The following is a 115343-nucleotide window of genomic DNA, read 5'->3' as shown; positions in this document are numbered from 1 at the left end:
CAGAAGCGATCCTGATCCGGGATGGAGATAGAACGCTTGTCGGCCGGTACTGGGCTGTCATCAAACGCGACACCGCCACGGAACGTCCAATTATCGTCATGATAGTAAGTGGTGCCGAGTGCGATACGGTAGGCATCACGGAAACTTTCGTCTTTATGGAACAATGTGTTACCACCGTTTCCTGTCGCTTTCAACTCCTGGAAGTGGCTCCAACTGGTGTAGGTCAGGCTGTAGTGTACCGCCCATTTCGGTGCGACACGGTGGTAAGCCGAGGCTTCCCACATTTCTGGCAGGTTGAGTGTTAGCTTGCCAGGAATTTTTGCTCCGCCAGTGCCGCCAGCAGCGGTTGGGAGATTGTTGCTGTAATCGCCATCGAAATCGATATCGACTTTGGAACGATAAGTCAGGCCGAAGCGATTGTTTTCATCTACTTCATACAAAATACCGGCGTTCCAGCCGTAGCCCCACTCTTTACCTTCCAGACGAGCCAGTTCTGAAGACGGGCCAGAGACAACACCTTGCACTCCACCGGCAGCGACAGGAATATTAGCCAGTTCGCCAGCCCGGCGCACAATCTTGGCATCGGCATAAACTGCGTTAACACCCAGACCAAAGCTGAAATGCTGGTTCAGGCGGTAGGCCGCGCTGAGGTTCAGATTCGACGTCACCAAATCGGTTTGTCCGCCGATAGAGCCTGCGGCGTAGTTATCATTGAACTCCGTCGCCAGACCGTAGTTGGTGGTCGAAGATGCGCCAATTGCCCACTGCTCATTGAGCGGCATAATAAAGTGCAGATTGGGCACCCAGGCGTGCGGCGCGATATTTTTGGCGCTGGTATCTTGTCCCGTCAGGGAGTTTTTGCCCTGAACATCGATATCCGGGTTGATATAAGTGACGCCACCGGAGAACGACGGGCGATCAAACATAGTCATGGTCGCCGGGTTGCGGCTGCCGGAGGCTGCATTGTCGGCTACAGCACCTTCACCAGAAAACGCGCGTCCCAGACCGGATGAGGAATATTCATTTAGCTGGAAACCAGCCGCGGACACGTTTGCTGAAAACAGGGCCACCGCAACAGCAATTGTGGATTGTTTGAACAGGTTTTTCTGGCTCATGACCAAAACCTCTTTATATGCTTGTTATTTAACGTTGTTACACGGGGTAACAAGGGACGCGCATTGTAGGGGGCGCACCCAGCCTGACAAATCAGACCAGTTGCCAAAGTATAAGTTGGGAACACAATAATGTTGCATTAATGTATTGGTAATATTTCCAAAATGATGCGGAATTTAGATCTGCTTAACGTTTTGGTTAATTTGTGTGAAGGGATATTACTCGATTTTTACTGCCGGATAACACCTTAATGTGATTGATATCACTAAAATTACTGGCTGGCATGAAGTGCTGGCACTGCTTTGGGATGAGGGAGTAAAATATAAGGAAGATAAAAATATTTGAACTTGATCATATCTCCCGCGTTTTAAGAGGAAAAAAACATGACGAACGTAATCAACAAATGCAGTGCTGAAGAAACCGCAGCCTGCTGCTGTGTCGATGTCGGCACCATTATGGATAACACCGATTGCACGGCGTCTTACAGCAAAGTTTTCGGCGATCGTTCTGATGCGGAAGCGGCGCTGGCTGCCCTGACGGAAAAAGCGCGGTCGGTAGAGTCTGAACCTTGCGACATCGTTAGCACGCTGGAAGATGTGGATGGCGGCATTAAGCTGGACATCGATTTTACGTTCAGCTGCCAGGCTGAAACGTTGATTTTCCAGCTCGGTCTGCGTTAATTTTTGTCCTGGCAGGAGCCCTCTTGTGGCTTCTGCCTGTCATGGCTTCCCCCTCACGTATAACCCCACCTCTATTCTTTCTGTTTTTACTCTTTCTCGATCTTTGTTGGCTGCTACTCGCATGCTCTTCACACTTTTGTGTTGCGTACCTTTGCGTAATGTAACCATATGGTTAACAATGAAATCAGGTCTGACCTGTTGTACGCGTACTTTATTTTTGGTTAACGGGAGTATTTTCGGTTAACAGGAGCGTTTATGAGTGAGGTATTACCTCTGATAACCCGCCGTGGCGATCGCATTGCGTTCGTGAGCGGACTACGCACCCCCTTTGCCCGGCAGGCAACGGCCTATCACGGCGTACCCGCCCTCGAATTAGGGAAGCTCGTCACCAGTGAATTACTGGTTCGCACCGGTATCGATCCTGAGTTGATCGAGTTATTGGTGTTCGGGCAGGTGGTCCAAATGCCCGAAGCGCCGAATATCGCCAGAGAGATCGTGCTCGGTACGGGAATGAGCGTACATACCGATGCCTACAGTGTGTCGCGCGCCTGCGCCACCAGTTTTCAAGCGGTTGCCAACGTGGCAGAAAGTATTATGGCGGGTACAGTGGAAGTCGGTATTGCCGGTGGCGCGGATTCCTCTTCCGTGCTGCCCATTGGTGTCAGCAAAGCGCTGGCCAGAAGGCTGGTGGATATGAACAAAGCCAGGACGCTGGGGCAGAAGTTGAAACAGTTAAGCGGTCTGCGCCCGAAAGACCTGCTGCCAGTTGCGCCCGCCGTGGCGGAGTATTCCACCGGGTTACGCATGGGCGATACTGCGGAACAGATGGCAAAAACCTACGGCATCACGCGTGAAGATCAGGATGAACTGGCGCACCGTTCGCACAAATTGGCGGCTCAGGCCTGGGAATCTGGCGTGCTGCGCGATGAAGTGATGACGGCTTACGTCCCTCCTTATGAGAAGGCGCTAAGTGAAGATAACAATGTGCGCCATGATTCCGCACTGGATCAGTATTCCCGTTTACGCCCGACGTTCGATCGTCGGCATGGTTCGGTTACGGCGGCTAACAGTACTCCGCTGACGGATGGCGCGGCGGTCGTTTTAATGATGAGTGAGTCCAAAGCTAAAAGTCTGGGGCTCACGCCGTTAGGCTACCTGCGCAGCTATGCATTCAGCGCCATCGGCGTGCAGCGTGACATGTTGCTGGGGCCGGCTTATGCCTCTCCGCTTGCGTTGGCAAGGGCTGGCGTGGCGCTGGCCGATTTGACGCTCATTGATATGCATGAGGCTTTTGCCGCCCAGACGCTGGCCAACCTCAAACTCTTTGCCAGCGATGAGTTCGCCTGGAATCAACTGGGTAGAAGTGCCGCGCTGGGTGAAGTAGACCGCGCCAAATTCAACGTGCTAGGGGGCTCTATTGCCTATGGTCATCCCTTTGCCGCTACCGGAGCGAGGATGATTACCCAAACACTGAATGAATTGCGCCGTCGCGGCGGCGGGCTGGGATTAACCACGGCCTGCGCGGCGGGTGGGCTGGGCGCGGCAATGGTACTGGAGGTGACGCCATGAACGATCAACAGCCTTTCCCTACCGTAACGGAAAGCCCCTCTGCCTTTTCCCTCACTATTCGGCCAGACAACATTGGCGTGATCGGCATTGATGTGCCCGGTGAGAAGGTGAACACGCTAAAAAGCGAATTTGCGCAGCAGATTCTCTCTGTCTTCGAGCAGGCGCGACAGCATGCGACGCTCAGGGGGCTGATTCTGATTTCCACCAAACCTGACTCGTTTATCGCTGGTGCGGATATCACCATGTTGAATCAATGCAGCAGTGCTGAACAGGCAGAAAATTTGGCGAAGCAAGGGCAGGAAACGTTCGATCAGATTGCTGCGCTGCCGTTCCCCGTGGTGGCTGCGATTCACGGTGCCTGTCTGGGCGGTGGGCTGGAGCTGGCATTAGCCTGCGACTATCGCGTTTGCTCGCTGGATGAAAAGACGGTGCTGGGGCTACCAGAAGTGCAGCTTGGGCTCCTTCCTGGTTCGGGCGGAACGCAGCGCTTGCCACGGCTGATTGGCCTGGATAGCGCGCTGGATCTCATTCTGACCGGTCGCCATCTCCGCGCGAGTCAGGCGTTACGGCAGGGGGTAGTTGATGAAGTCGTCCCGCACGATATCCTGCTGGAGACTGCGGTAGAGATGCTTAAAAAAGGAAAACGCAAAGCCAAGCCGCTGGGCTGGCGTTCGCGCCTGCTGAGCAGCCCAGGAATTCGCCATGTGCTTTTCAAGATGGTGAAGCGCAAAACCCGTGCGAAAACACACGGCAACTATCCGGCTACCGAAAAGATTATTCAGGTGGTGCGCCGGGGTATCGAAAAAGGCCGTGAAGAAGGATACCGTCAGGAAGCGAAAGCATTTGGCAAGCTGGTGATGACGCCGGAATCTGCCGCGCTGCGCCACCTGTTCTTTGCTTCCAACGCCTTAAAGAAAACCGCTGGTGCGGCTTCTGATGCCAAGCCGATTCACCACGTCGGCATTCTTGGCGGCGGGTTGATGGGAGGAGGGATCGCCAGCGTGACGGCGACGCGTGGCCAGTTGCCAGTGCGCATTAAAGATATTAATGAGCAGGGCATCAACCATGCGCTGAAGTACAACTGGCAACTGCTGACCAAGCGCGTCCAGCGTAAACGGATGAAGCCGACGGAGCGTCAGCGGTTGATGACGTTGATTTCCGGCAGTACGGACTATCGCGGGTTTGAACATGCGGATATCGTCATTGAGGCTGTCTTTGAAGATCTGGCGCTGAAGCGGCAAATGGTGGCGGAGATTGAAGATCATACCGCGCCGCATACGATATTCGCGTCAAACACCTCATCGCTGCCAATCCACCAGATTGCGGAGGGCGCGCGTCGTCCGCAGCAGGTTATTGGCCTGCACTATTTTAGTCCGGTGGACAAAATGCCGCTGGTTGAGGTGATTCCTCACGCTCACACTAACGCAGAGACGGTTGCAACGACGGTTGCTTTGGCGAGAAAGCAGGGGAAAACCGCGATCGTCGTGGGCGATAGCGCCGGTTTTTATGTGAATCGTATATTGGCACCTTATATCAACGAAGCGGCTTACTGCCTGCTGGAAGGGGAGCCGATTGAAGCGATTGACTATGCGTTGGTGCGTTTTGGTTTCCCCGTAGGCCCGCTTGCGCTGCTTGATGAAGTGGGCATCGATGTTGCGACCAAGATTGTGCCCGTGTTAAGCGAAGAACTGGGTAAACGTTTCATCTCCCCACCCGCGTTTGATGCGATTCTGAAAGACGGACGTAAAGGGCGAAAGAATGGGAAAGGATTCTATCGATACAATAAAACGCGTCGTTTCTGGCACGCGGGGAGAGAAGTGGATAGCTCGATTTACCCGCTGCTGGATGTGACGCCGAAAGCTCATATCGACCCCGCGCTCATCAGCCAGCGTGGCGTAATGATGATGCTGAACGAAGCGGCGCGTTGTCTGGATGAAGGTGTGATCCAATGTGCGCGCGATGGGGATATCGGTGCGGTATTTGGTATTGGTTTCCCCCCTTTCCTCGGCGGGCCGTTCCACTATATGGATCGTCTGGGCGTAGAAACGGTCGTGAAAACGCTGCTCGTGCTGCAACAACAGTATGGCGATCGGTTTGCGCCCTGTGAGCGTTTGCTTGCGATGCGGGAAGGTCGGCGGACGTTTTATCCGCCAACCAGTGTGGATGATAGCGCTAGTTAATCGTGACGTTGATCGTGACGGTATCTTTATACGCCCCCTCCGGCTTGCTGGTCTGACTGGCATTAATTCGGGCGGTGTACGGGATACTTTGCGTAATTCCCGTCCCCGTTCCGCTGTAGTCATTGGTTTCGGTCCAGGCGATATTCCCAGTGCGATAGAGCTGATATTGCAAGTAGTAGGGTGTACCGCCGACGGTTGCCGTCATTCTGCGCCAGTTGGCATCGTCGGGATGGGTACTGATCAACTTGACGGTGTACGCCCCCTGCAACGTACAGCGAACGCCGAGGCTATTGTTGACCGGCGCGAAATCAGCGGGAAACGCCGCCGTGCCAAAGCTGACATTCGGTGCGCTGGTGATCTGGCAATCATTAGTGATGTTCATGGTAATATTGAGGGTTGAGGTCGTTGATCCCTCCTCGTAAATGCAGAGGCCTAATACGCCCAGCGAACAAAGTCGATAATCCCACTTGATAGTCACCGTATCGGTATAGGTGCCAGCGGCAACATTGTTGCCTGTCGTGGTGCGGATATAGATCGGCATTGTGCCGTCAGTGGAATTGAACAAACCTAATATGTCCAGGAAGGTCGTTCGGCTCCAGGTATAGGTCGAGTTGATGTTATAGAGCGTACCGCAGCCAGAATCCATACACAGGCTGTAGGGAACGTAGTCTGAACTTGTTCCTCTACGCATCCGCATGGTGGTACCGCTGGGGTTGCTGTCACTCTGTATCGTCGCGATGATGGTATTGGTACTGGCTAAACTCAATATACTTCCCGTACAGCGAAACCCGCTCCCCGATGCCACGATCTGTGGCGTACCGTTAACGCCGACAACGGAAGAACCATAAGGCCCCAGCGTGGTGTTGCTGGGTGGCGTGGTACAGGCGGCGTAGCTTAAGGGGGCGTAATACAGCGCCATCAGCAAGAAAACCAGACGCAGCCAGCGGTCAGATCGCCGATTGGCGGGGAAGACGTGCTGGATTTTAGGTATTGGAGTCAGCATCATTTTATCCTTTTGGGTCAGTCGTCTGGCAGATGAGCGGGCCGATGGTTGCCATCATGGTCTGTGATTCCGGCAGTGAGAATTCCACTTGGCAAAGCTGTCCGTCTTCTTGTTTAAAACGTAAGCGATTAGCGGTTCCCAGATTGGCGAAGTAGGCCAGACCATCGTAGCCACTGATGGTGGTGTCGCCGCTGATTTCTTCGGTTATCCAGGTGCCGACGGTGAGCGGGTTGCCATCGGTATTGCGCAGCATGATATTGGCGGATCGTACGGCATGAACGGGGAACTTCACGATGGTACCGCTGCCTTCTTTTACCGACACGCGTGATTCCACCTGTGGGGTGGTGACGTTGGCTGGCAGTTGTAACGTGTCGATTTCCACTTTCGCGGGGTAGTTGGATACGGCCCATGGTACGAGTAAATGGCCGCGCTTGTTGGTTTTCCCGACCAGTTGGTTTTCATATTTTACCGGAACATCGGGGTATCCTTCGGTATCGACCACAATAAAGGCATCGTTGATGCGGTTACTGGGGAAAAGCCCGCCGTTCATGTAGATCAGTGAACCGCTCAGTTCCCCCCACTGCGTGGTATTTCCTTCATTGCCGTACGTACCGCCGGCTATCGTGGCGTAAGGGCCGCGCCAGTCCAGCGCCCCCTGGTGATAGGGGGTTCTTCCTGTGCCATATGCGGCGTTCCAGCCTAACCCGCCTTCTGTCGGCGCGGTGCGGTTCACCCCAACTCGCGGTGAATAATCGCCATTGCTGTCGCGCTGAACCCCGGCATTAATACTGCCGTTTCTACCAAAAGGCATCACGAACTGGAGCTGGGCACTGTAGCCGTTTTCTCCTAGCGACTTGTTAAAGGCGAGGTAAATGGAGCTGTCTTGCCAGACCTGGCGGCTGAAAGAGAGATTCAGCAGACGGGTACGGGTTGAATCGTATGCGCGGATATCGAAATAACCCACGCCGAATGATCCATTGCCTTCACCAAACAACTGACTGCTGATCGTTGCCTGATAGCTTTCCCGACTGAGGCGACCTTCCGTGAGCACGGCGGTTAAATCACGATACGCTTCGCTGCGTTTAGCGTGTTGAACACTCAGGCCAAATGCGGAACTGTAGTAAGAATAGCCCGTGGTGTATTGGTGACCCGTGGCTTCCTTTTCACTCTGGCTGTAGGAGGAACTCAGCGTGCCCCAGCGGCCGACGGTGAAATCCATCCCTGCGCCGAGCAGATACAGCTCCTGTACCGCTTCGCCGTGTGCCGACACTGTCAGTTTATTGGTCAACCCGTAGCGATAGATACCGCTGACGGCCGGATCGTCAGTGTAGGAATTATTCTGTATGCCATAGTCCTGACGCAGAACGCCAACGGACAGATCGAAATCACTCAACCCCGCTCTCAGCAAGGTGTTGGAGACGTAAAAGGGGATCGTGGTGGAAATCTGTCGCCCCTGAGCATCCGTGGTGATGACGGTCGCTTCCCCTGCGCCGTTGAGATAAGGCGTATTGGTGAGGGTGAACGGGCCTGCGTTCAGGTTGGTGCTGTTGGCTTTATAACCGTTAATAAACAGGTCGAGCGTGCTGGGTACAGCGGCGGTACCAGTGTATTGCAGCATCGGGTAGGTCACGATATCCGGGCGAAGGCCGAAGTTGCGGGCGACACGCAGGCCACCCATACGCACCGAGTTGCTCCACGTCAGGGAGTTGCTAATCAAGTCGCCAACCTGATAGGTGATCAGGCGTTCGTTATCGTTATAGCGCCAATAGGTATCAAAGCGCTGATAGCCATCTTGCTGCGAGGTATTGTTGCCCGATGTGAAATAGTAGATCCCCGTGTTGGATAAGATTCCGTAGGGGCTGAAAAGGCGCTGTTCCATCCAACTACTGAGCGAATCCGAATTGCTACGGGGTGATGTGTAATAAAGGTTATAGTTAAATAGCAGGCCGGGGCTACTGCGGGCGGGGAAACTTGCCATATCCAGCCCTCCGCCGTCAACAGATTGTTCGGGTAGCCAGTGCATGGGCACGGTGAGCTTTAGCTGTTGTATGGCCTGATCGTAATCGACGGTGACGTCTGACAGGGTACTGATATTGACCTGTCCCACGCTTTGCTCCGACAGGCGAACGTGATTCTGACGCAGCGTTGCCGCATCCACATAATAGCTCCCGTCACGATACGTGACAGGGATAACCGTGTTATTACTCTGTCCGTTAACGGAAAGCGTTAAATAATAAACGGATTCGCTGAGCGAGGGCATGGCGCTAGGGGGCGCAGGGAGATCGGTATACTCTTCTGCGAGAACCGCCGCAGAATAAAACAGCGCAAACGGGGTATATATGAGCAGGGGAAAGGCACCTGTCTTGCACTTTATGCCAGACTTCACCATTGCCTCGCGGCCTCTAGACTCGTCTTTGTCATCAACCGAGCCCATCATTCGCGTTTAATCAGTATGGGATCGGTGATATCGATCAGGTGGGTGAAGAGTTGCATCGCTGCGCTCGGTGTGGACACGCCCGCAGGCAACGGCCAGCGCATTTCTTGCCCCGGTAGCACATAACCTAAAAAGCCGTCGGTTACCTTCATCCGGCTTCCTTTTCCGCTTTGGTCGGCTGACCAATACACATTACTCAGGCGGGCGTGTACCACGCCACGGTTGCGGACATACAGATAGTTTTTTCCTCCAACCGCGCTGACTCGCCAACTGAGCACGGGCAGCGTCGGTTCGGCGTTAGCGCGCCTTTTATCCGGGCGACTATGGGTCCAGACCCCTTCACCATCAAGAAACAGAGGTAGCAGATAGCGCATCTGGAATTGTAGCCCCATCTGCGGTGCATCTTGTTGGTAGGGCGCGGAAATCTCATCAATGATGATCCGGTAAGCCTGTTCGGTATTAGCGGGGGGAGGGGTGACGCGAATCAGGCGTATCATATTGCGCTTACCCGGTTCCAGCGTCATGAACGGCGGTGTAGCAATCACGTTATTTTGTTCGGCATAACGATCCTGAAAGTCTATTTGCTTCCAGGACATAATGCGGATTTGCAAACCGACGGGGGCATTGCCTTTGTTTTCCAACCATAGCGCCGAGCTGTTTTCATCGGCTTCAATGACCTGATAAATCGGCCAGACGAGGATAGAACTGGCGGCAAAGCACGATGAGCCTAGGCCGCTTAATAAAAAGACTATTGCCCGAATAAAAAACGTCATTTTCCTCTTCATTCTGTGTTCACCCTGTTGTGTTTTTAATAAGTCAGGCTGACGGTCACGTTATCGGTATAAACCCCTGCGGGAGGAAGAGGTGTACCGCCAAAATAGCGGGCATAAACGGTATAGGTCTGGGTTGTGGCAGGAAAGGAGACAATACTGAGCGCCAGACTTCCCGTTCCCCACACCTGCGTGCGCGCTGCATCACGGTATAGCTGATAGGCCAATAGCCGCGTACCTGCCGTATTCTTCAGATAACGCTGTGCGCTGCTGCCGCCATTAGCGCCGTAGCCCAGCTCAATGATGGCACTCGTGCCAGGTGTACAGGTGGCAACAATCGAGCCGCCGCCGCTGGTGCTGGCGATATCCACGTTGGTTGCTGTAGCGCTGTGCGTTCCGAAGTCAAGCGTACCCATATTGGGCTGGCTATTTGCCATGCTGGTGCCAAAAACACAGCCTCTTTGTATCGTTGCAGTGACATCGAATGTGCTGCTCACGGTGAGCGCCATTACTACAGTGGGGCTGATGGCGCTGGACAGCAGAAGTGACAAAGCCCATGCCGATGGAAAGCGCATCACAATACCAACGCTTACCGGACCTGAATGGCGATGCGGGATACATCCGACGTCAGGGGGAACGGCAAAGTACAGGCAGTAAACGCGATATCGCATATAAGACGTGGTGACATAACCGCTCCTTTTCTTACGGATCAATGATCCTAAAAAGGCCGACATGTGAGCATGCCGGCCTGTAAAAGATTACCATTCAATAGTTGCAGTGACGGTGTCGGTATAAGACCCGGCGGTGGGCGCCAGAACCGTTTGGTCTGACGGCTGAATACGCGCATAAATCGGAACCATCTGTGGGTTGCCCGTTGCCACAATGGCAATACCGGTTGTGCTACTCAGCGGGATTTCAGTGGTGCGGGTTGAATCACTGTATAAACGGTAGGGGACGTTATAGGTTCCCGTGCCCGGAGCCAGTCTACGTAGCGAGGCGCTGGCGTTTGCACCTGCCCCTATCGTTAATGATGCGGGGGTGCCAACAGAGCAACTAACCGTAATTCCACTGCCCCCGGTGCTGGTTACCTGACTATCAATCGCGGTTGTCAGATCGGAGTGGGAGCCGAAGTCTATTGTTCCCCATGTGGTTCCTGCCCCTCCACCGTTGTTGACCGTGCAGGCGGCGGTAATGGTGAGTGATACGGGAATCTGACCATTAATCGTCACGCTGCTGGCGGTGGGAGCGAGGCCGAATGTGGTAAATAGTGTAGCCAGAATAGGTAATGTTATACGTTTAGAATTCATAACGATTTCTTTATATGCCTCTCACTTATTTTCATCGAAAGTGTCTTCACAAAAACACAGTGGTTTCCGTGAAAACTGCTTGTCATGAGTGACTATTACGAAAAAAATCATAACGAGTCGTTTAAATCAGTGCGGGTATTTATATGGCATGGTTTCGGTATATTCGGGAAAATGCAAAGGAGGCATTCTCTTTCCTAATTCCCTAAACTACAGACACAAAATGTTGCACTGCTGAAATACATATTGCTACTATTTTCAGTGCTTTCCGTATGGTGAAGATAAATATATAAAGAAACGTATTACTATTTTTCTCTTCCATGGTACGAATAATGGCGGGCATATAAAATAACAGAGAAGTTCTTCGGGATTTATCCTGAATTGCACATTCGTCCATAAATAGAAGAGCAATCTATTTTTATCATATGGCGTTATATTCTGTGTCATTACCTTATTTATATAAACGAATACTAAAGAACGCTATTTAAGATAAAGATAGAAGTAGAGTGGTTATTTAACAATATCGTAAAATTGATATGCGTTAAAAAAGTGCAAATAGTCTATTTTTTTTATTTTATCAGTTTTTTATGCTGATTTTTTATTCGCAATTGAATTATAAATCCTATTTTTTGATTTTATTGTAATTGGTTATAACAACCACTCAAAATACGTGGTTATCTGTTATTGATATGATCGGTTTTGCCAAGTGCCCTTAAACATTCTATTTATCATGGGACTACTTCGGTTAAGCCAGCGTGATATGCACCTTCCAGCATTGCCGATTCATGACAATGTTTGACTCTTTGGTGATGGATCGGCTAAAAACGCATCATTGAGCGTGATTGATTTTACAACCGCATTCGGTCGCCTTTTCGACTGACTCTGGTCGGTTGCCTGTAGGTGGGAAGCGGGGAGGATGAATTTTTCTCCAAAACCTGATCTCAGGCGAGTTTACATAGCAAGAAACTCAGGTAACCTACAGCAAACCTTATATGGCTTATGTTGCAGGCATGCCAGAATTGCCGAAAAGCCAATCTCCGTAGCGTCTGGATTATGGAGATATGTCATATATTTCATTTACATAGCGGTGTAATATGCAAGTGTTGATAATGCGTCATGGTGATGCGGTACTTGATGCAGCGAGTGATGCCGTTCGGCCCTTGAGCGACGGTGGTTGTGATGAATCTCGTCAGATGGCGTGTTGGCTGAACGAGCAAAATATCGATATTGAGCGCGTTTTGGTGAGCCCTTATTTACGTGCCCAGCAAACGCTCGACGTGGTGAAGAAAGTGCTGCCGCTGCCGGAAGAAGCGGATTGCTTGAATGAACTGGCACCCGGCGGTGATGCCCAGCTTGTCGGTTATTATCTGCAAACGCTGGCGCGAGAAGGCGTAGGGGCGGTTCTGGTTGTTTCGCATCTGCCGCTGGTGGGCTATCTGGTCGCCGAATTATGCCGGAATGAAACGGCACCGATGTTTGCTACGTCTGCGATTGCCTGCGTGGCGGTGGAGGCGGAATTCGGCAATGGCGTCCTACATTGGCAAGTCAGCCCTGCACAGTTGAACGCGAAACCCTGAAATCATTGCAGTATCAGGCGTGTAATCGGCTTACACGCCTTTTAGCCTTTCCGTATAACGTCATTTACTCAAGCGAAGGCGCCTCCAGCGCCATCAATACCAGCAGCGCGGCATTCCCGCCAAATTCTTTCGGTGCCTGATGAAAAGCCAGCACATCAGGGTGCTGCGCCAGCCAGAGCGGCGTTTGTTGCTTCAGTATATGTTTGCCGTGCCCGTGCATCACGCAGGCGCAGTAAACATGCTCCCGACGGCAGGCCGCCAGCAGTGCACCTAACTCTTGTTTCGCCTGAAGCTGCGTCAGACCGTGCAGATCCAGAAACAGCTCCGGTGAATAGTCTCCCCGGCGGAGTTTCTTCAATTCATAGTGGCTGGCACCGGGGCGGACATAGCGCGTCGGGCCTTCTGCATCCAGTTGGGGCTGAAATTCATCCGAAAAATAGAAACTGGCATCAACTTGTTCCTGCAATACCCGTTTGGCAGGCAGTTCGCCTGATTTTCTGCGCAGCGGTTTGTGGGTATAGGTATCCTGACGCAATTTTTTTGTGCCAGTGATTGACGTACGAAAAAGCTGCAATTCGTCGTCATTCAGGGAATATTTATTACTCATATTTTATTCATCTTGCGTCAACATTCGATCAGTTTACCTCGTCTCTCTGCTGTCGCTAAATAAAAGTCTGTATCGGGGCGCGCTCAGTCGGTTATATCTGCTGATTTGTCGCGGGCTTCATGGCAAACTAAGCGCCAATTTCCTATTCAGAACTGTCTGCGGAGGACTCCCTTGGACAAAATTTTCGTCGATGAGGCCGTCAGTGAACTTCATACCATTCAGGATATGTTGCGCTGGGCTGTCAGCCGGTTTAACGCAGCCAACGTCTATTACGGTCATGGGACGGATAATCCCTGGGATGAAGCCATACAACTGGTATTACCTAGCCTGTATCTACCGCTCGATATTCCTGAAGATATGTATACCTCTCGTTTGATCACCAGCGAGCGGCAGCGCATAGTTGAACGCGTGATCCGTCGCGTTAATGAGCGCATCCCTGTCGCTTATCTGACCAACAAGGCTTGGTTCTGCGGCCTGGAATTCTACGTTGATGAACGTGTGCTGGTACCGCGTTCTCCCATTGGTGAACTGATCAATAACTATTTTGATGAGCAGTTGCCGGCAGCGCCACATCATATTCTTGATCTGTGCACGGGCAGCGGCTGTATTGCTATTGCCTGCGCACAGGCATTCCCTGAAGCGGAAGTTGACGCGGTGGATATCTCCAACGATGCATTGGCGGTAACTGAGCAGAATATTCAGCAGCATGGTCTGGAATACCGTGTGACGCCAATCCGGTCTGACCTGTTCCGCGATTTACCGGCGATTCGCTATGATTTGATCGTGACTAATCCACCGTATGTGGATGAAGAAGATATGTCCGATCTGCCGCAGGAATTCCGTTTCGAGCCTGAACTGGGGCTGGCTGCGGGCAACGACGGTCTGGATCTGGTGCGGCGTATTCTGGCCTGTGCGCCAGACTATCTTAGCGACAACGGCGTGCTGATTTGTGAAGTGGGCAACAGTATGGTGCACCTGATCGATCAATACCCGGAAATCCCGTTCACCTGGCTGGAGTTTGATAACGGCGGTGACGGCGTGTTTATGCTAACGCGAACACAGCTGGTTGATTGCAAAGATCATTTTAGCGCTTACCGTGATTAACAGGCATAACGACATTCATTACCCTTACCGCTTTATCAGGCGCTAAGACAGTAACAGAACACATGCGAAGGAGTTGTGATGGCAGGCAACAGTATTGGGCAATTTTTCCGCGTCACTACATTTGGTGAATCCCACGGTATTGCGCTGGGGTGTATTGTTGATGGGGTACCGCCGGGGATCCCGCTGACTGAGGCGGATCTGCAACACGATCTGGATCGCCGCCGTCCGGGGACATCCCGCTATACGACGCAGCGCCGCGAGCCCGATCAGGTCAAGATCCTGTCCGGCGTTTTTGACGGTGTGACAACAGGGACCAGCATTGGTCTGCTGATTGAAAACACCGATCAGCGTTCTCAGGACTACAGCGCGATTAAAGATGTTTTTCGCCCCGGTCACGCCGACTACACCTATGAGCAAAAATATGGCCTCCGCGACTACCGTGGCGGCGGTCGTTCTTCCGCGCGCGAAACCGCGATGCGCGTTGCCGCAGGGGCGATTGCGAAGAAATACCTGCAACAGAAACATGGTGTGAAAGTTCGTGGCTATCTGTCGCAGATTGGCGATGTCACCTGCGAGCTGAAAGACTGGGAACAGGTTGAGCAAAACCCGTTCTTTTGCCCAGATATCGACAAGCTGGACGCCCTGGATGAACTGATGCGTGCGCTGAAAAAAGAGGGCGATTCCATTGGCGCGAAGGTGAGTGTCGTGGCGGAATCTGTACCTGCCGGATTAGGTGAGCCGGTCTTTGATCGTCTTGATGCCGATCTGGCTCATGCGTTGATGAGCATCAATGCGGTGAAAGGCGTCGAAATCGGCGATGGCTTTGCGGTTGTCACCAAACGCGGCAGCGAAAACCGTGATGAAATCACGCCAGACGGTTTCCAAAGCAACCACGCTGGCGGTATTTTGGGCGGGATCAGCAGCGGTCAACATATCGTTGCACATCTGGCGTTGAAGCCGACTTCCAGCATTATGGTACCAGGGAAAACGATCAATCGTCAGGGCGAAGCGACGGAGATGGTCACGCGCGGCCGTCACGATCCCTGTGTTGGTATTCGAGCGGTGCCGATTGCCGAAGCCATGATGGCGATTGTGTTAATGGATCACCTGCTGCGCCTACGCGCACAGTGTGGGGATGTGAACAGTCAGGTTCCTTGCTGGTAAAACATAATGAAACAAGGGTTAATTGGGGTTCTCGCGCTGGCGCTGAGTGCGTCGCTGTGGTCGAACGCTGCGTGGGCGAAAACGCCCTGGCAGGAGATAACGCATCCGGTTGCGGGCACGCCGCAGTCAATTGGGAGCTTTTCCAATGGCTGTATCATTGGTGCCCAGCCGCTGCCGTTGCAATCGTTGGATTATCAGGTGATGCGTGTCGATCAGCGCCGCTATTTCGGGCACCCCGAACTGCTCGCCTTTATTCAACGCCTGAGTAACGAAGTGAAGCGTACGACCTCTGGTCATGTGTTGGTGGGGGATATGGGCATGCCTGTCGGTGGACGTTTCAGTAGCGGTCACGCCAGTCACCAGTCCGGGCTGGATGTGGACATCTGGCTGCAATTGCCCAGACAGCGCTGGAGCGAGCAGCAACTGTTGAAGCCGCAGCCTATCGATTTGGTTAACGCCAGCGGGCTTAATGTTAATCCGCGCGTCTGGCGACCAGAAATCACTACCTTGATCAAAACCGCCGCGCTGGATAGCGATGTGACGCGCATCTTCGTCAATCCGGCGATTAAAAAACAGCTGTGTGCTGAAGCGGGCCACGATCGTGACTGGTTGCGTAAAGTTCGCCCTTGGTTTGCACACCGTGCGCATATGCACGTGCGTTTACGCTGCCCGGCAGACAGTCTGGAGTGTCAGGATCAGAGCGATCCGCCACTGGGTGACGGATGCGGTGCCGAATTAACCAGCTGGTTCCAACCGAAAAAACCGAGTAGCGAAGCGCCAGAGAAGACTACACCGCCGCCTTTGCCTCCTTCTTGTCAGGCATTGCTCGACAGACATTTTGCCGCGAGATAACAAATAACGATGGATTGGTTAGTGCTTGGGCCAGAAACGCTGGCCGTGCTGTTTTTTGTCGGAGCGTTGGCAGGGTTTATTGATTCGATTGCCGGCGGGGGCGGTTTATTGACGATTCCGGCTCTGTTGGCGGCGGGGTTATCCCCGGCGCAGGCGCTGGCAACGAATAAACTTCAGGCCGTCGGCGGATCCTTTTCCGCCAGCCTGTATTTCATTCGTCGTCGTGCGGTGAATCTGGGCGAGCAGAAACTGGCGATTGCGCTGACGTTTGCGGGGTCGACCTTTGGGGCCTGGCTGATCCAGCAAATCCACGCCGATTTTCTGCGTCAACTTCTGCCGGTGCTGATCATTGGCATCGGCCTCTACTTTTTATTAACGCCAAAAATCGGTGATGAAGATCGGCAGCGTCGTCTGTCGTCACTTCCGTTTGCGATTCTGGCAGGCGGCTGCGTCGGCTTTTATGACGGTTTCTTTGGCCCCGGCGCGGGGTCATTTTACGCGCTGGCGTTTGTCACCTTGTATGGCTTCAATCTGGCTAAAGCGACAGCGAATGCCAAGATCCTGAACTTTACCTCTAATTTTGGCGGGCTACTGTTTTTCATGCTGGGCGGTCAGGTTGTCTGGGTTGTCGGCGGTGTGATGCTGGCAGGACAGATTATTGGGGCGCGACTCGGTGCCAGAATGGTGATGACGAAAGGGCAAAAGCTGATTCGTCCTATGCTGGTGCTGGTTTCCGCCACCATGAGCGGTAAGCTGATTTATGACAGCCATGGTCACGCGATTGCTGTCTGGCTGGGACAGTTTTTATGATGACAGGTTTATGATAGCAACAGATAACATGACAACGACGCACCATTATCAACAACTGATTGATATATTTAATAATTGCTTTGGAGATGAATACAATACTCGTCTGGTAAAAGGCGACGATGAGCCGATTTATCTGCCCGCAGATGATGAGATTCCGTATCACCGGATTGTCTTTGCGCATGGTTTTTATGCCAGTGCGCTGCACGAGATTTCTCATTGGTGCATTGCCGGTGCCCAGCGTCGCTTACAGGTGGATTTCGGCTATTGGTATTGCCCTGATGGCCGCGATGTGGCGACGCAAAGCCAGTTTGAGGGGGTTGAAATCAAACCTCAGGCCTTTGATTGGCTGTTCTGCGTAGCCGCAGGCTTTCCGTTTAACGTCAGCTGCGACAATCTGAACGGCGACTGCGAGCCGGACCGCATTGATTTTCAGCGACGTGTACATGCGCAGGTGATGCAGTATCTGGAAGAAGGCATCCCCGCTCGTCCGGCACGCTTTATTCACGCGCTACAATCGTTTTACAATACGCCCCCGCTGACGGCGGAGAGCTTCCCGTATCCAGCCGATCTGTGATGCGCGGGAAACGCAAAAACTTGAGGATAAGACATGATCGCAGAATTTGAAACGCGCATTCTGGCGCTGATTGATGACATGGTAGAGCATGCCAGCGACGACGAACTGTTTGCCGGCGGCTATCTGCGTGGTCATCTGACGGTGTCGGTGGCAGAGGCGGAAGAGCGCGGGGAACAGACGCTGGAAGCCCTGCACGCGCGCGTGAGCGACAGCATTAAGAACGCCATTAAAAACGGTGAACTGTCACCGCCGGATCAGGTACTGGTTAACGGAATGTGGGAACGCTTGTTCCAGCAGGCGCAAACTAGCACGCACTGATTTTCATGTGGGCTAATCGTTAATCTGTTAATCTGTCAGTGCTGGCGTTACGTGCTCATGTAGTCGAGCCAGCACATTTTCTTCCCCGTTAATCCTGATTTACGGGTTTACCTTTCAGCAGTTTTCTTATCCAGAAACGATTCGGGTTTAGCGAAGCGAGCGTATCACGATCCAGCGGCTGAGGTTCGCCATAGATCTGCGAAGCCAAAATTTCTGCGGCGAGTGGGGCGGAGCAGAGCCCGCGTGAACCTAACGCGCCGATAATAAACAGATCCTGCCAGCAAGGGGCGTTTGGTACTACATCGGCACGATGCTGGGGATGCAGTCGATCTCCATATTCTGTCAGCGTTTGTTCGTAGTCTGGCACGGCCCCTAAGAGCGGTAGATGGTCGCGCAGCGCGCAGCGAACGCCTTGACGTGCCTGCGCATCGCTGACGTCGATCGTCTTGACCCACTCTGCGTTGGGCAAGCAATTCAGCAGCCGTTGGCGGTTCTCTTGCTGCTCGGCTTCCCGATAATCACAGCACGTTTCTCCCCGCACATAGCTTGCTCCGATGCAGTGCGTCTGATGACGTGGGCTGACTGGCGTCAGGTAGCCGTCGTAGCACAGCACCTGTTTTAACTGCCCTAACACAGGATTGGTGGGAATATGGCTGACCTGCCCGCGCACGGCGTAGGCAGGCAAGCGGTGGGTTTGCGACCAGTCGGTAATGCGATAACCGTTCGCCAGCACCACGACCACATGATGTACCCGCTGGCCGCTGCTCAGGGTAAGCGCCCAGCCGTTATCGGTTTTCTCCAGTGCAGAAACGGCGGAGTTCATGTGTATCAATAGGCCGTTTTGCTCTGCCAGCTTTAGTGCTGATGCTGTCAGCTCCGCCGGGCACAGCCAGCCGCCGTCGGGATAGGTGATGCCGTCTATGCCGGGATTCAGGCCGCTCTGTTTTTCCAGTTGCTGCGCATCTACGCTCACGACCAACTCTTCCGGCCATTCTCCTTGCAGAATTTGCTCGATCTTACGTGCACTTTTTTCATCCCAGGCAAGCTGGGTGACGCCACACCACTGGTGCCCAAATGTCAGCCCTTGTTGCGCCAGCGACGTGTAGTGGCGGCGGGCAAAATCAAACGCGAGGGAGAAAAAGCGGGATACCGCATCGTGTCGGTTATTCAACAGCGGATACAGTGCGCCCTGACGATTGCCGGATGCGCCAGTGGCAGGCTGCGCTTCCTCGCAGTAGAGCGTGACGTTCGCGCCGCGACGTTGCAAAGCCAGTGCGGTGAGTACGCTGGCAATACCGCCTCCGATAATCGCAATATCGTCAGTCGCACTGGCAGCAGGGCGCGCAAACCACGGCGTTGATGAGGACGTGGGAAGGGCGTCGGGTAAAATGCCGCTCAGCATTTCCCGCTTCTGCCCGAATCCTTTGATTTTGCTGACCTGAAACCCGGCCTGTTGCAGACCGCGGCGCACAAAGCCCGCGGCGGTAAAGGTGGAAAACGTGCCTTCTTTACGGCACAGACGTGCCATTGCCTGAAACAGATGCTCTGTCCACATATCCGGGTTCTTGGACGGCGCGAAGCCGTCCAAGAACCAGGCATCGACTTGATGATTCTGGGTGTCATCCAGCTCAGGAAGTAAAGCGTTGACGTCACCGAACCACAAATCGAGCGTGATACTGCCCTGCGCCAGAATCAGGCGATGGCACCCCGGCAGCGGTAGAGGCCATTGCTCTCGCAGTTCATCTGCGAATGCGGCTAACTCCGGCCACTGCGCGTGTGCGGCAGCCAAATCATGCCGACGCAAGGGGAATTTCTCGAAGCTAATGAAATGCAGGTGACGTAATGTCGCTTGTGGCTGCTGTTGGCGAAACGCGGCAAAGGCTTGCCACAGCGTGAGAAAATTCAGGCCAGTGCCAAAGCCGGTTTCTGCTACTACGCAGGCAGTACGCGGATGTGTGACAAAACGCTCGGGAAACTGATTGCCCTTTAAAAATACATAACGGGTCTCAGCCAACCCATCCTGATTCGAAAAATAGACGTCATCAAACTGTTGCGATACAGGTGTACCCTGAGCGTTCCAACTTAACGACGCGTGCTGGATGGGAAGGTTCGTCACGGCAAAAGCTCATTATTCAAGTGATAGCGAGATTTTAACGGGCGGAATATCGTGGTGCAAATTTAGCGATAATTCCCGATAGTTCGGCTGATCGGACTTGTTCAGCTTACAACTGTACGCTAAAGTGCGAAGCGAAATCCCAAACTCTATAAGTGGAAGAAGAGGTATTAAATGAAACGTGCAGTGATTACTGGCCTGGGGATCGTATCAAGCATCGGTAATAACCAGCAGGAAGTTCTGGCATCATTGCGGGAAGGCCGCTCGGGTATTACTTTCTCTCAAGAGCTGAAAGATTCCGGTATGCGTAGTCACGTCTGGGGAAATGTCAAACTGGACACCACGGGCCTCATCGATCGCAAAGTTGTGCGTTTTATGAGTGATGCATCGATTTATGCCTACTTATCCATGGAGCAGGCGATTCAGGATTCAGGACTGTCAGATGAGGTATATCAGAATAACCCACGCGTTGGACTGATTGCTGGTTCTGGCGGTTCTGCGCGCTATCAGGTGTTTGGTGCCGACGCCATGCGTAGCCCGCGTGGTCTGAAAGCTGTTGGTCCTTATGTGGTAACCAAATCAATGGGTTCAGCGGTCTCCGCGTGTCTGGCAACCCCATTCAAAATTCACGGCGTGAACTACTCTATCAGCTCTGCCTGTGCGACCTCCGCACACTGTATCGGTAATGCCGTTGAGCAAATCCAGATGGGCAAACAGGATATCGTGTTCGCTGGCGGTGCTGAAGAGCTGTGCTGGGAACTGGCCTGTGAGTTTGACGCGATGGGCGCGCTGTCAACCAAATACAATGAAACGCCGGAAAAAGCTTCCCGTACCTATGATGCTGGCCGTGATGGCTTTGTGATTGCAGGCGGTGGCGGTATGGTCGTTGTCGAAGAATTGGAACACGCGCTGGCGCGTGGGGCACATATCTACGCAGAAATCGTCGGCTACGGCGCGACATCTGACGGTGCAGACATGGTTGCTCCATCGGGAGAAGGTGCCGTTCGCTGTATGAAGATGGCGATGAACGGTGTGGATACCCCGATTGATTACCTGAACTCTCATGGCACTTCTACGCCAGTGGGCGATGTGAAGGAGTTGGGGGCGATCCGTGAAGTGTTTGGCGATCATTCGCCAGCGATTTCTGCAACCAAAGCCATGACGGGCCACTCTCTGGGCGCCGCAGGCGTTCAGGAAGCCATTTATTCGCTGCTGATGTTGGAACATGGATTTATTGCACCGAGCATCAACGTAGAAACGCTGGATGAGCAAGCGGCGGGCCTGAACATTGTCACTGAGCCGACGGAACGCAAACTGACTACGGTGATGTCTAACAGCTTCGGTTTTGGTGGTACGAATGCGACGCTGGTCATGAGAAAACTCGATAACTAATCACGTTATCTCATTGATAGATATAAACCCCGTTGGCGTAAGCCACGGGGTTTTTTGTTGGCGCAAGTGGTGACCCAATGTTTGTTTTAATGGGAGAGATTTTTAGATCAACACCCAAAGCAGAAATGCCGCCACGCACGTGCTGACAATCACCAGAAACATGGGTTTATGGAATAGGGATTGCCAACTGAGCGGCAATGAGGCAATCAGAGGATTAAACAGCGGGTGCAGCAGTGACGACGTCGTTGCCCAATCCGTTTCCTGTGCACGCTGAATGCGTTGCGTAAACAGGAATGTCAGCAAATCGCTGACCTGCATCGGCGTCAGCGGGGTTTGTAATCCGATATTGAAGCGATTTTGCGTGTAATCCATCAATAAGTGCTGTTCCTGCACGGTCAGCGGCTGTGGTAACAGCGCCTGCAACGGGGCGAGGTTCGGAGAAAGTAGCGTATTCTGTGACGACAATGGCTGTGGCAATGGATTCGTTGATGACGGACTCGCATTGGTCGCGTTAATCATGCTGGTCTCTGGCGAGGTGGCACGAAGCCGCATCTGCGTCTGTTGCAGCTCAACCTGCGCGTGCAAAAACTGTGTGAGCAGCGGCAGATGTTTTAACGGAATAGCATCGCCCGCGTTAAGATTCTGCATCATCATCAGGTTGGTTAGCACCCTCGCAGGTTGTTCCCCCGTCATGGTCGCTAACCGGGTGATTAACTGATTCAAGCCTCGTTGCTCTGCTGGGGAAAGCGGGCGTTCGGGCGAGTTGGCTGCCTGAGCCGCTTGTGGTGTGGTCGTTGACGCGGTTGATTGCGGAATTTGCCCGCTTTGCAGCAGGGTAACCACCTGCTGTAGCTGTGCTTTATTCAGTGCGCTGAGTGTGGTGCTACCGAAACGCTGCTGGATGAAATCGCTGACTGCCTGACGATTATTCCCCTGAGACAGCATATCTGTCAGGCGTTGAAGCAACTGCTGACGCCCACCGCTATCTTGTGCCTGCGTTAAACGCGTCTGGAGTATTTGTTCGGCAGGTCGGTAATGGTGGGACAACAGCTCATTATTTTCTGCCAGACCTAATCCTTGCTTTACCGTCGTCCAGACTTCCGATGCCTTTGACGTTGTCAGTGCGGCAACTTTAAGCACCAGATTTTCCAGCGTTGTCCGTTGTGCCAATGTCAGGGGCCGATCGCTATTGGCCGAACCTGCGGCGTTAGGCGTTGATGATGCAGAGGTTGACGACGTCGGTGCTTGAGTAACCGAACGTTCGCCGGGCAGCGGGGCTCCTGGGCCGCTTACAGGTTGCATCTCGGTTATCCTCACTGCCGTCATGATTGAGATGAATCATAGCAATCTCCAGTGGCGGCCGATAGTCTGCATCGCTTAAAACAGCACGAATATCGTGGGTGGGCAGGGCACTTAGGTGGGACGTCCTGGCGGAATGCGCAAACGTTGGGCGAGGATAACACCGAGTAGCGTGATGCCACCGCCAACCAGATGATAGTGATGTAATGGTTCGTTCAGCAAACCAATCGCAATCATTGCCGTAAAGATCGGCGTCAGATTCATAAAGATGGCGGCCTTATTGGCTCCCAGACGCATAACCCCCTGAATCCACAAAAAAGGCGCGATGATTGAAGCCATGATGCCAGCGAAAATCACCAGCGGCAGATTTTGACCGTTGAGTTGCACATTGTCCGTCAGCAGGAAATTGGGCACCAGCAACACCACACCAAAGGCAATTTGCACATAGAGCGAAACCCAATTGGGCAGTGGGATGTTCCAGCGTTTGGTTAATACGCCATAAAGCGCATAGGACAATGAGGCGCAAAACATCATGAATTCACCGGGGCCGATGCCCTGCGCCAGAATCTGCTCAGGATGCCCCGCACCGATCAGCCAGACAATTCCCGCCATCGATAGCAGGCTACCGAGCAGGACACCCAGCGTCGGGGCCAGACGTAGCAGAGGGATGCTGAGCACAACAGTAAGGAGCGGCACTAATGATCCCATGATTCCCATCATCACTGCGCTGATAGTGTGTGCCGCATAGTAGGCCAGGCTCTGATACAACACCATGCCGAGAAACCCCAACACCAGCAGTTTCCAAGCATGTTGACGAATGGCCGTCACATGGTGACGCAGGGTTGGCAGCATGAATGGCGTCATGACGAGGAATGCCAGTAGCCAGCGATAAAACGAGATAGCGGTTGGATCGATGACGTTCGCAGAGAGTTTGTTAACGATGACGTTAATTGACCAGATCAGGACGGCAATAGTAGGAAATAGGGCGTTCAACGTTGGATTTCTCATAACAGACCAGACGGAAAACGTATCCATTGCCAGTCTGGTAGATAAAAATGGGGCAAGTGCGACATTGGCAAACAACATAACAGAGCCATGTGGCGGCTATCAACCTTGTATGGCGATTGGCTGTCTATGATTCCCCTCTTGTAAGGCCTTCATTAGATGTGAACTGATAGCGGAAAGACGTCGTGTCGTAATTGCCTTGGGTTTCTGCATCATTCGGTGGCAAAATATCTCCCCGCTTTTTTAGGCTGGCTACCGATGTCGGAGAAGACAATGAAGATTCTGGTTGATGAGAACATGCCGTATGCCCGCGAGCTTTTTAGCCGTCTGGGTGAGGTGCAGGCCGTGCCGGGACGCCCTTTACCGCGCGATCTGTTGGCAGATGCGGATGCGCTGATGGTGCGCTCGGTCACGAAGGTGAACGCAGATCTGCTGTCGGGTTCGGCGATAAAATTTGTCGGTAGTGCGACGGCAGGTACCGATCATGTTGATGATACCTGGCTTACTGCTAACGGTATCGCGTTTTCCGCTGCACCTGGCTGCAATGCCATTGCGGTGGTGGAATACGTATTTTCTTCTTTGCTGATGCTGGCCGAGCGTGATGGTTTCCAACTGCGTGATAAAACTGTAGGGATTGTTGGCGTGGGGAACGTTGGCAGACGTCTGGATGCGCGCTTGAAAGCCTGGGGGGTTAAAACACTGCTGTGCGATCCGCCGCGTGCCGATCGCGGTGATGCGGGGGATTTCCTGCCGCTAGAGACGCTGGTGCGCGATGCTGACATCCTGACGCTGCATACGCCGCTGTATCTCGACGGGCCATACCGAACCCATCATTTGGTTGATGCCAATGTGTTGGACGCCTTTGCGGACGGACGTATTCTGATTAACGCCTGTCGCGGCGCGGTGCTGGACAATGCGGCACTGCTTGAGGCGTTGCAACGGGGTAAAAAACTCAGCGTCATTCTTGATGTCTGGGAGCCTGAGCCAGAATTATCGACCGATCTACTGGCGCGAGTCGATATTGGCACGGCGCATATCGCCGGTTATACGCTGGAAGGGAAGGCGCGTGGCACTACGCAGGTTTTTGAAGCCTGGAGCGAGTTTATCGGGACCCCGCAGCAGGTGGCGCTTTCATCGCTTTTGCCTGAGCCAGAGTTTGCCGAAGTGACACTGACCGTACCGCTGGATGAGGTGCTGCTAAAACGTCTGGTGCATCTGGTGTATGATGTGCGCCGGGACGATGCACTGCTGCGCCACGTTGCGTATCAGGACGGTGAGTTCGATCGCCTGCGCAAACATTATCAGGAACGACGCGAATGGTCGTCACTTCATGTTATCTGCGCCGATGCTGACAGCGCAGATTGCCTGAACGCGCTGGGGTTCACGGCGTCAGTGCGGAATGCACGTTAACGGAAGCCGCTTAGGTCCTCCGTTGGCGGATGCGTCGAACAAGCATCACTCTTTATTCATGAACCGACAGGCTGCGTCTCTATCGTCTGTCGGTTTCATTCATGTTTTGTGTTTCATTCAAAATTTGGGAGAGAACCAAATGTCTGACGGCTGGAATATTGCTCTGCTGGGCGCAACGGGCGCAGTAGGCACGGCGTTACTGGAATTATTGCAGGAACGTGAATTCCCGGTGGGTGAACTGTATCCGCTGGCCAGCGAACGTAGCGCGGGTGAAACCATACGTTTTAACGGCAAATCCTGTCTGGTCACCGATGTGGCGGATTTTGACTGGTCACAGACGCAATTGGCGTTTTTTGTCGCGGGCCAGGATGTTAGCGCCCGCTATGCGGAAGAAGCGGGGGACGCGGGCTGTCTGGTTATCGACAGCAGTGGTCTGTTTGCGCTGGAGCCGGATGTCCCGCTGGTGGTGCCCGGCGTGAATGCACATACGCTGGCAGATTATCGTAACCGTAATATTGTGGCAGTGGCGGACAGCCTGACCAGCCAACTGCTGACGGCGATTAAACCGATGACCGATGCCGCAGGGCTTTCACGCCTGCATGTCGTCAGTATGCTGTCGGTTTCTGCCCTCGGTAAAGCGGCGGTGGACGATCTGGCCGGGCAAAGTGCCCGTTTGCTGAACGGTATTCCCCCCGAAGAAGGCATTTTCCCGAAACAACTGGCGTTCAATCTGTTGCCTCTACTGCCGGATGACGCTGGCAGCGTACGTGAGGAACGGCGTCTGGTGGAGCAGGTGCGTAAGGTCTTGCAGGACGAAGGGTTGCCGATTTCAGTGACCTGTATTCAGTCTCCTGTGTTCTATGGCCACGCGCAGATTGTTCATCTTGAATCACTGCGCCCGCTGTCTGCGGAAGAAGCGCGTGACGAATTACTCAACGCCGGAAATATTCAGGTCAGCGACGAGCAGGATTACCCAACGCAGGTTGGCGATGCGTCAGGCAATGGACAACTGAGTGTAGGCTGTCTGCGTAACGATTACGGTATTCCTGAACTGCTGCAATTCTGGTCAGTTGCCGATAACGCTCGCTTTGGTGGTGCGCTGATGGCGGTGGAAACCGCAGAACGTCTGGTGCAGGAGTATCTTGGGTAATGTCGGAAACCACTCAGGCGGAAGTTATTCAGGTTGACGCCGTTGCGGAAAACGAGCGTGCCCCGCTGAAAATCGCGTTAGGCATTGAGTATGACGGTAGCCGTTATTATGGCTGGCAGCGTCAGGCTGAAGTGGCCAGCGTGCAGGCCTGCCTTGAAAAAGCGCTGAGCAAAGTGGCGGATGAACCGATAGAGGTGTTTTGCGCCGGCCGAACCGATGCTGGCGTTCACGGCACCGGGCAGGTTGTGCATTTTACTACGCACGCCATCAGGAAAGACGCGGCCTGGACGATGGGCGTGAATGCGAATTTACCGCCGGATATCGCCGTGCGTTGGGTGAAAACGGTGGATGAGGATTTTCATGCGCGTTTCAGCGCCACGGCACGTCGTTATCGTTATGTCATCTATAATCACCGCTACCGCCCTGCGGTGCTCGCCCACGGTGTGACGCATTTTTATCACCCACTGGACGTGACGCGTATGGAACGGGCTGGACAGTGCCTGTTGGGTGAAAATGATTTCACCTCTTTTCGGGCTGTGCAGTGCCAGTCGCGCACGCCGTGGCGCAATGTAAATCATTTAAAGGTTACACGTCACGGTGACTATATCGTGGTAGATATTAAGGCCAATGCGTTCGTTCATCATATGGTGCGTAATATCGTTGGTAGCCTGATGGAGGTCGGTTGTGGCAATCGCCCGGAGTCGTGGATTGCAGAACTGCTGGCGGCCAAAGATCGTACGCTGGCGGCCGCGACGGCCAGAGCCGAAGGGTTGTATTTAGTGGCGGTGGATTACCCAGCGCGTTTTGCCTTGCCACAGCCCACGATGGGCCCGCTCTTTTTGGCTGACTAGTGCTTATTGGTGTGATTTACGCGTTTTTGTCGTATCGCACGCGGTCAGATGGCCGTAGGTCAACAGGCCGCGCGCGGTGCGTATTAAGAGCAATGCTGTTTGGCGTGCTATACGCAAGGCAACGCGGGAATTCCGGCTGCCTTGCGTATATCGACCGCGTGCGATCGATATAACACTTTGGGGAGAAGATGTTGTGATGGAATTCATACAGTTTATTATTGATTTTATTCTGCACATTGACGTTCATCTGGCGGAACTGGTGGCGCAATATGGTGTTTGGGTTTATGCCATTTTGTTCCTGATTCTGTTCTGTGAGACCGGGCTGGTGGTGACGCCGTTTCTGCCGGGAGATTCGTTACTGTTTGTCGCAGGGGCGCTGGCGGCGTTGCCGTCGAACGATCTGAATGTGCACACGATGGTGTTCCTGATGATCGTTGCCGCGATTACAGGTGATGCAGTGAACTACACGATTGGGCGACTGTTCGGTGAAAAGCTGTTTAGCAACCCGAACTCGAAGATTTTCCGTCGCAGCTATCTGGATAAAACGCATGCGTTTTACGCGCGTCACGGCGGAAAAACGATAATTCTGGCGCGCTTTGTCCCGATTGTGAGAACATTTGCGCCGTTTGTCGCCGGGATGGGGCACATGAGCTATCGGCATTTTGCTGCCTATAATGTCATAGGGGCGCTGCTGTGGGTGCTGTCATTCACCTATGCGGGCTACCTGTTTGGCGATTTACCGGTAGTGCAGGAAAATCTGAAATTACTGATTGTCGCGATTATTTTCCTTTCTATCCTGCCGGGCGTTATTGAGATTGTTCGTCATCGTAGAGCGACCGCGCGCGGCAATGTGAAATAAGTGAAGTATTTTAACATCCGGTTTGACCAGTTTTTTATCCACAGTACCGGAGCGTTATGGTTTAATGGGCAGCATTTATGGTCTGTTCTTGGGAACACTCTGGGTGCCGATGCCTTTGTACCGCGATTGTCGTGCGTCTCAGGCATTTTTTCATTGGCAATGTTGTCAGGGAATAACATGAACAGCGGACTGGCATTTGCCAGGTTCAAGCAGAAAGGTTATCAATGAGCTGGATTGAACGAATTCTTAACAAAAGCAACATCACACCGACCCGCAAAGCAAACATCCCTGAAGGGGTCTGGACAAAATGTGATAGCTGCGGTCAGGTTCTTTATCGTGCCGAGCTAGAGCGTAATCTGGAGGTCTGCCCGAAGTGCGATCACCACATGCGTCTTTCCGCACGTAACCGCCTACAGGCGTTTCTGGATAAAGAAAGCACTGTTGAGCTGGGAAGCGAACTGGAACCGAAGGATGTCCTGAAATTCCGGGATTCCAAAAAATATAAAGATCGTCTGGTTTCTGCGCAGAAACAGTCCGATGAGAAAGATGCGCTGATCGTCATGAAAGGCACGCTGTACGGTATGCCAGTTGTGGCTGCGTCGTTTGAGTTCTCTTTCATGGGGGGCTCAATGGCGTCTGTTGTGGGGGCGCGTTTTGTGCGTGCCGTTGAGCAGGCATTGGAAGACGGCTGCCCGCTGGTGTGCTTCTCCGCCAGTGGCGGTGCGCGTATGCAGGAAGCGCTGATGTCGCTGATGCAAATGGCGAAAACCAGTGCGGCATTGGCAAAAATGCGTGAGCGCGGCTTGCCGTATATCTCCGTGCTGACTGACCCGACGATGGGCGGTGTTTCCGCGAGTCTGGCGATGTTGGGCGATCTGAACATTGCCGAGCCGAAAGCACTGATCGGTTTTGCCGGTCCACGCGTTATCGAACAAACCGTGCGTGAAAAACTGCCGCCGGGCTTCCAGCGCAGTGAATTCCTGATTGAAAAAGGGGCGATCGATATGATCGTTCGTCGTCCGGAAATGCGCTACAAGCTGGCCACCATTCTTGCCAAACTGACGAATCATCCAGAACCGGGCAACGATGACGTGGAAATCCGCAGCGATGCGCCGTCTGAATCATCACAGGATGACGCATAATTGACATGATGGGCTGGGCGTGTGGTACTCGACCACGTCGTTCTCGACCGAGTAGTCATACGCACGCCCAGCCCGCAATGAACCGTAAGCCAGTGAACGGGACTCATGGATACTCTTCAAATACCTCAAGCCACGTCACCCTTGGTTACGTGGCTTCATTATCTTGAGCACCTGCACGCGCAGGCCATTGATTTAGGTCTGGAGCGCGTTAAGCAGGTTGCTGAACATCTCCAACTGCTACAGCCTGCCGCAACGGTTTTCACCGTTGCGGGGACGAACGGCAAAGGAACCACCTGCTGTACGCTGGAATCGATTCTGCTGGCCGCTGGGTTGCGGGTTGGTGTGTACAGTTCTCCCCATCTTGTTCGCTATACTGAGCGGGTGCGTATTCAGGGCAAAGAATTGCCTGAAGCGCAGCACACTCAGGCGTTTGCGGATATCGAAGCAGGAAGAGGGGCGATATCGCTCACCTATTTTGAATTCGGCACGCTGTCGGCACTGCAACTCTTTAAGCAGGCGAATCTGGATGTCGTCATTCTGGAAGTAGGGTTGGGCGGGCGTCTGGATGCCACCAATATTGTGGATGCGAATGTCTCCGTCGTCACCAGCATTGCGATCGACCATACCGACTGGTTAGGCCGCGATCGCGAAAGTATCGGCCGTGAGAAAGCCGGGATATTTCGACAAGGCAGACCTGCCGTTGTCGGTGAGTCGGATATGCCGGGAACGATTGCTGATGTTGCCGCGGAGAAAGGAGCACTGTTGCGCCGTCGGGGTCGCGACTGGGAATATTCCGTTCAGCGTGAGACGTGGAGCTGGCAGGATAAGCAGCGTGAATTATCTCGTCTGCCATTACCCAATGTTCCATTAGCCAATGCCGCCACAGCGCTGGCTGCACTGCACTATTCTTCGCTCAATGTGGGCGAAGACGCGATTCGACAGGGGTTACAGCACGCGGCGTTACCGGGACGTTTTCAGACGGTGCAGGCATCACCGCGATTGATTCTTGATGTTGCACACAATCCCCATGCGGCAGCGTATCTGGCAAACCATTTATCCGCGTTGCCAACAAAAGGGAAAGTGCGTGCTGTCATCGGCATGCTGTCGGATAAAGATATTGCCGGTACGCTAGCTCACTTAACGCCGTTGGTGGATGAGTGGTATTGCGCGCCGCTGGAAGGGCCGCGCGGCGCCACCGCGCAGCAGATTGCTGAGCACTTGACGCGCAGCCAATCTTTCCCTGATGTCGTGACTGCCTGGCAGCAGGCGATGTCCGAGGCCTCGGAGCAGGATACCGTCATTGTGTGTGGATCTTTTCATACGGTAGCGTATGTGATGGAAGCGCTGGATGAGGAGAAGGCGAATGGCGAGTAAATTTCAGAATCGCCTGGTGGGTACGGTTATTCTGGTCGCGCTGGGCGTGATCGTCTTACCCGGCCTGCTGGACGGCAAGAAGAAGCATTACGAGGACGAGTTTGCGTCGATTCCGCTGATTCCTAAACCGGGTGATAGCAATGAGATGGAGCCACTGCCTGCGCTGAACCCGTCGTTGCCCAATCAGCCGCCTGAAGGTGCGGAGGCGTTGATGCAGAATAGTGCGGAAGCAGAAGCACCTGAAAACAACGCGCCTGCCACGACGACGAAGACGCCTTCACCTTCTCATTCGGGGACGAATGTGCCGGCCATGACAGCACCGCCAGTGGTGGTTGAGCGTCCGCCGGTTCAGCCCCCTGCGCCGGTGGTGCCGAAGCATCAACCAAAACCTGAGGTGAAGCCAGAAGTGAAACCGAAGCCTGAGCCTAAACCGGAAGTGAAGCCTGAAACCCAACCGGCCCAGCAAGCGCCAGTCGGACAGGCCTATATTGTGCAGCTTGGTGCATTGAAAAACGCGGATAAGGTGAATGAAATTGTCGCCAAATTGCGTCTTTCTGGTTATCGCGCGTATACCGTTCCGTCAACGCCGGTTTCAGGACAAATCACCCGTATTTACGTGGGGCCAGATGCCTCGAGGCAGAAGCTGGAGTCCTCGCTGGGTGAGTTGAAACAGCTCAGTGGGTTAAGTGGGCAGGTGCGTGCGCATTCCGTTCGTTAACGGTCGTTGAACGTGAGAATAACGAGGTGGATTAGTCTGTCGTCTGCCACGTAAATAGACAGAAACAGGCCGCGGGGATGGGGTTCACATGCGTGATGCTTCGCCCCGAACCTGTTTTAAGACGGTTGTTGTTGATTTTGTTATGCCGACAATTAATAGAATCAGGCATGATGGGTTGTCGATTTTTTCGCCTGATTATCTATTGATGAAATCGGCGGAAATACGCTACGCAAACGTTTTCTTTTTCTGTTAGAATGCGCCGCGAACAGGATGACGTAGCGGCTTATCGGTAGCATCGTTCATTATTAGGATAGTTCATGGTTTGGGTTGATTACGTCATTATCGGCATCATCGGATTTTCGGCTCTGGTTAGCCTGATCCGGGGGTTTGTACGTGAAGCGCTGTCGTTAGTAACCTGGGGATGTGCTTTTTTTGTCGCCAGCCACTACTACGCTTACCTCGCGGTCTACTTCACCCGTTTTGATGATGAGTTGGTGCGTAACGGTATTGCGATTGCCATTCTGTTTGTTGCAACGTTGATTGTGGGGGCTATCGTCAACTATGCGATTAGTTCGCTGGTTGAACGTACCGGATTATCCGGCACCGATCGCGTTCTGGGCATCTGTTTTGGTGCGCTGCGCGGGGTGCTGATCGTTTCCGCACTGCTATTCTTTCTGGATACTTTCACCGGTTTTTCACAAAGTGATGACTGGAAGCAGTCCCAGTTAATCCCGCAGTTCAGTTATATTATCAGGTGGTTTTTTGACTACCTGCAAAGCACGTCAAGTTTCTTGCCGCAGCATTTACCGCTGCGGTAGCGCTGATGAGGAAAAGACACCATGTGCGGTATTGTCGGTATCGCCGGTTTTACACCGGTCAACCAGTCGATTTATGACGCGTTAACGGTGTTGCAACACCGTGGGCAGGATGCAGCGGGTATTGTAACCATCGATGCCTTTAATTGTTTTCGCCTGCGTAAGGCCAATGGCCTGGTGAAAGATGTGTTTGAAGCGCGGCACATGCAACGCTTACAGGGCAACATGGGGCTTGGCCACGTGCGCTATCCAACTGCGGGCAGTTCCAGCGCCTCGGAAGCTCAGCCTTTCTATGTCAACTCTCCGTTCGGTATCACGTTGGCTCACAACGGTAACCTGACTAACGCCCACGAACTGCGTAAGAAGCTGTTCGAGCAGGAGCGCCGCCATGTTAACACCACGTCTGATTCTGAAATTCTGCTGAATATCTTTGCCAGAGAACTGGACCGTTTCCAACATTACCCGCTGGAAGCCGATAATATTTTTGCTGCCGTTGCCGCGACACATCAGCAAATTCGCGGTGCCTATGCCTGTGTTGGCATGATTATCGGTCACGGTATGGTGGCCTTTCGCGATCCTAACGGGATTCGTCCGCTGGTGATTGGTAAGCGCGATCTGGAAGATGGGCGTAGCGAATACATGGTGGCGTCAGAAAGCGTCGCGCTGGATACACTGGGCTTTGAATTTTTACGCGATGTGGCGCCGGGAGAAGCGATCTACATTACGGAAAAAGGACAGCTGTTTACCCGCCAGTGTGCGGAAAATCCAAAGAGTAATCCATGCCTGTTCGAATACGTCTACTTCGCTCGCCCAGACTCTTTCATTGATAAAATCTCGGTCTACAGTGCACGTGTTCGCATGGGGCAGAAACTTGGTGAAAAGATTGCGCGCCAATGGGAAGATCTCGATATTGATGTTGTGATCCCTATTCCTGAGACATCGTGTGATATCGCGCTGGAAATCGCGCGCATTATCAACAAGCCGTACCGTCAGGGATTTGTGAAAAACCGCTACGTTGGCCGTACCTTTATCATGCCTGGGCAGCAGGCGCGTAAGAAATCGGTACGCCGTAAACTGAACGCCAACCGTGCTGAATTCCGTGACAAAAACGTGCTGCTGGTGGATGACTCCATCGTGCGCGGTACCACGTCGGAGCAGATTGTGGAAATGGCGCGTGAAGCGGGAGCAAAACGCGTTTATCTGGCCTCTGCGGCGCCGGAAATTCGCTTCCCTAACGTATATGGCATTGATATGCCGAGCGCTAATGAACTGATTGCTCACGGTCGTGAAGTGGATGAAATCTGTAAGATTATTGGCGCTGATGCACTTATTTTCCAGGATCTCGACGATCTCATCGAGGCGGCACGTGAAGATAACCCGGATATTGCTCAGTTTGAATGCTCGGTGTTTAACGGGATTTACGTGACGAAGGATGTCGATCAAGGCTATCTGGATTATCTGGAAGTCTTGCGCAATGACGACGCCAAAGCGTTGCGCAGCCAGAATGAAGTTGAAGATCTGGAATTGCATAACGAAGGTTAATGACTAGGCGCACGTAAAGGCTTTATTGAAGGGGGAGGGCACGAAAGTGTCTTCCCCCTTGTCGTATATCGAAAACGATTTGTATTGAGAAAACAGCGTTTCGGCGCTTCTCCTTGCTTATCGCTAATCAATGCGGCAAAGTTTGCGCAGATGATTTTTCCGTGTTTTTACTTACGCGGTCAGCAAGAGGCAGTACGAATGAAGCGACTCATTGTAGGGATTTCCGGTGCCAGCGGCGTTATTTACGGCGTCCGACTGCTACAGGTTTTACAGACGCTGGAAGGTATCGAAACACATCTGATCATGAGTCAGGCCGCCCGGCAGACGCTGGCGTTAGAAACGGATTGTAGTTTGCGTGATGTACAAGCGCTGGCCGATGTGGTGCATGACACGCGTGATATCGCTGCCAGCGTCTCTTCGGGGTCGTTTAAAACGGCAGGGATGGTGATATTACCCTGCTCGATAAAAACCCTGTCCGGCATTGTGCATAGCTACAGTGATAACCTATTGACCCGTGCGGCCGATGTGGTGCTGAAGGAACGTCGCCCTTTGGTACTGGGAGTACGCGAAACGCCGTTGCATTTAGGGCATTTACGGCTAATGACCACCGCCGTTGAGCTGGGAGCGATCATCATGCCGCCCGTGCCTGCATTCTACCATCGCCCAGAAAGTGTGCAGGATATTGTCGATCAAACGGTGAATCGTATTCTAGACCAGTTTGATATCGAGTTGCCGAAAGATCTCTTTATCCGTTGGCAAGGTGCGTCGTAGCAGGATAGATGCTAACACGCGCCTTTTTCTTCTCTCTGGGCAGTAAAGCATTACTGCACTTTTTTTGTGCTTTTCTATCACTATGCACTAATTTTGTGCATAAAGGCACTTAAATGGTGCGCTTGAGTTTTTGTATTCATGGCAATGTTATCTATTCTTATTATTGCGCGCCAAAAAATATTAATTAAAATACTTAATAATCAATTGGTTATTTATTTTTTCGTAGGTATTGCCCATGTGTTTTTTACAACGCCCCTGCGTACATTGTGGCATGAAAACTGCTATGAAAAGGGTAATAGTCGGCATTAGAAAACAAATAGTATTCATCTCGTTCATTTTTAAAGCAATAAATCGTTCCGACATTGACAACACATCAATCACTCATGATAAAGGTAGCAATATGAAGAAACTGATCAAAGTTTTGCCGTTGGCACTCATTCTGGCTGCGGGCAGCGCGATGGCGGAGATTCCTAAGAACATTAAAATCGGCACCGATCCTACCTATGCTCCCTTTGAATCCAAAAACGCCAGCGGCGAACTGGTTGGGTTTGATATCGATCTGGCGAAAGAGCTGTGCAAACGCATTCAGGCTAACTGTACGTTTGTGGAAAGTGACTTTGATGCGTTAATTCCTTCTCTTAAAGCTAAAAAAATAGATGCCATCATCTCTTCTCTGTCTATCACCGAAAAACGCCAGCAGGAAATTGCCTTCACCGAGAAGCTGTATGCGGCTAATGCGCGTTTGATCGCGAAGAAGGGCGCGAGCATTGAACCAACGCTGGCGTCTCTGGGCGGCAAGCGTGTCGGTGTGTTGCAGGCATCGACGCAGGAGGCATTTGCGAACGCGAATTGGCAGCCAAAAGGCGTTGAGGTTGTGGCTTATCAAAATCAGGATCTGATTTATGCAGACCTGACCGCAGGCCGTATCGATGCTGCCTTTCAGGATGAAGTGGCGGGAAGCGAAGGCTTCCTGAAGCTTGATATGGGCAAAGACTACGCGTTTGCTGGTCCGGCGGTAAAAGATGACAAATTCTTCGGTGTGGGGACGGGGATGGGCCTGCGTAAAGCGGATACCGAGCTGAAAGCTGCGCTGGATAAAGCCTTTGACGAAATGCGTAAAGACGGTACCTACGATACCTTCGCGAAAAAATACTTCGATTTTGACGTCTACGGCGGCTAATGCTGCCACAACGATGCATATCGTTATCACGATACATATATCTTTAATCACCGTAGATATTGTGTAGCGGAATCGTAGGGTAATACGGCACGGGACCGTTCCTTCTGTGTCGTATTCCTGACCGATGACGTACCGTGCCATTAACCGCTATTTCAACGGATATCATTGATGCTCTATGGCTATTCCCAGCTAATTCTGGATGGTGCCATCATGACACTGGAGCTGGCAGCGAGTTCGCTACTGTTGGCGCTAGCTATCGGCCTGATTGGCGCATCGGCGAAGCTGTCTTCCAACCGCCTGCTGGCAGGGTGTTTTTCCTGCTATACCACGTTGATCCGTGGCATTCCCGACCTGGTGCTGATGTTGCTGATTTTCTATGGCCTGCAAATCGTCTTAAATGGCGTGACGGAGTCGATGGGGATGGCACAGGTTGACATCGATCCTTTGAGCGCCGGAATTATTACATTGGGCTTTATTTACGGCGCGTATTTCACGGAAACCTTTCGTGGTGCCTATCTTGCCGTGCCGCGCGGACAAATCGAAGCGGCTGTTGCGTTCGGTTTTTCTCCCATAAAGGTGTTCCGTCGTATTTTGTTTCCTTCCATGATGCGTTTCGCGCTGCCGGGCATTGGTAACAACTGGCAGGTGATCCTGAAAGCAACGGCGTTGGTATCACTGCTTGGCCTGAATGATGTGATTAAGGCGACGCAGTTGGCTGGCAAGGGCGCACATGAGCCGTTTTATTTTGCGCTGGTTGCCGGGGCGATGTACCTGATTTTTACCACCGTTTCTAACGGCGTGTTGTGGTGGCTGGAAAGACACTATTCGCAGGGAGTCAAGAAAGTAAACTATGAGTGAGATCCTGCAACAATATTGGCAGCCGCTACTGTGGAGCGATGGTTACCGTCTGACCGGGCTGGCGATGACGCTCTGGCTGCTCATTTCTTCGGTGGTCATCGGCGGATTGATGGCGCTGCCGTTGGCGATTGCCCGCGTGTCGCCGCGACGCCGGTTCAGCTTTCCGGTGTGGCTATTTACTTACTTATTCCGCGGCACGCCGCTCTATGTGCAGCTTCTGGTGTTCTATTCTGGCGTGTATAGCCTGGAAATTGTGCGCGGCACTGATCTGCTGAATGCCTTTTTTCGTAGCGGGCTGAACTGTGCCATTTTGGCGCTGGCGCTCAATACCTGTGCGTATACGACCGAGATTTTCGCAGGCGCTATCCGCGCGGTGCCGCATGGGGAAATTGAAGCGGCCAGAGCATACGGCTTCTCTCGCTTTAAGCAGTATCGCTGTATTATTTTGCCGGGGGCGCTACGTATTGCGCTGCCTGCCTACAGCAACGAAGTGATTCTGATGCTGCATTCGACGGCGCTGGCCTTTACCGTGACCGTACCGGATATTCTGAAGATTGCCCGTGATATCAACGCTACAACCTACCAGCCGTTTTATGCGTTTGGTATCGCTGCCGTCATCTATCTGGCGATCTCATTTGTGTTAATCGGGCTGTTCAGAAGGGCGGAACGGCGCTGGTTACGTCATCTTTATACCCGTTCATCCCATTAAACGCAGGAAAAAGAGCATGTCGAATAACAAACTGATGGTGACGGAGCTGCGTAAACGCTATGGCCAGCATGAGGTGCTGAAAGGGATCTCATTACAGGCGAAAGCGGGTGACGTTATTTCAATTATTGGTTCGTCCGGTTCGGGAAAAAGCACCTTACTGCGCTGCATTAATTTTCTGGAAAAACCCTGCGAAGGGGCGATTTACGTCAGCGATCAGGAAATTCGCATGGTGCGAGATACTGACGGACAGCTGAAAGTGTTTGATAAAAAACAGCTTCAGATGTTGCGGACGCGTCTGACGATGGTGTTTCAGCACTTCAATCTGTGGAGCTTCATGACGGTGTTGGAGAACGTGATGGAGGCGCCGATTCAGGTATTAGGGCTTAGCAAAGCGGAAGCGCGCGAGCGGGCGGTGTTCTACCTGAACAAAGTTGGCATTACGGATTCTGCCCAACAGAAATACCCGTCGGATCTCTCTGGTGGCCAACAGCAGCGCGTTTCCATTGCACGGGCGTTGGCGATGGAGCCGGAAGTGTTGTTATTTGATGAGCCTACGTCGGCGCTCGATCCCGAACTGGTTAGCGAGGTGTTGCGGATCATGCAACAGCTTGCGGAGGAAGGGAAAACGATGGTGGTGGTGACGCATGAAATGGAATTTGCTCGGCATGTGTCTAGCCACGTTATCTTTTTGCATCAGGGCGTAATCGAAGAAGAAGGCCCTCCGGACCAGCTTTTCGGTCGCCCGAAAAGCGCGCGTTTGCAGCAGTTTTTGTCCGGTGCCTTGAAGTAGGTTTTGGGGCTGATGGTAATCAGCCTCTAACGGTTAACAGGTACTCATGCTCTAGCATTTTCACCACTCTATGTCGGATAGTGTAAAAATTTCGTGCTTGTTAACCACCGTATTTCTCTGTCATTTCATCACACGCCCGACAAGGAGCGCTCAGTTGCCGCTGCTCCTTGACCACTGGCTTTTGGGCGAGAATTGTGCCGCTGCGCGGTGCCTTCGGCGTTCCTGACCGCTATTCGGGCCGCCAGTGACGCGTTCCCTACGCGGCACTGCCTTTCGCCGCATCCATGCGGCTCCCCCGCCGGTCATGCCCACCTCAGCACAATTTTTACGCCAGAAGTGCAGAATGTTTGGGCATTTTATCAAATTTCAGCTTGGTTTTTTGACCACGTCTTGCAGGGCTTCTTCCAACTCAAAGAAGCGGAAACCAAAGCCTGCGGCCTCTAGTCGCTGTGGGATGGCGCGCTGTCCGCCCAACACCAGCGTCGAGGCTTCTCCCATCAGCAGCTTGATCGCAAAAGCGGGCGCTCGTAGAAAACCGGGACGATCCAGGACATGTGCCAGTGTGGCGGAAAATTTTTCGTTATGAACCGGATAGGGTGCAACCATATTGAAAGGGCCGCTCAATATCGGCTGATCCAACAGATAGATAATGCCGTTAACCATGTCATCAATATGAATCCACGGCATATATTGCTTGCCTGAACCCATCGGCCCGCCAAGCCCAAGACGGAAAATCGGCAGCATTTTTGCCAGCGCCCCCCCCTGTGCAGCAAGAACAATACCAGTGCGCAGCAGGCAGACGCGGGTTTTATCGCTTTCGGCGGACTGTGCCAGCGCTTCCCAGCGGGCGCACAGATGATGTGTGAACCCATCGACCGGGGATTCATCCTCTGTGACCAGCGCTTCCCCCTGATCGCCATAATATCCGACAGCAGAGCCTGAGATAAAAACGGCCGGCGGTTCACTGCTGGCTTTGATTAACGTGGTGAGCTGCTCGGTGATGTTCCAGCGACTTTTTGCCAAGCGCTGTTTTTGTTGTGGCGTCCAGCGTTTATCGGCGATAGGTTCGCCCGCCAGATTGATGACGCCATCAACGCCGTTCAGTGAGGTGATATTACTCAGCGTTGACCAATATTCTACCTGATTGCCAAGAACACCTCGAGCGCGCTCAGGATCGCGTGTCAATACCGTAATGTGATGGGAAAGCCGCTGTAATCGTTGAATAAGATGGCGGCCAATAAGGCCGGTTCCGCCAGTTATGAGTAGTTGCATCGCGCGCTCCCATATCTTTATGCTTTGTGATAACGCAGGGTCATAGAAACCGAATCGGCGTATCGCAGGGCAAACGGTTTATCGACTTCTACCTCAGCATAGGTTATCCAGTCATGATCGCTGGCGATGTTAAGCACATCCTGCGTTAATTTTTCCAGCAACGCGAAGCGGTTACCTTCGACGTGGCGAATAATGCTTTTGGTGATGGTGCGGTAGTTCAGCGCATCGGCGATATTTTCGCTGTTGCGCGCCTGCTCTGCTGGGTAGTGAATCACAACGTTGATGATCACATCCTGCTTATTCGTGATTTCCTCATCGTTGATACCGATGAAGGTGCGTAGCCGCAGATTTTTTATACGAATAATGGCGTCAGAATAGTGATGTGGCATTGTTCGGCCCTCGGTTGCTTCTGTTACTGCGGCTAAACCGCCGCGTCAGGGGTATGGTTAACAACAATATGTTGATTACCATAGCAGAAGATACTCAAAGGCCGAATGAGATGATGCCAGAATTTTATTGTTCGGCGAGCTGATAGGCCCGCTGTGTTGCCGGGCGCTCGCTAATGCGTGTATACCACGCTTTTACCGCCGGATAATCATCAAGGTCGACGCGCTGGCGAGCATAAGAGACCACCCACGGATACGTCGCGATATCGGCGATGCTGTAATGCTCTCCAGCTAACCACGGGCTGTCTTGCAGGTGTTTATCCAGCACACGATACAGGCGCTGTGTCTCCTGCTGATAGCGTTCAATGGCGTAAGGCACCGGCTGAGGCGCATAGTGGTTAAAATGGTGATTCTGCCCCAGCATAGGCCCGAAACCAGCGACCTGCCAGAATAGCCACTGTAGTGTGGCCGTGCGCTCACGTAGTGACGAACTCAACAGCACACCGTGCTTTTCCGCCAGATAAAGCAAGATAGCGCCAGATTCAAACAGGCTGATAGGCGTATCGCCTTCCGTCGGCTCCGTATCGACAATCGCGGGAATTTTGTTATTAGGCGAGATCGCCAAAAACTCCGGCCTGAACTGTTCGCCTTTGCTGATATTTACGCGGTGGAGTTGGTAGGGGAGGTTCGCTTCCTCCAGAAATAGTGTGATCTTGTGTCCGTTGGGGGTTGGTGCGTAATACAGGTCAATCATGAATCACGTCTCCGTTTTAATTCAGAAAAATATCATGGACTGTATGGCAGTTTATCGCTTCAAAGCGCGATGCGCTGTCAGAATAGCGTATTGAGGGACGGGTTCTTACCCTACCACTTCTGCGGGTGAAAAATAAGCGACGACGTACGTCGTTGTGCGATCTTTACCGGAAGCACCTGGTCAACTTTGGTAGACTATTTCCGATAAAGGATGGGGGGGTATGAATATAAACACAACTGAGATAAAGCGGGGAGATAACGATGAAGTTGATGTTTGCGTCCGATATACATGGTTCTCTCAGCGCGACGGCGCACGTGCTGGAGATCTTTGAGCAGAGTCATGCCGACTGGCTTATTTTATTGGGCGATTCTCTCAATCATGGTCCGCGCAACCCGCTGCCGGAGAACTATCAACCCGCAGAAGTGGCAACTCAGTTGAACGCCTATGCGTCACGTATCATCGCCGTGCGCGGGAATTGCGACAGCGAGGTTGATCAGATGCTGTTGACCTTTCCGATAACGGCACCGTGGCAACATGTGCTACTGCCTCAAAACCGCCTTTTCCTGACGCACGGTCATCTTTATCATCCAGATAACCTGCCGCCGTTACGCACGGGGGATGTACTGGTATATGGTCATACTCATATTCCGGTTGCTGAGCGACGTGGTGAATATTATTTTTTCAACCCCGGCTCAGTGAGTTTGCCGAAAGGGGGATTCTCTGCGAGCTATGGCTTGCTTGAACAAGACACGCTGCGGGTTCTGCCGTTACACGGCGGCGAGCCTATTGCACAGGTCTCAATTAGACACTAATTTAGCATATACCCTGTTTTTGCCCTTGAATAACGGCAAGGTAGCAGGGAAGATTCTCAGCAAAGATCGATCATTTAAAACAGACGCGCGTAGCAACGTGCCGATACTAAAGGGTTTCAGAGGATGGCGGAACAAAGTCAGGCAGCAGGCACAGAGTGGGTTGATATCGTCAATGAAAACAACGAGGTAATTGCTCAGTCAAGTCGTCAGCAGATGCGTGCGCAGAGTCTTCGTCATCGCGCTACTTACATTGTTGTGCATGATGGTATGGGCAAAATTCTGGTACAGCGTCGGACCAAGATTAAAGACTTCTATCCGGGCTGGCTGGACGCGACCGCAGGTGGCGTGGTGCAAAGCGGTGAGCAAATGCTGGAATCCGCACGCCGTGAAGCGGAAGAAGAACTTGGTATTGCTGGCGTGCCGTTTGCTGAGCATGGGCTGTTTTATTACGAAGGCGAGAATTGCCGGGTGTGGGGCGCGTTGTTTAGCTGCGTTACTCACGGGCCATTCGCGTTACAGGAAGAAGAAGTGGATGAAGTCAGCTGGCTGACGCCACAGGAGATTACCGCGCGCTGCGATGAATTTACGCCGGACTCGCTGAAAGCCCTGTCGCTGTGGCTAACGCGCTATAGCGATCGGGAATATGGCAAGCCGATTTCACGCAAGCTGAATGAGGTGGTAGAAGCCGCAGAGAAATCCGTCGTTAATCATGACAATGTTGATGATGAGAACGACAGCAACGTTGCTTCATCGGAAACGGATTCGCAGAAATAATCTGACATTGGCCAGCATTCCTGTCTCGCTGCCGCTTTTCCCGCTGCAGCGTTTTTCTTGCTCTTCTTACAAATAAAAATGCCAGCCCGAAGGCTGGCATCAATATCAACGCTCTCAAAAGATTAGAGCTGTGTAGCCTGAATGGCGGTCAGAGCAACGGTGTAAACAATGTCGTCTACCAGTGCGCCACGAGACAGGTCGTTAACCGGTTTGCGCATACCTTGCAGCATTGGCCCGATGGAGATCAGGTCGGCAGAACGCTGTACCGCTTTGTACGTGGTGTTACCGGTGTTCAGGTCAGGGAAGATGAACACGGTGGCTTTACCCGCAACTGGCGAGTTCGGCGCTTTAGACTGTGCAACGTCTGCCATGATGGCGGCGTCGTACTGTAGTGGGCCATCGATGACCAGATCAGGACGTTTTTCCTGCGCCAGACGGGTTGCTTCACGCACTTTCTCAACATCGCTACCCGCGCCGGAGTTACCAGTGGAGTAAGAGATCATCGCAACGCGTGGGTCGATGCCGAATGCCGTGGCGGAATCAGCAGACTGGATAGCGATTTCAGCCAACTGCTCTGCGGTCGGATCTGGGTTGATGGCGCAATCTCCGTAAACCAGAACCTGTTCAGGCAGCAGCATGAAGAACACAGAAGACACCAGCGAGCTACCCGGCGCAGTTTTGATCAACTGCAACGGTGGACGGATGGTGTTAGCGGTGGTGTGAACGGCACCAGAAACCAGACCATCAACTTCACCCTGTTCCAGCATCAGCGTACCCAGAACCACGTTGTCTTCGAGCTGTTCGCGCGCAACCACTTCGGTCATACCCTTGCTCTTACGCAGTTCAACCAGACGTGCTACATAGCGTTCGCGTACGACAATCGGATCGACGATTTCGATGCCTTTGCCCAGTTCTACGCCCTGAGCTGCCGCAACACGTTGAATCTCCCCTGGGTTACCGATCAGCACACAGTGTGCAATACCGCGCTCAGCACAGATGGCGGCGGCTTTAACGGTACGTGGCTCATCACCTTCCGGCAGAACGATGCGTTTGCCTGCTTTGCGCGCCAGCTCGGTAAGTTGATAGCGGAACGCTGGCGGAGACAGACGACGTGAACGCTCGGACTCGGCACTCAGGGAATCGATCCACTGGGTGTCGATGTGGCGTGCAACGTATTCCTGTACTTTCTCAACGCGTTGACGGTCATCAGCCGGAACTTCAAGGTTGAAGCTTTGCAGGCTGAGTGAGGTCTGCCAGGTGTTGGTGTTGACCATAAATACAGGCAGGCCAGTCTGGAAGGCGCGCTCGCACAGCTTGGCAATGCTCGGATCCATTTCATAGCCACCGGTCAGCAGCAGAGCACCGATCTCCACACCATTCATGGCAGCCAGACAGGCGGCAACCAGAACATCAGGACGATCGGCGGAGGTTACCAGCAGTGAACCCGGACGGAAGTGTTCCAGCATATGAGGAATGCTGCGTGCGCAGAAGGTCACAGACTTAACACGACGCGTCTGAATATCACCTTCATTGATGATACGGGCATTCAGGTGTTTCGCCATATCAATGGCGCGCGTGGCAATCAGGTCAAAGCTCCATGGAATGCAGCCCAGCACCGGCAGCGGGCTGTTAGCGAACAGTTGCTTCGGATCGATGTTGGCAACGCTGGCTTTCGTGGAATCATCAAAGATTTCAGACAGGTCAGGGCGAGTACGACCTTGCTCATCTACCGGCGCATTCAGTTTGTTGATGATCACGCCAATGATGTTTTTGTTTTTGCTGCCGCCGAAGCTGGAACGCGCGAGTTCGATACGGTCTTTCAGCTGTGCCGGAGAATCGTTACCCAGCGCCAGTACGAAGACGATTTCTGCGTTCAGCGTTTTGGCGATTTCATAGTTCAATGCGTTAGCAAACTGGTGCTTACGGGTAGGAACCAGACCTTCAACCAGAACGACTTCGGCGTCTTTGGTATTTTCGTGATAGCGCGCGATGATTTCTTCCATCAGCACGTCTTGCTGGTTGGAGCTCAGCAGCGCTTCAACGCGGCTCATCGCCAGCGGCTCGGCGGCGTTGATAGCGGAATTCGCACGAATAATGGTGGTCGTCTGATCAGGCGTATTGTCGCCACTGCGCGGCTGGGCGATAGGTTTGAACACGCTCAGGCGAACGCCTTTCTGTTCCATGGAACGGATGACACCCAGACTGACGCTTGTCAGACCAACGCTGGTGCCAGTTGGGATCAACATGATTATACGGGACACGGCTGAACCTCTTTACGGTTGCTCGTTAGTCAAAAACAACACCGTCAGCCTTGGCTGACGGTGTTCGAGGGGCTTGTTTTACGCGGTCAGACGGTAAGCGTCTTCAGCGATGACCAATTCTTCATTGGTCGGGATAACCAGCGCCGGACGGGTGCCATCTTTAGCGATGTTGCCACCTTTACCGAAGCGTGCAGTCAGATTGCGTTCGTGATCGACGTCAAAGCCCAGCAGACCCAGTTTTTTCAGCGACAGTTCACGAACCATTGCGGCGTTTTCACCGATACCACCGGTGAAGATAACGGCATCCAGACGGCCTTCCATCAGTGCTGCATAGGAACCGATGTACTTAGCCAGGCGGTGGCAGTATACGTCCATCGCTCGTTTGGCGTCTGCTTTCGTCTCGTAGTTATCCTCAACGTAACGGCAGTCACTGGTCACTTCAGTCAGACCTTGCAGGCCGGATTCTTTGGTCAGCAATTTGTTGATGCTGGCTACGTCCATGCCCAGTGCGTCGTGCAGGTGGAAAATTACAGCCGGGTCGATATCGCCGCAGCGCGTACCCATAACCAGACCTTCCAACGGCGTCAGACCCATAGAGGTATCAACGCATTCTCCGTTGCGGATTGCCGTAACGGAACCACCGTTGCCCAGATGGCAGGTGATGACGTTCAGCTCTTCTACTGGTTTGTTCAGCACTTTAGCGGCTTCGCGAGAAACGAAGTAGTGGCTGGTGCCGTGGAAGCCGTAGCGACGGATGTGGTTTTCTTTATACAGTTTATACGGCAGAGCATAAAGGTAAGACTCTTCCGGCATGGTCTGGTGGAACGCGGTGTCAAACACAGCAACGTTTTTAGCAGCAAGGTGAGGGAAGGATTTCAGTGCTTCTTCGATACCGATCAAGTGCGCCGGGTTGTGCAGAGGTGCAAAAGGTACAGCATCTTTGATACCCTGAAGAACATCATCAGTGATGATCGCGGATTGGGTGAACTTCTCTCCACCGTGAACGATACGATGACCGATAGCAACCAGTTGAGCCGACAGCTCTGGTTTCTGAGACAGAATGGTGTTGACGATGAAGTTCAGTGCTTCGCTGTGAGCGGCACCGGCACCCAGTTCGGCGTCTTGTTTACCGCCGTCCATTTTCCATTTGATGCGGGCTTCAGGCAGGTTGAAACACTCGGCTAAACCAGACAGGTACTCTTCTCCGTTAATCGCATCGATGATGGCGAATTTCAGGGACGAACTACCGCAGTTAAGAACCAGTACTAACTTACTCGACATGGAAGTACCTACTTGTTATACATGGTTAAAAAATGTCATATAGGGCATAGCGTATCATATGCCGCTGCTGGCATTTATGATTAACATCATGCCTTGGTGCGATACACCAGACACGATGATGAAATAGGGTCGATACTATGACATATGTTATGTCGGATCATCGTTACAACGATTGTTTGTTAAAACAACACGTTTGTTACAACAATGCATCCATACAACAACGTGACATCGACCTGATGTAAACCGCAGCTTTTAAAGCGATGGATAGCCGCGTTATGGCCGTTGGCTGCGCTTATGTCGCGAAGGGAATTATACTCCTTGCGTGTAGTCATACTACTTTAGGTATACAGCGGCCAAAAGGCCGGTCTAGGATACCGATAGCGTAAGTTAAACACAAAATATATTTTAACCTTGTCAACTAGAGTTGTTGATTTGTGCAAAAGTTTTATTTTTTATCTGTAAAGTTGAGGTGTGGCTATGGCGACGAAACCAGACAGTAGAATCAGTTGGCTACAGCTACTCCAACGTGGGCAGCATTACATGAAAACGTGGCCGGCAGAAAAACAGCTGGCACCCGTCTTTCCTGAAAACCGCGTGGCGCGAGCGACGCGATTCGGCATCCGCATTATGCCGCCGTTGGCGGTGTTTACCTTAACGTGGCAAATTGCGCTCGGTGGCCAGCTCGGCCCCGCCATTGCGACCGCGCTGTTTGCCTGTAGCCTGCCGTTGCAGGGACTCTGGTGGCTGGGCCGCCGTTCCGTGACGCCTTTACCGCCGACGCTAGCGCAGTGGTTCCATGAGATTCGTCATAAGCTGCTGGAGTCAGGTCAGGCGTTAGCCCCATTGGAAGAGGCGCCGACTTACCAAACGTTGGCGGATGTGCTGAAACGAGCATTCAACCAGCTTGATAAAACCTTCCTTGATGATTTGTGATCGGCGTCAGGCTGTGTGAAGGTTGATGGCTATTTTGTTCTTTCCCCTGTTTCAAATCAAAGAAGCGGTGGCTACCGCTACCGTGACACGATTCAGTATGCGATTCTGCGGTTAATACCTATTTAGCGACATGGCTTACACCAAAGAGGGTTCAGGAGAGCAACATGGAAATGACGAATGCCCAGAGATTGATCCTTTCAAATCAATATAAAATGATGACGATGCTCGATCCCGAGAACGCGGAGCGCTATCGTCGGTTACAAACGATCATTGAACGTGGTTACGGTTTGCAGATGCGCGAACTGGATCGTGAGTTTGGTGAACTGACCGAAGAAGTATGCCGCACCATTATTAACATTATGGAAATGCACCATGCTTTGCAGGTGTCGTGGACCAATCTGAAAGATAAGCAGGATTTGGATGAGCGACGTCTGACCTTCCTGGGCTTTGATGCCGCAACGGAAGCGCGCTACCTCGGTTTTGTACGCTTTATGGTACATGTCGAGGGGCGCTACCCCCACTTTGATGCGGGCACGCATGGGTTTAATGCTCAGACGAAGATGTGGGAAAAATACAACAGAATGCTGGCTGTCTGGCAATCTTGCCCGCGCCAGTATCACTTGAGTGCGGTGGAGATCGCTCAGATCATCAACGCCTGATTAATGAAAAAGGGGGCTTTCTGTGGAGTGTAAAGGTTTTCTGTTCGACCTCGATGGTACACTGGTCGATTCACTGCCAGCGGTAGAACGTGCGTGGATTAACTGGGCAAAAGATCACGGTATTGAACCACAGGAAGTGCTGGATTTTATTCATGGCAAGCAGGCCATTACGTCTCTACGCCACTTTCTTCAAGGGCAGAGTGAAGAAACGATTCAACAGGAATTCGATGCGTTGGAGAAAACCGAAGCGTCTGATACACAAGGTATTGTTGCCATGCCAGGGGCGAAGGCGCTGTTGGAACGTTTGGATGCACTGGATATTCCCTGGGCGATAGTGACATCCGGTACGGTGCCGATTGCCAGCGCACGTCATCACCGTGGAGAACTGCCTGCGCCTCGAGCCTTTATTACGGCGGAGCAGGTTGCCAAAGGTAAGCCTCATCCCGATGCCTATTTACTTGGCGCACAACAGTTAGGACTGAAGCCGGAAGAGTGTGTCGTCGTTGAAGATGCGCCTGCAGGCGTTCTGTCGGGTCTGGCCGCGGGCTGCAACGTTATTGCGGTGAAGGCACCAGCGGATACCCCGAAACTGGATCAGGTCGATCTGATTCTGGATTCGCTGGAGCAGATAGAAATAGAAAAATTACCGAATGGCGCTAAGGTACTACTGCGCCAGTAGGTCGTCTGTAACATAATGACAAAACTGTGACTAAATATGATCAAACCTCGCGTTCGCGGGGTTTTTTTATGGCAGACTGTATCTGTCATACTCCAAGCTGCATGCGCGTTGGCTCCTTTTTAGGGCATGCGGAACCTACACCTCTCAACATGCATTTTTCCGTCAGGGGACCGTTTTGAATAGCGAACTTCTCTGGGTTTTATCCCTGTTGCTGATCGCCATTGTGTTGTTTACCACCAATAAATTACGCATGGACGTCGTAGCGCTGTTGGTCATCATCGCGTTTGTACTGAGCGGTACGCTGACACTATCTGAAGCGCTGGTAGGGTTCAGCGATCCGAATGTGATATTGATTGCTGCCCTGTTTGTGATTGGTGAAGGGTTGGTTCGTACCGGTATCGCTTATCAGGTCGGTGATTGGCTGGTTCGCGTTGCGGGCAGCGGTGAGATGAAGATGCTGATCTTACTGATGGTCACCGTTGCGCTGCTGGGGGCCTTTATGAGTTCCACTGGCGTTGTCGCGATTTTTATTCCCGTGGTGCTGAGTGTTTCCGCGCGGATGAAGATTTCTCCTGGAAGATTGATGATGCCGTTGAGTTTCGCCGGGCTAATTAGCGGCATGATGACGCTAGTGGCGACACCGCCGAATATGGTGGTGAGCAGCGAGTTGATGCGCGAAGGGGTAGCAGGTTTTGGGTTCTTCAGCGTGACGCCGATAGGGATAGTGGTATTGCTGCTGGGCGTGGCGTATATGATGGTGGCGCGTTACTGGCTTGGCGGCGCGGAGACAGAGACAGCAAAAGAGATGTGGAAGAGAAGAACGTTCCGCGATCTGATTCGTGATTATCGGCTGACGGGCAGGGCGCGCCGGCTGGCGATTCGTCCAGGATCGCCTTTTATTGGCCACCGTCTGGATGATTTATGCCTGCGTCAGCGCTTTGGGGCGAACGTGGTGGGGATTGAACGCTGGCGTAAGTTTCGCCGCGTGATGATCAGCGTAGCGGGCAATACCGAACTTCGTCTGAATGATGTTTTGTTGATCGACATGTCGGCATCGGAAGTGGATTTACGTGAATTTTGTACCGGGCAGCGGCTTGAGCCAATGGTGCTGCGCGGTGAATATTTTTCTGAGCAGGCTCGTGATGTGGGGATGGCGGAAGTCTCGTTGATTCCTGACTCCGAACTATTGGGAAAAACACTGTACGATGTTGGGTTCCGAAGCCGCTATGGCCTGAGTGTCGTGGGGATCCGTCGGGCAGGTGAGGCGATGGAAGGTATCCTCGCCGATGAGCCGCTCCAACTCGGTGATATTCTGCTGGTGATGGGCGACTGGCGTATGATCCGGCAGTTGCACACGCAGAAAAACGACTTCCTTTTGCTTAATCTTCCTGCCGAAGTTGATGATGTCGCACCCGCAGTGAGTCAGGCTCCACATGCACTGTTTTGTCTGGCGTTAATGGTAGCGATGATGCTGACGGATGAAATTCCGAATGCGATTGCCGCGTTGATAGCCTGCTTGCTGATGGGGAAATTCCGCTGTATTGATATGGAAAGCGCCTACCGGGCGATTCACTGGCCAAGCATTATTCTTATTGTCGGGATGATGCCGTTTGCGCTGGCATTGCAGCAAACCGGCGGTGTGACGCTGATCGTTAAAGGACTGATGGATATTGCCGGGGACGCCGGCCCACATGTGATGTTGGTGTGTTTGTTTGTGCTGTGTGCTGTGATTGGCCTGTTCATTTCCAACACGGCGACGGCGGTGTTGATGGCGCCGATTGCGATCGCCGCAGCGAAGCAGATGGGCGTGTCGCCGTATCCCTTTGCGATGATTATCGCGATTGCGGCATCCGCCGCGTTTATGACGCCGGTTTCGTCACCCGTGAATACGCTGGTATTGGGCCCAGGCGGTTATAAATTCGGGGACTTTGTGCGCGTTGGTGTCCCCTTTACCGTTCTGGTAATGCTGGTCAGCGTGGTGATAGTGCCGTGGCTGTACCCGTTCTGACGATGTTTGCCCATTAGAACGGATGCGCGTTATAACGGAGAATCCTGACTGATTTCGTCGAGCGACAAGCTAAAGCTGGGAACGAAGACTGTCATGAAATAGCCCATTTCCGGGCTGTGGCGCTGTTGCAGGGTTTTTTCCAGTCGTGCTTTGGCAAGCATAAATTCTGCGTTGCCTGCCGATAATTCTTCCAGGCACTTCAGGTAGGCGCAGAGCGCGTCTGCCTGTTTAACGATGGCACGTTCTTCTTCGCTGGTGTAGTTGTCATCCAGCAGCATCCGATAATCCTGCTGTAGCTCCTCCGGTAACATCTCAACCAGTTTCTGCTGTGCAATCTTCTCTATTTTCTTGTACTCGTGCGCGATCTGCGCGTTGTAGTACTTGATGGGCGTCGGCATGTCGCCGGTCAGCACCTCGCTGGCATCATGATACATCGCCAGAAGTGCGATGCGTTCTGCGTTCAGGTTACCCTCGAATTTGCGGTTTTTGATGACTGCCAGCGCATGCGCGACAAAGGCGACTTGAAGGCTGTGCTCGGAGACGTTTTCCGTGCGCACATTGCGCATGAGCGGCCAACGGCTGATGAGCTTTAGGCGGGATAAGTGGGCGAAAAAGTGGCTCTGATTCATGGCGATCTCTCAGACAACAGCACGGTGAAATAGCGACAGTGTGGGTGTCTATTGTGAGCACTTGCCGGGTATTATGCAAACGAAGGTCAGGTCTTCGCCGGGCTATGATTGCCCGGCGAAGACAGGTGCGAAGGCTGGACTGGGTTATTGGTGATAGTGCCCGAGGAAACGCCCTAATTTGTGAATTGCCATGTCCAGTTCATCGATACGCGGTAGCGTGACGATGCGGACATGGTCTGGATAAGGCCAGTTAAATGCGGTTCCCTGAACCAGCAACACTTTTTCCTGCAACAGGAGATCCAGCACCAGTTTTTGGTCGTCGTGGATATTAAAGCGCTTGGCATCAATGCGTGGGAACATATACAGCGCGCCGCGTGGTTTTACGCACGATACGCCGGGGATCTGGTTGATCAGTTCCCAGGAGCGGTTGCGCTGCTCGTACAGACGTCCTCCGGGCTGAATAAATTCGCTGATGCTCTGATAGCCGCCCAGAGCCGTCTGAATTGCATGCTGCATGGGCACGTTAGCGCACAAACGCATGGAAGCCAGCATTTCCAGCCCTTCAATATACCCTTTGGCGTGTTTTTTCGGACCGTTCAGTACCATCCAGCCTTGACGGAAACCCGCGACACGATAAGTCTTGGAAAGGCCGTTGAACGTGACCGTCAGAAGGTCAGGGGCGAGTGCGGCAATAGAGTGATGCTGCGCATCGTCATACAGAATTTTGTCGTAAATTTCGTCGGCGAAAATGATCAGGTTATGCTCGCGCGCAATCGCCACGATATCTAACAGCAAGGCTTTGCTGTAGACCGCACCCGTTGGGTTGTTCGGGTTGATTATCACAATACCGCGAGTATTGGGTGTGATCTTTTTGCGTATATCATCCAGATCGGGGAACCAATCGGAAGACTCATCGCAGAGGTAGTGAACGGCATTGCCGTTAGACAAGGAAACTGCTGCGGTCCAGAGGGGATAGTCCGGCGCAGGAACCAGCATTTCATCGCCTGGGTTAAGCAGTGCCTGCATGGATTGTACGATGAGTTCGGACACACCGTTGCCAATATAGACATCTTCAACCGTAATATCGCGCATATCACGCGCCTGATAGTGCTGAACGATGGCTTTACGGGCGGAATAGAGGCCTTTGGAATCACTGTAGCCCTGTGCCGTGGGCAGGTTACGGATGACATCGACCAGAATTTCGTCCGGTGCCTCGAAGCCGAAAGGGGCAGGGTTGCCAATATTCAGCTTAAGGACTTTATTACCTTCTTCTTCAAGCCGCTTAGCTTCCTTTAAAACTGGGCCACGGATGTCATAACATACGTTCTCCAGTTTCTTGGATTTTTCAATCGGAGACATAAATAGTACGAACCTTCTGCAGAGTGAGCATATTCCCATACGGAATAGCATAACCTGCTTAATGTACTCCTCCTGTAGTACCTTTTGAAGAATGATTATCGCTTTTGCTGCAAATGATTGCGCATCTGCACTATATGGTTGTGTACTCGTTGGATGGTGCGATATGGTAGGGATGCGGACGGCTATTCAGGCTGCATTTTTTTAGCGCCAGAATAGGGTGACAGGGAAGGTTCGTTTATTTAAGTGTGAAGCGTATTTATTTCGCAGAATGAAATAAAGAGAAGGTGTCGTTGTTATTGAATGAAGGATTAAGACTGGTGAGTCATTTAATTAGTGATGTCTTACCAATGGAAAGGCGATAGGGGTAACGAAATATAAGTATTTTTTTGCCCTTATCGTGCGTCTGCGATAGTGTCTTTAAATGTATCGATCATTACCTGTACATGTAATAAAACACCAGGAATATTTTGTTAAAATTAAAATAGATAAGTGAAAAATCGTATGACCAGTGCAAATCGACCAGTACTTAATCTCGATCTTGATTTACTGAGGACGTTTGTTGCCGTTGCAGATTTAAATACATTTGCAGCGGCGGCGACTGCAGTCAATCGGACTCAATCGGCTGTCAGCCAGCAGATGCAGCGGTTGGAGCAACTCATCGGAAAGGAGCTTTTTGCCCGGCACGGGCGTAATAAATTGCTGACCGAACACGGCATTCAGTTTCTGGGCTATGCCAGAAAAATATTACAATTCAATGATGAAGCCTGTATTTCATTAATGTACAGCGATATTCAGGGGACGCTGACCATCGGGGCGTCTGACGATACCGCAGATACCATCCTTCCATATATTTTACATCGAGTGACATCGGTATTTCCTAAGCTCTCCGTTAATGTCAGCGTAAAGCGTAGCGCTGAAATGATGGAAATGCTGAATCAGGGGAAAATAGATCTGATTATTACTACAATGAATGGAGTGGTGTTTCCCCATGTGTTATTACGCAGCTCTCCGACACTATGGTACTGCGCGGCGGATTATCAATTTCGATCGCAGGAACCTGTACCCTTGGTTGTTTTGGATGAACCCAGTCCTTTCCGTGCCTTGGCTACGCAGCAACTGACGGCCGCAGGGATTCCCTGGAGAATCGCCTACGTGGCTTCAACGCTATCTGCTGTGCGAGCGGCGGTGAAGGCTGGCATGGGTATCACCGTGCGCTCGGTGGAAATGATGAGCTCGGAACTGCGGGTGTTGGGCGAAGAGGAAGGGTTACCGAGATTGCCTGAAACACGTTATTTCCTCTGCCAGAATCCTAACCAGGAGAATGAACTGGCGACGGCAATTTTCAATGTGATTGAATCAGGGAAGCCCTCCCACATTACGCCTGTCAGCATGCTAGTGAATAGCACGGATGAAAAGTTGTCTTCCGATCCGTCGATGAAGGACGCGATCTAATCGTAATGGTGTGTTAACTATCATTCGGGGAGGGTAGGGATACACCCCGAATGATGATGATTTATGACTAAGGTGTTAAACCTGCATCGGCAGCGTCTTATTGACCTGATTTCTTCAGCCCGCCCCCACTTTGCGTTTTCCATTCCACATCAATAGGCTAGGCGCGGCGAGATTAACCATTAATCTTTTTTATAAAACACCAGTTCTATTTTATTAAAATCATGTTATGGAAAATGGTATTTCACCTGTCTAGTACCATCTTGATTTTTTTACTAACTAAATTGGTAAAAATGTGTGCTGGATCAAAAAATACCCCTAATAACCATATGGGGGGAACAGGCATTCTCTGTGAAAATGGTATAGTGACACAGCAAACTTGCTTCCTGAGTTGCTGCGCGTTGGTTAACCGAAAAAAGGACTGACTCGATTTAGCTGCGGGTGAGAACACAAAATGTTAACAAAACAGCGTGCATGTAAAGTAATGTACTGTTATTTTTAGTAAGGTTGAAAAAAAGGTTACAAATTTAGGGGCTCAACCATACCAAGCAAGGCTTACCTGATACGTTTCCGTGCTTTATATGGTTATTAATCCTTCCTTTTAATCGATGTGGCGCATTAACTGCCAATAAATAGAGCAGAGATGTTACCCGCCACTTTTGATGAGTAAGCAAAGAGAATGTCAACAACTACTGAAATCCTCGCCCATCATTGGGCATTTGGGCTATTCCTTATCATCGCCGTAGGCCTTTGTGTCTTCATGCTGACTGGCGGGTTCTTGCTGGGGGGGAGAGCCAGAGCCAGGGCCAAAAACGTACCTTATGAATCCGGCATCGATTCAGTGGGTTCAGCGCGGTTACGTCTGTCTGCTAAATTTTATCTTGTCGCTATGTTCTTCGTGATCTTCGACGTTGAAGCCCTCTATCTCTACGCTTGGGCGGTGTCTATCAAAGAAAGCGGCTGGATTGGCTTCATTGAAGCAACCATTTTCATTTTGGTGCTGTTGGCTGGTTTGATTTATCTGGTACGCGTTGGGGCACTTGACTGGACCCCGGTACGTTCCAAGAGACAAGTCGTTAAATCAGACATCATCAACACTACCAACACTCATCCGCAGTAACAGCGAGGCATTTTAAGATGGACTATACGCTCACCCGCATAGAGCCGGACGGTGAGAATAACCGTTATCCCCTGCAACGTCAGGAGATCGTTTCCGACCCTCTGGAGCAACATGTTCACCGTAGTGTCTACATGGGCAAACTGGAACATGCATTACACGATACGGTAAATTGGGGACGTCAAAACTCCCTGTGGCCGTACAACTTCGGCCTTTCCTGTTGCTATGTAGAAATGGTGACGTCATTTACTGCCGTTCATGACGTGGCGCGTTTTGGTGCTGAGGTTTTGCGTGCGTCACCACGTCAGGCTGACTTTATGGTCGTTGCGGGAACCTGTTTTACCAAAATGGCCCCCGTCATTCAGCGTCTTTACGAGCAAATGCTGGAGCCTAAATGGGTTATCTCCATGGGCGCATGTGCTAACTCCGGCGGCATGTACGATATCTATTCCGTCGTTCAGGGTGTAGATAAATTCCTGCCTGTTGATGTGTATATTCCAGGTTGCCCTCCGCGTCCTGAAGCCTACATGCAAGCGCTGTTGCTACTGAAAGAATCCATCGGTAAAGAACGCCGCCCTCTGTCATGGGTGGTCGGTGAACAGGGCGTTTACCGTGCCAATATGCAATCTGAGCGTGAGCGCAAACGCGGCGAGCGAATCGCTGTGACTAACCTGCGTTCGCCTGATGAGATTTGACCTGTAGATGATAAACCCGGTGACCGTGTAATACCCCGATAATAGTGTGCGGTCATTATCAGATACAGAAATAGCACATTTAATGTGGTGACATATTTATGACAGATTTAACGACACACGATCTCGTTCAGCCAGGCTGGCAAACCCGCGATCACCTCGACGATCCGGTCATTGGCGAGCTGTGTAACCGTTTTGGACCAGATGCATTTACTGTACAAGCAACCCGCACAGGTATTCCCGTTGTGTGGGTCAAACGTGAGCAATTACTGGATGTTGTCGCATTCCTGAAAAAACAGCCGAAGCCTTATGTCATGCTGTTTGACCTGCACGGTATGGATGAGCGTTTGCGTACTCACCGTGAAGGTTTACCTGCTGCCGATTACTCCGTCTTTTATCACATCATTTCCATCGAGCGTAATCGCGACATCATGCTGAAAGTCGCGCTGGCCGAGAGCGATCTGCACGTACCGACCGTAACCAAACTGTTCCCAAATGCCAACTGGTATGAGCGTGAAACATGGGAAATGTTTGGTATTACGTTCAGTGGTCATCCGCACCTGACGCGCATCATGATGCCGCAAACGTGGGAAGGTCACCCGCTGCGTAAAGATTATCCGGCGCGTGCGACCGAATTCGATCCTTTCGTGCTGACCAAGCAGAAAGAAGATCTGGAAATGGAATCGCTGACGTTCAAACCGGAAGAGTGGGGCATGAAGCGCGGCACTGAAAATGAGGATTTCATGTTCCTCAACCTCGGTCCAAACCACCCATCTTCACACGGTGCTTTCCGTATTATCCTACAGTTGGATGGCGAAGAAATCGTCGACTGCGTGCCTGACGTGGGCTACCACCATCGCGGCGCGGAGAAAATGGGCGAACGCCAGTCCTGGCACAGCTACATCCCTTATACCGACCGTATTGAATACCTTGGCGGCTGCGTTAACGAAATGCCGTACGTACTTGCCGTCGAAAAACTGGCGGGTATTGAGGTGCCGGATCGCGTTAAAACGATTCGTGTGATGCTGTCTGAGCTGTTCCGCATTAATAGCCACTTGCTGTATATCAGTACCTATATTCAGGACGTCGGTGCGATGACACCGGTGTTCTTTGCATTTACTGACCGCCAGAAAATTTACGATTTGGTTGAAGCGATTACCGGCTTCCGTATGCACCCGGCTTGGTTCCGTATCGGCGGTGTGGCGCACGATCTGCCACGCGGTTGGGAGCGTCTGCTGCGTGAATTCCTCGACTGGATGCCAAGTCGTCTGGATACCTACGTTAAGGCTGCATTGCAGAACACCATTCTGAAAGGTCGTACCCAGGGCGTCGCTGCCTACAATGCGAAAGAAGCGTTGGATTGGGGCGTAACCGGTGCGGGTCTGCGTGCAACAGGTATCGGTTTTGACGTGCGCAAATGGCGTCCGTATTCCGGTTATGAAAATTTCGACTTTGAAGTGCCTGTTGGCGACGGCATCAGCGATTGCTATAGCCGCGTGATGCTGAAAGTTGAAGAGCTGCGTCAGAGCCTGCGTATTCTGGATCAGTGCCTCAAGAACATGCCGGAAGGGCCGTTCAAGGCGGATCACCCGCTGACGACGCCACCGCCAAAAGAGCGCACATTGCAGCATATCGATACGCTGATTAACCACTTCCTTCAGGTGTCCTGGGGACCGGTTATGCCTGCCAATGAATCATTCCAGATGGTTGAGGCCACGAAGGGTATCAACAGCTATTACCTCACCAGTGACGGCGGCACGATGAGCTACCGTACCCGTATTCGCACGCCGAGCTATGCGCATCTGCAACAGATTCCTTCTGTCATTCGCGGATGTCTGGTATCCGATCTGATCGTTTACCTCGGCAGCATTGATTTCGTTATGTCAGATGTGGACCGCTAATTATGCCTGATCACAACATGCCTGATAACAATATTTCTGATAACAATATTTTTGTGCTGAGCAACGCCGAGCGTGACGCCATTGAGCACGAAAAACATCACTATGAAGATGCGCGTGCTGCGTCAATTGAAGCACTGAAAATCGTGCAGAAAGAGCGCGGCTGGGTGCCGGATGGCGCGATCAACGCGATTGCCGATGTGTTGGGAATCCCTGCCAGCGACGTGGAAGGCGTAGCGACGTTCTATAGCCAGATTTACCGTCAGCCAGTTGGGCGCCACATCATTCGCTATTGCGACAGCGTTGTGTGCCATATCAATGGCTATCAGGGCGTTCAGGCTGCGCTGGAGCGTAAGCTCAGCATCAAACCGGGGCAGACGACGTTCGATGGACGTTTCACGCTGTTGCCGACCTGCTGTCTGGGGAACTGTGACAAGGGGCCGTCAATGATGATTGATGACGATACCCACAGCCATGTGACGCCGGAAGGAATTGAATCGTTATTGGAGCAGTATCAATGAGTAAAAACATTGTTCTGACTGCTGAGCAGCATCCTCTGACCTGGCGTTTACGCGCAGACAAACAGCCAGTATGGCTGGATGAATATCGCAGCAAAAATGGCTATGTCGCCGCGCAAAAAGCGTTAACCGGTATGGCGCAGGATGACGTGGTCTCACTGGTTAAAGACGCTGGCCTGAAAGGGCGTGGCGGCGCGGGCTTTTCGACAGGCTTGAAGTGGAGTCTGATGCCGAAAGACGAAAGCATGAACATCCGCTACCTGCTGTGCAATGCGGATGAGATGGAGCCGGGTACGTACAAAGACCGTCTGCTGATGGAGCAAGAGCCCCACCTGCTGGTTGAAGGTATGTTGATTAGCGCCTTTGCGCTGAAAGCCTACCGTGGCTACATCTTCCTGCGCGGCGAATACATCGAAGCGGCTGTCAACCTGCGTCGTGCCATCGAAGAAGCGAAAGCTGCGGGTCTGCTGGGCAAAAATATTCTGGGCAGCGGGTTTGATTTCGAGCTGTTCGTGCATACGGGCGCCGGACGTTATATCTGCGGTGAAGAAACCGCACTGATTAACTCGCTGGAAGGCCGTCGTGCCAACCCTCGCTCGAAACCGCCGTTCCCGGCGTCTGCGGGGGTGTGGGGTAAGCCGACCTGCGTCAACAACGTGGAAACGCTGTGTAACGTACCGGCGATTATCGAACACGGTGCGGCGTGGTATCAGGGGCTGTCTGCGGGTAAAAGTAAAGATGCAGGCACGAAACTGATGGGCTTCTCCGGTCGCGTCAACAATCCTGGCCTGTGGGAACTGCCATTCGGCACCACGGCGCGTGAGATTCTGGAAGACTACGCGGGCGGTATGCGCGATGGTCTGAAGCTGAAAGCCTGGCAGCCGGGTGGCGCAGGGACGGATTTCCTGACGGAAAGCCATCTCGATCTGCCAATGGATTTTGAGCACATTGCGAAAGCAGGTAGCCGTATGGGTACGGCGCTGGCGATGGCCGTCGATCACGAGATCAATATGGTTTCGCTGACGCGCAATCTGGAAGAGTTCTTCGCCCGTGAATCCTGCGGCTGGTGTACGCCGTGCCGTGATGGTCTGCCGTGGAGCGTGAAGATTCTGCGTGCGCTGGAGAAGGGCGAAGGCCAACCCGGCGATATCGAAACGCTGGAGCAGCTTTGCCGCTTCCTCGGACCGGGGAACACCTTCTGTGCGCATGCGCCGGGTGCGGTTGAACCGCTGCAAAGTGCCATCAAGTATTTCCGGGAAGAATTCGAAGCGGGTATCTCTAAACAGTATTTAGGCAATGTCAAAGCGATTGGCGGTATTCAGCCTAACCTGTTGAAAGAGCGCTGGTAAGCTATCGTTCAATACGTGCGAGATGCAGTGAATGTATCCGCAGGGTGGCGCAAATAAGCCACCCTCTATAAACCCAATAGATTTCAGGCGCAGGTAGCCAACGCATTTGCGGTTTGAAAGATGAGGGTATACAGAATTTTTGATTAGCGCTCGTGGCAACACGAGCCATTATGGAAGCATGCTGACTATGGCTACTATTCATGTAGACGGCAAAGAGTATGAAGTAAACGGAGCAGACAACCTTCTGGAAGCTTGCCTGACTCTGGGACTTGATATTCCTTACTTTTGCTGGCACCCCGCGCTCGGGAGCGTCGGATCCTGCCGCCTCTGCGCGGTAAAGCAGTATCAAAACGCGGAGGACACCCGTGGTCGTCTGGTGATGTCTTGTATGACACCTGCGGCACCGGGTACGTTCATCGCCATTGAAGATGAAGAAGCGAAACTATTCCGTAAGACGATAGTTGAGTTTCTGATGACCAACCACCCGCACGATTGCCCGGTGTGTGAGGAAGGCGGTAACTGTCATTTGCAGGATATGACAGTCATGACGGGGCAGAGCTTCCGTCGCTATCGCTTTACCAAGCGTACCCACCGCAATCAGGATCTCGGCCCATTCATTTCTCACGAAATGAACCGCTGTATCGCGTGCTATCGCTGCGTGCGTTACTACAAAGACTATGCGGATGGCAAAGATCTCGGCGTTTACGGCGCGCACGACAACGTCTATTTCGGTCGCCCGGAAGATGGCACGCTGGAAAGCGAATTCTCCGGTAACCTGGTTGAAGTGTGTCCTACTGGTGTATTTACCGATAAAACGCATTCCGAACGCTATAATCGTAAATGGGACATGCAGTTTGCACCGAGCATCTGCCAACAGTGCAGCATCGGCTGTAATACCAGTCCCGGTGAGCGTTATGGCGAACTGCGCCGTATCGAAAACCGCTTTAACGGTAGCGTAAACCACTATTTCCTGTGTGACCGCGGCCGCTTTGGCTACGGTTACGTCAATCAGAAAGACCGTCCGAATCAGCCGCAGCAGCGTCGTGGCGATGACTGGATCGCCCTGAATGCCGAACAGGCACTGCAAGGCGCGGCGGACGTGCTGCGTCAGGCGAAGAAAACCATCGGTATCGGTTCGCCGCGTGCCAGCATTGAAAGCAACTTTGCCTTGCGTGAGCTGGTCGGTGCAGAAAACTTCTACACCGGTATTGCGCAGGAAGAACAAAATCGTCTGCAATTGATTCTGAAAGTGCTGCGCGAAAGCGGGGTGAGAACGCCGGCGCTGCGTGAAATCGAAGGCTACGATGCCGTTCTGATTCTGGGTGAAGACCTGACGCAGACAGGGGCGCGTATCGCACTGGCTGTTCGTCAGGCCGTTAAAGGTAAAGCCCGTGAAATGGCGGCAGCACAGAAAGTGGCTGACTGGCAGATCGCGGCGATCATGAACATTGGCCAACACGCCAAACATCCATTGTTTGTCACCAACGTAGACAGCACCCGTCTCGACGATATTGCGGCATGGAACTACCGTGCGCCAGTTGCCGATCAGGCGCGTCTTGGTTTTGCCGTTGCACACGGTCTGGATAGCAGCGCACCGGCTGTTACCGATCTTGCCGCAGGCCTTGACCAGAAAGTCGATATCATCGTACAGGCGCTGGCTGGTGCGAAAAAACCACTCATCATTTCGGGTACTAACGCCGGTAGTGAGGAAGTGATCTCCGCGGCGGCAAACGTTGCCAAAGCGCTGAAAAATCGCGGTTCTGACGTTGGTATCACCTTTGTTGCTCCTGCTGCCAACAGCATCGGGTTGTCAATCATGGGCGGCGGTTCGCTGGATGATGCGCTGGCGCAATTGGAAAGCGGCGAAGCCGACAGCGTGGTGGTACTGGAGAACGATCTCTACCGTCATGCACCGATCGCTCGGGTTGATGCGGCGCTGGAAAAAGCTAAGAACCTGATTGTGGTCGATCATCAGCGTACTCGCATCATGGACAAGGCCAGCATCATTCTGTCCGCAGCCAGTTTTGCTGAAAGCGACGGTACGCTGGTGAATCAGGAAGGCCGTGCTCAGCGTTTCTTCCAAGTCTATGACCCAACGTACTACAACGACAAGGTTATAATGCTGGAAAGCTGGCGCTGGCTGCACTCGTTGTATATCACTTATAACAGCCGCCAGGTTGACTGGACGCAGTTGGATAACGTGATTGACGCGTGTGCTGCTGCACTGCCGCAGCTTGCCGCGATCAAAGACGCCGCGCCGGACGCCTCGTTCCGTATCCGTGGTCAGAAACTGTCGCGTTCACCGATTCGCTCCAGTGGTCGTACTGCGATGCGCGCTAACCTCAGCGTGCATGAGCCGCGTCAGCCTGTCGATAAAGACACCATGTTTGCCTTCTCAATGGAAGGGAACAACAGTCCGACAGCCAATCGTCAGCAGATTCCGTTTGCCTGGGCGCCAGGCTGGAACTCACCGCAAGCCTGGAACAAATTCCAGGATGAAGTGGGTGGACATCTGCGTCATGGCGATCCGGGCGTTCGTCTGATCGAAGCCGGTGAAGGTTCACTGGCGTATTTCGACAACATTCCTGCGGCTTTCGTCCCACAGGCTGGCCAATGGCGAGTTGCGCCGTACTATCACTTGTTTGGCAGTGATGAAATGTCACAGCGTTCCGACGTGATTCAACAGCGTATGCCAGATCCTTACGTGATGGTGAACCCGGCTGATGCTGCGACGCTGGGTGTGAACGCGGGGGCGTTGCTGGAGTTGACCTGTGCAGGACAAACGCTACGTCTGCCACTGCGCTTAAGTGCGGAATTGAGTCAGGGACAGGTTGGTTTACCGCTGGGCTTGCCGGGTATTGCGCCGGTACTGGCGGGTGCAACCGTTGAAAATCTGCGGGAGGCCGCACAATGAGTTGGTTAACACCGGAATTAACCGAGATTCTGATTTCCATCGGAAAAGCGATCGTGATTCTGCTGGTTGTGGTGACCTGTGGCGCATTCATGAGTATGGGTGAACGCCGACTGCTCGCGCTCTTCCAGGGACGTTATGGGCCGAACCGGGTAGGTTGGGGCGGGTCATTACAGCTTGTCGCGGATATGATCAAAATGTTCTTCAAAGAAGACTGGGTGCCGAATTTTACCGATAAGGTGATCTTCACGCTGGCGCCGATGATCGCGTTTACGTCAATGTTGATTGCTTTTGCGATTGTGCCGATCACGCCAACCTGGGGTGTTGCTGATCTGAATATCGGGATCCTGTTCTTCCTGATGATGGCGGGGCTGGCCGTTTACGCGGTGCTGTTTGCTGGCTGGGCGAGTAACAACAAATACTCACTGCTGGGTGCGGTACGTGCTTCCGCTCAGACCGTGAGCTATGAAGTGTTCATCGGCCTGTCGCTGATGGGGGTTGTCGCGCAGGCGGGCTCCTTCAACATGCGCGACATTGTCGATTCTCAGGAACACCTGTGGAACGTTATCCCGCAGTTCTTCGGCTTTATTACGTTTGCCATCGCAGGCGTGGCGGTGTGTCACCGTCACCCGTTTGACCAGCCTGAAGCTGAGCAGGAAATTGCCGATGGTTACCACATTGAATATTCCGGTATGAAATTCGGTCTGTTCTTTGTCGGGGAATATATCGGGATCGTTACGGTTTCTGCGCTGATGGTGACGCTGTTCTTCGGCGGCTGGCATGGTCCAATCCTGCCTCCGTTTGTCTGGTTTGCGCTGAAAACAGGCTTTTTCATGATGATGTTCATCCTGATTCGTGCTTCGTTACCCCGTCCGCGTTATGACCAGGTGATGGCTTTCGGTTGGAAAGTCTGTCTGCCGATAACGCTTTTGAATCTGCTGGCAACAGCGGCCGTCATTTTGTACAACGCTTAAGAAGGGGTGAATAAACCATGACATTGAAAGAGTTAGTGGTTGGTTTCGGCACCCAGATACGCAGTATCTGTATGGTGGGTTCGAATGCTTTCAAGAAGCGCGAAACCAGAATGTATCCCGAAGAGCCTGTGAATCCACCGCCGCGCTACCGTGGTCGTATCGTGCTGACGCGCGATCCCGATGGTGAAGAGCGTTGCGTTGCCTGCAACCTGTGTGCGGTGGCCTGTCCGGTCGGCTGTATCTCATTGCAGAAAGCGGAAACCAAAGATGGTCGCTGGTATCCCGAGTTCTTCCGCGTCAACTTCTCACGCTGCATTTTCTGTGGCTTCTGCGAAGAAGCATGCCCGACCACGGCTATCCAACTGACACCGGATTTCGAGATGGGCGATTACAAACGTCAGGATCTGGTGTACGAGAAAGAAGATCTGCTGATATCGGGGCCGGGTAAATATCCGGAATACAATTTCTACCGGATGGCTGGTATGGCAATTGATGGGAAAGATAAAGGCGAAGCGGAAAACGAAGCCAAACCCATTGATGTCAAAGGCCTGTTGCCCTAAGGAGCTAGCATGGAATTCGCTTTTTATACCACAGGCTTGATTGCGATACTGGCGACATTGCGCGTCATTACGCATACCAATCCTGTGCATGCATTGTTGTATATGGTCACCTCGCTTATGGCGATTGCGGGCGTCTTTTTCTCGCTGGGGGCTAATTTTGCCGGCGCGCTGAGCATCATTGTGTATGCGGGGGCCATCATGGTGCTGTTTGTGTTCGTTGTCATGATGCTCAACCTCGGCAACTCCGTGGAAGAACAAGAGCGGAATTGGCTGAAACCTAGCGCTTGGGTAGGACCAGGTATTCTTTCTCTGGTACTGCTGGTAATTGTCGTCAATGCGATCCTCAGCCTGAAAGAGCAGGGGATCACTGGCACGCCTGTCGAGGCGAAAGCCGTGGGCATCAGCCTATTCGGGCCTTATGTTCTGGCCGTTGAATTAGCGTCAATGCTGCTGCTGGCGGGATTGGTGGTCGCTTTCCACATTGGTCGTGAAGATAAACGTGGTGACGTTGTCAGTAAAGAAGGCGCGAACCAGGATGTTGAGAAGACAATAACGGGGGAACGCGCATGATTCCGTTACAACATGGATTGATTTTAGCCGCTGTCTTGTTTGTTCTGGGGCTGACTGGTCTATTGATTCGTCGTAACCTGCTGTTTATGTTGATCAGTCTCGAAATTATGATCAACGCTGCCGCGCTGGCGTTTGTTGTCGCGGGCAGTTACTGGCAGCAGCCGGATGGCCAGGTGATGTACATTCTGGCGATTACGCTGGCAGCAGCTGAGGCCAGTATTGGTCTGGCGCTGTTGTTGCAGATGTATCGTCGTCGTCAGACCCTGAATATTGATACAGTCAGTGAGATGCGCGGATGAACTTACTCTATTTAACAATACTCTTCCCGTTGCTCGGCTTTCTGTTGCTGGCATTTTCCCGCGGTCGCTGGTCGGAAAATACGTCCGCGACGGTCGGTGTTGGCTCGATTGGTCTGGCAGCGTTGGTTACCGCTTGGGTTGTGGTCGATTTCATGGGCCAACAGCACGGCGGCGTCACCTTCTTTAATCAGCACCTGTGGACATGGATGGCCGTTGGCAACTTCGACATCAGCGTAACGCTAACGCTCGATGGCCTTTCGGTGACGATGCTGTCAGTAGTGACAGGTGTCGGCTTCTTTATTCACCTGTTTGCCTCCTGGTATATGCGTGGGGAAGAGGGATATTCCCGCTTCTTCGCCTACACCAACCTGTTTATCGCGAGTATGGTCGTTCTGGTACTGGCCGATAACCTGTTGCTGATGTATCTCGGTTGGGAAGGGGTAGGGCTATGTAGTTACCTGCTGATCGGTTTCTACTACACCAATCCGAAGAACGGTGCGGCAGCGATGAAAGCCTTCATCGTTACGCGTGTGGGTGACGTCTTCCTCGCCTTTGCATTGTTCATCCTTTATAAAGAACTGGGCACGCTTAACTTCCGCGAGCTGATGGTATTAGCACCGCAGAAACTGGCTGAAGGCTCACCGGAAATTACGTGGGCGACGCTGATGTTGCTGGGTGGTGCGGTCGGTAAATCTGCACAGTTGCCGCTGCAAACCTGGCTGGCGGATGCGATGGCCGGCCCAACGCCAGTCTCTGCACTGATCCATGCCGCGACGATGGTTACTGCGGGTGTTTACCTGATTGCACGTACCAATGGTCTGTTCCTGATGGCCCCAGATGTTCTGCATCTGGTCGGTATTGTGGGAGCGGTAACGCTGGTGCTGGCAGGCTTTGCCGCGCTGGTGCAAACCGACATCAAGCGCGTACTGGCCTATTCCACCATGAGCCAGATTGGTTACATGTTCCTGGCGCTGGGTGTTCAGGCATGGGATGCCGCAATTTTCCATCTGATGACGCATGCGTTCTTTAAAGCGCTGCTATTCCTCTCTTCTGGTTCGGTCATTCTGGCCTGCCACCACGAGCAGAACATTTTCAAAATGGGCGGTCTGCGTAAAACGATTCCGCTGGTTTATATCTGCTTCCTGGTCGGGGGCGCGGCGCTGGCTGCACTGCCACTGGTTACCGCGGGCTTCTTCAGTAAAGACGAGATTCTGGCTGGCGCATGGGCCAATGGTCACATCAATCTGATGGTGGCTGGATTGGCTGGTGCCTTCATGACCTCACTGTATACGTTCCGTATGATTTTCATTGTGTTCCACGGTGAAGAGAAAACCAAAGCGCATGCAGGAAAAGGCATTTCTCACCATTTACCGCTGGTTGTGCTGATGGTTCTGTCCACCTTTATTGGTGCGATGATTGTTCCGCCGTTGCATGGTGTGCTGCCCGCAACGACAGAGCTTGAACACGGTCAGTTGATGACGCTGGAAATTACCTCTGGCGTCGTGGCGATTGCCGGTATTCTGCTTGCTGCTGTGCTGTGGCTGGGCAAACGTCAGGCGGTGAGCAGCATCGCGAAGAGTGCACCGGGTCGTTTCTTCTCGACCTGGTGGTTCCACGCGTGGGGCTTTGACTGGTTGTACGACCATGTCTTTGTTAAACCGTATCTGGCTATCGCGAAGCTGTTGCAGCGTGATCCGTTAAATGGGCTGATGACCATCCCGGCTACGATTACCCGCTGGGGTAACCGAGGGCTGGCGCTCAGTGCGAATGGTCAATTGCGCTGGTACGTTGCCTCTATGGGCTTCGGTGCTGTACTGGTACTGGCTTTGTTGCTGCTGGTGTAAGGCCGTATCCGGTAACGTATGAAGGGCAGGGCATTCCACAGACAGGAATGCCCGCCACGGCAAGTTTTCAGATTTCTTTAATTTAGGGACACAAAACGCCATGCTACTACCTTGGCTAATTCTTCTCCCCTTTATCGGCGGTCTGCTGTGCTGGCAGTTAGAGCGTTTTGGTACGAAAGTGCCGCGCTGGATAGCGTTGATTGCAATGGGGCTGACACTCGCACTGTCTCTGCAACTGTGGTTGCAAGGCGGTTACTCACTGACGTCGCCGACAGGCGTACCACAATGGCAATCCGAGTTTTATGTGCCGTGGATCCCACGCTTCGGCATCGGCGTCCATCTTGCGCTGGACGGCCTGTCGCTGCTGATGGTGGTGCTGACGGGGTTGCTGGGCGTGCTGGCAATCCTTTGTTCCTGGAATGAAATTCAGCGTTATCAGGGCTTCTTCCACCTGAACCTGCTGTGGATTCTGGGCGGTGTTATTGGCGTGTTCCTGGCCATCGACATGTTCCTGTTTTTCTTCTTCTGGGAAATGATGCTGGTACCGATGTACTTCCTGATTGCACTGTGGGGGCATAAAGGCTCTGACGGTAAAACCAGAATTACGGCGGCGACCAAGTTCTTCATTTATACCCAGGCAAGCGGCCTGATCATGTTGATTGCGATTCTGGCGCTGGTCTTTGTGCATCACAATGCTACCGGTGTCTGGACGTTCAACTATGACGACCTGCTGAAAACGCCGATGTCGTATGGTGTTGAATATCTGCTGATGCTGGGCTTCTTCATCGCGTTTGCGGTAAAAATGCCTGTTGTACCGTTGCACGGTTGGCTGCCGGATGCACACAGTCAGGCCCCAACTGCGGGTTCTGTTGACCTGGCGGGGATCCTGTTGAAAACGGCGGCCTACGGTCTGCTGCGTTTCAGCTTGCCGCTGTTCCCGAACGCCTCACATGCGTTTGCACCGATTGCCATGTGGCTGGGTGTGATTGGTATCTTCTACGGTGCCTGGCTGGCGTTCAAACAGACGGATATCAAACGCCTGATTGCTTACACCTCTGTGTCCCACATGGGCTTCGTGATGATTGCCATCTATTCTGGTAATCAACTGGCTTATCAGGGCGCGGTGATTCAGATGATTGCGCACGGCTTGTCTGCTGCGGGTCTATTTATTCTGTGTGGTCAACTGTATGAACGTCTGCATACCCGTGACATGCGTGAAATGGGCGGCCTGTGGTCGCGTCTGAAGTTCCTGCCTGCGCTGTCTCTGTTCTTTGCGGTCGCGACATTGGGGATGCCGGGTACAGGTAACTTTGTTGGCGAATTCATGATTCTGTTCGGCAGCTATCAGGTTGTGCCGGTGATCACGGTGATCTCAACCTTCGGTCTGGTGTTTGCGTCCGTCTACTCACTGATTATGATGCAGCGTGCTTACTACGGTGCGCCTAAATCTGATGAGCTATTGAAGAGTATGTCGATTCGCGAATTGTCTATCGTGATGCTGTTGGTGGTATTACTGGTGTTGTTAGGGGTATACCCGCAACCGATTCTGGATACCTCCAGTGCCGCGATGTCAAATATCCAGCAGTGGTTTATGTCGTCTGCTCCAGATTCAATTATTTCAACAACAAGGCCGTAATTCGCCATGACAATAACTCTTCAACAACTAATTGCGCTATCGCCGCTGTTGATCGTCGGATTGACGGTAGTGGTTGTGATGCTGTGCATTGCGTGGCGACGCAACCATTTTGTCAACGCAACCATGACGGTTATCGGCCTGAATATTGCGTTGCTGTCACTGTACTTTGTCGGCCAGGTTGGTCCAACGGACGTGACGCCGCTGCTGCGTGTTGATGGCTTCTCGATGTTCTATTCCGGGCTGGTTCTGCTTGCCAGTCTGGCAACCAGTACGTTTGCCTATCCGTGGCTGCAAGGCTACCCAGACAACCGCGATGAGTTCTACCTGCTGGTTCTGATTGCTGCGCTGGGTGGAATCCTGCTGTCGAGTGCCAACCATCTGGCGTCGTTGTTCATCGGGATTGAACTGCTTTCCCTTCCGCTGTTTGGTCTGGTGGGGTATGCCTTCCGTCAGAAACGCTCGCTGGAAGCCAGTATTAAATACATGCTGCTGTCGGCGGCAGCGTCCTCCTTCCTGCTGTTTGGCATGGCGCTGATTTATGCTGAATCAGGCGATATGAGCTTTGCCAGCCTCGGTAAGAGCCTGAGCGATCACCAAATCCATGAGCCGTTGCTGCTGGCAGGTCTGGGGATGATGATTGTCGGTCTGGGCTTCAAGCTGTCTCTGGTTCCGTTCCAACTGTGGACGCCTGATGTCTATCAGGGGGCGCCTGCGCCTGTGTCTACGTTTCTGGCGACGGCCGGTAAAATTGCCGTTTTCGGTGCAGTCATGCGTTTGTTCCTGTATGCGCCGATGGCTGAGAGCGAGTCCGTCAGAATCGTGCTGGGTGTCATCGCATTCGCATCGATCTTGTTCGGTAACGTGATGGCGGTATCGCAAACCAACATCAAACGTCTGCTCGGTTACTCTTCCATCGCGCATCTGGGTTACTTGCTGGTTGCTCTGATTGCGGTGCAGAGCCATCAACTGGCGCTGGAAACCGTCGGCGTTTATCTGGTGGGTTACCTGTTCAGCAGCCTGGGGGCGTTCGGCGTGGTTAGTCTGATGTCCAGCCCGTACCGTGGTCCGGATGCCGATTCACTGTTTTCTTACCGTGGTCTGTTCTGGCATAAACCGATTCTGTCTGCGGTAATGACGGTGATGATGCTGTCACTGGCGGGTATCCCGATGACGCTGGGCTTCTTCGGTAAATTCTACGTGCTGGCTGTCGGTGTTAATGCTGAACTGTGGTGGTTGACTGGTGCGGTGGTACTGGGTAGTGCTATTGGTCTGTATTACTACCTGCGTGTGATGGTCAGCTTGTACCTGACTGCGCCTCAGCAATTACAGCGTGATACGCCAAACAACTGGGCTTTAACCGCGGGTGGTGTGGTCGTACTGATCTCCTCCATCGCAGTGCTGTTCTTTGGTTTGTACCCACAGCCGCTTATCTCTTTGGTGCAATTGGCGCAGCCAATGCTGTAACCACCGCCGAGAGTCGGGTTGAGTCATGAAACGCCGTTGATGAGAATCAACGGCGTTTTTTTATCAGCAAAATAACTCTTTTTCTGGGCAGTGGGATAGCAAGTAACGTACGTTTTAGGAATGATCTGGTCTGCTGAAGCCGTAGAAGTCAGGAAAAATTGTCTATAGTTAAGAAGGCAATGATTAACTCATGGTTTTTCATAATCAATGACTTTTCATAACAGAAGGAAGCACTTTATGGCGACAACCAAAAAACAGCCTGAAGAAATTCGTGTCGATGATGATTTAAAACTTCTGTCTGAAACGCTGGATGAAGTACTGCGCTACACAGGGGATCAGGCCGATCAGGCCTATCTTGATTTGAAAAAAGGAGCAGAGAAAGCGCTGCTGGAAGTTAAAGCCCGTATTGGTGTTACAGATAGCTACTATGCGCGTGCAAAACAGGTAGCCGATAAAGCCGATCTTTATGTGCATGACAAACCCTGGCATGGTATCGGTATCGGTGCCACCGTCGGTCTGGTGTTGGGATTACTGCTGGCTAAGCGCTAATTTCTGCCAATCATGTAGCGGGATGCCCCGCTACATCCTCCTCTATCCTCTATTCTTGGATCTTATCTTCTTTCTCCGGCATGCCTTGTACCCAATATATGGCTTCAAACGGACGTAGCGCCAGTATTTCGGGTTGAGGCTGTGCATCAGAGTAATTGCTGAATAGCAGTCGCCAGCGGCGATCGTGGAGGTCAATAGGAGGCTGCCAGCGCAGAGACTGTTTACTGAGGTTTGCCAGAACCAGAAGCCGTTGTCCCTTCCAGATACGCTGATAACACCAGATGCTGGGATGATCTGGCATTAAATCCTGATAGTCTCCGTGTGTCAGCAGCGGCAGCGCTTTGCGCATAGCGATAAGCTGTTGGTAGGTGTAGAAGACGGATGATTTATCCGCCAGTGCCTGTCGCGCGTTGATCTGGGCAAAGTTTTGGCACGGTGCGATCCACGGCGTAGCGGTCGTGAATCCAGCATGGTGACTGGCATCCCATTGCATCGGTGTACGGCCGTTATCGCGTGATTTGCTGGCGAGGATCGCTAAGATTTGTGCATCTGGCTGACCCCGATCGCGCTGTTCAGCAAATTGATTCAGGCTTTCAATATCCCGGTATTGTTCAATCTGCGTATAGCCGGGATTGGTCATACCCAGTTCTTCGCCCTGATAGATATAGGGCGTGCCCTGCATGCCGTGAAGCACCATCGCCAGCATCTTGGCGGATTGCACGCGGAATTCGCCGTCATCCCCGAAACGCGACACGATGCGTGGCTGATCGTGATTACACCAGAACAGCGCATTCCAGGCATGGTTGTGCATCCCCTGCTGCCAGTGATTAAAAATCTGCTTGAGCTGGATAAAATCAGGTTCCGCCAGTGTCCATTTTTCCCCATTCGGATAATCGACTTTCAGGTGATGGAAATTGAACGTCATGGAGAGTTCACTACCGTCCAGTGCGGCGTAGCAGCGACAGTGCTCCAGCGAGGTCGAGGACATCTCACCGACCGTCATCAAGTCGCGCGGCTGAAAAACATCCCGACTAAATTCCTGCAAGTAATCATGAATCAGGGGGCCATCGGTATAGAAACGGCGTCCATCGCCCTGAGCGTCTGACGGGAAATCCTGCTGTTTGGAAACCAGATTGATGACATCCAGTCGCAGTCCATCCACGCCTTTATCCGCCCAAAACTCACAGACCTGTTTTAACTCATCCCGCACGCGCGGGTGTTCCCAGTTCAGATCGGCCTGTTCAGTGGCGAAAAGATGCAGATAGTATTGTTTGCTTTCTTCGTGCCACTGCCATGCCGGGCCGCCAAATTTTGAACGCCAGTTATTAGGTAGCGCCCCGTCATGACCTTCACGCCAGATATAAAAATGACGATACGGGCTGCGGCGATCCTGTGCGTTCTGGAACCAGTGGTGTTGCGTAGAAGTGTGGTTGAATACCATGTCCATGACGACACGAATGCGGCGTCGATGCGCTTCTACGATCAACGTTTCCATATCGGCCATCGTGCCGTAGGTTGGGTCGATGGCGCAGTAGTCGGCGACGTCATAGCCGTTATCAACCTGAGGCGAAAGATAAACCGGCGTCAGCCAGATCGCATCAACGCCCAACTGTTGCAGGTAATCGAGTCGGGTGGTGATGCCTGCGATGTCGCCAATGCCATTTCCGGTACTGTCCTGAAAGCTCTTCGGGTAGATTTGATAAATTACGCCGTTTTGCCACCAGGGAAGTGAGGTAGTCATGAACAATCCTCCTAATCTATGTGTGGTCCCTATGCGGGATCCAGCGTGCCATTGCGGCTCTTGCGTTTATAGACCAGCGACGTCAATACTATCGGAATGACGGTGGCAACCAGCATGGCGAGCGCGAAAATCCCCCAAAATTGTGGCTTGATGGAGAGAATGCCCGGCAATCCACCGACACCGATGCCATTTGCTGTCACACCGTACAGGCCGCAAATGAGCGCGGCGGCGGCGGAACCAATCATGGCGCACAGCATCGGAAAGCGGTATTTCAGGTTGATACCGTACATGGCCGGCTCGGTCACGCCCAGAAAGGCGGAAATGGCGGCGGGAACAGAAATTTCACGCTCGTTGGCTTTCCGGCTGACGAGAATCACCCCAACGACTGCTGCCGCCTGGGCAATGTTTGACAGCGCGATGAGTGGCCAGACCGGCGTGCCTCCTATACTCTGAATCATCTGCATATCAATCGCTAACGTTGTTTGGTGCACGCCGGTGATGACCAGCGGCGCATACAGGAACCCAAACAGCGCGGCACCAATGGGGGCAAAGCTGCCCGTCATTACGGCTTTAACGGCCCAGGCGACGCCATCGCCAATCATACGACCAAACGGACCAATCAAGGTATGTGCCAGGAAAACAGCCAGAATGAGTGACGTTACAGGCACGACCACCAGATAGAGGTAATCCGGCACGATTTTTTTCAGCCGTGTCTCAATCAGGGCCAGCGCCATCCCGGCTAAGACGGAAGGGATAACCTGTGCCTGATAGCCAATCTTCTCAATCGTGAACCAGACAAAATTCCAGACCTCGGGCGTTTGCTGTCCGATGAGATAAGCGTTCATTAACTGCGGCGATACCAGCGTGATACCGAGTACGATGCCGAGTATCGGCGTGCCGCCCATTTTGCGTACGGTTGACCAGCAGACCGCGACGGGGAGATAGAAGAAGATGGCTTCGCCCAGCAGCCAGAGGAAATCGTAGACGGTTTGCCAGGTCGGGTAGAGTTGTACCAGCGTTTGCCCGTCGCGCATCGGGATATCGCCGATAACGTTACGTGCGCCGAGGATCAAGCCTCCGCTGATAAGTGCGGGAAGCAGTGGAAAAAAGATCTCGGCAAAATGTGAAATGCTGCGCTCGAACCAGCTCATATTTTGACGAGCGGCGACTTTAGCCTCTTCCTTATTGATTTCGCCTTTTCCCGTCGTGGCGAGCAGTGCGTTGTAATACTCATCCACATCGGTGCCGATCACGACCTGAAATTGTCCGGCATTCGTGAAGCACCCTTTGACAATCCGCAACTCTTCAATGTTTTTGGGATGGGCTTTGGATGCATCGTGCAAAACGAAGCGGAGGCGAGTGATGCAATGCGTGACAGCCGCGATATTCTCACGTCCGCCGACCAGTTCGATCAGACGATCAATATCCTGTTGTTTTACTTTACTCATAGTCAGTCCTTTTATCTTTTAGCGCAGACGTCGGGGACGCGAAGCAAGTACAGAAAAGCATAGTCTGTTAATGATGGTTTTGCTGTGAAAGGAAAACGCATTGAGCTATTTTTAAAAGAGAATGTTCAGGCATTCGCTGTGCTGCACAAATCTATGACGTGCAGGTAGACAAAAGAGAAAGGGGGATGAATGAAACCTGTAGAAGCGGCAGAAAAACAAAAGCCGCCTATGAGAAGGCGGCTTCAGAGATTGTTTATATCACAATCAGAACGGGCTGATTATTGACCCAATACGTTCACAGTAACTGACATAAACATCTCCCATTCTTTTAAAGAATTTGCTGATTTTACGCATCGTTTTCATTAGCAGTCTCCTCTAATGGGTTAGTTAAGTGTGATATTCATCACGTTTTTGATGGTAGCGAAGATGAAATTGGATTTCAACATTTTTGTGATGTTAGTCACAAAAATATAACGAGGTGGCAAATGAAATACGTCGTGAAGAGAAAAAATCTGATGCGTAGCGGGAAAGGCAGCGCATCAGGTGATGGAGGGTATGTGGGGTAATATCAGGCAGGATAGCGATAAATATTGTGATCGAACCACGTCTCGCCAATCTGCTCAGCATCTTTCTCCGTATGGTGAAAGCGAAAACCAAGTCGTTGAGCGACAGCGTTGCTACGCGTGTTGGCGGTTGACGCTCTGATGACACTGCGTTCAACGAGGCTCGCATCGGTATAAGCCGTTATCAGCGTGCTGACAGCCTGAGAAACGATGCCTTTGCCTTCAAAGGCTTCGGCGATCCAATAACCGATGACGCCTTCTTTATCCTGAATCGTGTTGAAGGAGACAATGCCCGCCAGAGCGTCGTCCCAGCGTATAACGTACACGGCGGCTGTTTTGTCGAAGAATGCCTTTCTGTTGGCGCGAATGGTTTCACGCGTGTCATCGACGGTTTTGACGGAATCTGGCCACGGTAACGTCCGCCGCAAGCGTACTTTTTCCTGCTGAATCAGGGAAAAGAGCGCGTCGGCGTCGTTCTCTTCTTGTATCGTCAGACGCAAGTGGGGCAGAGGTTTTAATTCGTATAGCGCATCTACAGATAACGTTTCCATAAACTCTCTCCCTGTTAACGCTGCAATGTGCCGTCAACGATCGTGACGCTGTGCCCGCCGATCCACGGTTCATCGTTCAGATAAGTGACGGTAACACGGCCATCGCGTTGCAGCATTGTGCCTTGTCGCGCAAGGTAGCTGAGTGGCGCAGTGACAGTATTTGTAGAGTGCTGTTGGCGAAGTAATGCCGCCAGACAGGCGTTGGCGCTGCCCGTCACGGGATCTTCTTTGAGATAGCCACGTTCAATATAAAACGCGCGAACTTCGTAATCGGCCGGTGTCCCGTTATCGTGCGGGCCATAGATGGCGATGCCGTTGGTCTGACTGAGGTTTTGCACGGCGGAGAGCGCTTCTGCATCCGGTATAGTGTTCAGGCAGGTGTCAGCACTGTCTACCCGAATCACAAGCCAGCGAATGCCCATGTGTACCGCGGCTGGCGGGTAGCGTTTATCGATACAGGCCGAACCAACGCCAGTAATGCCCAGCGTTTTTTCCAGCAGCGGCGTGTGTTCGTCGCTGAACGGAACGATGGTAGCTTGCGGCGCGTGAAAAGCCAGACTTCCATCATCATTGATATTGATCGGTACTAAGCCAACACCACATTGTTGCACTAGCTGACCCGGCGATTTAGGACGCAATCCTTCTTCCAGCAAAGCATGTGCGGTGCCTAGCGTAGGGTGTCCGGCAAAGGGCATTTCTGATTCTGGCGTAAAAATACGTACGTTGTAATCCGCCAGAGGATCGGTGGCAGACAGGACAAACGTGGTTTCCGACAGGTTTGTCCAACGCGCGATATCCTGCATTTGCGCGTCGGTCAGCCCATTTGCCTCCATAATGACAGCAAGTGGATTGCCCTTAAAAGGCTGCTGGGTGAAAACGTCGACCTGCTTGAAACGACGTACTATAGGCATCGCATTTCTCTCCTGTATGCGCTATCGCTTAAATATTACTCAAAACTAACCGCGACCCTATCGCGCGCTTGTGGCATAATGCGCGCCAAATCACATTCCGACTCGAGTATAAGTGCTGTGTTAAGTACCAACAATATCACCATGCAGTTCGGCAGCAAGCCGTTGTTTGAAAACATTTCCGTTAAATTTGGCGGCGGTAACCGTTACGGTTTGATTGGCGCGAATGGCTGCGGTAAATCCACATTCATGAAGATTCTCGGCGGCGATCTGGTGCCGAGCGGCGGTAACGTCTTCCTCGATCCTAATGAACGTTTGGGTAAACTGCGTCAGGATCAGTTTGCTTTTGAAAAATACAGCGTGCTGGATACCGTTATCATGGGCCACGGTGAGCTGTGGGCGGTAAAAGAAGAGCGCGACCGTATCTATTCATTGGCTGAAATGAGCGAAGCCGACGGCTATAAAGTTGCCGATCTGGAAGTGCAATACGGTGAGATGGATGGCTACAGCGCAGAATCACGTGCCGGTGAATTGTTACTGGGCGTGGGGATTCCCGTTGAGCAGCACTATGGCTTGATGAGTGAAATTGCTCCTGGTTGGAAACTGCGTGTCCTGTTGGCGCAGGCGCTGTTTGCCGATCCCGATATCCTGCTGCTCGACGAACCGACCAACAACCTGGATATTGATACGATCCGCTGGCTGGAACAGGTGCTGAACGAGCGTAATAGCACCATGGTCATTATTTCGCATGACCGTCACTTCCTGAATATGGTCTGTACGCACATGGCGGATCTGGACTACGGCGAACTGCGTATTTATCCCGGTAACTACGATGAATACATGACGGCCGCGACGCAGGCTCGTGAGCGTCTACTGGCCGATAATGCCAAGAAGAAGGCGCAAATTTCCGAACTGCAATCGTTCGTTAGCCGCTTTAGCGCCAACGCTTCTAAATCCAAACAGGCGACATCACGCGCGCGCCAGATTGATAAAATCCAGTTGGATGAAGTAAAAGCGTCCAGCCGTCAAAACCCGTTTATCCGTTTCGATCAGGATAAAAAACTGTTCCGTAATGCGCTGGAAGTGGAAGCGTTGAGCAAAGGTTTTGACAATGGTCCGCTTTTCAACAAGCTGAACCTGATGGTCGAAGTCGGTGAGAAAGTTGCTATTTTGGGTACCAACGGTATCGGTAAAACGACGCTGTTAAAAACGCTGGTCGGCGATCTTCAGCCAGACAGCGGTACGGTAAAGTGGTCTGAAAACGCAAAAATTGGCTACTATGCGCAGGATCATGAGTACGAATTCGACGAGACGCTGACCGTTTTTGACTGGATGAGCCAGTGGAAACAGGAAAAAGATGACGAGCAAGCCGTACGCAGCGTACTGGGTCGTTTGCTGTTCAGCCAGGATGACATCAAGAAGAAAGTGAAGGTGTTATCCGGTGGTGAAAAAGGCCGCATGCTGTTCGGTAAACTGATGATGCAGCGACCTAACATTCTGGTCATGGATGAACCGACCAACCACTTGGATATGGAATCTATCGAATCGCTGAATATGGCGCTGGATATGTATGAAGGGACGCTGCTGTTCGTTTCTCATGATCGTGAGTTTGTTAGCTCGCTGGCGACCCGTGTTCTGGAAATTACGCCGAATAAAGTGATCGATTTCACCGGTAACTATGAAGATTACCTGCGCAGCCAGGGTATTCAATAATTCCTATACCGATCTTCAGGCCTAAATCATGGCCTGAAGATCGGCTATTTTCCTTTCTTTCGTTCTCTCTATGCTCTGTTTATTTCTTTTCGCCTATGCCATTTGACGTAAACATTCACCGATCCTGCCTGTATTTGTTACCCAAATTAACGAACTTTAATAAACGCTGCTTTTTTTTCTTACTTGTTAAAAAAACAAAGCGGGATGTACCGTAACCCTCTGAAATAAAATAGCGATATGGTTTTTCGGCATGATTTTCAGTTTGCACAAAAGAAAACAGTTTGTTAATCCCTGTCGTTATTTTGCTGTATTCAAATTCAGCCCATTCATTTACGTTTTCTCCTCGTTGCCAAATAAAAATAATTATCATTTAATTTATTTTATTGACTATTTGGGGGCCGTTAATGAACATCGATTTGACGCCGTATTATGCCGAGCCCGGTGAGCAGCCTTTTAGCGCCCGACGTATGGCAATGCCTTGGCGCAACCATGTGCCGCTTTCACCAGAACGGATTCCGGCCGATTGGCAGGCGCTGATGCAGCAAATTGTGCCTGCGCGTAAGCGACTGCTCTATCTGCACATTCCTTTCTGTGCGACGCACTGTACGTTCTGCGGTTTTTACCAGAACAAACTGCGTGATGACAGTACGGCGACTTACACCCGTTATCTGTTGCAGGAATTGGCGATGGAGGCGGACAGCTCGCTGCATCAGTCTGCGCCCATTCATGCGGTATATTTTGGTGGCGGCACGCCAACGGCACTGGCGGCCGATGAACTGTCACAGATCATTCGTGCGATCCGCACCTCTCTGCCGCTGGCACCGGACTGTGAAATCACGGTAGAAGGGCGGGCGATGGATTTTGACGATGAGCGGATCGATGCCTGTCTGGAGGCGGGAGCGAACCGCTTCTCCATCGGGATTCAGACGTTTGATACCCGCATTCGTCAACGTATGGCGCGTACCTCAGATAAACAGCAGTCAATTCGCTTCCTTGAACGCCTGTGTGAGCGAGACAGGGCCGCTGTTGTGTGCGATCTCATGTTCGGCCTGCCGGAACAAACGCCGGAAATCTGGCGCGAAGATCTGGCTATCGTCAGTGATTTACCATTAGATGGCGTCGATCTGTATGCACTGAACCTGTTACCGACCACGCCGCTGGCGAAAGCTGCGGAAAACCAGCGTGTCGTGTTGCCCGATGTGGTTGCCCGCCGTGATTTTTATCGGACTGGCGCGGCATTTCTGGCTGACGCCGGCTGGCATCAGCTTAGCAACAGCCACTGGGCGGGCACCACGCGCGAACGCAATCTGTACAATCTGCTGATTAAACAAGGCGCGGACTGTCTGGCGATGGGGAGTGGCGCGGGCGGCAATATCAACGGGCAAGCCTACATGATGGAACGCAGCCTGGAGCGCTATTACCAGCAGATCGACCAGGGGCAAAAACCGATCATGATGATGACGCCAGCCAGTCCGACCGGGCCGTGGCAGCATCAGCTTCAGGCAGGTATTGAAGTGGGCCGTATCAAGCTGCCTCAACTGACTCGTCATGCCCGTGAACTTCAGCCACTGCTTAGCCAGTGGCATCAGGCCGGATTGACCTGTGACGATTCCACCTGCCTGCGCCTGACCAACGATGGCCGCTTCTGGGCGAACAACCTGATGCAGGCATTACAACAAATTATCCCTCAGCTTGATGCCGAAGAGCATGTGCACTAATCGGAGACGCAACCATGACGTTGAATGAATTACTGGCAACCAACCCTGATGGCACACTGGAAGAGATCGCTGGAAAGTACAATACCTCGCTGTTTGCCGTGGTTGAGGCTTTGCCTGCGGCACAGCGTACCCTGGCGACGGGCGATCGCTTCGATCAGGTGTGGGACACGATTGCGACCTGGGGGGAAGTGACACTCATCAGCCACACGACGGATGCGATTCTGGAATTTAAGAGCGAGCTGCCAACCGGTACGCACCGCCACGGTTACTTTAACCTGCGCGGCAAAAATGGCCTGAGCGGGCATATCCGTGCAACGAGCTGTCAGCACATTGCGTTTATTGAGCGTAAGTTCATGGGGATGGACACGGCGTCCGTGGTGTTCTTTAATGCCAACGGTGCGGCGATGTTTAAAATCTTCCTTGGACGAGACAGCCACCGCCAACTGCTGAGCGCTCAGGTTGAGGCGTTCCGTGCGCTGGCGAGTGAATTACAACCGGAGCGGGTATGACGTGGTTACTTTTCGGCGCGGGCAATGGGGTCGGCGCCTGCTTATTACAGCGAGCTATTGAGTGCGAGCAGGCAGTCGTACTCGTCTTGCGTCATCCTGAACAGGCCAAACACTGGCGTGAGCAGGGAATGACAGTGGTGGAAGGCGATGCCTGCGATCCGGAAACGGTATCGGAAGCCTGTCGTGTGGCGGGCCCTGCTGCCATTGTGGTATCGACGATGGGCGGAGGCACGGTAAATTATCAGGGGCACCGAACGGTGATCGATGGCGCAGAGCAGGCCGGCATCAAGCGTATGCTGCTGGTGACGTCACTGGGTTGCGGCGACAGCTGGCCGCTGTTGTCGTCACGTGCCAGAGCCGCGTTTGGCTTTGCAGTACGTGAGAAGTCGCTGGCGGAAAGTTGGTTGCAGAGCAGCTCGTTGGATCACTGTATTGTGCGTCCCGGCGGCCTGTTGGACGTGGTCGCAACGCACAATGCGCAACTGACGCAAGGCGCTGCGACGTTGGGACTGGTATCACGCTGGGATGTAGCGCTGGCGGTTGATCAACTGCTGCAACAACCGGTGTTTGGCAATCAGATCTATAATCTGATCGATCCCGATCTCACCCTGCCAGCCATTCCGTAATTGCCGTCTTGTCATCAAGGTTGCCGGGATAATCTTTCCCGGCAACAAGCAAACTGTTATTGTCAATCTGTCAAAAACTGTATCTGTTATCTCTTATGTGGCTATGTTCTAATCGACGACAGCAGTGTTGTATTCCTTAAGCATGATGGTGACGACGATGGACGAAGTAAAACGCCTTTTGACCGAAGAGATCGAACGGATTAATCGGGAAGAAAAACGCGACAATAAAATACGTTTCAGCCGCAAATTCATGCAGTCACATCCCTATCTGTTTGCCGCGATGCTGGTGAGCTATGTGCCGGTCGCGATTATCCTCTTTTATGCCCCTTATTTCGGTCTGCCTTACCTGATCGGCTTTACCGTATTCCTGCTGGTGATGACGCTGGCGCTCTCGATGGATATTAACCCGACCTATCGTTTTGAAGACATCGACACGCTGGATTTACGTGTGTGCTACAACGGCGAGTGGTTTACCATCCGTCATGTCTCGCAGGACACGCTGGATAAGCTGCTACGCAATGAGCAGGTACCGTCCGCGGTGAAAGCAGGGATAGAAAAAATTCGGCGTGCGAAAGGCGACGTAGATTTCTATGACGTTTTCTCACTGGCCTATCGCCAACAGCCTTCCATTTAGCTGATTTTCTGCCCTCAAACCGCCCCATTTCGCGATGATCAAATAATGCGCATGGTTTTTCCTATGCGCAGATTTTCATGGTGGCTGGTTTTCATGTAGGCATAGTGCTACGTTCGTTATAAGCAGCGAGCGCCGCATTCTTGTGGTTTTTCAGGTTGATGGTTTTTCAAATACGGGCAGAGCAGGACGATGAACGAAAAGGTATTGCTGGTGATTCAGTTGGGCCAACCGCCGGAAGGCATTGCGTCTCAGGTTGGGCAACAAGGGAAGTGGTTTGCCGATGCGGTGCAGGGTAACACGCAGCCGGTGCAGGTGGTGCGTCCCGATCGTGGCGAGTCGCTCCCACCGTTTGATACGCTGGCGGCGGTGATTATTTCCGGCTCGTGGTCGATGGTCACGGATCGGCTGGACTGGAGCGAATACACCGCGGGTTGGTTGCGCGAGGCGTACTACGCGGAGGTTCCGCTGCTGGGCGTGTGCTATGGGCATCAATTGTTGGCCGATGCGCTGGGCGGCAAAGTAGGGGATAACCCGAACGGCAAGGAAGTCGGTGTTCAGGTTGTGACAACGAATGAAGCCGCAGCACAAGACCCATTACTGCGTGATTATCCGCCGCAGTTTGGCGCTTATCTGACTCACCAGCAGTCCGTGCTGGAACCGCCCGAAGGTGCACAGGTGCTGGCGGGCTCAGAGATGGATGGCTGCCAGATTATCCGCTATAGCGATAACGTCTTGACCGTGCAATTCCACCCAGAATTCAGCGCGGACATCATGCTGACGTGCCTGCGGCATAATGAGGCGGCGCTGCGACAGGGCGGCTGGGATGTCGATCGGATGATGGACATCCCGCAGGAGCCTGTCTGGGCGCGCAAGATTCTGCTGGATTTTGTACAACGCTACGCGGCGAACTAGCCCTCGAACAACGCGTTATGCGCGATAAAACGTCCTTCTCTATCGTTACTTATTGGTGACGATAGAGCCAAGAATAATGACCGCTTCACCCAGCGAAATCGTAGCGCTATGGCAAAGTTTGAACAGCTCGCTCACCAGATCCGTGAGCAGCTTCAGGAAGGGATTTGGCAGCCGGGCGACAAACTGCCCTCGCTGCGGGAGAAATCACTGCATTCGGGTATGAGCCTGATGACCGTGCTGCACGCGTATCAGTTGCTGGAAAGTCAGGGATTGATTGTGTCGCGTCCACAGTCGGGGTATTACGCGGCACCACAGCTGTCAGCACTACCCGCAGATAGCCTGCATTCGCCCGTGGGGCAGGAGCGCGTGCAGCTTACCGAGGATGTGGACGTCAACGCGTTTATTTTTGACGTGCTTCAAGCCAGCAAAGATCCGGCGGTGATGCCGTTCGGATCGGCGTTTCCCGATCCGCAGCTCTTTCCACAGCGCCAGTTAACGCGCTCGCTGGCCTCGGTAGCGCGTCATATGCAGCCACACAGCGCGCTGGATAATTTGCCGCCGGGTAATGAGAGCCTGAGGAAGAACATCGCCCAGCGCTATGCGTCACAGGGGATCGCCGTTTCGCCTGATGAAATTGTGATCACAGCGGGCGCGATGGAATCCCTTAATCTCAGTCTTCAGGTGCTGACGGAACCGGGCGATTACGTGGTGATCGAATCTCCCGCGTTTTATGGCGCGCTACAGGCGATTGAACGTCTTAAACTCAAGGCCATTGCCATTGCGACCGATCCGCAACAGGGTATCGACCTTGATGCATTACAGCAGGCGCTGAATGACTACCCGATCAAAGCCTGCTGGCTGATGACCAATTTTCATAACCCGCTCGGTTGCACGTTGTCCTGGGAGAAGAAACAGCGGCTGGTGGCGATGCTGGAAAAACATGGCGTCGGGCTGGTAGAAGATGATGTCTACAGCGAGCTTTACACGGGGCTGCAACGCCCGCTGCCCGCGAAGGCATTGGATAAAAAAGGGACAATTCTGCACTGTTCTTCGTTTTCTAAAAATCTGGTGGCAGGGTTCCGCATCGGCTGGGTGGCGGCAGGGCGTTATGCGGGAAATATTCAGCGTTTACAGCTGATGAGTACATTATCAACCAGCGCCCCTATGCAACTGGCGATTGCGGATTATCTGGCAACCAGCAGCTATGATAGCCATCTGCGCCGCTTACGGCGGGCGCTGGAGCAGCGCAAACATGCTGCATTACAGTCACTACGCCGACACTTTCCGGGCGACGTCCGCATTAATCATTCGCAAGGCGGTTATTTTCTTTGGCTGGAACTGCCTGAAGGCGTCAGCAGCACGGAGCTATACCGCCGAGCGTTGATGCGGGGCATCAGCATTGCGCCGGGGAAAATGTTCACGGCCAGCGACAAATACGATTGCTACTTCCGTTTCAACGCCTCTTATGGCTGGGACGAGCGCTGCGAACACAGCGTGATCGTATTGGCATCGCTGATTCGGGCGCTGATAGGTGAGTGTTTGGCGCGCTCATCCCTTTAGAGGTGTGGAGATGTGTGCCATTTTTCTGCTACTGTTTCCGCCATGGTGGAAGGTGACGGCATTGATGGCGAAAAACAGCCATAACCTTGCCGGAAATCAGGAAGTCGTCAGGCACGATACGTATAATCCCGGTTAAAGGTGAGCGATACCCGAATGCTGATCATTTAAGCTCGTTTTTAGGGGAAACACAGGGGGAGGTTCCCGCAGGGAGGCCTCACCCCTGTGGTCGCCCCGAGTATCTCGATCTTTAAGCGATTGGCATTAGCGATTATACCCAGACCGCGCTGGCGGCCTTCCTGCACCCCGACATCTATCGGATAGACAACGTAAACAACAGGAAAAACCACCCTGATGAGTATTCGTATTGTTCCTCAGGAACAGCTAGAACAGAATGAAAAATCAACGTCGGAAGGGCATATTCCTCCTCTGCTTTTTGCCAATCTAAAAAGCCTGTACAGTAGCCGCGCGGAGCGTCTGCGTCAGCTCGCTGAAGATCACCCGCTGGGGGATTACCTTACCTTCGCCGCGGGCGTGGTGGAAGCACAGCAGAAGGTGCTGCATGATCATCCGTTGCAGCTTGATTTGAGTGACGTGCTGCAACAATCCGGCGAACGTCCGCCGCTCGATATCGCGGTATTTCCGCGTGATGCACATTGGCACACGCTGCTGCGTGCGCTGATTGAAGAATTGAAACCGGATACCAGCGGACAGGTATTATCCACGCTGGAGAATCTGGAAAAAACCTCACAGCAGGAGCTGGAAGAGCAGGCTACCGCGCTGCTGCAACACGAATTTCGTGCTGAAAACAATGATAAAGCCCCATTCATCTGGGCGGCGTTGTCGCTTTTCTGGGCTCAGATGGCAAGCCTTCTGCCCGGCAAAGCGCATGCGGTACCCGGCGAACACCGCCAGTTCTGCCCCGTGTGCGGCAGTATTCCGGTATCGGGCGTGGTGCAGTTAGGCACGTCCAGCGGACTGCGTTATCTGCACTGTAATCTGTGCGAGAGCGAATGGCACATGGTGCGGGTGAAATGCAGCAACTGTGAAGCGTCGAGCGAACTCAACTACTGGTCGCTGGATAGCGAAAATTCCGCAATCAAAGCGGAAAGCTGCGGCCACTGCGGCACGTATCTGAAGCTGCTATATCAGGAAAAAGATCACCGTGTGGAAGCCGTTGCCGACGATCTGGCTTCGCTGGTGCTGGATGTGAAAATGGAGGAAGAAGGCTTTTCTCGCAGTAGCATCAATCCCTTCCTGTTCCCGGAAAGTTCGATCGAATAGCCAGCCTAAGCGGTGAAGTGCGTTTGGGCTTCACCGCCTTTCTTCAAAAAAAAAGATTATATAAAGCCAGGGCTTACCACACGCCGCTGAAATGCAGCAGCAAGAGCAGTGCGGTGAGCACAAGGGACGACGATGTGAGTATGATCAGCTCGTGGCTGGCGCGTGACAGTACCGACTGGCAACGGGCGTTAAGACGATAGCGTAGAATCGCCAGTATCGACATCAGGGCAGCAACGCACAAGAGCAGGATGGCGCAGGCAAACACCACACGGCTGCTGTCCACTATGCTCAGACGAAAACACAGCAGGCTGTTGACCAGCATCACAAACAGTGTGCGTGACCAGGCCATGCCGGTTCGCTGTGGTTGTAACCCTGGATCGCGCGTCGTTTCCATGTGTTACCCGAACAGAATCATAGCGGCAAGCGCGATGGCAATAAGGGTGATAAACAGCGTCACGATCAGCAACATCGGCGTATACGGCATATCGTTTTCCTGCCGCATTGCTTTCTCATTGCTGACCCAACGACGATAGGCCAGAGCGCCGAGCAGCGCGGCGCAGACGACCAGCAACAGAGCCAGCCCTTGACGCACCAGCGGATCGATATGAACGGTAAATTGATCGATACCGACCGCACCCGCGAGAAACGCCAGCGCGGTGCGAATCCATGCAAGAAAGGTGCGTTCATTCGCTAATGAAAAACGGTAGTCCGGGGTTTTCCCCTGACGCCACCACGGGGCTTTGTCCTGTCTGGGGGTTGTCATATCGTCGTCTGATGTCAGGTTAAAGAAAGTACCCGATTGGGGCGCTGCGTCTGCATTCTCGCGCCCGAGGCGGATATCGTCTGCCCGATTGTATCAGCGATAGCGGTATCCAGGCTGAATATTAAACAGAGATCGGCATGTGTTGCTGCTTTTTTCCTGTTGATGCGTGAGGTAACTGGCGTGCTAATTGCATCTTTCTGAATGTGCTTTTTTCAGGAGAGACATTGATGGTGGCGGAGCCTTCAACGACAATTCGATTTTTACTTGCCTCGCGCCAGTGTGAGTTGAACAGCCTGCGCTACCTGCTGCAAAGTGGTGAACTGGTGGGAAAAATCAGCCAGCTCGTGCATCTATTGCAGCGCGAACGAGGAACGGCCAACCTGTTTCTTTGTTCTGATGGCCGATTTTTCGCAGACGAACTGGTGCTACGTGAGAAAGATGTGCAGACGGCGCAGACGCACTTGATGACGCATCTGGCTGGATTGGAAAAAATGACGGCGGAATTGCCGCAGGCAAGCCGCTTATTCAGCCGTGTCGCTAGCGTAGTCTATGCGCTGAGCCTGCTTCCCGCACTGCGCCAGCAGATCCGCCAGCGTCTGCTGCCTCAGCCACAGGCCATGACATTTTTCAACGACATTGTCCGCAACCTGCTGGCGCTGGTTTTTGAAGTGTCGGATACGGCAGCTGATCCGGGAATTTCCCGCGCGTTGATTGCCATGTTCAGCTTTATGCAGGGGAAAGAGTTGGCAGGACAGGAGCGTGCGGTTGGTGCGGCGGCTTATGGTGCGGGCAGCGTTGATGAAGAAACCCGACAAAAGTTGCTGGATTTGATTGAACGACAGGAGCGCTGTTTTGATACCTTCCTGAATTTTAGCGATGAAGAAAACCAGCAGCGCTGGAATGCTATTGCGATAGACAGCGAATTTGAGCGCCTGCGCCGCATTGTGTGCACCCGCAGCCCAATAGAAAAGCTATCAGAAGCCGACAGCCTACACTGGTTTTCGATTGCCACGCGGCGCATCGATGAAATGAAACAGATGGAAGATGAGCTGGAGCTGACGCTGATGCAGCGCTGCCGTACCCGTATTGCGGCTGCGGAGAAGGCATGCAGCGATCAGCGAGCGGATCTCGAAGAACTGATGGCGCAGCAGGAGAAGGGCGATCCTGGCTATTCGATATTTATCGCTGGTCACGATGTGGAAGGGCAGAGTGCGCCTTCCGGCTGGCTGCACAGTGATGGCGTCAGCCCACAACTGGGACGTTCGCTGCTGTCGCTGGTGCAACAACAGTCGCGGCGCTTACAGGCGCAAGATCATGAATTAGCCGCGCTGCGAGCTACCTTAAATGAAAGAAAACAGATCGACCGTGCGAAGGGCTTGCTGATGCAGCACCGCGGATTAAGTGAAGAAGAGGCCTACAAAACCCTGCGCCGCATGGCGATGAGCCAGAATAAAAAGCTGATCGACATCGCCACCGCGATGCTCGCGGTAGCCGATGTATTCGGGGATACCCTTTAAGAGGTATATGCACATGAACTGTGCGTGTTCTGCCAGTTGGCGGTGCAAGGAGTGCCCTCGTGGGAGGTAAAATAACGGAGTACCAGAAGTATGAGGTGGTTTCGTGCGTAGCTGGTTCTCTCTGTCGTTGTGTTGTGATGAGCGTAAATAACGCTGAAGAAAAAACAGGCTTAGGATGAGCGGCAGGGAAGCCGCGAAAGCCGTTGCCGCGTCGGGAACGCGTCAACGGCGGTCCGTTAAGAGGCTGTTTTTTCTGAAGGTATCGCGTAGCGACGTTATTTCTCGCGAAAAAGCCACGTGTCACGGGGCGGCGGCGACTGAGCGCCCCGTGTCGGGCGCGTGCTACGACGTAGCATAGAAATGGCAATATTCTCGCGCACGAAATAATCACCATAAATTACATGTGGTTACCGAAATTTTAGTTCACCTTTCGATTAAACCATTCCCCTCGGCAATATGTAAAACTGTGATAACTGGCACAACCCTTGCTTTAACTTATGAGCAATAACCAAACATTCATAATGCGTTTCGTGCCAACGGCGGTGCGGAAGGTGTTAATCGGACAACGGCGTCCATAAGCGTGCAAATTCTGCATGGGCTTGTGGACGCCGTTTTTGTTTTTACCGCCTGAAAAGGTGTTTTGCGCAAGGGTGCCGTTGATGAGTGATTCCAAAACCAAAAGCATGACCGTCTCTCGCCGCCAGTTTCTGTTGGGGAGTGCTGCACTGGGAGGCAGTCTGATGCTGCCAGGGTTGATGAATAGCGCGTGGGCCGCGGGTTCCGACGCGCCGGAGAAAAAGGAAATCCGGGTCGGTTTTATCCCGTTGACGGACTGCGCCTCGGTCGTAATGGCGGCAGTCAAAGGTTTCGATAAGAAATACGGCATCACGATTTTTCCCAGCAAGGAAGCCAGTTGGGCGGCGGTACGCGACAAACTGGTGTCGGGCGAGCTGGACGCGGCACATATTCTGTATGGTCAGCTGTACGGCCTGCAAATGGGGCTGTCCGGTGCGCAGAGCAACATGGCGGCATTGATGACGCTCAACCAGAACGGACAAGGGATCACGCTGGCAAACCAACTGCGTGAAGCCAACGTCACGGATCTCGCTGCGTTGCAAAAATATATTGCCGCCAGCCCAGCGGGCACGCACACCTTCGCGCAAACCTTCCCGACCGGTACGCACGCCATGTGGCTCTACTACTGGCTGGCCTCCGCCGGAATTCACCCGTTGAATGACGTGCGCACCGTGGTGGTGCCGCCACCGCAAATGGTGATGAACATGAAAATTGGCAACATGGTCGGCTACTGCGTTGGCGAGCCGTGGAACCAGCGTGCCATCAGCGAAAAAATCGGCTTTACTGCCGCCACCTCGCAGGATATTTGGCCGGATCATCCAGAAAAAGTACTGGGTACTCGTGCCGATTGGGCGAATGCCAACCCGAACAGCGCCCGTGCGCTGACTGCCGCAATTCTCGATGCGTCGCGCTGGATTGACGCCTCGGACGATAACCGCCGCGAAACAGCAGGCGTCGTTGCCGGACGTGCGTACATCAATGCCAAAGAAGACACCATCGTCGGACGCATGCTGGGGCAGTACGAAAACGGACTGGGGAAAAGCTGGAAAGACGAGCACGCAATGCGTTTCTACCACGGCGGTTCCGTGAACTACCCGTACCTGTCCGACGGCATGTGGTTCCTCACCCAGCACAAACGCTGGGGCTTACTCACCGAAGCGCCGGATTATCTGGCCGTCGCGAAGCAGGTTAACCGCATTGATATCTACAAGCAGGCGGCCGAGGCTGTGGGGAGTGTGCCGTTGCCTGGTAGCGACATGCGCAGCAGCGTGCTTATCGATGGACGCCGCTGGGATGGTAGCGATCCAGCGGGGTATGCCAACAGTTTTAGCGTGAAGAAATAAGTGAGGTTGATGATGAAAAACCAGGCCCGAATCATCCCGATTGCTGCGGATAACGCCCCGGAAACGGTACACAGCGCTGAAATTATGCCGCTGCCAACCAAACCGGCGACACCTGAAAAAGCACCGGCAACATCGGCTTTCGCCTACCGACCGCTGTTGCGTAAGCTGTTTCAGTCGCTTTTCCCTGCGGTATTGGGGCTGGGTTTGCTGATTACCGTTTGGCAGATTGCTGCGCTCAACAGCGAGAACTTTCCGACGCCGTGGACGACCTGGCTTGCGGCGCTCAGCCTCTTCGCCGATCCGTTTTATATCGCCGGGCCAAACGATCAGGGCATTGGCTGGAACGTTCTGGCCTCGCTGCAACGTGTCGGTATCGGTTTTGGACTGGCGGCGCTGGTCGGCATTCCCACGGGTTTCCTGATCGGTCGTTTTACCTTTCTGGCCAACATGCTTAACCCGATCATTTCGCTGCTGCGTCCGGTCAGTCCGCTGGCGTGGTTGCCTATCGGGCTGCTGCTGTTCCAGCGCGCGGAACCGGCATCGAGCTGGACCATTTTCATCTGTTCCATCTGGCCGATGATCCTCAACACCGCCGAAGGCGTGCGACGCATCCCACAGGATTACCTGAACGTGGCGCGGGTCCTGAAGCTCTCCGAATTCACCATCATGCGCAAAATCCTGCTGCCTGCGGTGCTGCCTAACGTGTTGACCGGCGCGCGCCTGTCGATTGGCGTCGCCTGGCTGGTGATTGTGGCCGCGGAGATGTTGACGGGCGGCGTCGGTATCGGCTTCTGGATTTGGAATGAGTGGAACAACCTGAATGTAGAAAACATCATCATCGCCATCGTAGTGATTGGCGTTATCGGTCTGCTGCTTGAGCAGGGACTGGTGTGGATTGCTAACCGTTTCAGCTATGACAACCGCTAAGGAGCCGACGATGCGTACAACACCGATTATTCAAGTGCAACAGGTGAGCCAGCGTTTCAATACCGCCAGCGGTGAGTTTCTGGCACTGGATCAGGTGAGTTTTGATATTCACACCGGTGAGACGATCAGCCTGATCGGCCACTCTGGCTGCGGTAAATCTACGTTATTGAATCTGATTGCTGGCCTGACGCTGCCGAGCAGCGGCGGCTTGTTGTGCGACAACCGTGAAATCGACGGCCCAGGGCCAGAGCGTGGCGTGGTATTTCAGAACCACTCGCTGCTACCGTGGTTGACCACCTACGAAAACGTCGCGTTGGCGGTACGCCAGGTATTTCGCGGGCAGATGAACAAGCACGAGATGCATGAATGGATTACCCACAATCTGGAACTGGTGCACATGGGGCATGCGCTGAATAAGCGGCCGAATGAAATCTCCGGCGGAATGAAACAGCGTGTGGGGATTGCCCGTGCGCTGGCCATGAAGCCGAAAGTGCTGCTGATGGATGAACCGTTCGGCGCGCTGGATGCGCTCACCCGCGCACATCTTCAGGATGCGGTGATGGAGATTCAGCAGCGGTTGCAAACCACGATTGTGCTGATTACGCACGATGTCGACGAAGCGGTGCTGTTATCGGATCGCGTGCTGATGATGACCAACGGCCCGGCGGCGACGATTGGTGAAATCATGGCGGTCGAGTTGGAACGCCCGCGTTCGCGCGTCTCGCTGGCTGACGATCCACGCTATCACCACTACCGCCAACAGGTGCTGCATTTCTTATATGAAAAACAGTCGAAAGCAGCCTGACCGCGAGATCGGAACGATGATGAAACCGCATCTGATTGTGATTGGTAATGGGATGGCGAGTGCGCGATTTGTCGATACGTTGCGGCAACTGGCTGCGATACGCTACCGCATCACTGTGATTGGTGATGAACCGCGCACCAGCTACAACCGCATTCTGCTGTCGCCGGTATTGGGCGGTGAAAAGGCGTTCGTGGATACCCTGCTGATGCCTGCGGCTATCGACGATGATGCGGCGCTGCCAGTGAATTATCTGCTGGGTGAGCGGGTAACCCATATCGATCGCCAGCAGCGTGAGGTGACAACGACCCACCGGCAACTGCATTACGATCATCTTGTACTGGCGACTGGCTCCACACCGTTTATGCCACCGATGCCCGGTATCGATCTGGCGGGCGTGTGCGGCTTCCGCACGCTGGATGACGTTGAGCTGATGTTGATGACGATTCGCCAGTCCGTTCCTGCGGTGGTGATTGGCGGAGGTTTGCTCGGCATTGAAGCGGCGGCTGCGCTGAGACTGCGCGGTGCCGACGTCACCTTATTGCACCGCACCCCGATTCTGATGGAGCGTCAGTTGGATGCGACGGCAAGCGATCTGTTGTGCGTCAGCCTGCGTGAGCGTGGTATTGCCTGCGAGACGGATGTGCAGGTTGCGGCGCTGCACGGTGATGAACATGGCGTAACGGCTGTCGCTCTGGCGGATGGCCGCACGATCCCAGCCGGGCTGGTGGTGGTGACGGCGGGCGTGATTCCCGCCAGCCAACTGGCACGCGAGTGTGGCTTGCCTTGTAACCGCGGCATTCTGGTGGACGGACAGCTGCAAACTGCCGACCCGTGCATCAGCGCGATTGGCGAATGCTGTGAACTCAATGGTGAAACTTTCGGGCTGGTTGCCCCATGTTTCGCCCATGCCACGCTGGCGGCACAGCGCCTGGCCGGACACGCGCCGAAAGATTATCAGCGTGAGCAAGCGGCGACGCGGCTGAAAGTCACGGGAATTGGCGTGGTCAGCGGCGGCGATATTAACGTGGCACCGGATGATGAGGTGTACACCCTGTTTGATCCGCAGACGCAGCACTACCGTCGTCTGCTCGTTCGCGACGGGCGGCTGAGCGGCGTCCTGCTGTATGGCGACACTGACGACAGCCAGCGTCTGCTGGCCGCGATGGATAGCATCACTGAAGGCGAGAGGCTTCTGCCTGCCTCGCTGCTTTTCGGTCTTTCTTCCTCCGATTCTGACCCACAGCCTGAAGCTGTAAGGATTCCTGTCATGAGCAAACCGATTTTGGTGGTCGTCGGCCACGGTATGGTCGGCCACTATTTTCTTGAACAACTGGTCGAGCGCGACCTGCATCGGCACTACCATATCGTCGTCTTTGGCGAAGAACGTCATGAAGCCTATGACCGCGTTCATCTCTCCGAGTATTTTTCCGGCCGCAGCGCCGCCTCTTTATCGCTGGTAAAAGACGGCTTTTTTGCCGAGAGCGGTATTGAGCTACGCAGCGCCAGCGAGATCGTGGCTATCGATCGGGAACGTCAATGCGTGTGCGATGCACAGGGCAGAGAAACCGCCTACGACAAACTGGTGCTGGCGACGGGGTCTTATGCCTTTGTTCCGCCGATTCCCGGCAACACGCGCCCCGGCTGTCTGGTCTATCGTACATTGGACGATCTGGATGCGATTGCGGCACAGGCGAAAAAGGCTAAGTCCGGTGTGGTGATTGGGGGGGGATTACTGGGGCTGGAAGCGGCAAACGCCCTGCGTCAACTGGGGCTGGATACGCATGTAGTGGAGTTTGCACCGCGCCTGATGGCGGTACAACTGGATGATGGTGGTGCCGCCATGCTGCGGCGCAAGATTGAAGCACTGGGCGTACAGATTCATGTCAGCAAAGAAACACGGGAAATTACTGACGGCGAGCAGGCGTTGCATCGCCTCTGTTTTGCTGACGGCAGCGTATTGGAAACTGATTTGGTGCTGTTTTCCGCCGGGATTCGTCCGCGTGACAAACTGGCGGATAGCTGTGATTTAGAGAAAGGGCCACGCGGCGGCATTGTGATTGACGATCAATGCCAGACGTCGGATGACGCGATTTTCGCCATTGGCGAGTGCGCACTGTGGAAAGGGCAGATTTTTGGACTGGTGGCGCCGGGCTACCAGATGGCACGCAGCGTGGCTGACACGCTGGCACAGCGCGATACGCCATTTACCGGCGCAGACATGAGCACCAAGCTGAAGCTGCTGGGCGTTGACGTCGCCTCGATTGGCGATGCGCACGGGCGCACAGCGGGCAGCCAAAGCTACCAGTGGACGGACGGCCCAAACGAGATCTACAAGAAAATTGTCGTCTCTGCTGACGGCAAGCGTTTACTGGGGGCGGTATTGATTGGCGACAGCAGCGATTACAGCACGCTGCTGCAAATGATGCTTAACGATATGCCGTTGCCTAAACAGCCAGAAAGCCTGATTTTGCCTGCACGCTCTGGCGATGCGCCAAAAGGGCTGGGTGTCGCGGCGTTACCCGCCAGCGCACAGATTTGTTCCTGTCACAACGTCAGCAAGGGCGATATTTCGGCGGCCGTGGCGGGCGGCTGCGGCGAACTGGGCGCGCTGAAAACCTGCACTAAAGCGGGAACGGGCTGTGGCGGCTGTGTACCGTTGCTTAAGCAGGTGATGGAGTATGAACTGGCGCAGTTGGGCGTCGAAGTGAAAAAGGATATTTGTGAGCACTTCGCCTATTCGCGTCAGGAGTTGTACCACCTGATTCGCGTGCATGAGATTCGCTCGTTCGACAGCCTCCTTGCGCGTTACGGCCACGGTTTAGGCTGTGAAGTGTGTAAGCCGTTGGTGGGGTCAATACTGGCATCCTGCTGGAATGACTATCTACTGCAACCGCAACATCTGCCGTTGCAGGATACCAACGATCGTTTCTTCGCCAACATCCAAAAAGACGGCACCTATTCCGTGGTGCCGCGCGTGCCGGCGGGCGAGATCACGCCGGAAGGACTGATCGCCATCGGGCAGGTCGCGCAGCGCTATAACCTGTACACCAAGATCACCGGCGGTCAGCGGGTGGACTTATTCGGTGCGCGGTTGGAACAGCTACCAGCGATCTGGCGTGAGCTGATCGATGCCGGATTTGAAACCGGCCATGCCTACGGCAAATCGCTGCGTACCGTGAAATCCTGCGTGGGATCGACCTGGTGCCGCTACGGCGTGCAGGATTCCACCGGGCTGGCGATTCAACTGGAGCACCGTTACAAGGGGCTGCGTTCACCGCATAAGATAAAAATGGCGGTGTCTGGTTGTACCCGCGAATGTGCAGAAGCACAGAGCAAAGATATCGGCGTGATTGCCACCGATAAAGGCTGGAATCTCTACGTGTGTGGCAATGGCGGCATGAAACCGCGCCATGCGGATCTCTTCGCCAGCGATCTGGATACGGAAACCCTGCTGCGCACTATCGATCGGGTCTTGATGTTCTATATCCGCACCGGCGATCGCCTCCAGCGTACCAGTACCTGGATGGATAATCTTGAAGGCGGTATCGACTATCTGCGCGAGGTGATTCTGGAAGACAGTCTGCATATCGGCGAAGAGTTAGATAAAGAGATGCAACGCGTAGTGGAGGCCTACCAGTGTGAATGGCAAACCACGCTGGAAAGCCCGGAACGTCTGGCGCTATTCCGTGGCTTCCTGAACAGCGATAGCCCGGATGAAGCGGTGGTGATGGTGCCGGAACGTGGACAGATTCGTCCGGCGCAGGATCATGAGAAAGCGGCATCGCCAGAACCGGTTGCTCTGAAACCCGCCGCGCATGAGGCGGAGTGGGTACAGGTGGCGATGCTGGGCGATATCCCACGTCATGCCGGTATGGCGGCGCGCCTCGGACAGCAGCAAATCGCGCTGTTCCATCTGCCGGGGAGCGAGCAGCAGGTGTACGCGCTGGAAAACCATGAACCGGGCAGCGGAGCGAATGTGTTGTCCCGTGGGCTGATCGGCGATGTGGCGGGTGAACCGGTGGTGATTTCTCCGTTGTACAAGAAGCGCTTCAAGCTGCGGGATGGTGTGAGCCCGGATGACAGTGCACTATACGTGCGTGCCTGGCCGGTTCGTGTGGAAGACGACGAGATTTGGGTATGCCGTCAACCGCTGGCCGTACCTGAAAGCGTCGGTCTGGCAGACGCTGCGATGGCGAAAGCATCATGACCGCGCGCGTCTGTCGGACAACCTGCCCGTATTGTGGCGTCGGCTGTGGCGTGCTGGCAGAACGCGACGAGCAAGGCGCGATAACGATCAGCGGCGATCCGATGCACCCGGCGAATTTGGGGCGTCTGTGCGTCAAAGGTTCCGCGCTGGGGGAAACGCTGGACTTGAAAGGTCGTCTGCTGTGGCCGCTGGTGGAAGGGCGGCGCGTTAGCTGGGAACAAGCGCTTGATACGGTAGCCGAACGGTTGCTGGCGACTATGCAACAACACGGCCCGCAGTCGGTGGCGTTTTATGGTTCAGGTCAGTTGCTGACGGAGGATTACTACGTTGCCAACAAGCTGATGAAGGGCTTTATTGGCGTCGCCAATATGGATACCAATTCGCGCCTGTGCATGGCGTCGGCGGTGATTGGCTATAAGCGTGGGCTGGGAGCGGACGCCGTTCCCTGTAGTTATGAAGACATCGAACTAGCGGATGTGGTGGTGCTTGTCGGTTCTAATACTGCCTGGGCACATCCGGTGGTGTATCAGCGGCTGGCACAGGCGAAACAGCAGCGGCCGCAGATGCAGGTGGTGGTGATTGATCCCCGACGTACCGCCACCTGCGATATCGCCGATCTGCATTTACCGCTGCAACCTGGCAGCGATGCAGGGCTGTTTAACGGCCTGCTGCATTGGATTGCACAGGATTCGCGTATCGATATCGATGAATTGGCGGAGCGTTTTTCCGGTGTGGAAGCGGCATTACAGTCAGCACATTCATGGTCGGTGGGACAGGTAGCAGATTTCTGTCAGTTGGATGAAGCCGATATCGCACGTTTTTATCATCTGTTTAACACGAGCGAAAAGGTGGTCACGCTCTATTCACAGGGCATTAATCAGTCATCCTCGGGCAGCGATAAATGTAATGCGATTATCAATGTCCATCTGCTGAGCGGCAAAATCGGTGTATCGGGTTCAGGCCCGTTTTCGATAACCGGACAGCCAAATGCGATGGGCGGGCGGGAAGTCGGTGGGCTAGCCAATCAGCTTGCCAGCCACATGGGTTTCACGCCACAGGATATTGAGCGCGTGGGGCGCTTTTGGCAAAGCGATAACGTCGCGACACAGCCCGGTCTGAATGCGGTGGACCTGTTTCGCGCCGTTGAACGTGGCGAGGTTAAAGCCGTGTGGGTGATGGGCACCAATCCGGTGGTGTCGATGCCAGATGCTGACCGGGTGAAGCAGGCACTGGAGCGCTGCCCGCTGGTGATCGTCTCCGAGATAATGCGTTATACCGACACTGCGAAAACCGCCGATATCTTATTACCCGCACTGGGGTGGGGAGAAAAAGACGGTACGGTGACCAATTCCGAACGCCGGTTGTCTCGTCAGCGTGCCTTTCTGTCTGCGCCGGGGGAGGCCAAAGCCGACTGGTGGATCCTGAGCCAGGTGGCGCAGCGTATGGGGTTTGCCGCAGCATTTTCCTATCAGCATCCGGCAGATATCTTTCGTGAACATGCGGCGCTATCTGGATTTGAGAATAACGGCAGTCGGGCGTTTGATATCAGCGGGCTGGCGACGCTCAGTAATCAGCAGTGGCAGCAGTTGGAACCGATACAGTGGCCGGTGAATGCGGCATTTCCACGCGGACGTGCCCGGCTGGGTGACGATGGCAGATTCTGGCATACCGATGGCAAAGCACATCTGGTGGCGGTCACCCCGTCGCAGCCCCAAAGCCTGTGGAGTGAGGCATACCCGCTGGTGCTGAACACCGGGCGTATTCGCGATCAGTGGCACACCATGACGCGTACCGGTAAAGCCGCCCGGCTGATGCGTCATATCAGTGAACCTTACTGCGAACTGCACCCGCAGGATGCACAAACGCATGATATTCAGGCGGGCGATCTGGTACGCCTGTCGTCGGCGCACGGCTGGATGCTGGCGCGGGCACGGATTGACGCCGGACAGGCGCGTGGCAGCGTATTTGTGCCGATGCACTGGAACCAGCAGTTCAGCGCACAGGCGCGGGTTGACAGTCTAGTCGCGCCGATTACCGATCCCCATTCCGGCCAGCCGGAAAGCAAGCACAGCCGGGTACGTATCCAACCCTGGCATACCGCCTGGCAGGCCACGCTATTTTTTGCCGATGAATCGGTTTTAGCGCCATTAACATTACCGACAGAGCATGACGTTCTGCCGCCGCCTGCCACCTATTGGTGCAAGATTCCTCATGAGGGCGTAACGCAGTACCTGTTAGCCGACCGCGTGCTGGTAGATGACTGGCAGGCATGGCTGACTGAACAGTATGGTCTGGAGAACATGCAGTGTCAGATTGCACAAGGCAAGGGAATATTTCACCTGATTGGCTGGCGTGATGGCCGCGTAGTGCTGGCCTGCTATGTCAATGTAAAGGCGCTGCGCATTGACAGCGATGCGGTGTGTCAGGCGTTTATCCATCCACCGCAGCTACCGCACGAGCGCCATGCGCTGTTGGCGGGTCAGGCTCCGCAGGGACAGACGAAGCAAGGCGCGACGATTTGCAGTTGCTATAGCGTCGGTGAAGACATCATTGTTGGCGCGATTCGTAAGGGGTGCCACAGCGTGGCGGCGTTAGGCGGCGCGCTGAAATGCGGCACCAACTGCGGTTCCTGTATCCCCGAACTGAAGGCGTTATTGAGTCAGCACGTACCAATAACGATCAATGAATTGAAGAAAGCAGGTTGAGCGCTACGGCGTAATGAGGTGTGACATGATGACAACACAATCAATATTGGCACAAGGTCAGCGGCGTCAGCCCGTGCTCGGCGGTGAAATCTGGCTGGTGGGCGCAGGGCCGGGGGATGTGGAACTGCTGACGCTGAAGGCGTTGCGGGCAATCCAGCAGGCGGATGTGGTGGTCTATGATCGGCTGGTGTCGGCGGAGATTATGGATCTGGTGTCGGAACAGGTGCTGTGCATCGACGTCGGAAAAACGCGCGGCTGTCACCGTCTGTCACAGGAAAAAATCAATCAGTTGTTGGTCGAGCTGGCGCAGGCCGGGCAGCGGGTGATCCGTCTGAAAGGCGGCGATCCGTTTATTTTTGGTCGCGGCGGTGAAGAGATGGACTATGCCCAGCAGGCCGGGGTCGTCTGCCACGTGGTACCGGGTATTACTGCCGCGACAGGCTGTGCGGCGGCTGTGGGGTTACCGCTGACCCACCGCGCCTGTGCGCAGTCGGTGCGCTTCGTGACCGGCCATTCGCGCGATGGTGAACCGCAGCTAGACTGGCCGACGCTGGCGGACAGCCAGCAAACGCTGGTGTTTTATATGGGGCTGAGTCACAGCAGTCGATTATGCCAGCGCCTGATCGAACATGGGCTGTCAGCCCAGACGCCCGTCGCGATTATCGAACGCGGCACCCAACCAGATCAGCGGTTATTGACGGCAACGCTGGCGACGTTACCGGCATTACTGGCACGTTATCAGCCGCAGTCGCCTAGCCTATTGGTGGTCGGTGACGTCGTCCGCTTCTGCCGTCATCCGGCGTTGCATGTCGATGCGGCGCCTGCGCGGTTGACAATGGAAAAACATCAAGCCGCCTGACAGCAACATCTGGATCAGGGACATGATCGTTTACCGTTAGGTACCGCTGCTGTTTTATTATGGCAGAGCGCGTCTTTATCCCTACAGTCTTCGCTGGCTGGACAGCTTCGCCGCTCCCGTGCTGGCACAAGCGCTGTATGAACAGCCTTTCCCATTAGTGGATTTAACCGTCATGCCGGACGATGAGATTCGCACGCACCGACGCATGGCGTTACTGGAACTGGAATAGTGTGCAGCAGGTCACTCAGATTGAGAGTGAAGAACTGGAGTAGTTGGTCACGGCTATCCTGCACGAAACACAGCATGGATAGCGTACGAAAAGAGGCTGTACGAAAAATCGAGCGTTGCTGATGCCTGTTACAGAAAAAGGTTAGTCAGGCAACGCTCACGTCCTTTCGCTAACGCGTTGCTTTTAGCCTTTGCGTACTCGCGCCGTTAGTCCTTTCAGAAAGTAGCGGATGACCTGATCGCCGCAGGTGCGATAGTTTTTGTGGTCAGGGGCGCGCATCATTGCGGTAACTTCCGGCACTGAAATGCGGAAATTTTGTTCCAACAGGATCGCCTGAATATCATCCGTTTTTAGCGAAAATGCGACACGTAGCTTTTTCAGAATAATATTGTTGGTCATCTTGCGCTCAAACTGCGGCGCAGGCTGGTTTTCATCTTTGCCGCGTTTTTGCAGGATCAGTCCATTCAGGAAATAACTCATCACGATGTCCGGGCAAGGTTGATAGCCTTCCTCACCCTCTTTTTTGACGTAGCTCGCCAACTGCTGTGGAGGGACGGTCATCTCCACCAGCGCCAGAATCTTCCGCAGGTGGTCATTGTTCAAATTCAGCATATAGCGCACGCTGCGCAGGACATCGTTATTCATCATTACGGAAGGGGTCTCGCCGTTCGTTTTGGTACAAAGCGCACAGTATAAAGGGAACGGCGGAGAAATGCAGAAACGATCGTGGAATTAGTGAAACGTCTCCCGTCCGGTAAAGTGCCCGACCCAGCCTTCTGGATTGGTAAAAATACGGATCGCGACAAAATCAGGACATTCACCGCAATCAAACCAGTGTGGCGTGTTGGCGGGAACGCGTAAGAGGTCGCCGGCCTCGCAGGTAAGCTGGAAAACCTGTTCGCCCATCGGTACAAAGAAGATGCCGCTTCCGTGCACAAAAAAGCGCACTTCATCTTCACTATGGGTATGTTCCTGAAGAAATTTTTCCCGAAGTGCCTGTCGCTCCGCGTGATCTGGCGTCAGGCTAATTACATCGGCAGAGGTATAGCCCTCCTGCTGTTTGAGCCGCTCAATATCGGCATGATACTGCATCAAAATGGTTTCGCTGCTGGCATCGGGCGGCGGCGCGTCGGTCTGCCAGTGTTCTAACTGGATTCCGGCGCTGGCGAGCAGGGCCACGATGTCAGTAAACGCGGTGAGCTGCTGGACGGGCTGTGTGATGTGCGGGCGGTGATAAATCGAGAGCGTTGTCATGGTCGTTTTTCTCATCAGAATAGAAGAGCCTTAACCATTCCTTTTATAGGGACAAAAAACAAGATGCTTTTTTTATAACTTATTCCTTCCAATTCAATGATTAACAATCATTACATTTGCTGAACAACGCTATTTCTATTTAATTACTAGCCATTATCATTTTTGTTATTTCGATTTAACTTTTCCCGTTGCTAATCTCTTTCACTGCTAATAATTTTATAAAAACCGGGATAAACATGATGAAGACTCGCTTTTCTCGTCTCGCGGCATGCGTGCTGGCGACAGGGGTAATGACCTCGGTTCAGGCGGCGGATGAGACACTGTCATTGAAGGGAAAAACCATTGGCGTTGCTGTGGTGGGAACACAGCATTTTTGGGATCGTGAGGCTTATAAAGGCGCGACCGAAGAAATTGAGAAACTCGGTGGGCAGGTCGTGGGCGTGGATGGCGGACGTGATAATCAGGTTCACGCTAATAACCACGATATTCTGCTGGCGCGCAAAGTCGATGCGGTGATCAGTATTCTCGGCGACAGCGCGGTAGAGCCAAAATTTAAAGCGCTGCGTGAGGCAAAGATTCCGGTTTTTACCGTCGATCATGTCTCGTCTTACTCCATCAATAACACGACGTCGGATAACTATGCGATCGGTTCGACGATTGGGCGCTATACGGCGGATGCGCTAGGTGGAAAAGGAAATATCGCGGTATTCAACGCGTTCTCCAACGCGCTGCACATCTGCGGTATTCGCTATGACTTGTGGAAATACGTTCTGCAAGATTATCCGGGGATCAAAATTATTCAGCCTGAGCTGGCTGAACAATATTCCAACTCGCCTGAAGACGCGCGCAAGAAAACCCTTGAACTGCTGAGCCAGCATCCGAAAGGCACGCTGGATGCCATCCACGTTGCCTGCTGGGATCAGCCTGCCATCGGCGTGGTGCAGGCCCTGCAAGAAACCGGACGTGACAAGGATGTGAAGGTCACGGCGATTGATGCCGGGCCAGAAACGCTGGAAATTATGGCGGAAAAAGGCAGCCCGTTTGTTGCTAACGTCGCGCAGCAACCGCGCCTGATCGGCGCCACATCGGCGAAAAACGTCGCCCGTTATTTCGCGGATGCCACGCTGTTGCCGCAGACGTTTGTGCCGGTTTTGCCCGTCAAAGGGGAGGCAGAAGCCAAGGCGGTCTATAAACAGCTTGGCTATGGCGACCTGAAATAGTCTATGGTGGGATATGATTTAGCCCCGTCGCCTTCCGGCGACGGTCTGGCCATGATGCACATCAGCAAGCTGTTTGCGGGGATTTCCGCGCTGGATAACGTATCGCTAACGGTTCGTCCGGGAGAGATTCTCGGTCTGATCGGGGAGAACGGTGCGGGGAAATCAACCTTAATCAAGGTACTGGCTGGCGTTTGTGCCGCAGATGGTGGTGAGATTGCTATCGATGGGCAGCGGTTGACCAACGTGACGCCAGCGGTTATCCACGCGCACGGCGTGCGTTTTATTCATCAGGAACTGCATCTGATTCCCCACTTTACCGTGGCGGAATCGGTGTTTCTCGGACAGGAACCCGTGAATCGCTGGCGAGGTGTCGATCGTCGTGCGATGCGGCGTGAGACAGAGCAGTTTTTTCAGCATACCTTTAATTTATCGATAGACGCTAACCGGCTGATTCGCGAATTAAGCCTGGCGGAACGCAAGCGGGTGCAGATTGCGCGGGCGCTGATTGACGGTAAGGCGCGACTGGTGGTGTTTGATGAACCGACCGCGCCACTCGAAGCACGCGAAGCCGCGCAGCTATTGGATACGCTCCAGACGCTCAAGCAGCGTGGTATCGCCATTATCTATGTCTCTCACTATCTTAATGAAATTGCGGATATCTGCGATCGCGTCACCGTGTTGCGTAATGGTAAGGGCGTGGCGACGTTGGACGATCCTGAAACGAAGGATATCGATGGAATGATTCGCCTGATGGTCGGGCGAGAGATCGCCAGCCTATTCCATGGCGAAAAAAAGAGAACGGTCACAGGGACGCCCTTGTTACAGGTTGAACAGCTCACGGATCGGCAGCATTTCCAACCGATCTGTTTTCAGGTGGCGGCGGGAGAAATTGTTGGTATCGCGGGGCTGTTAGGTTCGGGACGTGAGGCGCTGATTGATGCGCTCTATGGTATTACGCCCGCCCGTGAGGGACATATCGCCATTGATGGTCAGGTATTGCGACCGCGTTCACCGATACAGGCGATCGCACAGAAAATAGCGCTGGTGCCGCGCGATCGTCGCCATGACGGACTGATCTTACCGCTATCCGTGGCGGACAATATCAATCTGGCCTCCTTGCCTGCGGTTGCCTGGCGTGGCTGGCTACAGCGTAAGAAAGCTGCTGCGCAGGCGAATCATCTGGCGCAGACGCTGGATATCCGACCGCGTGGCGTGAGCCTGCCGGTGCGTCATTTAAGCGGTGGAAACCAGCAGAAGGTCATACTGGCGCGCTGGCTGAAGACGGATACCCGTTTGTTCATCTTGGATGAACCGACGTTGGGTGTCGATATTGGCGCGAAGGCGGAAATTTATCAGCTCACCCGACAGCTCGCTGCTGAGGGGCGGGCGGTTATTGTCTCTTCCAGCGACTATGGCGAACTGCTGGGGTTGTGCGATCGTATTCTGGTGATGTGGCGTGGCGAACTCATCGCCGATGCTGCGACTGAACAGCTCTCTCTGGATAGCCTGCTGGCGTTGACCAGCAGCGGCAAAGCGTGGGAGGCGGTATCATGAGCACGTTACATTCCATCCGCCCGACATCGCGTTTAGCCTGGCTTGTCAATCATATTCCCTTGCTGCTGTTTGCCGCGCTGCTGCTATTCCTCTGCTTGAGTGCGCCTTATTTTCTCAGTTGGCAAAACATCACCATTATTTTGCGGCAAAGCGCGCCGCTGGCGATCCTGTGCTTCGGGCTAGTCTGCGTCATTACGGGCGGCGGTGACGATGTTGTCTCCGGCGGTATCGATCTCTCGCTGCCCGCGATTGCGGTACTTGCCGTCGCGATCATCAGCGACGGTTTGACGAATGCAAGTATCAGCTACCCGTGGCTGATTGCGCTGGTGGCAGGGGCTGCGCTATTGGCGGGTACGGTGAATGCCGCACTGGTGGTGGCGATTCGGCTACCGCCGCTATTAGCGACATTAGCTTGCTCCGTGGCGGTTATCGGACTCACCAATTTGCTCACCCAGCAGCGGCGCATCAGCGTTAGCGACCCGGTGATTGTGGCATTTCGTGATAGCAGCCTGCTCGGGCTGCCGCTGGCAGTCTGGTTCATGCTGCTGGTTTTTCTCTTGTTTCAGTTTCTTGTTCACCATAGCCGCTGGGGCCAGCATTTGCAGGCCGTGGGGGGAAACCGCGAAGCGGCGCAGTTGTCGGGAATTTCCCACACGCCGCTGGTTATCGGTTCGTATCTGTTAGGGGCGATGGCGGCGGCGTTGGCCTCGTTGACGCTGGTAGCGCAAGGATCAGGCAGCTCGCCCGGTACGGCAGAACCGCTGCTGCTGGAGATGGTATTGGCGACATTCCTTGGTGCGGCGTTCTCGCGTCGTCGGGTGGTCACTATCTGGGGAGCATTGCTGGGCACGCTGCTGGTTAACGCGCTGTCGAACGGTCTGACGCTGCTGCGGGTCGATATTTTTTGGGTCGGCGCGATTAAGGGCGCACTGATTCTGGTGGTGCTCACCGCCGCCTCATTAAGCAGACAAAGGGGTCACACGTGAAAGGTTCTTCTTTGGCGGCACAGTCTGCGCTGCCGGGCAGTAGGCTTGGGCTGTCTTTTTTTATCCGCTATGGCTTTCTGGTCATTTTGCTGGTTTTTCTGGTGTTTTTCTCACTGCAAAACCCGATATTTTTAACGCCAGGCAACTGGGGGAATCTGTTGCAGGGCAGTGCGGTACTGCTGATTGTGGCGCTGGCCATGACGTTGGTGGTGACCGCGGGCGGGATTGACCTGTCCGTGGGCGTTGCGCTGGATTTTGGCGCGGCCTTTGCGCTGGTGGCGCTCAAAGTCTATGGTCTGTCATGGCAGGCTGCGGTGCTGGCCGCGTTGGCGGGGGGCGCGCTGGTGGGGGTGGTGAATGCGATGCTGATTATTCATTGCCGAATTAAGCCGTTTTTGGCGACCATGGGGACATGGTTTATCGGTAGCAGCATCGAGCGTATCTACACCGAGGGCGGTGGGCCGATCGCTTACCGCCGGATGGCACCGCAGTACCACGAACTGGCCGTGGGTGAACTGTGGGGCATTCCGGTGCCGATCGTGATCGTCGCGGTACTGTGGCTTGCTTATTACCTGTTTTTTGAACGGACGATTGCCGGTAAACGTATTCACGCGATGGGCTTGAATGCGCCTGCGGCGCTGATTGCCGGGGTTAACGTGCGGCGCACGATGTTCTGGCTGCTGATTGTCACGTCAATGACGTGCGCTATCGGCGGCGTGGTGTTATCCGCCAATTTGCGGCAGTTTACGCCGCTGGCTGGGCAGGCGTACCTGATGGACGCCATTGCCGCCGTGTTCATCGGCACCGCGTTCCACGCGCAGGGGCGACCTAACGTGGCTGGGACGCTAATCGGTGTGCTATTTCTCGGCATGATTGCCAACGGTTTGAACCTGATGGGGCTAAATTTCATCGTAAAAGATGCGCTGAGCGGCGTGATTTTAGTGCTGGCGCTGGCGCTCTCTTTCCTGCAAGGGCGACTGCGCCAGCGGCAATAAAAAATGAATCGAATACGAATAAAAAACAGAACGTGAAGAAGCAGAATGTGAAGAAGGAGCGAGCGTGAGTCAGTTTGATGCAGTTTTTGTCGGATTAACCATTCTGGATATTGCAGGCCGGCCAGTGAGCGGTTTGCCCGAAGGCGGCGGCGTACATTTTATCGATGAAATTCGTCTTAACCCTGCCGGGACGGCCAGCGGTGCGGCGATGAACGCGGCTAAATTGGGTATCCGCACGGCGACGGCAGCCTGCCTCGGTGAGGATGAAAAAGCCGATTTTATTTTGGCGACCTATCGCAAACTGGGTATCGACTGCTCTCTGGTTCAGAGAACGACGGCGGCATCGACCTCGGCGACCATTCTGACCATTCGCCCAGACGGTGAGCGTCCGGCGCTACACTATCGCGGCGCGTCAGATCACCTGTTCATTGATGAGCAGGACTTTGATGCCGTGTGTAATGCGCGTTTCTTACACCACGGCGGCACGGGGCTGCTGGCGAACATGGATCGGGGCCAGAGTGCGCATCTGCTTCGACACGCCAAAGCGAAAGGGCTGACGACCAGTTTCGATCTGGTCGCGCCAAACGCCGAGACGCTGGCGCTGCTGACGCCGTTGTTGCCGGATGTGGACTATTTTATGCCCTCGCTGGACGAGGCTGAGTTTATCTCCGGCCTGACTAAGCCGGCAGAGATCGCGGCTTTCTTCCTCGATCGCGGCGTTGGCACCTGTATTTTCAAAGCGGGAGCGACAGGCTCTTACGTGTTCGGTCAGGATATTACGCTACGTATCCCTGCCTATCGCGTGGCGGTATCGGATACGACCGGCTGCGGCGACAGCTACTGCGGTGGCTTTATTGCCGGTCTGGCAAAAGGCTGGGAACTGGAACAGGCCTGCCAGCTCGGATCGGCGGTATCGGGGCTGGTCGCCACCAGTCTGGGGTCTGATGCGGGCGTAATTGACTGGGAACATACGCTGCGGTTTATGGCAGAAACCCCGACCTATTAGTATGAGACGCTGACCTACCAGAGCGGTGTTACGTCTATTTCCATTCGTAAAGCAGCGGTTCACCGCGAATGAACCGCTGTAGGTCGGCGGCAATCATCGCGGTGTGCTTCACCAGCGTCTCCCGCGTTGCGCCGGCAATGTGCGGCGTGAGCACCACGTTATCAAATTCGGTAATAAACGGATGATGACGCCAGAGCGGTTCGCTGTCGTAAACGTCAAGTGCGGCACCTGCCAGCCACTTTTCGCGTAGCGCGGCGATCAGGTCGGCTTCGACAATCACGGCCGCACGCGAGGTGTTGATCAGGTAGGCAGTAGGGCGCATGCTCCTTAGCCTGTCGAGGTTGACCAGCCCTTTGGTCTGCGGTGTGCTATTCAGATGCAGGCTGACGAAATCGGACTGCGAAAACAGCTCATCCAGCGTGGTTTTTCGAATACCCGGTTCATTAATCTCTTCGGCGGCGACATACGGATCGGCAATCAGTAACTGCATCCCAAAGGCGCGCGCCAGTTTCCCGACCCGATGACCAATGCTGCCATAGCCGATGATGCCGAGCGTCTTGTTACGCAGTTCGCCGCCTTTGAAAACTTCATACGGACTGTGTTTGTCTACGTCCCATACTACATCTTGCCGCAGTCCCGCCTGAGTCTGTAGGGCGGTGTTGGTTTCGCGTGTGAATTCCCCGCGTTTCAGGGCGCTATGGGCCTGAGGGATGTGGCGTGCGGCATTCAACATCAGCGCCAGCGTTAATTCTGCGGCGGCATCCGCATTACGTCCGGGGGTATAGAGCACCGGAATGCCTCGGCGGCGGGCGGCTTCGATATCGATGTTTACCGGGTTGGCGCGGGTACAGGCAATAAGCCGCAGGTGAGGGCAAGCCTCAATGACGCGGGCGGTAATATTGTCATAGCTGGTGACGATGACGTCAGCGTTCCCCGCCAGTCGAATCAGCGCCGCTTCACTCAGCGTGGGGAGACCGATGGTCCAGCCATCCACAACTAATTCTCCCAACGCCTGAAAGGCATCAAGGCTGCCGCCATACTCGGCGGTAAATACGATCTTCATGAGGCAATGCTTTCCTGTGAGGTGGAAGACGTATGCGAAGGCATGGCGCTGTCGTTCTTTAGTACATTAAGCGCTTGAGCACGCGCCTGCCAGAGTGGCTGTAGCTGGTCTCGCAGTTGGCGAAACACCGGAAACAGGGTCTGATACTGGCGATGGGCGTCGGCATCGGGGAGATACGTTGACACCTGTGCGTTGACCGCAGGAACGAGGTTGGCACTTTCTCCGATGGACAGGGCGGCGAGGCGCGCAGCCCCGCATGCGCTCAGCTCTTTGACCGAGCTGGCGATCACCCGCCGTCCGGTACAGTCCGCAATAATTTGCAACCAAATCGCTGAGGCGGCGCCGCCACCGGCAATGTAGAGATCGCCGTGGGGAGGATAACCGCTGAGCGAATCGGTTATCGCATAGGCGAGTCCCTCAAAAACCGCGCGCAGTAGATGTGCGTTGGTCGTGGATTGCTCGATACCAAAAAATCCCGCTCGTGCTGAGGGACTGTAAAATGGTGCTCGCTCGCCATTAAGGTAAGGCTGATAGAAAACGCCGCCGCTGCCAGGAGGAACGCGGGCAATACGTGCGTTGATGGTCTGAAAGTCGGCATCGTCAGCCAGCGTGCTTAACGCCCAGTCGATATTCGGCGTGCCAGACTGCATCGCGAACAGATTGAGATAGTGGCCCGGCCAGGCGTGTGCGACAAACCGGGTTTGCAAACTCACCTGCGTTAAACCACGGCACACAATGCCGGTGCAGCAGGTGGTGCCAAGAATAGTAAAAATATCGCCGTCGTGAATGGCACCGATGCCCAGTGCGGCGGCAGACACATCCAACGCTCCCGCGCAGACAGGGATTCCGGCGGGCAAACCCGTCTGTGTGGAGACGGCATCGCTGAGCGTGCCGGCGATGTCATCGGGATAAAGCAACGGCGGAAAAAGTGGTCTGATGGCGTGTAAGTCCAGCTTATCCAGCACGGTTTTTGACAGCGTTTCGCTATGCAGATCCAGCAGCGACGTACCGGCGTCCGTTAACTCCAGATTTGCCTGTCCCGTTAGTCGAAAGCGAACCCAGTCTTTGGCGAAAAAGAAGTAATCGGCGTCGTTCAGTGTCTCCGGCTGGTGGTGTATCAACCAGCGTAACTGCTGTGTGCTGTTGCACGGGAGCAGGGGAGAACCGGTTTCGGGAAAGAGTGTCGCTTCCAGATTCGGGCGCTGTTTAAGCTGATGAACCTGTTCCGCCGTCCGGGTATCGCTCCAGAGGATGGCTTGTCGGATAGGGTGCCCGTGGCGATCGCTCAGCCAGACGCCTTCTCCTTGGCCTGTCAGCCCGATGGCCCGCATGTGGCCGTAGCGTAACCGCGGCGAAGCGGCCAGCGTTTTCAGGGTGGAAAGTACGCCGTCCCATACATGATGCATATTTTGTTCGGCATAGCCAGGACGAGGAGAATCGGTAATGGTGTTGGCTGACGCAATCTGAAGTTCGTTGAAATCGGTATCGAATAACACCGATTTGACCTTTGAGGTCCCGATATCAATGCCAATGTAGTAATCCATCCACGCTGCCTCATAAAACCCGTATCAGTACCAGAATAATGGAAAAATGACGGCTGCTATATTCATAGAATTGCAAAGCAAAGTGTCAATATTGAAATAGCGAGAGAGTGGAATAGCGGATAAGAAGCAATGGCGGGAAGCCCGTCGCTGGCGTGAAAAAACTTACTCTGTGGGTTGAGACAGTATGGCGTCGAGCAAGCCAGGGAAGCGCTGTTGCATTTCGCTGCGGCGTAATCGGTTGATGTGCGTAGTGCCGCTGTTGGTGGTGTGCAGCAGGCCCGAGTCGCGTAAAACGCGAAAATGGTGCGATACGCTGGATTTCGGTCGACCCCCGTCAAGCTCGCTACAGGTGGCTTCTCCCTGCACGGCCAGATGGCGGACGATTTCCATCCGCAAGGGGTCGCTCAAGGCGTACAGGACGCGCTCAAGGGTGAATTCATCGGGGGCGGGGTGCTTAAAAGGTCTCATGGGCGAATTATAGCGTCAGGGTTGTCTAAAATCTATTATTCGAATAATATCGAAATATCGAAGCAACCAGATAAGGTAGGAAATTATGTCCGCACTGTTTCAACCCTTCAAACTGAAAGAGATTACGTTACGCAACCGCATTGCTGTTCCTCCGATGTGTACCTATTCCGCGAATGACGGCCTGATCAACGAGTGGCATCGGGTGCACTATGCCTCGCTGGCGCGCGGTGGTGCTGGGTTGGTTATCGTGGAAGCGACGGCTGTCGCCCCTGAAGGCCGCATCACGCCGCACTGTGCAGGCATCTGGAACGATGAGCAGGCGCAGGCGTTTGCCAAGGTCGCCAAATCCATTAAGGATGCAGGCGCCGTGCCGGGAATTCAGATCGCCCACGCTGGACGCAAAGCCAGCGCGAATATCCCCTGGGAAGGCGACGACCACATCCCCGCTGGTGACTCACGTGGCTGGCCGACTATCGCTCCTTCCGCGGAGGCTTTTGGCGCGAATCTGCCTAAGCAACCGCAGGAAATGACGCTGGACGATATCGCCCGCGTTCGTGATGACTTCGTTGCGGCGGCGCGCCGTGCGCTGGAAGCCGGGTTCGAATGGCTGGAACTGCATTTTGCTCACGGCTATCTGGCACAGAGTTTCTTCTCCGTTCACTCTAATAAACGCAATGATCAGTACGGTGGCAGTGTTGAAAACCGTAGCCGTTTTCTGCTGGAAACGCTGGTTGCCGTTCGCGACGTGTGGCCACAACACCTACCACTGACCGCCCGTTTCGGCGTGATTGAATTTGACGGACGTGATGAAGAAACCTTGCAGGAATCCATTGAGTTGACGCGCCGTTTCAAAGCCGCAGGGCTGGATATGCTCAGCGTCAGTATCGGTTTCTCTACGCCGGAAGCGAAAATTCCGTGGGCACCGGCCTTTATGGGGCCGATTGCTAAACAGGTACGCGAGCAGGCCGATCTGCCTGTCTCTTCTGCCTGGGGTTTCGGCACACCGGAACTGGCTGAACAGGCTGTGGCATCGGGCCAGTTGGATCTGGTGATGGTTGGGAAAGCGCACTTGGCGAACCCGCACTGGAGCTATCAGGCTGCCCGCGAACTGGGCATCGAACGTGCCTCATGGACGCTGCCAGCACCGTATGCCCACTGGCTGGAACGTTATTAATTACTGTCATTGCCTCAATATTTTTGTGACAGTCAGATGCGTTCCAATACAAGGTAAAATCGGGTTTCGTGCGTGAAAACTGAGGAATTTTCTGTGGCATTGATGCCACGCCCGACTTAGGGTGCCCAATCGCCGGCACCCTAAAAACCCAGACTTTTGGCGGGAATTATGCCGCCAAAGTGGTTCCTTTGGTGCCCATGCCCGCTTTTCGAGCCGTCAGTGACGCGGATCCTGCAAACAGGCCAGACTGTTTTGGCTGGATAATTAAAAGGCCCGCTCGGCAAAGCGAGCAAGAAAAGCCTGTGTACGCGGTTGCTGCGAGTTTTTCAGCACCTGTTCGGCGCTGCCTATTTCATGAGCCACGCCATTCTCGATAAAGATGACTCGGTCGGCGAAGTGGTAGGCGAATCCCAGTTCGTGTGTGACCAGCAGCAATGTACGTCCTTCGCCCGCTGATTTGCGGATGGTGTGCAGCACTTCCCTCACCAGTTCCGGGTTCAGTGATGAGGTCGGATCATCAAATACCGACTTTAGCCTGTTGCAATGCCAGAGGAGGGTTGCTGTAATCTTTCTGTGCCATGAATTGCTGGAATTCAGTGCGTATCGCGTCCGGCCTCTGCGGTTCGGTATAGATGTTGCTGATGGCGAAGCATTGCCACATAAGCCTTGCAATGATGATCACGGCGGCGAGCTGTAGAGAAATGATGCGGAAACACAGCTAACGCCATAGCGCCTTTTTTCTGACAGAAAGATCGATTTTTTCATCATACTCACCGGAATCGGTAGCAGACGGAGCGGACGGTGATGAGCACATTGATCATGCTGTGCTGGTTGCGTTTTTTCCTGAGATTGTGGACGTGGGTATCAACGACACGATCCAGCGCTTCGCTGTCCAGCACGGCATTTGGCGCAACGGCGGAAGACACTCCCGCCTCATTCCAGGGCAATCATACGGAGTTAGCTTAGAGATGCCCTGACAGGCGCTGGTGAATTTTGGTGCTATGGGTATCCAGTCCGACGATCGCGACCTTCGCATCGTAGCGATGATAGCGGGTTTCGATCGCGTCGAGCGCAGCCACGCTGGAGGCGTCCCAGATTTGGGCGTGCGTCAGGTCGATGGTGACGTTTTGCGGGTCCTGCGCATAGAGAAAGTGCTCAAAGAGGTCGTTGCTGCTGCCGAAGAATAGGGGGCCGCGCACCGTATAATATACCGACTGTCCGTCTTCACTCACCTGACGCTCCGCGTGAATGACGTGCGCCACGCGACGCGCAAATAGCAGGATGGCGAAAATGACGCCGCCTGCCACGCCGATAGCGAGGTTACCCGTCGAGACAGTGGCGACAACCGTCACGATGACCACCAGCGTTTCCGACAGCGGCATCCGCTTCAGCGTGCGGGGATGCAGACTATGCCAGTTCATCGTTTTGAGCGCGACGATCATCATAATACCGGCCAGCACTACCATTGGAATCTTCGCCATAATCTCGCTCAGCCCGGTCACCAGTAGCAACAACACCAGGGCGGCGGCGAGAGTGGAAATACGCGTGCGCGCTTTGCCTAACTCCACGTTGACCATGGTCTGGCCGATCATCGCGCACCCGGCAATGCCGCCGTAGAAACCGGCGAAGATATTGGAGACGCCTAGTCCCCAGCACTCGCGACGCTTGCTGGATGGCATATCTGTGATGTCGTCGACCAGTTTAGCGGTTAACAGCGATTCCATTAGCCCGACAAAGGCGATACTGAGCGCGGTCGACCAGATGATATGCAGCGTTTCAAGATTAAGCGGCACCAGCCACTGGGTGAAACCCGGTAATCCAGGTCGCATGGGGCCTGCATCGCCAACGTTAGGCACCAAGATGCCGGTAAAAATAGCGATTGTGGTCACTGCCACAATGGCGATCAGCGGCGCGGGAATGCTTTTCACCACATAAGGTAGCAGCAGAACAATCGCGATCGTCAGCGCAAACAGCAGCCAGACGAGCGAGGATTGCCCGTAAATATGCGGCACCTGTGCGGCAAAAATCAGGATGCCCAGCGCGTTTACAAAACCGATCATTACCGAGCGCGGTATGTAGCGCATCATCCTCGCCAGCCCGGCCAGCCCAAACAGAATCTGGATGATCCCCGCCATGATCACCGCTGGCAGAATATAGGCTACGCCGTGTGCGTGGACCATCGGGCCGATGACCAGCGCTACGGCTCCCGCCGCTGCGGTCACCATTGCCGGCCTACCGCCGAGGAAGGACATGGTGAAACACAAGACGATGGAGGCTATCAGGCTGACTTTCGGATCTACGCCAGCGATGATAGAAAACGAAATCACTTCTGGGATAAGCGCCAGCGCGGTGATGGTGCCCGCCAAAATCTCACGCATCAGCAGAGAAGGGGAGCGCAATGCGGCAAGCGTTGACGTCGCTGATGGTGCTGGCGTCGGCGTTACGTCGGGTGATGATTTCATAATGTGCAGGCTCTTACTTTTTCTTAATTATTGGTCAATGACAAAAGGCGGGAGAGGATAAATTATCGGCAGTATAAAAGATACTGTCCTTTGTTGATGGGCAAGGGAAAATTTGTTCAGGTACGAAGGGGCGGATAGTATTTTCACCCTATCCGCCACCGTCGCATTTTCTCCGTGGAAAATCAGGCGTCAATCGTCAGAATGGCCATAAATGTTTCACGAGGAATATCGCTTTGAGAACCCAACGTTGTGCTTTTTATTCTCCCGTTGTTTACGGATTAGCTACTGTTTTTGCGACTGGCTGCCCTGAAAACCCTGCGCCAATGCGATCTTGTGCAGCGGCGGGATGTCTTCGCGTGCGATAACGCGATTACCGACTTTCGCCTGAACAGGAACGGGGTACAGCTTGTGCGGAATCACGTATTTCAACACTTTCACGATCTCGGTCGCTCGCGTCCATACCTCATGGCGGGCAATAATGAAGGAAAAAGCATCGATCAACTGACTATCAAGATAGATGTCGCAGTGCACTAAATCGGAACGCCGATAGCGAGATGGTTCGTAATCCAGCGTGACATAGCCTTGTGTAAGCGATTTTAGGTTATCAAAAAAGCCGAAAATCATCTCGTTGGGCGATGGTTGCGGTCAGCTCGATAAAGCGATCGTCGAGGGTGGATTTGCCATGATCGACATGGGCAACAATGCAGAAATTACTAATCTGAGGTGTACAGATAGAAAAGGCATTTCACATCGTGATGTTCTGCCCGGTAACGCGCAATAGCGTGCGACGTTGAGAGCAGACAGAGAAGTTCGCGCTGAAAAAATCCAGCAAAGATGAAAATCAAAAGATGTCAAAGTGAAGAGCCGCGGCGATGATAGCACGTCACACGGTGGCCCTTGTCCTGGATTCACTATACATCCCAAAGCCAGTAGTGTTTACGCTTGCCATTGAGGTGTCAGCTCGGGCCGCGACAAATGTAAATAAACAATAAGGGCTAATTAATCAGCCCTTAGGAATATCAGGAAAGGAACTTCACACCTTGCTTCAAGACGAGATCGCACGCTTTGGTCTTCACCTTTTCAGCCAATGGCGTATTTCCAATATTATTCAGGTTCAGCTGTTTTCCATCGCGGGTGTTTAAGAGACCGGCTAATCCCTGCGTATAATCAGTCTGTTGTTGTTTTTCTTGCTGAGAAGTCAGACCAAGTTTATCCAACAATTGATTTTTGATGTTTTCTGTATTGGTTGCGGAAACCAGCTTCTGCTTCACACAGTATTGCAGGATGCCTGCCGCGTTGTTCATGTTGTCGGCACTTAACGCTTGATTTCCACCATTGAGCAACCCTGCTAATCTACCCAATCCATCGGATGAAGCACTGTTCTGACCTAGTTGGTTAACCGCGCTGGAAAGTGAATCCTGCAAACCTGCTGCTTGAGTGTAGCCTGTAAGCATAAAAGCAGCTAAACCAATGGCACTGACTACGTTTTTGATTGATTTCATGACACCTTTACTCTTTGTTAACGTCCACGCCGTAGAAAATACCGCGAAATATCGTACTTAAAAAGCAGAAATCTCTGCATTGTTTCTCTTCTTTTACTTGAATTTGTTACGGTTTCTATCGAGTTGTTTTCTGCATCCTGGTTATCTACCCGTTCTTCTGGGGAATCCAAGATGTTCGCAACAGATGACTCAGTGCGGAAAGTGGTTTATCTGGCGATACAGTCGGCGTCGAAAAAATGGAGCATGCCAATCCAGAACTGGCGGCTGGCAATGAGCCGTTTTATTATCGAGTTCGGTGACCGCCTGAGCGATCACCTTTAATAGGTCGGCAGAGAATTATTTACAGGGTCGGTATGTATTTCCTGATGGTAGCAATATGTATTCTTATTTTGATGCTCCAGCGATTCAAGAGCATCATAGGATATATCACGTAATGCCTTTTATTACATACGAGGTCTTGAACTAACTTGTACAACCTCAAACAGTCTGACAATGGCTGTCAAGTTTGTGACTCAGTAATAATCATTTTCCTTTTGATGCTTAAAACCGACTACAATATAACGTCCCTGAGCGTCAATGAAATAACAGTATTCATAACCCGAATCGCCATAAGGGATAATCACTTCATATAAAAAGTCATTTTCGTCTTCTTCATCAGAGATGAAGCCAGTACCCAGCCCTTTTTCAAGGTTATCCAGACTATCAGCGATGGTGTTCTTAACATCGTTAATGACGTAGCCTGCGGAATTATTTTCGAGGAAGGCCAGACAGCGATTAATACCTTGGCGAGCCTTTTCCGTCACGATCACTTGTGGCATTCAGGAAGATCTCCGTTTTTGCCACTCCGCAGAAAATCAACGACTTCTTTACCCGTTAAATGATTACCTGTGTTGAGGTAATTTGCATATGCGGACTGTGCCTGCTGGCGTAAACGTTCTTTCTGTTCTTCTGTGTCAACATAGGAAACGATGGCCTGCTTCATCAGATAATGTTTTGTTCTCTTGCGCTTAGCCGCCAAGCGTGCAAGCCTTTCTTCAAGTTGGGTATCAAGTTTTACGGAGACTGGCATGTTAACCTCCCGAAGTCATTCTGGGTAATAAAGGGTAATACCTTTTATTACCCTGTTTGGGATGAAAAGTCAAACAAGCTCAGATCACACACGGCGGCTATTGCTGGCTAAGATCATTATCCCTTCTGCGCAAACTCAAACGGCCTAACCATCCTGCTGCTGTTAGCATCCAGAAAATCAGCCCACCATTGCAGCATCAGGCGGCGTTGTTCAAGATGTTTAGCTTTATGGGTATAGGCGGCGCGAACGTTGTTCTTTTCCATGTGGCTCATTTGAAGCTCAACCACATCTTCAGGCCAGATACCCGATTCAATCAACGCACTACACGCCAGCGTTCGGAAACCATGCCCGCACAGATCGGTTTTGGTGTCATAGCCCATTTTGCGCAGTGCTTTGTTGATAGTGTTTTCGCTCATAGGCTTCATTGCATCATAACAACCAGTCAGGATACAGCCGTTATCACCGTTAACGTCATAGGTGAGGTCTTTTAGCTCTGCCAAAATTGCCAGAGCCTGATTACACAGAGGAACATAATGTTTCCTGCGCATTTTGGCACCACGTCCTGAATGCTTTATACCTTCAATGGCTTCAAGCTGTTCAGGAATAACCCACAAACCGCTTTTGAAATCGATCTCTGACCAACGGGCAAAGCGGAGTTCGCTGGAACGGACAAAAATCAGTAGATTGAGTTTTGTCGCCAGTTGAGTCAGTCGGCTACGGCCTTTATAGCCTTCAATACGTTCCAGCAGGGTAGGTATCTCTTCCAGTTCAATAGCGGGGCGGTGTTCCGTCTGTGGCTTTTGAACCGCACCTTCCAAGTCATAGGCAGGATTGAAACGGATCATCTTTTGCTGGACGGCATAACGCATGATGGCAGTAGCGTACTGCTTCACCCTCATGGCAATTTCCAGATAACCCAGCTTCTCTATCTTTTTGATGGGAACCAGCAGATCGCCTGTATCCAGTTCAGCAATATCTTTTTCACCAATATCAGGGAACAGATAAGTTTCGAGCCGTGTCCAGACAGAACGCTGATAATCTTCTGACCATGTGGTTTTGGTGGCAAACCAGCTTTTGGCAACGGTTTTGAAAGCGCGGGTGTTGTTACGCTTTTCCTGAAAACCGCTTTGTTGTCAGCCTGTTTTTTGGCGCTCGGATCAATTCCAGCCGCCAACAGCTTTTTCGCTTCATCACGTCATTGTCTGGCATCAGCCAGTGAAGCTGTAAGCGCACCCGTTTTAGTTCCACACACTTTTTGAGATTTCCGGGTTTTCAGC

The 115343-nt window shown here is 53.3% G+C and carries 104 protein-coding genes and 5 pseudogenes (1 of these 109 running past the window's edge); 70 read left to right on the top strand and 39 right to left on the bottom strand.

Features of this window, described 5'->3' with window-relative positions:
* Positions 1-1115: the 5' portion of a long-chain fatty acid transporter FadL gene (gene fadL, locus ACKQAD_RS03690; RefSeq protein WP_409158897.1), read on the bottom strand. Its footprint begins 187 nt before the window's first position; 1115 of the gene's 1302 nt are visible here — the first part of the coding sequence; its start codon is at positions 1113-1115; its stop codon lies beyond the left edge, outside the window.
* 381 nt (positions 1116-1496) lie between these two features.
* Between fadL and ACKQAD_RS03685 the strand changes: the two genes are divergently transcribed.
* The 3 genes from ACKQAD_RS03685 (at position 1497) to fadJ (ending at position 5542) form a co-directional block, all read left to right on the top strand.
* A complete protein-coding gene (locus tag ACKQAD_RS03685; protein ID WP_409158896.1) occupies positions 1497-1793 on the top strand; it encodes a YfcZ/YiiS family protein in 297 nt (98 codons plus the stop codon).
* 255 nt (positions 1794-2048) lie between these two features.
* Positions 2049-3362: an acetyl-CoA C-acyltransferase FadI gene (gene fadI, locus ACKQAD_RS03680; RefSeq protein WP_409158895.1), complete on the top strand. Its 1314-nt coding sequence runs from the start codon at positions 2049-2051 to the stop codon at positions 3360-3362.
* Entirely contained in the window at positions 3359-5542 is a 2184-nt protein-coding gene (gene fadJ / locus ACKQAD_RS03675) for a fatty acid oxidation complex subunit alpha FadJ (RefSeq protein WP_409158894.1), read from the top strand. The genes fadI and fadJ overlap by 4 nt, the downstream gene beginning before the upstream one ends.
* Here the strand turns inward: fadJ and ACKQAD_RS03670 are convergent.
* The 5 genes from ACKQAD_RS03670 to ACKQAD_RS03650 form a co-directional block, all read right to left on the bottom strand.
* Positions 5535-6545 (bottom strand): Csu type fimbrial protein, encoded by a 1011-nt coding sequence (locus ACKQAD_RS03670; protein WP_409158991.1) that lies wholly within the window; start codon positions 6543-6545, stop codon positions 5535-5537. The genes fadJ and ACKQAD_RS03670 overlap by 8 nt on opposite strands.
* A gap of 4 nt (positions 6546-6549) precedes the next feature.
* A complete protein-coding gene (locus ACKQAD_RS03665; RefSeq protein ID WP_409158990.1) occupies positions 6550-8934 on the bottom strand; it encodes a fimbria/pilus outer membrane usher protein in 2385 nt (794 codons plus the stop codon).
* A gap of 44 nt (positions 8935-8978) precedes the next feature.
* Positions 8979-9752 carry a fimbrial biogenesis chaperone gene (locus ACKQAD_RS03660; protein WP_409158893.1) on the bottom strand — a complete coding sequence of 258 codons (774 nt, stop codon included), beginning with the start codon at positions 9750-9752 and terminating at the stop codon, positions 8979-8981.
* A gap of 35 nt (positions 9753-9787) precedes the next feature.
* Positions 9788-10324, bottom strand: a complete 537-nt coding sequence (locus tag ACKQAD_RS03655) for a Csu type fimbrial protein (RefSeq protein WP_409158989.1) — start codon at positions 10322-10324, stop codon at positions 9788-9790.
* Between the two features lie 183 nt (positions 10325-10507).
* A complete protein-coding gene (locus ACKQAD_RS03650; RefSeq protein ID WP_409158892.1) occupies positions 10508-11056 on the bottom strand; it encodes a Csu type fimbrial protein in 549 nt (182 codons plus the stop codon).
* 1091 nt (positions 11057-12147) lie between these two features.
* Between ACKQAD_RS03650 and sixA the strand changes: the two genes are divergently transcribed.
* Entirely contained in the window at positions 12148-12630 is a 483-nt protein-coding gene (gene sixA / locus ACKQAD_RS03645; RefSeq protein WP_409158891.1) for a phosphohistidine phosphatase SixA, read from the top strand.
* Between the two features lie 64 nt (positions 12631-12694).
* Here sixA and smrB read toward each other — a convergent pair whose 3' ends face one another.
* The gene (smrB, locus tag ACKQAD_RS03640; RefSeq protein ID WP_409158890.1) at positions 12695-13237 is read right to left on the bottom strand and encodes an endonuclease SmrB; all 543 of its coding nucleotides are present in this window, start codon (positions 13235-13237) and stop codon (positions 12695-12697) included.
* A gap of 171 nt (positions 13238-13408) precedes the next feature.
* Between smrB and prmB the strand changes: the two genes are divergently transcribed.
* The 6 genes from prmB to ACKQAD_RS03610 all read left to right on the top strand — a co-directional run bounded on the left by prmB (position 13409) and on the right by ACKQAD_RS03610 (position 18059).
* Positions 13409-14341, top strand: coding sequence for a 50S ribosomal protein L3 N(5)-glutamine methyltransferase (prmB, locus tag ACKQAD_RS03635; protein WP_409158889.1), 933 nt, complete (start codon positions 13409-13411; stop codon positions 14339-14341).
* A 78-nt stretch (positions 14342-14419) separates the two neighbouring features.
* A complete protein-coding gene (gene aroC, locus ACKQAD_RS03630; protein ID WP_409158888.1) occupies positions 14420-15505 on the top strand; it encodes a chorismate synthase in 1086 nt (361 codons plus the stop codon).
* Between the two features lie 6 nt (positions 15506-15511).
* Positions 15512-16357, top strand: a complete 846-nt coding sequence (gene mepA / locus ACKQAD_RS03625; RefSeq protein ID WP_409158887.1) for a penicillin-insensitive murein endopeptidase — start codon at positions 15512-15514, stop codon at positions 16355-16357.
* 9 nt (positions 16358-16366) lie between these two features.
* Positions 16367-17167, top strand: coding sequence for a sulfite exporter TauE/SafE family protein (locus ACKQAD_RS03620; RefSeq protein ID WP_409158886.1), 801 nt, complete (start codon positions 16367-16369; stop codon positions 17165-17167).
* Between the two features lie 28 nt (positions 17168-17195).
* Entirely contained in the window at positions 17196-17741 is a 546-nt protein-coding gene (locus tag ACKQAD_RS03615; RefSeq protein WP_409158988.1) for an elongation factor P hydroxylase, read from the top strand.
* A gap of 33 nt (positions 17742-17774) precedes the next feature.
* The gene (locus ACKQAD_RS03610) at positions 17775-18059 is read left to right on the top strand and encodes a YfcL family protein (RefSeq protein ID WP_409158885.1); all 285 of its coding nucleotides are present in this window, start codon (positions 17775-17777) and stop codon (positions 18057-18059) included.
* An 88-nt stretch (positions 18060-18147) separates the two neighbouring features.
* Here the strand turns inward: ACKQAD_RS03610 and mnmC are convergent, their stop codons facing one another.
* On the bottom strand, positions 18148-20175 hold the full coding sequence (gene mnmC, locus ACKQAD_RS03605; RefSeq protein WP_409158884.1) for a bifunctional tRNA (5-methylaminomethyl-2-thiouridine)(34)-methyltransferase MnmC2/FAD-dependent 5-carboxymethylaminomethyl-2-thiouridine(34) oxidoreductase MnmC1: 2028 nt from the start codon (positions 20173-20175) through the stop codon (positions 18148-18150).
* Between the two features lie 171 nt (positions 20176-20346).
* On the opposite strand from mnmC, the gene fabB reads away from it, so the two are divergent.
* Positions 20347-21564, top strand: a complete 1218-nt coding sequence (gene fabB / locus ACKQAD_RS03600) for a beta-ketoacyl-ACP synthase I (protein WP_409158883.1) — start codon at positions 20347-20349, stop codon at positions 21562-21564.
* A 102-nt stretch (positions 21565-21666) separates the two neighbouring features.
* Here the strand turns inward: fabB and flk are convergent, their stop codons facing one another.
* Together flk and ACKQAD_RS03590 are read right to left on the bottom strand one after the other, a co-directional pair.
* The gene (gene flk, locus ACKQAD_RS03595) at positions 21667-22866 is read right to left on the bottom strand and encodes a flagella biosynthesis regulator Flk (RefSeq protein WP_409158882.1); all 1200 of its coding nucleotides are present in this window, start codon (positions 22864-22866) and stop codon (positions 21667-21669) included.
* A 111-nt stretch (positions 22867-22977) separates the two neighbouring features.
* Positions 22978-23949: a DMT family transporter gene (locus tag ACKQAD_RS03590; protein WP_409158881.1), complete on the bottom strand. Its 972-nt coding sequence runs from the start codon at positions 23947-23949 to the stop codon at positions 22978-22980.
* A gap of 192 nt (positions 23950-24141) precedes the next feature.
* Here ACKQAD_RS03590 and pdxB point away from each other — a divergent pair, with 192 nt between their 5' ends.
* The 14 genes from pdxB (at position 24142) to hisP (ending at position 38037) form a co-directional block, all read left to right on the top strand.
* On the top strand, positions 24142-25278 hold the full coding sequence (gene pdxB / locus ACKQAD_RS03585; RefSeq protein WP_409158880.1) for a 4-phosphoerythronate dehydrogenase PdxB: 1137 nt from the start codon (positions 24142-24144) through the stop codon (positions 25276-25278).
* Positions 25279-25417: 139 nt separating this feature from the next.
* Positions 25418-26428 carry an aspartate-semialdehyde dehydrogenase gene (locus ACKQAD_RS03580; protein WP_409158879.1) on the top strand — a complete coding sequence of 337 codons (1011 nt, stop codon included), beginning with the start codon at positions 25418-25420 and terminating at the stop codon, positions 26426-26428.
* Positions 26428-27279: a tRNA pseudouridine(38-40) synthase TruA gene (gene truA, locus ACKQAD_RS03575; RefSeq protein WP_409158878.1), complete on the top strand. Its 852-nt coding sequence runs from the start codon at positions 26428-26430 to the stop codon at positions 27277-27279. The genes ACKQAD_RS03580 and truA overlap by 1 nt, the downstream gene beginning before the upstream one ends.
* Positions 27280-27475: 196 nt before the next feature.
* Complete coding sequence (locus tag ACKQAD_RS03570) at positions 27476-28138, top strand: DedA family protein (RefSeq protein WP_409158987.1); 663 nt, start codon at positions 27476-27478, stop codon at positions 28136-28138.
* Positions 28139-28362: 224 nt separating this feature from the next.
* The gene (accD, locus tag ACKQAD_RS03565; RefSeq protein WP_180741928.1) at positions 28363-29280 is read left to right on the top strand and encodes an acetyl-CoA carboxylase, carboxyltransferase subunit beta; all 918 of its coding nucleotides are present in this window, start codon (positions 28363-28365) and stop codon (positions 29278-29280) included.
* Between the two features lie 105 nt (positions 29281-29385).
* Positions 29386-30654 carry a bifunctional tetrahydrofolate synthase/dihydrofolate synthase gene (gene folC, locus ACKQAD_RS03560; RefSeq protein ID WP_409158877.1) on the top strand — a complete coding sequence of 423 codons (1269 nt, stop codon included), beginning with the start codon at positions 29386-29388 and terminating at the stop codon, positions 30652-30654.
* Positions 30644-31372, top strand: coding sequence for a cell division protein DedD (gene dedD, locus ACKQAD_RS03555; RefSeq protein ID WP_409158876.1), 729 nt, complete (start codon positions 30644-30646; stop codon positions 31370-31372). The genes folC and dedD overlap by 11 nt, the downstream gene beginning before the upstream one ends.
* A gap of 317 nt (positions 31373-31689) precedes the next feature.
* Positions 31690-32190: a colicin V production protein gene (cvpA, locus tag ACKQAD_RS03550; RefSeq protein ID WP_180741931.1), complete on the top strand. Its 501-nt coding sequence runs from the start codon at positions 31690-31692 to the stop codon at positions 32188-32190.
* Between the two features lie 21 nt (positions 32191-32211).
* Positions 32212-33729, top strand: a complete 1518-nt coding sequence (purF, locus tag ACKQAD_RS03545) for an amidophosphoribosyltransferase (protein WP_409158875.1) — start codon at positions 32212-32214, stop codon at positions 33727-33729.
* Positions 33730-33927: 198 nt separating this feature from the next.
* Positions 33928-34500, top strand: a complete 573-nt coding sequence (locus ACKQAD_RS03540) for a UbiX family flavin prenyltransferase (RefSeq protein WP_409158874.1) — start codon at positions 33928-33930, stop codon at positions 34498-34500.
* 400 nt (positions 34501-34900) lie between these two features.
* Positions 34901-35680, top strand: coding sequence for a lysine/arginine/ornithine ABC transporter substrate-binding protein (locus ACKQAD_RS03535; protein ID WP_409158873.1), 780 nt, complete (start codon positions 34901-34903; stop codon positions 35678-35680).
* A gap of 168 nt (positions 35681-35848) precedes the next feature.
* The gene (locus tag ACKQAD_RS03530) at positions 35849-36538 is read left to right on the top strand and encodes a histidine ABC transporter permease HisQ (RefSeq protein ID WP_409158872.1); all 690 of its coding nucleotides are present in this window, start codon (positions 35849-35851) and stop codon (positions 36536-36538) included.
* On the top strand, positions 36531-37247 hold the full coding sequence (locus ACKQAD_RS03525) for an ABC transporter permease (RefSeq protein ID WP_409158871.1): 717 nt from the start codon (positions 36531-36533) through the stop codon (positions 37245-37247). The genes ACKQAD_RS03530 and ACKQAD_RS03525 overlap by 8 nt, the downstream gene beginning before the upstream one ends.
* 16 nt (positions 37248-37263) lie before the next feature.
* Complete coding sequence (gene hisP / locus ACKQAD_RS03520; RefSeq protein WP_409158870.1) at positions 37264-38037, top strand: histidine ABC transporter ATP-binding protein HisP; 774 nt, start codon at positions 37264-37266, stop codon at positions 38035-38037.
* A 366-nt stretch (positions 38038-38403) separates the two neighbouring features.
* Here hisP and ACKQAD_RS03515 read toward each other — a convergent pair whose 3' ends face one another.
* From ACKQAD_RS03515 to yfcG, 3 genes are all read right to left on the bottom strand, one after another.
* Entirely contained in the window at positions 38404-39309 is a 906-nt protein-coding gene (locus ACKQAD_RS03515; protein WP_409158869.1) for a TIGR01777 family oxidoreductase, read from the bottom strand.
* 17 nt (positions 39310-39326) lie between these two features.
* Positions 39327-39698, bottom strand: a complete 372-nt coding sequence (folX, locus tag ACKQAD_RS03510) for a dihydroneopterin triphosphate 2'-epimerase (protein ID WP_409158868.1) — start codon at positions 39696-39698, stop codon at positions 39327-39329.
* Between the two features lie 124 nt (positions 39699-39822).
* A complete protein-coding gene (yfcG, locus tag ACKQAD_RS03505) occupies positions 39823-40449 on the bottom strand; it encodes a GSH-dependent disulfide bond oxidoreductase (RefSeq protein WP_409158867.1) in 627 nt (208 codons plus the stop codon).
* A gap of 260 nt (positions 40450-40709) precedes the next feature.
* Here yfcG and yfcE point away from each other — a divergent pair, with 260 nt between their 5' ends.
* Both yfcE and yfcD read left to right on the top strand, forming a co-directional pair.
* Entirely contained in the window at positions 40710-41261 is a 552-nt protein-coding gene (gene yfcE / locus ACKQAD_RS03500) for a phosphodiesterase (protein WP_409158866.1), read from the top strand.
* A 123-nt stretch (positions 41262-41384) separates the two neighbouring features.
* A complete protein-coding gene (yfcD, locus tag ACKQAD_RS03495) occupies positions 41385-42035 on the top strand; it encodes an NUDIX hydrolase YfcD (RefSeq protein ID WP_409158865.1) in 651 nt (216 codons plus the stop codon).
* A 122-nt stretch (positions 42036-42157) separates the two neighbouring features.
* Here the strand turns inward: yfcD and pta are convergent, their stop codons facing one another.
* Positions 42158-44296: a phosphate acetyltransferase gene (gene pta / locus ACKQAD_RS03490; protein WP_409158863.1), complete on the bottom strand. Its 2139-nt coding sequence runs from the start codon at positions 44294-44296 to the stop codon at positions 42158-42160.
* 78 nt (positions 44297-44374) lie between these two features.
* A complete protein-coding gene (gene ackA / locus ACKQAD_RS03485; protein ID WP_409158862.1) occupies positions 44375-45577 on the bottom strand; it encodes an acetate kinase in 1203 nt (400 codons plus the stop codon).
* 477 nt (positions 45578-46054) lie between these two features.
* On the opposite strand from ackA, the gene yfbV reads away from it, so the two are divergent.
* The 4 genes from yfbV (at position 46055) to ACKQAD_RS03465 (ending at position 49856) form a co-directional block, all read left to right on the top strand.
* Complete coding sequence (gene yfbV / locus ACKQAD_RS03480; protein ID WP_409158861.1) at positions 46055-46510, top strand: terminus macrodomain insulation protein YfbV; 456 nt, start codon at positions 46055-46057, stop codon at positions 46508-46510.
* A 164-nt stretch (positions 46511-46674) separates the two neighbouring features.
* Positions 46675-47169: a YfbU family protein gene (locus ACKQAD_RS03475; protein ID WP_409158860.1), complete on the top strand. Its 495-nt coding sequence runs from the start codon at positions 46675-46677 to the stop codon at positions 47167-47169.
* 22 nt (positions 47170-47191) lie between these two features.
* Positions 47192-47848, top strand: coding sequence for a sugar phosphatase (locus tag ACKQAD_RS03470; RefSeq protein WP_409158859.1), 657 nt, complete (start codon positions 47192-47194; stop codon positions 47846-47848).
* Positions 47849-48023: 175 nt separating this feature from the next.
* On the top strand, positions 48024-49856 hold the full coding sequence (locus tag ACKQAD_RS03465; protein ID WP_409158858.1) for an SLC13 family permease: 1833 nt from the start codon (positions 48024-48026) through the stop codon (positions 49854-49856).
* A 29-nt stretch (positions 49857-49885) separates the two neighbouring features.
* Here ACKQAD_RS03465 and yfbR read toward each other — a convergent pair whose 3' ends face one another.
* Positions 49886-50485, bottom strand: coding sequence for a 5'-deoxynucleotidase (gene yfbR, locus ACKQAD_RS03460; RefSeq protein ID WP_409158857.1), 600 nt, complete (start codon positions 50483-50485; stop codon positions 49886-49888).
* 144 nt (positions 50486-50629) lie between these two features.
* The gene (locus ACKQAD_RS03455; protein WP_409158856.1) at positions 50630-51844 is read right to left on the bottom strand and encodes a pyridoxal phosphate-dependent aminotransferase; all 1215 of its coding nucleotides are present in this window, start codon (positions 51842-51844) and stop codon (positions 50630-50632) included.
* A 501-nt stretch (positions 51845-52345) separates the two neighbouring features.
* Between ACKQAD_RS03455 and lrhA the strand changes: the two genes are divergently transcribed.
* From lrhA to elaB, 15 genes are all read left to right on the top strand, one after another.
* Positions 52346-53296 (top strand): transcriptional regulator LrhA, encoded by a 951-nt coding sequence (gene lrhA / locus ACKQAD_RS03450; RefSeq protein ID WP_409158855.1) that lies wholly within the window; start codon positions 52346-52348, stop codon positions 53294-53296.
* A gap of 676 nt (positions 53297-53972) precedes the next feature.
* Complete coding sequence (locus ACKQAD_RS03445) at positions 53973-54413, top strand: NADH-quinone oxidoreductase subunit A (protein ID WP_015840967.1); 441 nt, start codon at positions 53973-53975, stop codon at positions 54411-54413.
* Between the two features lie 17 nt (positions 54414-54430).
* Entirely contained in the window at positions 54431-55105 is a 675-nt protein-coding gene (locus tag ACKQAD_RS03440) for a NuoB/complex I 20 kDa subunit family protein (protein ID WP_409158854.1), read from the top strand.
* Positions 55106-55203: 98 nt separating this feature from the next.
* Positions 55204-57003: an NADH-quinone oxidoreductase subunit C/D gene (gene nuoC, locus ACKQAD_RS03435; protein WP_409158853.1), complete on the top strand. Its 1800-nt coding sequence runs from the start codon at positions 55204-55206 to the stop codon at positions 57001-57003.
* A 17-nt stretch (positions 57004-57020) separates the two neighbouring features.
* Positions 57021-57521 carry an NADH-quinone oxidoreductase subunit NuoE gene (nuoE, locus tag ACKQAD_RS03430; RefSeq protein WP_409158986.1) on the top strand — a complete coding sequence of 167 codons (501 nt, stop codon included), beginning with the start codon at positions 57021-57023 and terminating at the stop codon, positions 57519-57521.
* On the top strand, positions 57518-58867 hold the full coding sequence (gene nuoF / locus ACKQAD_RS03425; protein WP_409158852.1) for an NADH-quinone oxidoreductase subunit NuoF: 1350 nt from the start codon (positions 57518-57520) through the stop codon (positions 58865-58867). The genes nuoE and nuoF overlap by 4 nt, the downstream gene beginning before the upstream one ends.
* 187 nt (positions 58868-59054) lie before the next feature.
* Positions 59055-61781 carry an NADH-quinone oxidoreductase subunit NuoG gene (gene nuoG, locus ACKQAD_RS03420; RefSeq protein WP_409158851.1) on the top strand — a complete coding sequence of 909 codons (2727 nt, stop codon included), beginning with the start codon at positions 59055-59057 and terminating at the stop codon, positions 61779-61781.
* Positions 61778-62752, top strand: coding sequence for an NADH-quinone oxidoreductase subunit NuoH (nuoH, locus tag ACKQAD_RS03415; protein ID WP_409158850.1), 975 nt, complete (start codon positions 61778-61780; stop codon positions 62750-62752). Before nuoG ends, nuoH begins: the two co-directional genes overlap by 4 nt.
* A gap of 17 nt (positions 62753-62769) precedes the next feature.
* Positions 62770-63312, top strand: coding sequence for an NADH-quinone oxidoreductase subunit NuoI (gene nuoI / locus ACKQAD_RS03410; RefSeq protein ID WP_010278884.1), 543 nt, complete (start codon positions 62770-62772; stop codon positions 63310-63312).
* Positions 63313-63321: 9 nt separating this feature from the next.
* The gene (nuoJ, locus tag ACKQAD_RS03405; RefSeq protein WP_409158849.1) at positions 63322-63882 is read left to right on the top strand and encodes an NADH-quinone oxidoreductase subunit J; all 561 of its coding nucleotides are present in this window, start codon (positions 63322-63324) and stop codon (positions 63880-63882) included.
* The gene (gene nuoK / locus ACKQAD_RS03400; protein WP_409158848.1) at positions 63879-64181 is read left to right on the top strand and encodes an NADH-quinone oxidoreductase subunit NuoK; all 303 of its coding nucleotides are present in this window, start codon (positions 63879-63881) and stop codon (positions 64179-64181) included. The genes nuoJ and nuoK overlap by 4 nt, the downstream gene beginning before the upstream one ends.
* Positions 64178-66025, top strand: coding sequence for an NADH-quinone oxidoreductase subunit L (nuoL, locus tag ACKQAD_RS03395; protein WP_409158847.1), 1848 nt, complete (start codon positions 64178-64180; stop codon positions 66023-66025). The genes nuoK and nuoL overlap by 4 nt, the downstream gene beginning before the upstream one ends.
* Positions 66026-66125: 100 nt before the next feature.
* Positions 66126-67661: an NADH-quinone oxidoreductase subunit M gene (gene nuoM / locus ACKQAD_RS03390; RefSeq protein WP_409158846.1), complete on the top strand. Its 1536-nt coding sequence runs from the start codon at positions 66126-66128 to the stop codon at positions 67659-67661.
* A gap of 6 nt (positions 67662-67667) precedes the next feature.
* Positions 67668-69125, top strand: coding sequence for an NADH-quinone oxidoreductase subunit NuoN (gene nuoN / locus ACKQAD_RS03385; RefSeq protein ID WP_409158845.1), 1458 nt, complete (start codon positions 67668-67670; stop codon positions 69123-69125).
* Between the two features lie 237 nt (positions 69126-69362).
* On the top strand, positions 69363-69674 hold the full coding sequence (gene elaB, locus ACKQAD_RS03380) for a stress response protein ElaB (protein WP_409158844.1): 312 nt from the start codon (positions 69363-69365) through the stop codon (positions 69672-69674).
* 49 nt (positions 69675-69723) lie between these two features.
* Here the strand turns inward: elaB and treC are convergent, their stop codons facing one another.
* From treC to ACKQAD_RS03360, 4 genes are all read right to left on the bottom strand, one after another.
* Positions 69724-71415: an alpha,alpha-phosphotrehalase gene (treC, locus tag ACKQAD_RS03375; RefSeq protein ID WP_409158843.1), complete on the bottom strand. Its 1692-nt coding sequence runs from the start codon at positions 71413-71415 to the stop codon at positions 69724-69726.
* A gap of 29 nt (positions 71416-71444) precedes the next feature.
* Positions 71445-72863: a PTS trehalose transporter subunit IIBC gene (treB, locus tag ACKQAD_RS03370; protein ID WP_409158842.1), complete on the bottom strand. Its 1419-nt coding sequence runs from the start codon at positions 72861-72863 to the stop codon at positions 71445-71447.
* Between the two features lie 568 nt (positions 72864-73431).
* Positions 73432-73977 carry a GNAT family N-acetyltransferase gene (locus ACKQAD_RS03365; RefSeq protein WP_320763115.1) on the bottom strand — a complete coding sequence of 182 codons (546 nt, stop codon included), beginning with the start codon at positions 73975-73977 and terminating at the stop codon, positions 73432-73434.
* 14 nt (positions 73978-73991) lie between these two features.
* Entirely contained in the window at positions 73992-74888 is an 897-nt protein-coding gene (locus ACKQAD_RS03360; protein ID WP_409158841.1) for a PhzF family phenazine biosynthesis protein, read from the bottom strand.
* Positions 74889-75005: 117 nt separating this feature from the next.
* Between ACKQAD_RS03360 and ACKQAD_RS03355 the strand changes: the two genes are divergently transcribed.
* Positions 75006-76598 carry an ABC-F family ATPase gene (locus ACKQAD_RS03355; RefSeq protein ID WP_409158840.1) on the top strand — a complete coding sequence of 531 codons (1593 nt, stop codon included), beginning with the start codon at positions 75006-75008 and terminating at the stop codon, positions 76596-76598.
* Between the two features lie 115 nt (positions 76599-76713).
* On the opposite strand, the gene ACKQAD_RS03350 is transcribed toward ACKQAD_RS03355, so the two are convergent.
* Positions 76714-76968 (bottom strand): hypothetical protein, encoded by a 255-nt coding sequence (locus tag ACKQAD_RS03350; RefSeq protein WP_409158839.1) that lies wholly within the window; start codon positions 76966-76968, stop codon positions 76714-76716.
* Positions 76969-77002: 34 nt separating this feature from the next.
* On the opposite strand from ACKQAD_RS03350, the gene hutW reads away from it, so the two are divergent.
* The 8 genes from hutW (at position 77003) to fdhE (ending at position 83838) form a co-directional block, all read left to right on the top strand.
* Complete coding sequence (gene hutW / locus ACKQAD_RS03345) at positions 77003-78316, top strand: heme anaerobic degradation radical SAM methyltransferase ChuW/HutW (RefSeq protein ID WP_409158838.1); 1314 nt, start codon at positions 77003-77005, stop codon at positions 78314-78316.
* A gap of 14 nt (positions 78317-78330) precedes the next feature.
* Positions 78331-78825 carry a heme utilization cystosolic carrier protein HutX gene (gene hutX / locus ACKQAD_RS03340; protein ID WP_409158837.1) on the top strand — a complete coding sequence of 165 codons (495 nt, stop codon included), beginning with the start codon at positions 78331-78333 and terminating at the stop codon, positions 78823-78825.
* On the top strand, positions 78822-79451 hold the full coding sequence (locus ACKQAD_RS03335; RefSeq protein WP_409158836.1) for an NAD(P)H-binding protein: 630 nt from the start codon (positions 78822-78824) through the stop codon (positions 79449-79451). Before hutX ends, ACKQAD_RS03335 begins: the two co-directional genes overlap by 4 nt.
* 157 nt (positions 79452-79608) lie before the next feature.
* Positions 79609-80085 (top strand): YlaC family protein, encoded by a 477-nt coding sequence (locus ACKQAD_RS03330; RefSeq protein ID WP_409158835.1) that lies wholly within the window; start codon positions 79609-79611, stop codon positions 80083-80085.
* A gap of 189 nt (positions 80086-80274) precedes the next feature.
* Positions 80275-80997 (top strand): glutamine amidotransferase, encoded by a 723-nt coding sequence (locus ACKQAD_RS03325; protein ID WP_409158834.1) that lies wholly within the window; start codon positions 80275-80277, stop codon positions 80995-80997.
* Positions 80998-81105: 108 nt separating this feature from the next.
* Positions 81106-82557 carry an aminotransferase-like domain-containing protein gene (locus ACKQAD_RS03320; protein ID WP_409158833.1) on the top strand — a complete coding sequence of 484 codons (1452 nt, stop codon included), beginning with the start codon at positions 81106-81108 and terminating at the stop codon, positions 82555-82557.
* A 10-nt stretch (positions 82558-82567) separates the two neighbouring features.
* Complete coding sequence (locus tag ACKQAD_RS03315; RefSeq protein WP_409158832.1) at positions 82568-82693, top strand: hypothetical protein; 126 nt, start codon at positions 82568-82570, stop codon at positions 82691-82693.
* A gap of 215 nt (positions 82694-82908) precedes the next feature.
* Positions 82909-83838 carry a formate dehydrogenase accessory protein FdhE gene (gene fdhE / locus ACKQAD_RS03310; RefSeq protein ID WP_409158831.1) on the top strand — a complete coding sequence of 310 codons (930 nt, stop codon included), beginning with the start codon at positions 82909-82911 and terminating at the stop codon, positions 83836-83838.
* A gap of 73 nt (positions 83839-83911) precedes the next feature.
* On the opposite strand, the gene ACKQAD_RS03305 is transcribed toward fdhE, so the two are convergent.
* Entirely contained in the window at positions 83912-84232 is a 321-nt protein-coding gene (locus tag ACKQAD_RS03305) for a DUF202 domain-containing protein (RefSeq protein ID WP_409158830.1), read from the bottom strand.
* A 3-nt stretch (positions 84233-84235) separates the two neighbouring features.
* Complete coding sequence (locus tag ACKQAD_RS03300; RefSeq protein ID WP_409158829.1) at positions 84236-84601, bottom strand: YidH family protein; 366 nt, start codon at positions 84599-84601, stop codon at positions 84236-84238.
* Positions 84602-84828: 227 nt separating this feature from the next.
* On the opposite strand from ACKQAD_RS03300, the gene ACKQAD_RS03295 reads away from it, so the two are divergent.
* From ACKQAD_RS03295 to ACKQAD_RS03260, 8 genes and pseudogenes are all read left to right on the top strand, one after another.
* Positions 84829-86118, top strand: coding sequence for a nitrate- and nitrite sensing domain-containing protein (locus tag ACKQAD_RS03295; RefSeq protein WP_409158828.1), 1290 nt, complete (start codon positions 84829-84831; stop codon positions 86116-86118).
* A 659-nt stretch (positions 86119-86777) separates the two neighbouring features.
* Positions 86778-88037 carry a CmpA/NrtA family ABC transporter substrate-binding protein gene (locus ACKQAD_RS03290; RefSeq protein WP_409158827.1) on the top strand — a complete coding sequence of 420 codons (1260 nt, stop codon included), beginning with the start codon at positions 86778-86780 and terminating at the stop codon, positions 88035-88037.
* A 12-nt stretch (positions 88038-88049) separates the two neighbouring features.
* Positions 88050-88964, top strand: coding sequence for a nitrate ABC transporter permease (gene ntrB, locus ACKQAD_RS03285; RefSeq protein ID WP_409158985.1), 915 nt, complete (start codon positions 88050-88052; stop codon positions 88962-88964).
* 10 nt (positions 88965-88974) lie between these two features.
* Positions 88975-89769 carry an ABC transporter ATP-binding protein gene (locus ACKQAD_RS03280; protein ID WP_409158826.1) on the top strand — a complete coding sequence of 265 codons (795 nt, stop codon included), beginning with the start codon at positions 88975-88977 and terminating at the stop codon, positions 89767-89769.
* Positions 89770-89788: 19 nt separating this feature from the next.
* On the top strand, positions 89789-93976 hold the full coding sequence (gene nirB, locus ACKQAD_RS03275; RefSeq protein ID WP_409158984.1) for a nitrite reductase large subunit NirB: 4188 nt from the start codon (positions 89789-89791) through the stop codon (positions 93974-93976).
* Positions 93973-96681, top strand: coding sequence for a molybdopterin-dependent oxidoreductase (locus ACKQAD_RS03270; protein ID WP_409158825.1), 2709 nt, complete (start codon positions 93973-93975; stop codon positions 96679-96681). Before nirB ends, ACKQAD_RS03270 begins: the two co-directional genes overlap by 4 nt.
* A 25-nt stretch (positions 96682-96706) precedes the next feature.
* On the top strand, positions 96707-97540 hold the full coding sequence (gene cobA / locus ACKQAD_RS03265; protein ID WP_409158824.1) for a uroporphyrinogen-III C-methyltransferase: 834 nt from the start codon (positions 96707-96709) through the stop codon (positions 97538-97540).
* Positions 97541-97763: pseudogene (locus ACKQAD_RS03260) on the top strand (Rpn family recombination-promoting nuclease/putative transposase); the annotation flags it as partial.
* Between the two features lie 189 nt (positions 97764-97952).
* On the opposite strand, the gene ACKQAD_RS03255 reads toward ACKQAD_RS03260, so the two are convergent.
* Together ACKQAD_RS03255 and ACKQAD_RS03250 are read right to left on the bottom strand one after the other, a co-directional pair.
* Positions 97953-98417 carry a YehS family protein gene (locus tag ACKQAD_RS03255; protein WP_409158823.1) on the bottom strand — a complete coding sequence of 155 codons (465 nt, stop codon included), beginning with the start codon at positions 98415-98417 and terminating at the stop codon, positions 97953-97955.
* A gap of 84 nt (positions 98418-98501) precedes the next feature.
* A complete protein-coding gene (locus ACKQAD_RS03250) occupies positions 98502-99023 on the bottom strand; it encodes a 1,2-dihydroxy-3-keto-5-methylthiopentene dioxygenase (protein ID WP_409158983.1) in 522 nt (173 codons plus the stop codon).
* A 239-nt stretch (positions 99024-99262) separates the two neighbouring features.
* Between ACKQAD_RS03250 and ACKQAD_RS03245 the strand changes: the two genes are divergently transcribed.
* The 5 genes from ACKQAD_RS03245 to ACKQAD_RS03225 all read left to right on the top strand — a co-directional run bounded on the left by ACKQAD_RS03245 (position 99263) and on the right by ACKQAD_RS03225 (position 104784).
* Complete coding sequence (locus ACKQAD_RS03245; protein ID WP_409158982.1) at positions 99263-100243, top strand: sugar ABC transporter substrate-binding protein; 981 nt, start codon at positions 99263-99265, stop codon at positions 100241-100243.
* Between the two features lie 3 nt (positions 100244-100246).
* Complete coding sequence (locus ACKQAD_RS03240) at positions 100247-101797, top strand: sugar ABC transporter ATP-binding protein (protein WP_409158822.1); 1551 nt, start codon at positions 100247-100249, stop codon at positions 101795-101797.
* Positions 101794-102783: an ABC transporter permease gene (locus tag ACKQAD_RS03235; protein WP_409158821.1), complete on the top strand. Its 990-nt coding sequence runs from the start codon at positions 101794-101796 to the stop codon at positions 102781-102783. The genes ACKQAD_RS03240 and ACKQAD_RS03235 overlap by 4 nt, the downstream gene beginning before the upstream one ends.
* Positions 102780-103778, top strand: coding sequence for an ABC transporter permease (locus ACKQAD_RS03230; RefSeq protein WP_409158820.1), 999 nt, complete (start codon positions 102780-102782; stop codon positions 103776-103778). Before ACKQAD_RS03235 ends, ACKQAD_RS03230 begins: the two co-directional genes overlap by 4 nt.
* A 64-nt stretch (positions 103779-103842) precedes the next feature.
* The gene (locus tag ACKQAD_RS03225) at positions 103843-104784 is read left to right on the top strand and encodes a carbohydrate kinase family protein (RefSeq protein WP_409158819.1); all 942 of its coding nucleotides are present in this window, start codon (positions 103843-103845) and stop codon (positions 104782-104784) included.
* Positions 104785-104818: 34 nt separating this feature from the next.
* Here the strand turns inward: ACKQAD_RS03225 and ACKQAD_RS03220 are convergent, their stop codons facing one another.
* The 3 genes from ACKQAD_RS03220 to ACKQAD_RS03210 all read right to left on the bottom strand — a co-directional run bounded on the left by ACKQAD_RS03220 (position 104819) and on the right by ACKQAD_RS03210 (position 107859).
* Positions 104819-105847 carry a 2-hydroxyacid dehydrogenase gene (locus ACKQAD_RS03220; protein WP_409158818.1) on the bottom strand — a complete coding sequence of 343 codons (1029 nt, stop codon included), beginning with the start codon at positions 105845-105847 and terminating at the stop codon, positions 104819-104821.
* Positions 105844-107391: an FGGY-family carbohydrate kinase gene (locus ACKQAD_RS03215; protein ID WP_409158817.1), complete on the bottom strand. Its 1548-nt coding sequence runs from the start codon at positions 107389-107391 to the stop codon at positions 105844-105846. The genes ACKQAD_RS03220 and ACKQAD_RS03215 overlap by 4 nt, the downstream gene beginning before the upstream one ends.
* Positions 107392-107553: 162 nt before the next feature.
* Positions 107554-107859: an ArsR/SmtB family transcription factor gene (locus tag ACKQAD_RS03210; protein ID WP_409158816.1), complete on the bottom strand. Its 306-nt coding sequence runs from the start codon at positions 107857-107859 to the stop codon at positions 107554-107556.
* Between the two features lie 85 nt (positions 107860-107944).
* Between ACKQAD_RS03210 and ACKQAD_RS03205 the strand changes: the two genes are divergently transcribed.
* The gene (locus ACKQAD_RS03205; RefSeq protein WP_409158815.1) at positions 107945-109033 is read left to right on the top strand and encodes an NADH:flavin oxidoreductase/NADH oxidase; all 1089 of its coding nucleotides are present in this window, start codon (positions 107945-107947) and stop codon (positions 109031-109033) included.
* A 264-nt stretch (positions 109034-109297) separates the two neighbouring features.
* Here the strand turns inward: ACKQAD_RS03205 and ACKQAD_RS03200 are convergent.
* From ACKQAD_RS03200 to ACKQAD_RS03170, 7 genes and pseudogenes are all read right to left on the bottom strand, one after another.
* Positions 109298-109558 (bottom strand): annotated as a pseudogene (locus tag ACKQAD_RS03200) (amino acid ABC transporter ATP-binding protein); the annotation flags it as partial.
* Positions 109551-109694: a hypothetical protein gene (locus ACKQAD_RS03195; protein WP_409158998.1), complete on the bottom strand. Its 144-nt coding sequence runs from the start codon at positions 109692-109694 to the stop codon at positions 109551-109553. The pseudogene ACKQAD_RS03200 and the gene ACKQAD_RS03195, both read right to left, overlap by 8 nt.
* A gap of 109 nt (positions 109695-109803) precedes the next feature.
* Positions 109804-109926: pseudogene (locus ACKQAD_RS03190) on the bottom strand (DNA-binding response regulator); the annotation flags it as partial.
* A 69-nt stretch (positions 109927-109995) separates the two neighbouring features.
* Complete coding sequence (locus ACKQAD_RS03185) at positions 109996-111495, bottom strand: SulP family inorganic anion transporter (protein WP_409158814.1); 1500 nt, start codon at positions 111493-111495, stop codon at positions 109996-109998.
* A 282-nt stretch (positions 111496-111777) separates the two neighbouring features.
* Positions 111778-112119, bottom strand: coding sequence for a hypothetical protein (locus tag ACKQAD_RS03180; protein WP_409158813.1), 342 nt, complete (start codon positions 112117-112119; stop codon positions 111778-111780).
* Positions 112100-112198: a hypothetical protein gene (locus ACKQAD_RS03175; RefSeq protein ID WP_409158981.1), complete on the bottom strand. Its 99-nt coding sequence runs from the start codon at positions 112196-112198 to the stop codon at positions 112100-112102. The genes ACKQAD_RS03180 and ACKQAD_RS03175 overlap by 20 nt, the downstream gene beginning before the upstream one ends.
* 316 nt (positions 112199-112514) lie before the next feature.
* Positions 112515-112997 carry a YjjA family protein gene (locus ACKQAD_RS03170; RefSeq protein WP_409158812.1) on the bottom strand — a complete coding sequence of 161 codons (483 nt, stop codon included), beginning with the start codon at positions 112995-112997 and terminating at the stop codon, positions 112515-112517.
* A 168-nt stretch (positions 112998-113165) separates the two neighbouring features.
* On the opposite strand from ACKQAD_RS03170, the pseudogene ACKQAD_RS03165 reads away from it, so the two are divergent.
* Positions 113166-113318, top strand: a pseudogene (locus tag ACKQAD_RS03165) (IS256 family transposase); the annotation flags it as partial.
* Between the two features lie 191 nt (positions 113319-113509).
* Here the strand turns inward: ACKQAD_RS03165 and ACKQAD_RS03160 are convergent.
* From ACKQAD_RS03160 to ACKQAD_RS03150, 3 genes and pseudogenes are all read right to left on the bottom strand, one after another.
* Positions 113510-113815: a hypothetical protein gene (locus ACKQAD_RS03160; protein ID WP_409158811.1), complete on the bottom strand. Its 306-nt coding sequence runs from the start codon at positions 113813-113815 to the stop codon at positions 113510-113512.
* A complete protein-coding gene (locus tag ACKQAD_RS03155; RefSeq protein WP_409158810.1) occupies positions 113803-114066 on the bottom strand; it encodes a CopG family ribbon-helix-helix protein in 264 nt (87 codons plus the stop codon). Before ACKQAD_RS03155 ends, ACKQAD_RS03160 begins: the two co-directional genes overlap by 13 nt.
* Positions 114067-114182: 116 nt before the next feature.
* A pseudogene (locus ACKQAD_RS03150) lies at positions 114183-115343 on the bottom strand (tyrosine-type recombinase/integrase); the annotation flags it as partial.

Origin of the sequence: Pectobacterium artocarpous (genome assembly GCF_046159765.1) — a bacterium.
Classification (GTDB): Bacteria; Pseudomonadota; Gammaproteobacteria; order Enterobacterales; family Enterobacteriaceae; genus Pectobacterium.
This window is presented reverse-complemented; position numbering and strand designations above follow the sequence as displayed.

Bases quoted from the DNA above. Each gene is read 5' to 3' on its own strand.
- nuoL (WP_409158847.1), top strand. From the start codon at position 64,178: ATGAACTTACTCTATTTAACAATACTCTTCCCGTTGCTCGGCTTTCTG.
- ACKQAD_RS03170 (WP_409158812.1), bottom strand. From the start codon at position 112,997: ATGAAATCAATCAAAAACGTAGTCAGTGCCATTGGTTTAGCTGCTTTT.
- hutW (WP_409158838.1), top strand. From the start codon at position 77,003: ATGAACATCGATTTGACGCCGTATTATGCCGAGCCCGGTGAGCAGCCT.
- yfcE (WP_409158866.1), top strand. From the start codon at position 40,710: ATGAAGTTGATGTTTGCGTCCGATATACATGGTTCTCTCAGCGCGACG.
- ACKQAD_RS03210 (WP_409158816.1), bottom strand. From the start codon at position 107,859: ATGAGACCTTTTAAGCACCCCGCCCCCGATGAATTCACCCTTGAGCGC.
- lrhA (WP_409158855.1), top strand. From the start codon at position 52,346: ATGACCAGTGCAAATCGACCAGTACTTAATCTCGATCTTGATTTACTG.
- flk (WP_409158882.1), bottom strand. From the start codon at position 22,866: ATGCAACCTGTAAGCGGCCCAGGAGCCCCGCTGCCCGGCGAACGTTCG.
- aroC (WP_409158888.1), top strand. From the start codon at position 14,420: ATGGCAGGCAACAGTATTGGGCAATTTTTCCGCGTCACTACATTTGGT.
- ACKQAD_RS03535 (WP_409158873.1), top strand. From the start codon at position 34,901: ATGAAGAAACTGATCAAAGTTTTGCCGTTGGCACTCATTCTGGCTGCG.
- fadI (WP_409158895.1), top strand. From the start codon at position 2,049: ATGAGTGAGGTATTACCTCTGATAACCCGCCGTGGCGATCGCATTGCG.
- yfcG (WP_409158867.1), bottom strand. From the start codon at position 40,449: ATGATTGACCTGTATTACGCACCAACCCCCAACGGACACAAGATCACA.
- ACKQAD_RS03665 (WP_409158990.1), bottom strand. From the start codon at position 8,934: ATGGTGAAGTCTGGCATAAAGTGCAAGACAGGTGCCTTTCCCCTGCTC.
- ACKQAD_RS03580 (WP_409158879.1), top strand. From the start codon at position 25,418: ATGTCTGACGGCTGGAATATTGCTCTGCTGGGCGCAACGGGCGCAGTA.
- truA (WP_409158878.1), top strand. From the start codon at position 26,428: ATGTCGGAAACCACTCAGGCGGAAGTTATTCAGGTTGACGCCGTTGCG.
- ACKQAD_RS03475 (WP_409158860.1), top strand. From the start codon at position 46,675: ATGGAAATGACGAATGCCCAGAGATTGATCCTTTCAAATCAATATAAA.
- ACKQAD_RS03240 (WP_409158822.1), top strand. From the start codon at position 100,247: ATGGTGGGATATGATTTAGCCCCGTCGCCTTCCGGCGACGGTCTGGCC.
- mepA (WP_409158887.1), top strand. From the start codon at position 15,512: ATGAAACAAGGGTTAATTGGGGTTCTCGCGCTGGCGCTGAGTGCGTCG.
- ACKQAD_RS03295 (WP_409158828.1), top strand. From the start codon at position 84,829: ATGGTGGCGGAGCCTTCAACGACAATTCGATTTTTACTTGCCTCGCGC.
- ACKQAD_RS03320 (WP_409158833.1), top strand. From the start codon at position 81,106: ATGGCAAAGTTTGAACAGCTCGCTCACCAGATCCGTGAGCAGCTTCAG.
- ACKQAD_RS03590 (WP_409158881.1), bottom strand. From the start codon at position 23,949: ATGTTGTTTGCCAATGTCGCACTTGCCCCATTTTTATCTACCAGACTG.
- ACKQAD_RS03515 (WP_409158869.1), bottom strand. From the start codon at position 39,309: ATGCAACTACTCATAACTGGCGGAACCGGCCTTATTGGCCGCCATCTT.
- nuoI (WP_010278884.1), top strand. From the start codon at position 62,770: ATGACATTGAAAGAGTTAGTGGTTGGTTTCGGCACCCAGATACGCAGT.
- ACKQAD_RS03305 (WP_409158830.1), bottom strand. From the start codon at position 84,232: ATGGAAACGACGCGCGATCCAGGGTTACAACCACAGCGAACCGGCATG.
- ACKQAD_RS03350 (WP_409158839.1), bottom strand. From the start codon at position 76,968: ATGATAATTATTTTTATTTGGCAACGAGGAGAAAACGTAAATGAATGG.
- ACKQAD_RS03670 (WP_409158991.1), bottom strand. From the start codon at position 6,545: ATGCTGACTCCAATACCTAAAATCCAGCACGTCTTCCCCGCCAATCGG.
- fadJ (WP_409158894.1), top strand. From the start codon at position 3,359: ATGAACGATCAACAGCCTTTCCCTACCGTAACGGAAAGCCCCTCTGCC.
- fdhE (WP_409158831.1), top strand. From the start codon at position 82,909: ATGAGTATTCGTATTGTTCCTCAGGAACAGCTAGAACAGAATGAAAAA.
- ACKQAD_RS03195 (WP_409158998.1), bottom strand. From the start codon at position 109,694: ATGTGGCAATGCTTCGCCATCAGCAACATCTATACCGAACCGCAGAGG.
- ACKQAD_RS03570 (WP_409158987.1), top strand. From the start codon at position 27,476: ATGGAATTCATACAGTTTATTATTGATTTTATTCTGCACATTGACGTT.
- pdxB (WP_409158880.1), top strand. From the start codon at position 24,142: ATGAAGATTCTGGTTGATGAGAACATGCCGTATGCCCGCGAGCTTTTT.
- ACKQAD_RS03440 (WP_409158854.1), top strand. From the start codon at position 54,431: ATGGACTATACGCTCACCCGCATAGAGCCGGACGGTGAGAATAACCGT.
- ACKQAD_RS03660 (WP_409158893.1), bottom strand. From the start codon at position 9,752: ATGACGTTTTTTATTCGGGCAATAGTCTTTTTATTAAGCGGCCTAGGC.
- purF (WP_409158875.1), top strand. From the start codon at position 32,212: ATGTGCGGTATTGTCGGTATCGCCGGTTTTACACCGGTCAACCAGTCG.
- nuoC (WP_409158853.1), top strand. From the start codon at position 55,204: ATGACAGATTTAACGACACACGATCTCGTTCAGCCAGGCTGGCAAACC.
- ACKQAD_RS03650 (WP_409158892.1), bottom strand. From the start codon at position 11,056: ATGAATTCTAAACGTATAACATTACCTATTCTGGCTACACTATTTACC.
- nuoF (WP_409158852.1), top strand. From the start codon at position 57,518: ATGAGTAAAAACATTGTTCTGACTGCTGAGCAGCATCCTCTGACCTGG.
- hutX (WP_409158837.1), top strand. From the start codon at position 78,331: ATGACGTTGAATGAATTACTGGCAACCAACCCTGATGGCACACTGGAA.
- yfcD (WP_409158865.1), top strand. From the start codon at position 41,385: ATGGCGGAACAAAGTCAGGCAGCAGGCACAGAGTGGGTTGATATCGTC.
- ACKQAD_RS03655 (WP_409158989.1), bottom strand. From the start codon at position 10,324: ATGCGCTTTCCATCGGCATGGGCTTTGTCACTTCTGCTGTCCAGCGCC.
- ACKQAD_RS03160 (WP_409158811.1), bottom strand. From the start codon at position 113,815: ATGCCACAAGTGATCGTGACGGAAAAGGCTCGCCAAGGTATTAATCGC.
- ACKQAD_RS03155 (WP_409158810.1), bottom strand. From the start codon at position 114,066: ATGCCAGTCTCCGTAAAACTTGATACCCAACTTGAAGAAAGGCTTGCA.
- ACKQAD_RS03255 (WP_409158823.1), bottom strand. From the start codon at position 98,417: ATGATGAATAACGATGTCCTGCGCAGCGTGCGCTATATGCTGAATTTG.
- cvpA (WP_180741931.1), top strand. From the start codon at position 31,690: ATGGTTTGGGTTGATTACGTCATTATCGGCATCATCGGATTTTCGGCT.
- nuoM (WP_409158846.1), top strand. From the start codon at position 66,126: ATGCTACTACCTTGGCTAATTCTTCTCCCCTTTATCGGCGGTCTGCTG.
- ACKQAD_RS03280 (WP_409158826.1), top strand. From the start codon at position 88,975: ATGCGTACAACACCGATTATTCAAGTGCAACAGGTGAGCCAGCGTTTC.
- elaB (WP_409158844.1), top strand. From the start codon at position 69,363: ATGGCGACAACCAAAAAACAGCCTGAAGAAATTCGTGTCGATGATGAT.
- ACKQAD_RS03620 (WP_409158886.1), top strand. From the start codon at position 16,367: ATGGATTGGTTAGTGCTTGGGCCAGAAACGCTGGCCGTGCTGTTTTTT.
- ACKQAD_RS03330 (WP_409158835.1), top strand. From the start codon at position 79,609: ATGGACGAAGTAAAACGCCTTTTGACCGAAGAGATCGAACGGATTAAT.
- cobA (WP_409158824.1), top strand. From the start codon at position 96,707: ATGATGACAACACAATCAATATTGGCACAAGGTCAGCGGCGTCAGCCC.
- accD (WP_180741928.1), top strand. From the start codon at position 28,363: ATGAGCTGGATTGAACGAATTCTTAACAAAAGCAACATCACACCGACC.
- ACKQAD_RS03315 (WP_409158832.1), top strand. From the start codon at position 82,568: ATGTGTGCCATTTTTCTGCTACTGTTTCCGCCATGGTGGAAGGTGACG.
- ACKQAD_RS03325 (WP_409158834.1), top strand. From the start codon at position 80,275: ATGAACGAAAAGGTATTGCTGGTGATTCAGTTGGGCCAACCGCCGGAA.
- nuoE (WP_409158986.1), top strand. From the start codon at position 57,021: ATGCCTGATAACAATATTTCTGATAACAATATTTTTGTGCTGAGCAAC.
- ACKQAD_RS03250 (WP_409158983.1), bottom strand. From the start codon at position 99,023: ATGACAACGCTCTCGATTTATCACCGCCCGCACATCACACAGCCCGTC.
- ACKQAD_RS03290 (WP_409158827.1), top strand. From the start codon at position 86,778: ATGAGTGATTCCAAAACCAAAAGCATGACCGTCTCTCGCCGCCAGTTT.
- treB (WP_409158842.1), bottom strand. From the start codon at position 72,863: ATGAGTAAAGTAAAACAACAGGATATTGATCGTCTGATCGAACTGGTC.
- nuoJ (WP_409158849.1), top strand. From the start codon at position 63,322: ATGGAATTCGCTTTTTATACCACAGGCTTGATTGCGATACTGGCGACA.
- hisP (WP_409158870.1), top strand. From the start codon at position 37,264: ATGTCGAATAACAAACTGATGGTGACGGAGCTGCGTAAACGCTATGGC.
- ACKQAD_RS03270 (WP_409158825.1), top strand. From the start codon at position 93,973: ATGACCGCGCGCGTCTGTCGGACAACCTGCCCGTATTGTGGCGTCGGC.
- ackA (WP_409158862.1), bottom strand. From the start codon at position 45,577: ATGTCGAGTAAGTTAGTACTGGTTCTTAACTGCGGTAGTTCGTCCCTG.
- ACKQAD_RS03245 (WP_409158982.1), top strand. From the start codon at position 99,263: ATGAAGACTCGCTTTTCTCGTCTCGCGGCATGCGTGCTGGCGACAGGG.
- dedD (WP_409158876.1), top strand. From the start codon at position 30,644: ATGGCGAGTAAATTTCAGAATCGCCTGGTGGGTACGGTTATTCTGGTC.
- ACKQAD_RS03540 (WP_409158874.1), top strand. From the start codon at position 33,928: ATGAAGCGACTCATTGTAGGGATTTCCGGTGCCAGCGGCGTTATTTAC.
- nuoH (WP_409158850.1), top strand. From the start codon at position 61,778: ATGAGTTGGTTAACACCGGAATTAACCGAGATTCTGATTTCCATCGGA.
- sixA (WP_409158891.1), top strand. From the start codon at position 12,148: ATGCAAGTGTTGATAATGCGTCATGGTGATGCGGTACTTGATGCAGCG.
- ACKQAD_RS03220 (WP_409158818.1), bottom strand. From the start codon at position 105,847: ATGAAGATCGTATTTACCGCCGAGTATGGCGGCAGCCTTGATGCCTTT.
- fabB (WP_409158883.1), top strand. From the start codon at position 20,347: ATGAAACGTGCAGTGATTACTGGCCTGGGGATCGTATCAAGCATCGGT.
- ACKQAD_RS03530 (WP_409158872.1), top strand. From the start codon at position 35,849: ATGCTCTATGGCTATTCCCAGCTAATTCTGGATGGTGCCATCATGACA.
- ACKQAD_RS03445 (WP_015840967.1), top strand. From the start codon at position 53,973: ATGTCAACAACTACTGAAATCCTCGCCCATCATTGGGCATTTGGGCTA.
- ACKQAD_RS03235 (WP_409158821.1), top strand. From the start codon at position 101,794: ATGAGCACGTTACATTCCATCCGCCCGACATCGCGTTTAGCCTGGCTT.
- smrB (WP_409158890.1), bottom strand. From the start codon at position 13,237: ATGAGTAATAAATATTCCCTGAATGACGACGAATTGCAGCTTTTTCGT.
- yfbR (WP_409158857.1), bottom strand. From the start codon at position 50,485: ATGAATCAGAGCCACTTTTTCGCCCACTTATCCCGCCTAAAGCTCATC.
- ACKQAD_RS03685 (WP_409158896.1), top strand. From the start codon at position 1,497: ATGACGAACGTAATCAACAAATGCAGTGCTGAAGAAACCGCAGCCTGC.
- ntrB (WP_409158985.1), top strand. From the start codon at position 88,050: ATGAAAAACCAGGCCCGAATCATCCCGATTGCTGCGGATAACGCCCCG.
- ACKQAD_RS03205 (WP_409158815.1), top strand. From the start codon at position 107,945: ATGTCCGCACTGTTTCAACCCTTCAAACTGAAAGAGATTACGTTACGC.
- ACKQAD_RS03360 (WP_409158841.1), bottom strand. From the start codon at position 74,888: ATGCCTATAGTACGTCGTTTCAAGCAGGTCGACGTTTTCACCCAGCAG.
- ACKQAD_RS03185 (WP_409158814.1), bottom strand. From the start codon at position 111,495: ATGAAATCATCACCCGACGTAACGCCGACGCCAGCACCATCAGCGACG.
- ACKQAD_RS03455 (WP_409158856.1), bottom strand. From the start codon at position 51,844: ATGTCTCCGATTGAAAAATCCAAGAAACTGGAGAACGTATGTTATGAC.
- ACKQAD_RS03365 (WP_320763115.1), bottom strand. From the start codon at position 73,977: ATGGAAACGTTATCTGTAGATGCGCTATACGAATTAAAACCTCTGCCC.
- nuoK (WP_409158848.1), top strand. From the start codon at position 63,879: ATGATTCCGTTACAACATGGATTGATTTTAGCCGCTGTCTTGTTTGTT.
- nuoG (WP_409158851.1), top strand. From the start codon at position 59,055: ATGGCTACTATTCATGTAGACGGCAAAGAGTATGAAGTAAACGGAGCA.
- folC (WP_409158877.1), top strand. From the start codon at position 29,386: ATGGATACTCTTCAAATACCTCAAGCCACGTCACCCTTGGTTACGTGG.
- ACKQAD_RS03610 (WP_409158885.1), top strand. From the start codon at position 17,775: ATGATCGCAGAATTTGAAACGCGCATTCTGGCGCTGATTGATGACATG.
- treC (WP_409158843.1), bottom strand. From the start codon at position 71,415: ATGACTACCTCACTTCCCTGGTGGCAAAACGGCGTAATTTATCAAATC.
- folX (WP_409158868.1), bottom strand. From the start codon at position 39,698: ATGCCACATCACTATTCTGACGCCATTATTCGTATAAAAAATCTGCGG.
- ACKQAD_RS03335 (WP_409158836.1), top strand. From the start codon at position 78,822: ATGACGTGGTTACTTTTCGGCGCGGGCAATGGGGTCGGCGCCTGCTTA.
- ACKQAD_RS03180 (WP_409158813.1), bottom strand. From the start codon at position 112,119: ATGATTTTCGGCTTTTTTGATAACCTAAAATCGCTTACACAAGGCTAT.
- ACKQAD_RS03525 (WP_409158871.1), top strand. From the start codon at position 36,531: ATGAGTGAGATCCTGCAACAATATTGGCAGCCGCTACTGTGGAGCGAT.
- yfbV (WP_409158861.1), top strand. From the start codon at position 46,055: ATGGCGACGAAACCAGACAGTAGAATCAGTTGGCTACAGCTACTCCAA.
- nuoN (WP_409158845.1), top strand. From the start codon at position 67,668: ATGACAATAACTCTTCAACAACTAATTGCGCTATCGCCGCTGTTGATC.
- ACKQAD_RS03615 (WP_409158988.1), top strand. From the start codon at position 17,196: ATGACAACGACGCACCATTATCAACAACTGATTGATATATTTAATAAT.
- nirB (WP_409158984.1), top strand. From the start codon at position 89,789: ATGAAACCGCATCTGATTGTGATTGGTAATGGGATGGCGAGTGCGCGA.
- ACKQAD_RS03215 (WP_409158817.1), bottom strand. From the start codon at position 107,391: ATGGATTACTACATTGGCATTGATATCGGGACCTCAAAGGTCAAATCG.
- ACKQAD_RS03300 (WP_409158829.1), bottom strand. From the start codon at position 84,601: ATGACAACCCCCAGACAGGACAAAGCCCCGTGGTGGCGTCAGGGGAAA.